We start from the raw sequence: 111,918 nt of genomic DNA, 5'->3' as shown, positions 1-111,918 counted from the left end.
GCCCCACAGCGTGTAGGGAGTCAAAAACCCCGGCCAGTTATCTGGTCGGGGTTTTTGCGTGTGCAGCGAGCTAGTTTCACGAGGCGGATGCTCGACGACTCGGCGGCCCGGGTCGCTCAGCACAGTTGCCCCATGTGCACAAAGTTCTGGCCCGGTTCGAGAAGAACCGGGCCAGAACTTGTTGAGAGGTTTGGGCTACACGCCGGGCGGTAGCCGGCATCGGCAGGCTATGCCGAAGTGAAGCGAGGGCTAGGCAGCTTCTGCTTCGTCGTCGATCCATAGGTCGTCGTCTGCGCGCAGGGTCTGCCATGCGGCGTAGGCAACACCGACAGCAGCAACAACACCGATGCCAATGAGCACGTAGCGACCGAATCCGGCTGACTTGGGCTGAGGCTTAACGAGGCCGGTCTTTTCACCGGTGGTCGCGGCGAGGCCGGAAACGCGAGCAAAAGCATCTCGAACCTGCTGGTTCTTGGCAATTTCGAGCGCGGCAAGCGCTGTGCCGAGCGCTGACGTGACGGCGGGCAGAACATCGCCCTTGATCTTGCTCTTGGTGCTTTCAGCCGCTGAGCGGGCACCAGCGATCGATGACGACACTGCGGGCTTCACTCGAGAGTCGAGAGTGTTGTGAATTTTGGGGCTGACCTCTTCACGGGCGTAGTTGGCTGCCTGGTGGCTCGCCTCACGTACGACCGCAGAAGCGTGCTCAAGCAGCTCCCGCTGGTCAGTCCACAGGTCTTCGGCTTGACCCTTTAAGCGTTTGAGTTCTTTCCGGCGTTTGCGAGTTAGTGCCACGGGAAACCTCCAAAGATGGTCGAACAGTTGTTCCATACTGCCACGCCGGGTTCAGAGTGCGCACTGCTTTGCCTGTGAGCACCCTGAGTAACCCGGATCGTAGGTACAGGTTGGCTATGTAAGAATTGACCTTATGTCTGAACACACCGCAGTTGCCACTATCAAGACAAACCTCGGAGAAATCCGTCTCAACCTTTTCGGCAACCACGCGCCGAAGACCGTTGCTAACTTCGTTGGTCTCGCCAAGGGCGAGATCGAATGGACCCACCCCGCTACCGGTCAGAAAACCACAGCGCCTCTCTACGACGGTGTGATCTTCCACCGCATCATCAAGCAGTTCATGCTTCAGGGTGGAGACCCGCTCGGTAAGGGAATCGGCGGCCCCGGCTACAACTTCGACGACGAGATTCACCCCGAGCTCAACTTCTCAGCCCCCTACATTCTTGCCATGGCAAACGCTGGCACGCGTGGAGGAAAGGGAACCAATGGTTCACAGTTCTTCATCACGACCGTTGCGACCCCATGGTTGCAGGGCAAGCACACGATCTTCGGCGCCGTAGTCGATGACGAATCCAAGAAGGTTGTCGACGCGATTGAAGCTGTCGATACCGATGGTGGCGACAAGCCGCTTACCGACGTCGTTATTGAGAGCATTACGATCGACGAGGTCTAACCTTCGTGACCTCATCGGCGGATGCCAGCGGCAACAATTGCTATCGGCATCCCGACCGGCAGAGTTTCACTCTTTGCCAACGATGCGGGCGCACCGTATGCCCCAGCTGCCAAACACAGGCAGCTGTGGGCGTACATTGCCCCGAGTGCATCAAAGAGGCTCGCGCTAACGGGCCCAAACGCAAGCCAATTCTTGTGCGGGCGGCCCGTGCTTCCACAGGCAAACCTGTCGTCACCTATACATTAATCGCGATCACGGTTGCCGTCTTTCTGTTGCAGATCATCCCTGGCAGCCCGGTGACCTTCGCGCTCATCTACTTTCCGGTGCTCACAGAGTATGAGCCGTGGCGCATGATTTCTTCGGCTTTTCTTCACTCCACGAGCTCGATCTTTCACATCGGGTTCAACATGTTCACGCTATTCATCTTCGGCAGGGCTCTGGAGATTCCACTCGGTCGCGCACGCTTCCTCGCACTGTATCTAATTAGCGCGCTAGGCGGCTCGGTGGCAGTGCTACTCATGGCCGAGCCGCGGTCAGCCGTGCTCGGAGCATCCGGTGCCATCTTCGGAATTGTCGCTGCGTTCTTTGTGATTCAGCGACGCATGGGGGTAAACAACCGAGTGCTACTGATCGTTCTCGTCATTAACCTGGTTGCCGGGTTCATCCCCGGGCTCAACATTTCTTGGCAAGCGCATGTGGGCGGTCTGGTTACGGGTGCGCTTCTCGCACTCATCTTCTTGCGCCAGCGCAATAAGACCTCGGCGATCCCTGAGCTCGCGCTGGTCGCGCTGACAGTCGTTGGCCTGATCGCCGTGACTCTCGTGCGGATCCTAGTCTGATAAGTGACTAAAAGTTATCCACAGGGTTATTAACACTGGGTATAACTACAGGCGTGTAGTTTCTAGCGCCAGCGAGTAGTCATCAGGAATCCTACGAAGAGGATGCCGAAGCCGACGAGAATGTTCCAGCTGCCGAGTGAGGCGATAGGCCATTGCTGGTTGCTGACGTAGAACACAATGATCCACGCGAGGCCGATCAGCATGAAGCCAAACATGACGGGTTTGAACCACACCGCGTTGGGTGCATCCTCAGCTGGACGCGACGGTGGGTTTTCTGCAGAGTTACGAGCCATATAAACGATTCTAGCCCGTGCGCGCTGAGTGCCGAGTGGCCGCGCGGAAACCGAGCAGCCTCTGCACGTAGAATTGTCGTTATGGTTCTCGAAGACGGTCGGCGAGTACGCCGCGGGGCAAAGCAGCGCCGCCCTGTCTCGGTCATCGGAATTCTCGGCGAGCTCTTCATTACTACCGGCCTCATCGTGCTGCTCTTTCTGGTCTGGCAGACCTGGGTGAACAACATTGTTATGAGCAACGCCCAGCGGGATGATGCTCAAGAACTGAGCCAAGAGTGGAACAAGGGCGAAGCGGTCAAACTTGCTCCTGACGAGCGCGCCGACCCCGGTGTTCCCGTTGTAGCCACAGCGCCGGCACAGGCAGTCGCATTCGGAACGCTTATTGTTCCCCGATTCGGTGCTAACTATTCACGCCCCATCGCCGAGAGCGTGAGCCTCCAGCGAGTGCTCAATACCCAAGGCGTTGGGCACTATGAGGGAACCCAAATGCCGGGAGAGATCGGCAACTTCGCGGTAGCCGCACATCGAACCGGCTACGGCGACCCCTTCTTTGACATCGACAAACTCCAGCTCAGCGACAGCCTCTATGTGGAGACTGAAGCTGGCTGGTATCGCTACGTGTTCCGTTCGCTCGAATACGTGCAGGCATCCGGTGTCGGAGTTCTCAACCCTGTTCCGCAGTTCGACGGGGCCGTCGCAAGCGATCGTCTCATGACACTGACAAGCTGCAACCCGATCCACACTGCCGACGAACGCATTATCGCCTACGCGGTCTACGACACTTGGTACCCGCGCTCCGAAGGCGCCCCAGCCGAAATCGCGGCAATCGCCCAAAACCTTGAAGGAGCTGGATAATGTACGCTGCCCTCTGGCGGGTGCTTCCCGGACCAGCGATCGTACGCATCCTGATTCTGCTGGTGGCGGTCGCGGCAATCGTGGCTGTGCTTTTCGTGTGGGTGTTCCCGTGGGTGCTGCCCCTCGTGACCCCGCTGGACGCGACGGTGCAACAGTGACCCGCATCCTCGTCGTCGACAACTACGACAGTTTTGTTTATACGCTCAACGGTTACTTGCTTGAGTTGGGCGCCACCACCGAGGTGCTCCGCAATGACGCATTCAGCGCGGATGACGCGGCCGCCGCAATTGCTGAGTACGATGCTGTGCTGCTCTCGCCCGGTCCGGGCACCCCGGCCGCCGCTGGTGTGAGCATCCCGATCGTGCACGCGGCTCTCGCCTCAGGTCAACCGCTCTTGGGAGTGTGCTTAGGTCACCAAGCGATCGCTGAAGCACTCGGTGCGACTGTCACGCACGCCGATGAGTTGATGCACGGCAAGACGTCGCAGATTGAGCACGACGATAGCCTCATCTTCCGTGACATGCCGCAGCCATTCACGGCCACCCGATATCACTCGCTGGCGATTGTGGATGGCACGGTTCCCGCTGAGCTTCAGATCACCGCGCGCACGCCCGGCGGAGTGATCATGGGCGTGCAACACGAAACGCAGCCAGTGTATGGCGTTCAATTTCACCCGGAGTCGGTGCTCACCGAAGGCGGCTACCTGATGCTCGGCAACTGGTTGTCGCGCGTGGGCATGCCTGACGCAGCAGCATTAGGCAAGACGCTGACGCCCCTCGTTCACAACTAGGAGCGGCTGGCGCGAGCGGCGCAAATTAGCCGGCGCAATACTGCAGCGTGATCGAAGAGTTTTGCGCTTGATCGCCGATGATCGACTGGTAGCTGACGGTGTTTCCCGAGCAACTGAAGTCGGCGGTTAGCTTGACGCTCAACTGAAGAGCCGTGAGCGTGGTGTTCGCTTCACCAATGTTTTTGCCGGTGACGGACGGAATCTGAACCAAACCGTTCGAGATCACGAGGTTCACAGTCTCACCCTCACGGATCACTGATCCGTCGGAGGTGCGCTCGGCATCCCCGCGCGGGTCAGAACTAATGACGGTGCCCTTCTTGAGGTTGGGTGAATACGTTTGCGAACTCGAGCCATAGACAAGTCCGGCAGACTCCAACAGCTTGATCGCCGTTGCCTCTTGCATGTTGCTGACATTCGGAACCGTCACTGTTGTGCGGCCCTGCGAGACAACAACTTCAACCTCAAACCCGAGCGGTACCGTTTGTCCTGGTCCCGGATCAGTGCGGATGATGACACCCTCATCGACGGTTTCACTGGTCTGGTTGATGCGCTTGGCATTGAGGTCGAGCTCTGTGAGCAGCGCTTCGCCCTCTTCATAGGTCATGCTGGCGACATCGGGCACATCGACGGCACTAGTGCCACTGAGCTGCGCCGGCGTCAGACTGAAAGCCCACACCACTACGGTGACAATGACAACGGTCATCAGGGCGATGCCGCCCCAAATCCACGCAACTGGTGGACGGTTCTGAGTGCGAGGGGTGCGGTCGTTCTCGTCGACAGCAAGCTGGCGGAAGGTCGCATCGCTGCCGGCAGTCGCGTTCGGGTTTACCCCAAACAGTGTTGCGTTGAAGTCTGTGGATGCCAACTGTTTGCGCTGCGGAACAGCACCGGCCGCCGCGGACTCAACCTCGGTGCGGAACTCGGCCGCGCTCTGGTAACGGTCGAAGCGATCCTTGGAGAGCGATCGCAGCACAACCGCATCGAGGGCGGGAGAAACTGCGGCGGTCGAGGTGCTCGGCGGAATCGCCTCGGAGTTGACGTGCTGGTACGCCACCGCGACCGGGTTTTCTCCGGTGAACGGGGGCTGCCCGGTGAGAAGTTCGAACAAAACGACGCCGGTGGAGTAAAGATCGGAGCGGGCATCCACACTTTCGCCGCGTGCTTGCTCTGGCGAGAAGTACTGAGCAGTGCCGACGATGGCACTGGATTCGGCGATCGTGGCGGCCGAGTCGGAAACGGCACGGGCGATGCCGAAATCCATGACCTTCACCTGGCCACCCGTGGTGACCATGATGTTGCCCGGCTTGATATCGCGATGCACCACGCCTGCGCGGTGCGAATACTCAAGCGCGGTGAGAACCTGCGAGACGATGCGCGCGGCTTCAGCGGGGACAAGAGCGCCCTCGGCGACGATGTCTTTCAGCAGACGACCGTCGACGTATTCCATGATGATGAACGGGATGAGCGTCTCATGCCCCGAAGGGTCGATGACTGACTCTTCACCCGCGTCAAAAATGCGCACAATTGTGGGGTGCGCCATCTTTGCTGCATCGTGAGCTTCACGCCGGAAACGGGTGCGGAACGCAGGATCGTTAGCGAGCGCGGGCTTGAGCAGCTTGATCGCTACTCGACGCCCGAGGCGTGAATCCATGCCCAAATGAACATCAGCCATACCGCCGTGGCCGAGCAACTCGCCAATTTGGTATCGTCCAGCGAGCTGGCGCACGCCCTGTGCAACGCCTTCGCTCACTAGTGACTCTCCTGTTTGTTGTCGCGGAAACTATCGCCTCAGTCTATCCGCTGCAAATAGTGATATTTGCTTACGGGGCAGTAACGGTCACAGTGACCGGTTCTGAACTCGGCGAATCCATATCCGTGCATTGGGCGGTGTAGGAGAAGGTGGTCTTTTCGCCCGAAGTCCCTGGGAGCTCGACATCGAATCCGCCACTGTTTGGATCCTGACTAGAGACGCCGGAATCCGGGCCACCCTGAATCAGGAAGCTGAAACCCGTCAGCGGATGACCAGCGGGGCAGCCCTTGTAAGTCGCCCACTTCACCGTGACAATATCGCCCGGCTCATAAGGACCCAGGGGGTCGAGTGTGTTCGCGCTTGGTTGGGTCGGCGTCGGCGTGACCGCTACCTTGTCGTAGAAGTGCACCGTGATGGTTTCGCCCTTTTTGACGTTTCCAACGGGTGTTGCCTGGTACGAGAGCCCAACCTGTTCTGAGGTTTCTGCAGCTTGGCCCACCTGCGCGTCGAGCTTGAGCTCCTTGTCAGCGAGAATCGACTCAACCGCGTCTCGCGTGCGACCGAGCAGCTCATCTTCGGTGAGCTCAACCCTTTCAGGAGTGGGGGTCGATGACGGCGTTGGTGAACTTGACGTCGGCGCATCAGAGGTAGAGGCAATCGGTGTCTGATCGCCGGTGGGAAGCAGAAGCGCGATGATCGCGCCGATCAGCACAACAGCAAGCAACGAAATGAGCGCGACGATAGGCCACGTCCACGGGTTGCGCTTCTTGGGCTCCTCGACAACTGCTGTCGTGGTGACCCCGGTAGCACCCGCGGTGTTGAGAACGCGGGTTGCCTGGGTGGAATTGCCGTAGTTGAGCCCAACGGTGGCGGCGTGAGAGTTGTCGCCCAAGATTCCGGGCACAGCTGCTGCTGCCGCCGCAACATCCCCGCGACGCAACGACTGCGCTGCCCGGGAAAGATGCGAGGCGGATGCCGGACGATCGCCGGGCGACTTAGCCAAGCAGGCATACACAAGGTTGCGTACCGGTTCGGAAACCGACATTGGCAACTCAGGCGGAGTCTCGTTGATCTGAGCCATTGCGATCGCAACTTGCGATTCGCCCGTGAAGGGGCGACGACCAGCAAGGGCCTCGTAGGCGACGATGCCGAGGGAGTAGATGTCTGTCGTCGGCGATGCTGGGTGGCCGCTGGCCTGCTCGGGAGACAGGTATTGCACTGTTCCCATGACCTGACCTGTTGCGGTGAGCGGCACCTGGTCGGCAATGCGTGCGATACCGAAGTCGGTGATCTTCACACGGCCTTCCGGCGTAATCAGCAGGTTTCCGGGCTTGATGTCACGGTGCACGAGGCCGGCGGCGTGAGCAGCCTGAAGCGCGGCCGCCGTCTGGGCCACCATGTCGAGCACACGGTCGGGGTCGAGCACACGTTCGCGTTCGATGATCGCACTGAGTGCTTCACCGGGAACGAGTTCCATGACGAGGTAGGCGCTGCCGTCTTCTTCGCCATAGTCAAAGACGTTGGCGATGCCCTCGTGGTTAACGAGCGCGGCGTGACGCGCTTCGGCACGGAAGCGCTCCAAGAACCCCGGGTCACCGAGGTATTCGTCCTTGAGGATTTTGATCGCAACCGTTCGGCCGATTACGAGGTCCGTGGCTTGCCACACCTCGCCCATGCCACCAATCGCTACGCGACTGGAAAGCTGGTATCTGCCCCCGAAAGTGAGCCCACTGGTCGGTCTCATCTGTTTAGCACCGCCTCTAGTACTTGACGCCCAATTGGTGCGGAGATGCCACTGGAGGTACCGGACTGTCCTAGCCCGCCACCATCTTGGACAACTACCGCAACTACAACTTCTGGATCATTTGCCGGCGCGAATCCAGTGAACCATAACGTGTACGGTTCCCCTTCTCCGTTCTGTGCTGTACCGGTCTTACCTGCGACCTCGACCCCGTCTATTCTGGCACTGCTCGCGGCACCGTTATTGACCCCATCCACCATCATTTGGGTGAGTGCGGCCGCGGTTTGCGGGCTGAGTGCCTGACCAAACAGAGTCGGCTCGAAGGACTGAATAGTTGTGAGATCGGATGCCATGATGCTCTCAACAAGATTGGGTTGCATCAGCGTTCCGCTGTTGGCGATGGCCATCGACACCATGGCCATTTGAAGCGGGGATGCACGAACGCTTGACTGTCCGAATGCCGAGAGCATTGTCTGCGGGCGGTCGAGTGCGCGAGGGTAAACACTCTCGGTCGATTCGAGAGGAACCGAAACGCTCTCGTTGAACCCGAACTTGTTGGCCTGGTCACGGATGGTTGTTGCGCCGAGTGCGTCACCCAACTGTGCAAATGGGATATTGCACGAAAGGCGGATAGCGGTAGCAATCGTTGCCGTGCTGCCGGAGCCGCACGTGCCCCTGTCGGCGTTGCTGATCTTGAACGTGGTCTCGGGCAACTGCAGTTCTGCAGGGTTCGGGAACGAGCTGTCGGCCGTGAACTCGCCGCTCTCTAGAGCGGCCGCAGCGACGACGAGCTTGAACGTTGAACCGGGAGGATCCAACGGGCCGGCAAGGGTGCGGTTGAAGAAGGGAGCGTCTGCATCGTTGAGGAGGCGGTTATAGGCCTCGATCACAGCAGTGGTGTTGTGTACGGCAAGCTCGTTGGGATCGAAGGTCGGTTTCGACACCATCGCAAGAATCTCGCCAGTCTTGGGCTTGATCGCGATTACCGCACCCTTCAAGTCGCCGAGAGCATCCCACGCTGCCTGCTGAACAACAGGGTCGATGGTGAGCTCAACTGCGGCACCGGTGGGGTTCTGGCCGGTGAGAATCGAGTTGACCTGATCGAAGAACTGATCGTTCGATGACCCACTCAAGTAGTCGTTGAGTGAACTCTCGAGCCCGGTGTTGCCTTGGTTGAGCGTGAGGTAACCGGTGATGGGTGCGTAAAGTTCGCCCTTGGGGTAGACCCGCAAGAACTTGAACTCGTCATCAACCGGCTTAGATAGCGCGATGGGTTCGCCATCGACGAGGATCGGACCACGCTCGGCCGAGTAGCTTGCGTAAAGAGTGCGCACATTGCGCCCATCCGCCTGCAGGCTGTCGGCGGTGACCACCTGAATCACGGAACTCGAGATAAACAAGCTCACGAACATGAGCAGCACAACGGTGCTCACACGCTTGAGTTCGCGGTTCATTGCCCCACCACCAATCGGTTTTCGATGGACGGTTCAATAACCAGTTGCGGTTGGTGTCGAACCGTGTCAGACAGCCGCAGCAACAGCGCCGCAATGATCCAGTTGGCAACAAGCGAAGAACCACCGGCGGCCAAGAAGGGTGTCGTGAGCCCGGTCAGCGGAATCACTCGCGTGACGCCACCGATGACGACGAAGACTTGCAGCGCGATCACAAAAGCGAGACCGACACCCAAGAGGCGGCCGAAATCATCTTGCCCGGCAAAGCCGATGCGGAATCCACGAGACACAAACAGAAGGTACAGCGCCAAAATTGCGAAGATGCCGATAAGGCCCAACTCTTCACCGAGCGCAGAGATGATGTAGTCGCTTTCGGCGAGAGGCGTGATCTGGGGGCTGCCTCGTCCGAGTCCGGTGCCAATGAGCCCGCCGTCTGCGAGCCCAAACAGGCCCTGAACCAACTGGTAGCTGCCACCATTCGCGTCGTAAACATCCGGATTGAAAGGATCGAGCCAGGCATCGATGCGACCGGAAATGTAGGTGAGGAAACGGCTGGCAACGAAGGCGCCGCCCAAGAACATGGCCATTCCGAGGAGGATCCAGCTCGAGCGGCCAGTGGCGACATAGATCATGACGAGGAACAGGCCGAAGTAGAGCAGGGCAGTACCCATATCGCGCTGGAAAATCAACACGAGCATGGATGCCACGAAGACCACGATTATGGGCCCAAGATCGCGGGCCCGGGGGAAGGTCATTCCTAATACTTTGCGCCCCACCATCGAGAGCGAGTCACGCGCCGACACCAGATAGCCGGCGAAGAAGATCGCCAGCGCGATCTTGGCGAGCTCGCCAGGCTGGAACGAGAAAGCACCAATCTGAACCCAGAGGCGGGCGCCAAAACGTGTGTCTCCGATGATGGGAGCGAGCGGCAACAACAGCAGCGCAATACCACTGAACATCGCGATGTAGCGGTAACGCTGCAGCACACGATGATTCTTGATGATGAGCAAAACCGCCATGGCAATGACGATGGCAATGGCTGTCCAGACGATCTGGCGGACGCCGCCGCTGCTCCAGCCGGTAAACCCATCAGCCAAATCAAGGCGATAAATCATGGCGATGCCGAGCCCATTGAGCACAGTGATGATCGGCAGAATGAGCGGATCGGCATCCCGAGCAGTAACCCTCAAGGTGATGTGCATCGCGAACACGAGCACGCCGAGCAGGCCCGAGAGGCCCAGCACGGTGAAACCGAGGTGCCCGATTGCGCCCAACTGAACGAGGGCAATCGACCCGAGGTTGATAGCAATCGCAATAATTATCAGCAGCAGCTCAAGATTTCGCAGCCGAGCAGGCACCCGCAGTTTGAGGCGGATGTTTTCGGTGATCGCTCGCGGGCCGGTCGAAGCCGAGGCGCGAACGTCTTGGTTAGGGGACTCGGGCATCAGACAACAATTTCACTATGCGGCGGGCATCGTCGAGGTCGCGCGCGTTGATTGTGTTTTCGACACTGGCTTGGCGATACAGGGGTAGATCCACGACGCGAATGTCGGTGATTTGGTAGACGTGCGACATGGAGATGGGGCCGATGTCTTGTTGCACACCCTGATAGATCGCAATCTGACCGTCGTCCGCACCCACGTAATACTGCAATTGCGTGTACTGGTAACCGCCGATGAGCCCGCCAGTAATTGCGGCGACAGTGATCGTGATGAACGCGATCCACGAGATGCGGCGGCGGCGAACTCGGCGACGATCTTCACGGATGATCGCCTGGTAGTACTCGTCAGACTCAGGCTCGAAGTGGCTATCGTCAGGCTGCGTTGCTTTCAGTGGGTGCAGCAGCAGGTTGGGAAGACGAACCGGCTTCTTGGGGATCGACGGCTCGAATGAAAGTGGAGATGCGGCCGAACCGACCATGATCGGTGGTGTGCGAGCAGAGGTCTCGTCCTCGCCGATATCGACAAGTACAACGGTGACATTGTCGGGGGCGCCCTGATCGAGGCTGGCCTGAACGAGACGTTCGGTAGCAGCATCCGCATCGGTGACGCGGCGCAAAGTTGCCGCAATCTTGTCTTCAGTGACAAAACTGCTCAAACCATCGGAACACAACAGCCAACGGTCGCCCGGCTTCGTGTCAAAAACGTCGGTATCGATTTCGGGAGACGCATCCACATCACCCAATACACGCATCAACACTGAGCGACGCGGATGCACGGCCGCCTCCTCTTGAGTGATGCGACCGCTCTCGACCAGACGTTGCACGAACGTGTGGTCGTGGGTAATCTGCGTCATCGTACCTTCGCGCAACAAATAGATGCGCGAATCTCCGATGTGGGCCATCGCCATCCTGTTGCCAACACGCACCATGCCACTGACGGTGGTGCCCATACCGGTGAGCTCATTGTGCTCAATAACCGTGTCAGACAGGATGTTGTTGGCCGCCAGCAGAGTGTCGTGCAGAATTTCGGCTGCTTCTTCTGCGCTCGCAAAAACCCGGTCGGCTTCAACAACATGCTTGATGGTGATCGCCGAAGCTACATCGCCCCCGGCGTGACCACCCATGCCGTCCGCAACAATAAAGAGGTGGGTGCCAGCGTAAGCGGAGTCCTGGTTATTTGCACGGACCCGACCCACATGGGATGCGGCAGCACTGTTGCCCGACGTGGCCATCCAGTTACCGTCGCAGTTCGAAGCTGGTAGTGCCAATCTTGATCGGCGTATTCAACGGGATAGGCGTTGGAACGCTCACACGCTGGCCAGCCAAGAAGGTGCCATTCGTGGAATCAAGATCTTGAACAACCCAGCTATCAGCCCAGCGCAACAAGCGGGCGTGGTGGGTCGACGTGTAGTCGTCACGAATCACCAAACCAGATTCGCTCGAACGACCAATCGTCAGCTGCTCGTCAGGCAGTGAAATCTCCAGTCCCTCTTTAGAGCCAGAAACGATCACGAGGCGCGTGGCATCGAGAGAGCTGCCAACAGCGGGAGTCGGCGCCACGGGTCGGGTGGACTGTTCAGCGGCGGGAGCAGTTGGCGCGGCGGGCGCTGAAGGTGCTGCCGCCTGAGATGCGCTTTGCACGGGCATCCGGCGGACCTTCTCGCCGAAGAGGTCGGAGCGCAGCGCATAGACGATGGCGAAGATAAAGCCCCACATGATGGCCAGGAAGGCAACGCGGAGGAGGAGGAGGGTTAGTTCACTCATAAGGTGAACCCCCGGTCGTCGCGTCGATCAACGGGCTGGTCGACATCTGAGGATTGGGCAAGCACACGGAACACGATACGGGTTCGACCGATATCAATCACGGATTCTGGCGCGAGTGGCGCACGAGAAACGGGAGATCCGTTCAATTTTGAGCCATTTGTGGAGTTGAGGTCGTTAACTTCAGCTCTGGTGCCATCCCAGAGGATCTCGACGTGCTTGCGAGAAATGCCGTTGTCGTCGACCGTGATGTCGGCTTCGCTGCCTCGACCAATGATGGTTCGTGAGTGTACGAGTGGATGCCGTGTGCCGTTGATCTCGAGCACGGGCGTCCAGGCGACGGTGCCCTTGACGCTCACTGAGTCGACTTCGATCATTCCCTGGCTGAGGGATTCGTCGGGAACGAGAGTGATGCCGATGCCGCCAGAGAATGAGTAGTGCTGGGCGGTGGCGTGGCGCTGCACGAGTTCGGTCAGCTCAGAGATGAGGGTCGAACCGAGGCCGGACATCCGCTGATAGTCAGTCTGGCTGAGGCGCACAGTGAAGTTATTGGGCACGAGGATTCGTTCGCGTGACACTACGGCGGCCTGCGTGTCGAGTTCGCGGCGCAGGGCGCTCGTTATCTCGACGGGTTGCAGACCACTTTTGAAGGTCTTGGCGAATGCGCCGTTGACGGCGCGCTCGAGACCTCGCTCAAAGTTGTCCAGAAGACCCAAAGCTCTCCTCGTGATAGCTCGTTGTGGTACGTCGATGTTAGCCGTTAAGGGTGGCTAACCCGTTACCGACGCCGAGCAGTTAGGGCAGGAGGCCCATCGGGTCAACGCGCGTGCCGTTGATGTAGGTCTCAAAGTGGAGGTGGGCGACGGTGACGTAGCCGGTGCTTCCGCTCAAACCGAGGGGGGTTCCTGCGGCAACTGTCTGACCGGGGGAGACCATCTGCGAGCCCTGAATCATGTGCGAGTAGAGGGTAGAAACTCCGCTGCCGTGATCGATTTTGATGTACTGGCCCCAGCCTCCGCCGTAGGTGACCTGAGTCACGACGCCGGGAGATGCAGAAACGAGGGTCATGCCGCTGCCGGTCATGATGTCGATTCCACCGTGGAATTCTGAGCCGCGGTATCCGAAGCCGTCATTGACTGGTGCGTTTGCTGGCCACACTGCGAGGAATCCGGCGAATGCGCCGCCGTAAGATCCTGCGAATGAACCAGAGGGAGCCGCGGGGGCGTAGACGGGTGCCGGGGGCTCGACAACAAGCTTCTTTACCTTGATGGCGTCGCGGGTTGCGGGGCTGATCTCGGCATCTGCGGATGAAGCGAATGACTGGCTGGGAACGGTTGCCTCGGCTTCGGCGGCTGCGACAGCAGACGCTTGCTGCAGAACATCGGATGCCGAAACTGCGGAAGCAGTGGACGGAAGATCGCGCGAAGACGGCTCCATGTGCGCTGCGGCTGGAACAGTCACGCTCACGACAACTGCCATGATGGCGCTGAGTGTCAGCATTCGTTTCACGCGGTAACCCCCAGGGGTGTGGTCTGTGCACTGCCTAATTTCAGCAGTTTTGGATCATGTCTGGTTGAACCCGCAGCGGTAGGCACACGGGCAGCTAACAACTCTATATGGCTAACCTGTGAATCCTAAGGGAATTGGCTCGCTGAGTCGAGTCGCTGATGATGTTGGCGCTGTGATAATCTCACTCAGTTGAGTGTTATCTCAATCCACGCGTGAGTGGCGGAATTGGTAGACGCGCACGGTTCAGGTCCGTGTGTTCGAAAGGACGTGGGGGTTCAAGTCCCCCCTCGCGCACATTATTTGTAACCGGACCCCAGGCGCCCCTAGGGCACTTGGGGTCCGGGTCACAATCCCTTGTGATCCCTGGGATCTAGTCGCTGCGACCCGGATTTGCTTGGGTGGCATCCATGTCGGTGAGACGTCCCAGCGCTTGATGAAAAGTGGAACGCGCGACCGGCGCTGAAATCCTGCAGCCGCTGCCGGACATGAGGCAGAGTGAGACCTGTGACTGATGCTGAGCGCGAGCAGCGCTTCCGCACGCTCGCCGAGTTCATCCTCGAGCCGGTGCGGCGCTACCTGTTGCGACGCACCGACGCACCGACGGCTGATGATGTGCTGAGTGAGACTCTATTGGTGTGCTGGCGGAGGCTCGAAGAGGTGCCGGCCGAGCCTGACGAGACCATTCCCTGGGCGATCGTCGTCGCTCGCTACCTGCTTGCAAACGCACAGCGCGCCGAGCGGCGTCGCCTCCGGCTTGTGGGTAAAATCCTTGCGCTCGACCCTCCTGCAGCTGTAGTTGACGTTGCGAGCCTCGACGGCACAGCCGAGACGGATTTGGTTCGGGATGCTCTCACGCGGTTGCGCACCGCCGACGCCGAGCTGCTGCGTCTGTGGGCGTGGGACGGCTTTGAGAGTCCACAGCTAGCCATAGTGCTCGGCATCAGCTCAAATGCCGCCGCTATCAGGCTGCACCGCGCGAAGGCGCGGCTGAAAGACGAACTACTGAAAGCACAGGGGGCATCCGGACATGTTCGGTATGAAGGAGGGAACACCGATGGACCACGATGACCGCACGCTGCGCGAGCAGCTGCGCGCCACTGACCCGGCCCTCGGTGTTGCTCCCTTGCCTAAGACAGGGCTCGACTACCGGATGGAGCAGATAATGACCGATACAACCACACCCTCGGTGCCGGCACGCAAGATTCGCCGTGCGTGGGTGCCTCTCGCTGGCGTCGCCGCAGCCCTCGCCATCGGCGCCGCTATCGTTGTGCCGCTCGCTCTCGGCGGTACGCCTACCACTGAGCAACTCGCGCAACCGAGCGATGGTGGGCTCGCGAGCGGCAGCTGCCTACCCGTGACCCCTGAGGGTTTGCTCGCGCAAGAGAAAGCGTTCGCTGCGCGCGTGATCGCTGTCGAGGGTGACATCGTGACCTTTGAAGTGACCGAGCGTTTCGCGGGTGACGTGGCCGATCGTGTCGAAGTGCAGCAGGTCGACGCGATCGACAGCGACTTTTCGAGTGTGCCTTTCGTGGCTGGCGGGTCGTATCTGGTCTCGGCCGGTGATGGAGTGATCCGCGGATGTGGCCTCAGTGGAACTGACAGCCCCGAGTTGCGTGCCATCTATGACGGGGCGTTCGGCGGTTAGCGCCGCTAGCCACGACACGGGGCGCGCTGCTCTCGTTTCAGCCAGCTGAGTCCGCGGGGTCCGCAAGACCAGCAGTGCTCAAGATTTCAGTGTGGCTGTGCCTAGCGCACCTGACGAGCGGTGAACTGCATTCGCGGCTCTGCGTAGAACTCTTGGGACTCGACGAGTTGCAGTTCGCGTTCGCCAGACTCGAGAGTTGTGGTGAGTAGGTCGAAGACGCTGGATGCCGTGCGCGCGAGGGCGTCTGCGGCATCGCCGGTGCGCGTGAAGTGTGCGGTGAAGAGGGCGGCGGTGACGTCACCGGAACCATTTGCCTTCATTGGCAGTTGTGGGGTCTGCACGATCCAGGCTCCGGCATCCGTCACGACCATCATTTCGATGGTGTCGTCTTCGCGGTCGGGGCGCTCAACGCTCGTCACCAGAACGGTACTCGGGCCCATGGCACGGGCGAGGTCTGCGGAGGCGAGGGTCGACTCGATCGTGTCGGGGTCGGTCTCGGTGAGGAACCCGAGCTCGAACTGGTTGGGCGTGATGATGTCAGCGACAGGGACCACGCGTTCACGGAGCAGGATCGGGATGGCGGGGGCGACGAAGCATCCGGATTTCGCATTGCCCATCACCGGATCGCACGCGTAGATAGCGTTCGGGTTCGCAGCCTTGACTTTGGCAACGGTGTCGATGATGACATCGGCGATGCCCTCACCGCCCTGATATCCGGAAAGCACGACATCGATCTGGGGGAAAACTCCGCGATCTTCGATGCCAGCGATGATCTCGGAGACGTCGCTGGGGTCAATCATGGGTCCGCGCCACGCGCCGTAGCCGGTGTGGTTCGAGAAGTTGACCGTATATACGGGCAGCACTTCAACGCCGATGCGCTGCAGCGGGAACACTGCGGCAGAATTGCCGACGTGGCCGTACGCGACCGCTGACTGAATGGAGAGGATCTTCATTAGGTGATTCTCCCACTCTTCGGCGCAAAGCAGGCTAACGGCTTCCGCCTAGAGCTTGTCCGTCCTAGACTCAGCTTTCAAAACGATCGGGAAGGGGCGCATGTCTTCAGCGGGCTGGTATCCCGATCCTGACGATAGCTTGAAGCTACGCTACTGCAATGGGACCTCGTGGACTGACCAGACATGTGCATCCGCAAATCTGAGCGACCGTCCACCTCCCCAAACAGCGGCCCAGAGCGAGCCGTATCCAAACCATAGCGGAAGCATCTCTTCGCCTTCGAAACTTGCTCCGGCATCCGCGACCGCACTCGATCCAGAAAGCCGCGCAGCGGTACGAATCTTGTCCCCCGAGAGACGGGTTGGTTGGGCTTTCGCCTGGGTGCTGGCAGCGTTCGTCTTGTTCAGCGGCTGCAGCGGAGGGTTCCAAGTCTGGCAGATGGGTGTTGACGGGAACGGGCATCAAGTGACGTGTAACGACGGCACGTCGTCGTTGTCCGGCGGAGTTCAAGGCGCATGCTCTGGTCACGGCGGCGTTCGGTAAACCAAACATAAGAGGGCAGGAAAATAATGGAATTCTTAGCCAATATGGCTGCACGGAGTGAAATCAAGTCTCGGGAACTTATTCTGGCTGCAATGCGAGACGTCCGCCAAGATTGGGCTGTGGGAAAGGTGCTGATGCCCTGTCACATCATTGACGAAGCGCACAATGGTATTTGGATGCAAACTGCTAACGCGCGGGTAGTGATGTACCGATGCCAAGGGCAATGGTGGGGATACGAAGTTGAACAGGAAACTCTCGACGGTCTACGAAGCCCGAATAGCGTTGCGTGGCTAAGAAACCTGGCCCAAGACCCACCTACGTTTCTTAGGCCAATTGCGCCCCAAATATCACTGCGGCTAGTTTCGCGGGAGCTATTAGTTAGGTTTTCCTTGTTCCCCTTAGATTCATTCCGACTCGTCAGCGAGTAAGAAAGAATCGGCATATGAGGAGGGTCGGCTTTGATTAGATACTCTCCCGATTCATCACGGGCGTTATGGCGTCATGGGCTTCGGGTTTGAGGGCCCTCTTCCTGGGCAGATCGGTGAGGCCCTGAGGAGAGTCGCGGCACAAGGCATACATGCGGCAAAATCAATACGCTAGGGACCATTGCGCGTGCATGAGCAAGTCACGCAACTTGGGTATGAACTACGCAACTAGCATTAGTTCTACGTGAACGCGGCAGTGGTGTTTGCGGATCGTAGCCAATCCCGACGATCGACTTTCTTGGCGACGCAAGAGGAGCAATTGAATGTCTGAAAATGAATCGTTAGTGCCAATTTGGCCTCTTTTTGTTCGTCCTGTGTTGGAAACGTTGGCCGATGGGAATACCTTGTCTCGTCGAGAGCTGACGACGCAGACTATGGCCAACATGGGTCTTAGTCCCGAGGCAATAGCCGAGGAACTTGAGTCTGGTGGCTCGCGGGCATTGGGGCGGGTCGGCTGGGCGATCACCCACTTGAACAAAGCTGATTGTGTTGAGCGCCCGGCGCGCGCGCAATATCGCATCACAAATGCTGGCACGGAGTGGCTAGGGAGCTACCCGAAGGGCGTTACCGATTTCTCGCTTGCTAAGAAGATGTTTGCCCCGTATTGGCCGAAGCCACAGAGTAGTACTTCGCAGACGGTGGTGATTACTGATGAAGACACCACCTTCGACCCCATTGAACAGATCGAACACGGTGTCGCTCGCGTCCGCGGTGAGGTATCGGATGGACTACTTGAGCGTTTGCGTGAACGCCCACCGGAGTTCTTTGAGGACGCTGTTGTGAAGGTTCTTTTGGCGATGGGCTACGGCGGATCGGAACAGCGCGGCAAGCGAATCGGCGGTTCAGGTGATGGTGGGGTCGATGGTGTCATCGATCAGGATGCTCTTGGCTTGGACCAGATCTACGTTCAGGCGAAGCGCTACGCTGCTGGCAATAACGTTGGCCGGGAGGCAATTCAGGCTTTCATAGGAGCTCTTCAAGGCTTTGGCGCGTCACGCGGAGTTTTCATTACCTCCAGCATGTTCACCCCGAATGCGCTCGAATATGCTCAAGCAATCCAGACCAGAATTGTTCTTATCGATGGTCCGCGCCTCGCAAACCTGATGATCAAATACAAGGTTGGTGTGCAAGTTCAACAGAGCTACGAAGTGGTGGAGTTAGATGAGGACTTCTTCGAGTAATCGCTAACAATGTCTCCCGCGTTGGCCATCGCACTCTCTGCAATAGCCGTGGGTTGCGATTCAAGCCGCGGTGCGCGAGGCCTCCCGACGTCCGGCGCCGTGAAGAAGCGTGCGGAGGGCATTTACTCGAACGCCAGTTTTCATGCCATCGCCCGCTCAAGACGTAGCTTGCGCGTCTCCCAGTCAGGCAGGACCTGAGTCTGGAGTCCGTAGAACGCCCGGCTGTGGTTGGGGATTGCACGGTGACAGAGTTCGTGTGTGATGACGTAGTCGATGGTGTCAGCGGGCGCTTGCACCAAATCGGGGTTCAGCAGTAGGCGGCCGCCTGGAGACATCGAACCCCAGCAAGTTGTCATTCTCTGCAAGCGAAGGGAGGTGGGGCGGTGTTCCTCGGGGTTGGCGAAGCGCGAAAGGTTGGATTTCAGCCTCTGCTCGAACTGAACTTGCGCTCGTTCGCGGTACCAGTTGGTCACGAGCTGCTCGGTAGTGCTCGTGTCATCGAACTCGGCCCCGGATACGAGGATGAACCCTCGTGTCATCCGCACCTGGCGAATTTCTCCGGGCTCGATACGCAAGCGGTACTGGCGTCCGAGGTATTTGTGAGTTTCTCCGGCGATAAAACGTCTCGGCGGGGTTCGGGGTGTGAACTGTGTGAAGTACTCCTGTTGACGAATGATCCACCGGGCGCGTTTTCTGATTAGCGCTTCGACTTCGTGTAGGCCAGCGGTTTCGGGTGCCACAGCAAGCACATCCCCGCTCGGTTCTACCGTGATTGCTAGTGTGACGCGAGGCTGCCGTTCAAGCCGGTAGTCGATCGTGGTTGAGCCGTAGTTGATCGAGCTCATCGAGGAAAGCGCGCCTTGGCGATTGTAATGATTCCGGCCTGCAGTTCATCAGGTAGACCTTCGGGCAGCGCGATGTGCCGTTTTGCTTCAAGCTCTTCCCAGAAATAATCGTCGAGGGCGTTGAGCATTTTGTTCTGGGCTACCTCATTGGTCCAGACTCCGACAATGAGGTGTGCTCGAACGATGTCGAGAATCTCGACCGCAATGATTGCCACTTCATCTGATTCCACGGGTGCCTCGCTGCTTGCATCGACCAGTAAGCCCTGGAGCGATCCAAAGAGTGCGGCTGCGTCGTCGTTGTCGCGGATGAGGCGAGGCAGGCCCATCCCGCGTGCTTTGTGCGTTACTTGTTCAGCAATTTCGTGGACGCTGAGTAGGTACTTCTCGGCGTCGCGTCGGCGACGGTACTCGTCGATAGCTTCCCGGAGCATTTGTGAGAACCGTTGGTAGAGCGCTGGGTCTTCATCCATACGCTCGGTGATTGTTCGGCGGGTGGCGCTCGCGATGCGGTCTGCCCGCGACGCTGTGGTCACTTTGTTGTCGCCAACGACTGCTTTGAGAGCCTCTGGGTCATTGATGTTCAACGGCTCAATGATTGTTTCGGCTGGCATTGCTGTCACGTGATCGTCGAGCAGTCTCTGAATTTTTGGTTCGTAGTCGCGTAGGTCGATGATCTCTTGGTAACGAAGTTGCACTGACCGACGCAATTCGGTGAGTTGCTTCCAGTCGCGGGTGTATCTGTCGACATCGAGCTGAGTTACGACGTCGAGCAGCTTGTCACTAGAGAGGGCAATGTGGAGACACTTGGCATACAGGCTAAGCCGGGAATAAAACTCGTGGCGGATTGCTTCGTCGCCGAGGTGCTGTTCGAGGGCTTCCATGTCTTGTTTGTTTGGCAGTGTTTTGAAGATCTCCCAGACGTCTGCCCAGCGCTGGGGCAACATTCGAATCTGTTCGCGGATGTCGTGCACGGCCCCAGCGAGATCGTTTTCGTCGTAGCCGCCAAGCGCGGAGTACGCACCGAGGGCGGTGTCGAGTTCTCCGAGTAGGCCTTCGTAGTCGACGATGATTCCGAACTCTTTTTCGGGTTGGTCTTTGTCGCCATCGAATAGCCGGTTGACTCGTGCGATTGCTTGCAGGAGTGTGTGCTCTTTCAGCGTTTTGCAGAGGTAGAGAACTCCGTTGCGGGGAGCGTCGAAGCCGGTAAGCAGTTTTGATACGACGATGAGAATTTCGGGTCCACCGCTGGCTTTGAATGCTTCGATGATCTGTCCGTTGTAGGCGGCTTCGCTGCCGTACCGTTCCATGCGGCGGGCCCAGAATTCTTGCACGAGGCTGCGCGACTCTTGATCGACTTGTTCGGCGCCTTCGTATTCGTCGGGGGCTGAGATGATCACTTCGCTGCGAACGTGGGCGATGTCGTCGAGTATTTGTTTGAAGCGGATGGCTGAGGCTTTGTCTGGGGCCACGAGTTGTGCTTTCATCCCGGTGCCCTGCCAGTTTTTGCGGTAGTGCTCTGAGATGTCGAAGGCTTTTGCTCGAATCGTTTGAGCAGTTTTGCCGAGCACGTCTACTCTGCTGAATTTGCGTTTCAGGTCGAGTTGCTGTTCCGGCGTTAGACCTTCGCTGATTTTCTCAAACCAGGTGTCAATCACGTTGTCAGCAAGTTGTTGTTCTACTAGTCGACCTTCGTAGAGCAGCGGTACGACGGCGCCATCTTCGACGGCTTGATCGATTGTGTATTTGTGGATGAGTCCACCAAAGGTGGTGGCGGTGTTCTTTTCGCGTTTGAGCAGTGGGGTGCCGGTGAATCCGAGGTAGCAGGCGGCTGGCAGCATCCGTCGCATGTTGACGTGGAAGGAGCCGTAGCCTCCGTAGCGCCCGGTTTGGCTGCGGTGGCTTTCGTCGACGAGCACGAAGATGTTTGCGGATTCGTCGGCGATGCCCCGTTTGGTGGCGTTGTCGAACTTGTTGATGATGGTGGTGATGAGTGGTGCACGGTTGTGGATGAGTTCGGCAAGGTGTGCGCCGGTGGTGGCGCGGGCGGGCACCATTTCGCAGGCTCGGAAGGTGTCTGCGATTTGACAGTCGAGGTCATCGCGGTCGGTGACGATGAGGATGCGAGGGTTTTCGAGGCGTGGATCGAGTGCGAGTGCTTTACCGAGCATCACCATGGTGAGTGATTTGCCGGAGCCTTGGGTGTGCCAGATGACTCCACCTTTGCGTGCATCGCCTGTTGCGGTGTTGCTGTTGTCTCCGATGACCCGTTCGACGGTGTTGCGTACGGCAAAAAATTGTTGGTGTCGCGCGATTTTGCGCACGCCACCATCGAAGACGGTGAATCGTCGTACTAGGTCGAGCAGTCGTTCTGGTCGGCAGAGCGCGTAGATGAGGCGATCTTGTGGGCTAATTGCCCGGTCGCCTGCTGTGGCTAGTCCGTTGAAGTAGGGGAGTGCGCTTGTGAAATCCCCGCTGAAAACTGCTGTCTTCTCTTCGGCGGTCAGGGGGCGATTGATGGCGGCAGCGATGTCAGTATCGGTGTCTTCGTCTTCGCGCCAGGGACTCCAGAACTTATGGGGAGTATCGACGGTGGCGTAGGCGGCGTCTTGCCGGTTCATGGCGACAAGTAGTTGTGCAAAGTGGAAGAGCTGCGGAATGTTGCCCGCATTTTGGTAGGCGATGAGTTGCCGGTCGGCTTTTTTGAGTTCTTCGGTTGGCCGTTTGTTTTCGATAACGATGAAGGGGATGCCGTTGACGAACGCGACGATATCGCACCGTTTGGTGGCGATGCTTCCAGTTCTTTCAACACTCATTTCGGCGGTGACATGGAAGACGTTGTTTTGCGGGTTCACCCAGTCGATGTAGCGGAATGAGTAGCTTTTGGTGTCGCCGTCAATGATTTTTGTGATGGTTGTGCCGAGCACAAGGGTGTCGTAAACCTCTTGGCTGGTGGCAGTGAGCCCTTTTGCGCGTTCGGGGGCGGGCATCAGCTTGCGGATCGCCTCGTGGGCGTCGGCAAGATCGAAGCGGTGCTCACGCCCTCGAAAGCTGAACGAGTTCAGCTTCAACAGCTGGTCGGCGAGGATGTTGTCGAGCAACACATTTCGCAGCCGCCTGCCACGCTGCTGGAGGGCAGCGGCCTGCGAAAGTGGCGTGTAGCCGAGGGCGACCAGCAATTGCAGCGCAGGGACTTGAGATTGGTGCTTCTCTGCTGCATTGAACGTTGTGTCAGTCATTGGATGCCGCCTCCAAGTTTTCGGTGTCGTCGCCGGTGACCCGGATCTCGCCGGTCAGCAGCTTCTGCATGAGGCCGCGCTTTTGTTCGCGGTATTGAGTTTCGAGTTTCACGTTCTGAGCGAGGTCCTCATTGAGATCATCGACTATCCGCACGATGCGCGCCTGGGTTCCGAGGGGTGGGACAGGAAATGGGAGCTTAGAGAAATCTGGCCAACGTAGGCTGCCACGACGGTCGACCGTTGCACTCGTGCTGGCGCGAAACATGTAGGTGTACCGGGGTGATTTGAGCACGAGGTAGGCGAAGCGGGCATCAATTACCTCGTCGTCAAACTTAAAGACTGTATATATGGGGCTTACAGCGCCGGTGTCAACCACATTTTGGAGTCCAATTGACCCCTCTTCGACGTGATTGCTGGGGAATCCGAACTCGTTTCTCCCGACTAGCTTGTAGTTGCTGAGATCCGCGCTGTGTACGGTGCGACCAAAATATTCGTCTGACCGAACAAACCCTCGGTGCTTTGAGCAAGTAAGGACTGTGTCGGCACGGAGGGCAGAGTTTCGCGAGCCTGTTTCGCTTGCTAGCTCGCCTATCGGTCGGATGGCCCAGTCATCTGCGACGAACTCCCAGCTTGTGCCGTGAGGTTGCCCTCCGCCGAAGATAAGTTCTGAGGAGATCGCGTTACGGCGCGCTTCGAGCACATGTTGAAGTCGACGGACATGTTCAATCGCCTCATCCCAGGCCTGGAGAATCTCCGCGATCTTCCTTTGTTCCGATAGCGGAGGCAACTGAACTGGGCAATGCTGCCGCAATACAGTCGGGTTGATGTTTGCCTGGCTAACCCCTCGAGTCGCCAAGCTCTTAATGACTCTTTGGGCTTGTGAGCCGTTCAGGAAGTAGTTGAGAAAGTACGGATCAACGACGGCTGTGTCAGCGTTCAGGCGCACCAGATAAGAAGCAAAGACTGCGTTGGTGTGTTCTGAAACAATGCCAACTCTGCCGACTAGATCGGGGCTGTTTGTCCGGTTCAGTAAAAGATCACCGGCCTTGAGCTCGAGCGTTGACCAATCCTGCAACTCTTCGTCAACGTGACCGAGGCCGTCAAGAGAGATGTGCCCGTCTCGCAGGTTCCGCATTCCAACAACAGGACGTGTCCCCTCAGCGATCGTTGGGGCACTCGTTCCATATTCTGTGCCGGTCAGTAAATCGTTCAATACGACAGTGTCCCAACCATCTGGCTGAGTCATTTGCCTTCTCCTCGAGCCTTCTTGATCCCGCGAGCGAGATTCTGAAGAGACTCAACATCTTTGCTGTTGGCAACTGTGGCGGCATCAGCTCGCCGCTGTGCGTCAAACTCCTCATAGCGAGTCTCAGCGAGCTTCTTGGCGACTGCCGCTTTGACCTTGCCCGAGTTGGTGAGCAGGTCGCGCTCGTTGAACGTGAGGAACGCGTCTAGCTTGTTTGCCCACTCGTCCATGGTGACTTGTTGACGTTTCTTGGCTTGGTCTTCGGCATAGTCGAGGTACATGGTGACGATTCTGTTTAGTTCGTCGACCTCTTCTTCGCTCAAATAGTTCTTCGCAGTGCTCACGTCTCCCTTGCGCACGATCGTGCCGGGCCAGTTAGTGAGCCCCATATTTAGTGCGCTGGGATCACTGCGACGACTAATCAGTTCCGCTGCAGTCTGGCCGGTCACTGCCCACAACATCTTGTTCTGTACCTTCTTGAAGAACAGCGTGGCGGCATCCGACGTCGACTCGTAGTCGACTGCTGTCGTGTACAGGTCGCAGATCTTTTGGTAAAAACGTTTTTCACTCGCGCGGATGTCGCGAATGCGCGCCAACCACTCGTCGAAGTAGTCCCACTGCTCTGCGTCCTTGAGTTTCGCGTCATCCATCGCAAAACCCTTGACCAAGTACTCGCGCAAAGTGGTCGTAGCCCAGCGGCGAAACTGCACACCGCGCGGAGAACGCACCCGATAACCGACCGCGAGAATCACATCCAAGTTGTAATACCCAAGCGTGCGGCTCACCTCACGGGCGCCCTCGGATTGAACTGTCAAGATTTCCTTGACAGTTGCCACGGCATCCAACTCACCATCCTCAAAAATGCCCTTGATGTGCAAACTAACGTTCTGCTTAGTCGTCTGAAAGAGATCAGCTATGTCTGCCTGAGTCAGCCACGCTGATCCCTCGAACGCATGTAGCTGCACGTGGGCCAGACCATCGTCGGTCGTGTAGAGAACGATCTCCCCGCCAGGGGCATCCGACTCAAACATCGATACCCAGCTCCTTCAAGTGCTGGCGCATCCGCCCACGCACCTCATCGAGCTCCTTCTCGATTTGCACAATCTCCTGCTGGACCGCCGCAATGTCGATTTCTCCTTCCGGCTCGAAAGTGTCGACATATCGGGGGATATTCAGGTTGAAACCATTGCCCTCGATTTCTTCAAGATCTGCCAGATACGAGTACTTATCGACCGCTGCACGGTCACGGTACGTTGTGACGATCTTCTCAACGTGCGCTTCACCCAGCAGGCTCTGAGACTTTGCTGCCGTGAACTCGCGGCTGGCGTCGATGAACAACACATCTTTGCGGTCAGCGTTCGTGCCACCAGTTTCGCGTGATCGATCGAAGATAAGAATTGCCACGGGGATGCCCGTTGTCGTGAACAGGTTCGCGGGTAAACCGATCACCGCATCCAGCAGATTTTCTCTAATGAGTGCCTCACGGATACGGCCCTCGGCAGCACCACGAAACAGCACACCGTGCGGCACGATTACCGCGACCCGACCGCTCAGAGGTTTTGCCGTCTCAATCATGTGGGTGATAAACGCGTAGTCACCTTTGCTCTTCGGTGGAGTGCCGCGCCAAAAACGGTTGAACTGATCGGAGGGCGCGTTCTCGGCTCCCCACTTATCGAGCGAGAACGGCGGGTTAGCAACAACAACGTCGAACTTTTTCAGCTGGTCATTCTCAAGAATGGTCGGGCTGTTGAGAGTGTCGCACCACTCGATGCGGGCTGAGTCATTGGCGTGCATGAACATGTTCATTCGCGCCAACGCCCACGTTGCACCGTTCACCTCCTGACCAAACAGGGCGTAATCCTCGGAACCAACTTCCTTAGCTGCCTCGATGAGGAGCGAGCCGGAACCGCACGCCGGGTCGAAGATTGTGTTTCCCGGTTTTGGCGCTGCCAGCGTTGCAAGAAGCTGGGAGACAGAACCGGGAGTGTAGAACTCACCCGCCTTCTTGCCTGCGTCTGACGCGAAGCGAGAAATCAGGTAAATGTATGTCTCACCGATAATGTCTTCACTCACCCGAGAAGGGCGCAGATCGAGATCAGGCTTGGCAAAATCTTCCAGCAAGTTCTTGAGACGGCGGTTGCGATCTTTTGTCTTACCCAAATTGGACTCGGAGTTGAAATCAATATTGCGGAAGACGCCATCCAACTTGCTGCGGTTTGCCTCCTCAATCGACTCCAGCGCCATATTGATGAGCTCACCGATGTTGGGCTCGTTGCGCTTCTCATAGAGGTTATAGAAGCTCGACCCCTCGGGCAGCGGGAAGCGTTCGCGCTCGAGCCGCCGCTCGATGCGACGCGCATCACCCTCGAACTGCTTCTCGAACTGCTCGGTGTGATCGACCCACACATCCGAGATGTACTTCACGAAAAGCATCACCAGGATGTAGTCCTTGTATTGGGTTGCATCGACGACACCTCGGAAGGTGTCGCAGGCGGCCCATGCCGCATTATTAATGCGCCGTTGGGTAATGCGGTCGGTCATGAGTTCGTCCTGTTCTGGCGTGGTTCTTCTGAAAAACTATGGGCAAATTGTGCAAACTGCAGAGACAGCAAGCTTCGTCTTCGTTCGACCAACCGACGCTCGAGCGCTGCTTGGCGGTCGGCTAGCTCAGCGGCGGACGCAACTTGTTTCTGCTGCGCGACCGAAGGGAGCGGGATGAGGGTGTCCTCTAGGACTTGTTTCGAGACCATTTGAATGGTCTGCCCTTGGGAAGACCGGCGAAAGTGCGACTGGGCTTCATCTTGATTGAGCGCCCACGCTAAGTAGTGTGCATCGACCTTTTCATCGTTCGGGCGAATGATGAAAAGTGGCGTCACGGCGATCGCAGGCTCGAATAGTTCGCCTGGGACGGCGACCGCAAAGGTGTGGGTTCCACGCGAACGAAAAAGTACGTCACCCGCGCGCGTCTCGTATCGCCCCGCTGGAACAGCTGTCTTTACTGCGGTCGAGAGGTTGATAGTGCCGTCGGCGATCAGGTCGGCCGCCTGAATAGCTAGAACTCCACCGTGAGAGGCTGGCTCGAGCCGGCTGCGCATCGTGTATCCGGAGTGCACGGAGCAGATTTCCTTCAAACGCAGGTTCATGATCTCTCCTAAATCCCTGTTGCATGAACTCTACTGGAAATGCAGTAGTTTAGATACAGAGAATCTTTTACTGGCATGTCGACGCTCGATTGGTGGGTCTCCATGTGGTCGGGATTGCTTGAAAACGCCGCCAGCGACTGATCGTAAGCGTGGTTGCGAAAGCCTGCTTCAGCTCAGCGGCGGCCGCGTTCCACAAGCTTGCGTTCGCGCATCGCGAGGAACAGGGAGAAGATGAACGCAAAAGCCGTCTCAGCGAGTACCAGACAACGTTCGACGACCTCGAAGCGGGGCGCATCACTGGCCGCGCTGTACTCATTCCCTAACGGCTCAGCACTAGCCGAACAGCGCGATGATCGCGGCCTCAACCACACTCCGTTGGGGCTGCGGCTCGTTAACGCCCGCCATGGCGAGTGAGGTCGCGACACACACTCGGCTGACGCCAAGCACACCCGACAAGAATGGTCGCATGGACCAGAAACCACAGCGAGCAGATTCGACCGCGCCGACGACACCGGCAGGGCAGGCCGAGCCCGCAGCGGTCAGCGACCCAGCGGCCCCCGCCGAGCCGTCCCGCGCGAGTCGCATCGGCCGCCGCTTAGGACGCATTGCCCTCGGCGCAGCCCTCGTGTTCGCGGGCATCAGCCACCTCACCATTTCGCGCGAGGCCTTTCAGGGGCAGGTGCCCGACTGGCAACCGTTTGATCCCGACTTCGTGGTTGTCGCATCCGGTGTTGTGGAGATCGCTCTCGGCAGTGCCCTCATTTTCGCCAAAAAATACCGCGCGCATGTGGGCTGGGTGGCGGCCGCGTTTTTCATCGCCATCTACCCGGGCAACATCTCGCAGCTGGTGAACCACGTCGACTCGCTCGGGCTCGATACCGATCTGAAACGCTGGATCCGGATGCCGTTCCAACCCGTGCTGATCGCCTGGGCTTTGTGGTCTACCGGTGCGTGGCGCGCTTGGCGTGCCGCCCGCCGCACCGGCGGTCTCGGCCTCCGTGCGTGATACTTTCTGTGAATGAGCAGGGACACTGAATGAGCAGAGTCGCGGCAGTTGCTCCGGTTGTGCCGGAATACAGCTACAGCCAAGCCGAAATCACGGCCGTACTCGCGCCGTTGCTCGCCGCCAACCCCTCACACCAGAATGTTATTGAGCGGATGCACGGAGCTAGCGGAATCCAACGCCGCCACACCGCCCTTCCGATTGAGCGCTACCCCGACCTTGGCAGTTTTCGTGAAAGCAACAATGAGTTCATTCGCGTCGCCACCGAGTTGCTCGACCGGGCACTGACGACGGCGCTCGCGGATGCTGGGCTCACCCCACGCGATGTCGACTTCGTTTTCTTCACCTCTGTCACTGGCGTTTCGGCACCCTCGGTCGACGCGTTGCTGATTCCGCGGTTGGGGCTGCGGCCCGACGTGAAACGGGTTCCCTCGTTTGGGTTGGGTTGTGTGGCGGGGGCCGCGGGCTTGGCCCGTGTGCATGACTATCTGGTCGGGCATCCGGATGAGGTCGGCGTTGTGTTGAGCGTCGAACTGTGCTCGCTCACGCTGCAACGCGGCGACCAATCCATGGGCAACTTTGTGGCCACCGGGCTCTTCGGCGACGGTGCGGCAGCTGTCGTGATGGTGGGGGAGAACCGTAGCGAACCCGGCCCACGTATCGTCGATACGCGCAGCACCTTCATCGCCGATAGCCACGACGTGATCGGCTGGAATGTGGGCGGAACCGGCTTTGAGATTGTGCTCACTGCGGGTGTCGCCGATGTAATCGAGAACAGCTTCCCTGCAGTGGTGAGCGAATTTCTCGGCAGCAACGGGCTGACGATCGCGGATGTCGCCACCTGGCTGGCGCATCCCGGTGGACCTCGGGTTCTTGAAGCGTTCGAGAGCTCGCTCGGGCTCGAGCGCAGCGATCTGCAAAGCAGTTGGGACTGCCTCGCCCGCGCCGGAAACCTTTCCTCAGCCGCAGTGCTTCATGTGCTCGCGGATGCCATGAACGCTGACCACGCACCGGCGCCCGGAAGCACCGCACTCGCCTTTGCACTCGGCCCCGGCGTGAGCGCCGAATTCATTCTTCTGGAGTGGCCATCATGACTGCGTGGCCAACATGAGTAAGGAGCCAGCATGACCGTGATCGCCTACATTGCCCTCGTGCTCGGCACCGGGATGGAACGCCTGTACGAACTGCGCATCTCGAAGCGCAACGCCGCCGCCGCCTTCGAACGCGGCGGTCGCGAGTATGGGCAAAAACACTTTCCGTGGATGGTTGCCCTGCACACCGGACTGTTGGTCGCGTGCGTCGCCGAAGTGCTCATCGCCGATCGGCCGTTCCTTCTGTGGCTGGGTATTCCGATGCTCGTCATCACCCTGCTGAGCCAAGCGGCCCGCTATTGGATCATCAACTCGCTCGGTGAACAGTGGAACACTCGCGTGATCGTCGTGCCCGGAGCCGGCCGTGTGCAGAACCGCGGGCCCTACCGGCTGACGTGGCTGCCGCATCCCAACTACCTGGTTGTGGCCATTGAGGGCATTGCGCTGCCGCTCGTGCACACCGCCTGGGTGACCGCGATCGTGTTTACCGTGCTGAATGCGGTGCTGTTGTTGGCATTCCGCATCCCGACGGAAAACCGGGCCCTGCGCGAACTGACGCCATGAACGAGAGTGCCGAGATCGTCGACGTGATCGTCGTGGGTGGCGGGCCTATCGGTCTCGCCGCTGCGATCAACGCACGGATGCACGGCCTCACCGCCCTCGTGATCGAACCCCGCACCGGCACCATCGACAAGGCCTGCGGCGAAGGGGTCATGCCCGGCGCCGTTGCCGAACTCGCCGCGCTAGGTGCGCACCCGCACGGACGGACTATCACCGGCATCAGTTATCAGGACGGCAAGCGCACCGCCGAACACCGCTTCGCTGCGGATGCCGCCCTCGGCGTTCGTCGCACCGAACTGCATCGGGCGCTCGCCGAACGTGCGGCCGAGCTCGGGGTGCAGGTCGAGCACGGCAAAGTTGAGTCTGTAGAACAGCCGCAGGATAGAGACCGCCGTAGCGGCGCCGGCCGCACTGCCGCTGGTAGTGCCGCTGGTAGTGCCGCGGGTAGTGCCGACGGCAGCAACACGGGAGTCGCGACGCAGGGCGGCGCGGTGTGCGCACACCTCGCCGACGGGCGCACCATCGAGGGGCGGTGGATGCTCGGTTGCGATGGTCTGCATTCCACAGTGCGTGAGCTGGTTGGCCTAGCCACGCGCCCTCGCCGCGTGAGGCAACATGATTCTCGGCGATTCGGCATCCGGCAGCACTTTGAGGTCGTCCCGTGGACTGATCTCGTGGAGGTGCATTGGGCTCCACAGGCGGAGGTGTACGTGACGCCGGTCGGCGACAATGAGGTCGGCGTCGCGGTGCTCGGGCCGCGAGGCACTTCGTTCGAGGATGCACTCGCGAGTGTGCCGGTGCTCACCGAACGGCTACGCGACGCCAAGCCGGCATCAAAAACGCTCGGTGCAGGCCCGTTGTTGCAAAACACTCGCGGTCAGCGCGCAGGTCGAGTGCTCCTCGTCGGAGATGCTGCCGGGTACGTCGACGCCATTACGGGCGAAGGAATCAGGCTGGGATTGGCCGAGGCAAGAGTCGCCATCGAGTGCATCATCGCAAACGAACCGGAACGATATGAACGCGAATGGCGTCGCATCACTCGCGACTTTCGGATGCTCACGACCGGGCTAGTGGCGGCAGCGAACTCACCCTTGCGCGGCGCCATCGTGCCGCTCGCCGTGCGACTGCCGCACCTGTACGGCCGCATCGTGGAGAGCCTTGCTCGTTAGTGGGTCGGGCGGTGCTTAACGGGAACTGGCCTGCTAGCTAGGAAGCAGCAATGGCAGCAGTTCTTCTGCCTTCGACACCACCGCGATCGATCCTTCTGATTCGCTGGCTTTGCCGTAACCCCAGTCGACATAGATAGTGGGGATGCCGTGTTCGGCTGCGCCCTCGATGTCGTAGTCGCGGTCGCCGATCATCACCGGGTTGCTCACGTCGGCGCCGATCATCTTCAGACGCGTAATCGCTTCGGCCACAACATCCTTCTTGGCACTGCGGATCTCATCGATCGACGCGCCCGCCATCACGCGGAAGTACTGGGTGAGGTTGGCATGATCCAGGATCACGGATGCCGGAAACTCAGGTTTCGAGGTCGCCAACGACAACGGGATCCCCGTCGCGTGCAGCTTCTTCAAGACTTTGCGCATACCGGGGAAGATGTCGCTGCCGTGAGCGTTGTTGCCTTCCATGTAGTGGCGGCGGTAGATCGATAGGGCCTGCGCAGATTCCACGGTAGTGAACCCCGCGAAGTCGCGGAACGAATCGAGAATGGGAGGCCCGACGTAGGAGCGCAGCTCTTCTTGCGAAGGAACCGGGTACCCCATCTCCTCAAACATGAAGGCGAGTGAGGTCGTAATTCCGGGCGCGGAATCGGCAATCGTGCCATCGAGGTCGACGAGAATACAAGTCCAGTTGTTAGCCATTTGCTTCCAGCCTAAGCTGCGATCGAAGAATCTAGAACAATCGCATGTTGGGGTCGTCGAGCCCGCGCATTTCGTCATAGTCCAACAGCACACAGCGGATGCCGCGATCCTTTGCAAGGGTGCGCGCTTGTGGCTTGATTTCCTGGGCCGCAAACACGCCAGCAACCGGAGCCAGTAACGGGTCACGGTTCATCAACTCGAGGTAGCGGGTCAACTGCTCAACACCATCAATGTCACCGCGGCGCTTGATTTCGACGGCAACACTCGCGCCCTTCTCGTCGGTCGCGAGAATATCGACGGGGCCGATCGCGGTCATGTATTCGCGACGCACGAGGCGGTAGCCGTCACCCACAATGTCGATGTGTTCGGCCAGCAGCTTTTGCAGGTGGGCCTCGACGCCATCCTTTTGCAGTCCGGGGTCGACGCCCAGTTCGTGGTTGGTGTCGTGCAGGATTTCGTGAATCGAGACGATGAGCATGTCGGCTGACTTGGTGTGGGCGACTTTCCAGATTTCGGTGACTCCGGCATCCGACTGCTCGGTTTCGGGTTCAATGCTGGAGAGCACGCAGGGTGGGCTCATCCAGTTGAGAGGTTTGTAGGAAAGGGCGTCGGAGTGCACGAGCACACTGCCGTCAGCCTTCAGCAACAACAGTCGTGTTGCGAGGGGAAGGTGGGCACTGAGACGCCCGGCGTAATCAACGGAGCATTTGGCTATGACAAGTCGCACCCGATGAGCCTAACGGTGCGGGGCAGGTGGTTGCGATCAGTCGCGGGCCCAAGGAGCACCAGCTGTAACCCAACTCAGCGTGTTTCCTTCGGCGCGCTGATCTGATTGCCGTCTATGAGGCGCTGGGCATTCCAACTGAGCCGCTCGACCATATCCGGGCCGACCTCGCTCAGTGGAGTGACGGATGCTTGCGCGTCAACGAATTCGTGAAGCGTCGCTCTGATCACGCCCTCGATCGTGTCTGCACGCAAGACCGACCAGGAGGCGGCCTCGCGGGCAATGCTTTCGGCGCTCACCTTTCGGTGATCGAAATCACCGTCGATCGCCATCGCCATATCCCAATTGATTCGCCCTGCTTGATAAAGATTGGGAACGGCGTCGTAGAGTTCAGAAAGTCGAGTACCGCCGCTCTCATGAATGAACCCCACGTTTTTGGCATGCGCATCGCTGTCGCCGATGAGCACATGAAAGACGAGTTGCCGCAGCCATTGCGAGGTCTCTGCGAGTGCGTTCGGGAGGGAGCCGGTGAGCTCCGCGATTGCGCGCACGCTGGGGCGTGCCGGGTTTGTTGGCCACTGCGCGTCTTGAAACTTGACGTCTGAATTCTGCCAATCGAGACCTAGCGCTTGGGCGGCATCCTCTTGATGAACGAGCGAAACCGCGGTGCCGTCGACGAGCCGATCGAAGCGCTTGATTGACAGAAACTTTGACTGCCCGGCGTTCATGATCTCGCTGCCAAACTGGGAGAGCCCCATCGCTCGAGCGAGCTGATGACTGTAGTGCTCGTTGTAGATTTGGTGAGGTCGCGACTTGAGCTGCGGCTTGAGGATGTGGGTGGAATGAGCACGGCCGTGCGGCTCATGCCATTGCGAACCGAAACGCGCCAGAAGCAACTTCGGCTGAAATCCCGGCAACATCGAGCGGCTCTCGTCTTGGATTCCTAGATCGTGACGCTCGACGGCCTGCAGGAGGCGTTGGGCAACGGTGGTGTCATCGACGGCGATGTAGCGAGGAACATAGGGGCTGGCTTCATCCGGCGCTCGAAACGTGAGTGCACCACCGAGAGAGCCGCCGAATTCACGAAGCAGGCTGAACAGGTTTCTATGGTCGATACCGCGCAGGGCTGCCATCGCTTCACGGTGGTTGCCATCGGGAGTGTATCCACCGAAGAAATTGGACACCGGGGCAGTGTCGGGCTCTCGGCCCGGTATCGAAGTGAACGATTCAGTGAGGGTGATTGCCCCAGGCTGGTAGCCGCTATCCCACTGGAATCGCACCCGATTCTTCTGGCGGCGCCGCCCCTGCGCGAACGGCACAACGTCACCGAGGTAGTCGTCGTGGAGGAAGACGGCGAGCGAGTCAGTCATCTGTCATTGCCGCGCTGGGAGACGTCTCGTTAGTGCTGGCCACTGCGGCTCCCGGTTTGGCGACGCTAACAGGCGTGTAGCTCACACTGATCGTGATGCCAAGAAAGTTCATGGCGCGAAGCAAGCGCGTGATGTAGAGGTTGGGGCGGCCATTCTCGAGGTCTTGGAGATATTGACGCGTGATATCGAGCTCGTCGGCGAGCTTATCTTGGCGCAACCCGCGCGACTCGCGTGCGGCCTTGATGACAGCACCGAAATCTCTGAATCGGGTGATGGTGATGGTTGGCACGGTGGTCTCTCTAGTCCCTAGACAGTGTGTAATGCAAGAATATCCTTGCAGACCAGCATGCCAGTATATTCTTGCATGCGCAAGTGCCAGAATATTACGGCACTACAGGCGATCGCGATCGCGTTCGCGGCCGTCCTCTTCGCGGTTGCCGACAGCATCCGCGCCCTGTGCCGCCGCAATATCCTCGGCCGAAATGAGGTGCAGCTCCGTGGTAGCAAGACTGACCGCTGCGGATGTCGTACCCGGCGACGCAAAGTCGATGACGCTGCGAGAGTGGCGGCCCGCCAATTCGCGGGCGGCAGGGGAGAGGATGCCCGAAAGTGCACTCAGCACGACGATCACGAGCAGGGCGTTGAGAATGCCAACCTGATCACTAATGAAGCCGATCATCGGCGGCCCGACGAGTGCCGCGGAGTAGGCGATAGTCGCGACCGCGGTGACGCGAGCAGTTGCGCGCTTGGGGTCATCAGCGGCGGCCGAAATTCCTACCGGGAAGCCAAGAGCCGCACCGGCGCCCCAGAACACCGTGCCGATAACGGCCAGCCAGACCACCGGCGAGAAGATAACGAGCAGCAGGCCAACGGCAGCAAGAGCGGCGGAGGCGCGCAGCACTGGTACGCGGCCGAAGCGGTCGAGAGCACGAACGCCCAAGAAACGAGTCGCCGTCATCGCGGTCACGAAGACGCCAAAGATGAGAGTGCCGAACGCATTGTCGAGCTCATATCCATCGACCATGGCGAGTGCGAGCCAGTCGATTGCTGTGCCCTCAGCGAAGGCCATGCCCAGCACGATGACGCCGATGATGACTGTGCGCGGTTCGAGCCACACGCTGCGCAGTTTGGGGGCAGCCAGCTCGCCCGATGCGATCTTGATCTCTTGAGTATTGGGTGGGGCATCCGCGAGTGATTCGGGCAAAATGAAGCGCAGGACGGTGAGCGCGGCGATGATGGCAAGTGCTGCAACGACAGAGAGATGCAGAGCGAGCGGGATGTGGAGCGCCTCGGCCCCGGCGCCGATACCGGCACCCGCCATCGTTCCTAAGCTGTAGAAGCCGTGCAGGATTGGCATGGTCGAGCGGCCGAGCAGTCGCTCGTTGGCAGCCCCAGAAAGGTTGATGGCGACGTCGTAGGTGCTGAAGGAGACACCCATGACGGCGAGGGAGAGCACTGCCCCGATAAAGCTGCCCAGAACGCTGATGATGATGGCGGTGGCCGCGAGGGCCAGCACAAAGGTCAAGACGCACACTCGTGCAACGGCAACCGCACCAAAGCGTTCGACGAGTCGCCCGGCAACCAGCAACCCCAAGATCGATCCGATGGCGAGCCCAAACAGCAGAACGCCGATCTCCGAGTGGCTGGCATCGAAGATATCACGAACGGTAGGGATGCGGCCTACCCAGCTGGCGAAGGAGAGACCCGCGAGGGCAAACAGGGTTGCGATCGCGTTGCGCCAGGACAACACTTGGCGGTGGGTGAGGCCGTGCGGGTAGTGCGAGGCCGTCGCAGCCGAGTCTGAGGCGGTCATCGCATAATTGTAGGGCTCTCCACTGGTCTCACATTCGCAGCAAACGCTTGAGGAGAAGGCTCTACGCTGTGTGCATGAGTGCCGAATCGTCATTACCCTCAGGAATTGCCGTCCACGATCTTGATCCGAAGGTTCGCCCTCAAGACGATCTCTTTCGCCATGTGAATGGCGCGTGGATTGATCGCACCGAGATCCCCTCAGACAAGGCGCGGTACGGCTCGTTCATGGTGCTGGCCGAAGAAGCTGAGTCGGCTGTTCGCGACATCATCATCGAGTCGCAGTCGGCAGAGCCCGGCACTGAAGCACGCAAGGTTGGCGACCTCTATGCGAGCTTCCTTGATGAAGCTCGCGCTGACGAACTTGGCGCAAGGCCTATCGCCCCCCAGCTGGCCGAAGCAGCAGCCGTCGACTCCATCCCCACCCTGCTCAGCACCCTCGGGCGTCTCGAACGCGGTGGCACAAGTGGCTTCTTCCAGCTCTTCGTCGACAACGACCCTGGCAACCCCGAGCGCTACCTCGTCTTCATCGAGCAGGGCGGCCTTGGGCTGCCAGACGAGTCGTACTACCGCGAAGAAAAGTTTGCCGAAATACTCGCCAAGTACGGCACCTTTGTCGAGCGGATGCTCACACTCGCCGGCCTCGATGCTCCCGCCGAGCGTGCCGCCCGCATTGTCGCCCTCGAAGTTCAGATCGCGTCGAAGCACTGGGATAACGTCGCCAACCGCGACAGCGAAAAGACCTACAACCCGATGACGTGGCAAGCAGCCAACGACCTCACAGGTGCGATCGACCTCGCCGTGTGGCTCGACGCCATCGATGTTCCCGAGCACGCCCTCGACGAGGTTGTCGTGCGCCAACCCAGTTTCGTTGAAGGGCTCGAGTCGGTATTGAGTGACGACAACCTGCAGGCGTGGAGAGACTGGCTGGCCTGGCAGGTCATCCGCACCAACGCCGCCTACCTTTCAGGTGATTTCGTCGAAGCCAACTTCGACTTCTACGGTCGCACCCTCTCGGGTACTCCCGAAATTCGCGCCCGCTGGAAGCGTGGTGTCTCACTCGTTGAAGGCGTGCTGGGTGAAGCCGTCGGCAAGATTTACGTTGATCGTCACTTTCCGCCGACCGCAAAGTCGGCAATGGATGTGCTCGTCGCCAATCTCGTCGAGGCCTACCGTCAGTCGATCATCCACCTCGAATGGATGAGCGCCGCCACCCGTGAGCGTGCCCTCAACAAGCTCGAGAAGTTCACCCCCAAGATCGGGTTCCCCGAGAAATGGCGCGACTACTCCGCTCTCGAGATCAGTGCGGATGACTTGGCCGGCAACATGCGGGCAGCCAACGAGTTCGAGTTCCAGCGTGAGCTCGGCAAGATCGGCAAGCCACTCGACCGCGACGAATGGTTCATGACCCCGCAGACGATCAACGCGTATTACAACCCCGGCTTCAACGAGATCGTGTTCCCCGCCGCCATCCTGCAGTACCCGTTCTTTGATGAGGGTCGGGATGACGCCGCCAACTATGCGGCAATCGGTGCGGTAATCGGCCACGAGATTGGTCACGGCTTCGACGACCAGGGTTCCAAATACGACGGCGACGGCCGCCTCATCGACTGGTGGACGCCCGAAGATAAGGCCGCATTCGAAGAGCGCACCACGTCGCTCATTGACCAGTACAACGCTCTCGCTCCCGCTCAGGTTCCCGAACACCACGTCAACGGATCGCTCACCATTGGAGAGAACATTGGCGACCTCGGTGGGCTCGCAATCGCGTGGAAGGCCTACACAATCTCGCTCGGTGGCGCCGAACCACAAGTAATCGATGGCCTCACCGGAGCACAACGATTCTTCATGTCGTGGGCGCAAGCGTGGCAGCAAAAGGGCCGCGATGAAGAGGTAATTCGCCTACTCGCAATCGACCCCCACTCGCCCAACGAGTTCCGTTGCAACCAAATTGTTCGCAACATTGACGCGTTCTATGAGACATTTGGTGTGACAGAATCCGATTCGTTGTGGCTATCCCCGAAAGATCGCGTCACTATTTGGTAGAGATCGAGAAAACCCGAGAACGCCGAAATCGCATTCGCGCCCCCCGTGTAGCGAAGCATGCCGGAACTGGCGAAGAACCCAACTTCACCAGTACCTTTGCTGCGCTCGGAAAACTCAAACTCGGCAATTCCGGCGTGCGGGTATCGGCCAGTGCCGTCGACATCAACACCGGCAAAACCGTACTCAGCATCGATGATCGCGTGGCGCTCCCCACCGCGAGCATCGGCAAAATCCTGCTGCTCATCGAAGTCTCGGCACGTTTCGACAATCGTGAATTCGCGCCCTACGGCATTCTCGACAAAGTAGCCGGCGCATCCGTGGGGGCAGCCGGGCTCTGGCAGCACCTTCAAGCACCATCATTGCCCGTCGCTGACCTCGCCGCGCTCGTCGGTGCAACGAGTGACAACCTCGCCACCAACATCCTCCTACAACTCATCGGGTTGGATGCCGTGCGTGCACGAACCGAATCGCTTGGCCTCACCAGGACCGCACTCCTCGACCTCTCGCGTGACACCCGCGGCCCTGATGACGCACCTCAACTCTCCGTAGGTTCCACCATCGAACTCAGCTGGCTCTTCGGTGCACTCGCCCGCGGCGAGATCGTCAACTCCATCGCCAGCCAACGAGTGCTCGGCTGGCTCTCACTCAACACCGACCTATCACTCGTGGCGAGTGCCTTTGGGCTCGACCCCCTCGCTCATCGGGGAGCCGACCACAACACTCTGCTGGTGAACAAGACCGGCATCGATCGGGGCGTGCGAGCGGAAGCTGGTGCCCTCAGAGGCAACAAGCGTGCGGTTGCCTATGCGGCATCCATCCAATTTGATGACACGAGCCTTCAGGCACGCCTGCGCGCCATCGAAGTAATGCGCATCTTTGGCTACGACCTGCTGGAGTACGTGCACTAACCGCGGTGCGCAGCCCATTCCCGATCGAGAATTGCGTAGATGCCGGTGTCGGCCCACGCGCCCTTGAACCACATGTCCTCGACGTGATGCGCTTCGTGACGCATTCCGAGCGCACAACACAGTCGCACTGAGTCGTCGTTGCGGGGATCCAGATTGGCGAACACCCGGTGCAACTTCAGCTCGTCAAACGCGAGATCGAGCCAGGTGGATGCCGCCTCACGGGCGTAGCCCTTGCCCTGAAAGTTGGGGTGAAGTGCCCAGCCGATTTCGGCATTCGAATCTTCAGCGCTCTCGATCTTGAAATACAGGGTGCCGATGACGACGGGGCGGCGCACCTCAGCACCGGTCGTCTCCGCCGCGGGAGGGGTTGCCGCATTATCGGCGATTGACTGCCCAACGATTGTCTCCGCAACCGGAGGGACGGCATCCGCAAGCTCGATCGCCAGTTGGAGGTAGTCACCGCTCTCCGCGAGCGCCTCCCTGGCCGTCCACTCGGCGATTTTCTCGATCACCGTCGCGCGATCGCGAGGCTCGTAGAGCATGTAGGCGGTCAGTTCGGCATTCGACTGCTGGGCGTGGATGTCGTCCACGTCGTGATCGTTGAGAGTGAGCGAGCGAAGCACGAGTCGCTCAGTCTGGATTGGGGTACTGAACTCGAATGGTTTCATCGGCGACCCTCGTTGTTGTGGAGTAGCGCTAAGCGGTGTGCGGTCGAGCGGTATTGGCGGCGCCAGTCGATCGCTCGACGGGGATGTTGTAGAGCGCAGCAAGGGCGGCATCGAAGTCGGCGGCCCGGCCGTCAGCCGCAAATTCGCGGGCACGAACCGAGGGGCCGTGCAGCAGTACACCGCCGAGGTGACGCAGCGCTGAGATGGTTTCTTCACCGGCTCCACGTGCGGTGGCACGAGCGATTTCGGCCTCCAACAGTGCGAAGTGGTGCTTGCGCAGAGCAACGATGGCGGGCTCGGCCTGGCTTTCGGCGGCGAATTCGTGGGCGGCCGTGCGAACCAGGTCACGGGCATCCGCGTGCGCGTTCAGTTCTTCGAGGGGAGCGTGCAGGCTGATCGTTTCGAGGTCAAGCAGGTCAACACCGTCGAGCTGGCCAACGGCGGGGTCAACGTTGCGGGGGAGCCCCAAGTCGAGAACGAGACATTTACTGGCGGCCGAAAAGCGTTCGGCGCCGAGTACGGCGCTCACAGTACAGGTGACGATCACGTCAACGTCGAAGTCTTCGCTTTGGGTGAGGCTGTGCTTGAGCGCAAACGCGGCGTCGCGGCCCGACGGCGAGAAGACGCGCAAATCGAGGGCGCCCTTGTCGCGCAGCGCGTTCACCGTAGTGACGGCGTACCGACCAGTGCCCACCACGAGCACGCGGGTGGCTGACCAATCGGCGACGCGGCTCGATGCCAGCTCGAGAGCGAGACGCACCAATGATTTGCCCGAACCACCAATGGCAGTGCTGTTCTTGATGCCGCGGCTGGTGTGGGTAGCGCGCTGAAAGAGACGCTCCAAGTCGCGAGTGGTTGTGCCGTCCGCACGAGCCTTATCGAGAGCTCGGCTGACCTGCCCCGAAATTTCGGCTTCACCGATCACGACGGATTCAAGACCCGAGGTCACCGCGAAGAGGTGAGCTGCGGCATCCGCACCCTCATGAACGGCAATGGATGCTCGCAGAGTGTCGATGCTGACGCCGCTTCGCTCACTGAGTGACTCGAGCAGCGAGCACACTGTGACGGCGGAGGCTGCGGTGAGCGGTTCTTCAACATCGAGGTATGCCTCGAAGCGGTTGCAGGTGGCAACAACGACAGCGCCCGCAACGAAATCGTTGCGTGAAACGAGGTCGGTGGTGGCCGCCGGGGCGACCTCAGACAGACTTTCGAGTACGTCTAAGCTCGCGTTGCGATGATTCGAGCTAAGACACAGGAGCACAACCTAATGTTAACCCCGTGACCCTGAATACTGACCATCCACTTCTCGACGGCCGCACAGCTAACTCGCCTACCATCCGGGCCTACTGGGGTGACCGCCCCGAAACGACCCCCGTCTGGTTCATGCGCCAGGCTGGCCGTTCGCTGCCGGAGTACCGCAAACTGCGCGAAGGCAACGAAATGCTTGAGGCGTGCCTCACGCCCGACCTTGCCAGCGAAATCACCATGCAGCCCGTGCGTCGCCACAAGGTTGATGCCGCAATCTTTTTCAGCGACATTGTTATTCCGGCCAAGCTTGCCGGTGTTGAGGTCGAGATTGTTCCCGGCCGCGGCCCCGTATTTGCTAACCCGATTCGTACGGCGGAGGATGTCGCCAAGCTGCGCCCCATCGACCCAGCCGCGTTTGCCCCCATCCGCGAAGCTGTCGCGCAAACCGTTGCCCAGTTGGGAAACACGCCGCTCATCGGTTTCGCTGGAGCCCCCTTCACTCTCGCGTCGTACCTCGTTGAGGGTGGCCCGAGCAAAGACCAGCAGCGTGCCCGCACGCTCATGTATTCCGACCCGCAGACGTGGGCAACCCTGCTCAATTGGTGTGCCGACATTGCTGGCGAGTTCTTGATCGCCCAGGTCGAGGCTGGCGCTTCTGCCGTTCAACTCTTTGACTCCTGGGTTGGCTCGCTCTCGGAGCAGCAGTATGTGCGCCGCGTCGCACCCCACTCCAAGCGCGCCTTCTCCCATCTGCGCGGCTATGAGGTTCCGAAGGTTCACTTCGGTGTCGGCAGCGGCGAAGTGCTGCAGGCCATGCACTCGATCGGTGCCGACGTCATGGGCGTCGACTGGCGCATCCCGCTCGATGAGGCTGACCGTCGCCTCGGTGGCGGAGTTCCGCTGCAGGGCAACATCGACCCCGCACTGCTCGGAGCGCCTTGGCATGTGCTCGAAGCTCACGTGCGCGACGTCATGAACCGAGGTCGCGTTGCCCCCGCCCACGTCGTGAACCTTGGCCACGGTGTCGGCCCAGAAACCGATCCCGACGTGCTCACCAAAATCGTGGAGCTCGTTCACCAGGAAGGTTAGCGCCGTGCGCACGACAGAATTTACCGTCGTTGGCGGCGGCATTGCCGGGCTCGTCACCGCCCGCAAACTTGCGATGGCGGGGCGAACCGTGCGCCTCATTGAGGCAAGCAATCATCTCGGCGGCACCGTGGCATCCCACCGCGTCGGCGGAATTAATGTGGATGCCGGAGCCGAGAGCTTCGCCACCCGCGGCAATACTGTTGCCGATCTCGCTCGCGAGCTCGGGCTCGGCGATGACATCGTGTCGCCCGGCGACGAGGGTGCGTGGCTGCAGCCCGTGGCTGGCGCGGCCCTGCCCCTTCCCAGCACCGGCATTTTGGGAATCCCGGCAACCCCGCTCGATGCGCAGACGATCGCGGTACTGGGCCTTGGTGGTGCGTTGCGGGCACAGCTCGATTCGCTAATCCCGTGGTTTGGCAAACGTACCGCTATCTCGCTCGGTGCTCTCGTGCGTCGGCGCATGGGTAAGGCGGTCGTCGAAAAACTCGTCGCGCCGGTCGTGCACGGCGTGTACTCGCTGCACCCCGACGATCTTCCGATTGAGCGGGTTGCGACCCTCACGGAGCGCCTCGCCCTGCACGGTTCACTGGCGGCGGCGGTGCGATCGATGCGCGAAGCGATGCCGGCCGGAACTGCGGTTCAGGGCATCCGCGGCGGAATCAACAGACTCGTGACTGAACTTGCCGCCGACCTCACCACGTATGGCGTCATCGTCGAGTTCGAACGCCGTATTGAGAGCGCTGAGGCGCTCGCCGAACTCGACGGCACCGTCATTGTTGCCGCCCCCGGCATCCTCGCTCCCGTGCGCGGACGCACCGTGACGCTCGCCACGCTCGTGCTCGCTGCGCCAGAGTTGGATGCCGAACCCCGGGGCTCTGGAGTGCTGGTTGCGCCTGGCTGCACGACGGTTTCCGCGCGCGCGCTCACGCATGCGACAGCGAAATGGCAGTGGCTGAAGGAGTATGCGGAGGGCCGCCACATCGTGCGCCTCTCGTATAACGAGGAGCCAGCGAACTTGGCCGAGGTGGCGCGCCACGATGCCGAGATTCTGCTCGGGGTCTCGCTGCCGGCCGAATCGGTGCTCGACTTTGCTCGCCAACAGTGGATTCGCCCGGCTGCGCTCGCTCCTGCCGAACGCACGGATGGTGTTGTTGTTGTTGGCGAGACTGTCGGCGGCACCGGGTTGGCCGGCATCATTACGCACGCAAATGCCGCGGTCGACCGACTGCTGTTGCTTGCTGACGCCGCTGACGTGGAGACTGAGGCCGACGAGGATGCAGCTGCCGAAGCCGAAGAAGACGAAGAAGACGAACAGCTAAGCTAGTTAGGTTCGCCTAACGCCAAGGTATTTTCCCAGTTTGCCCAGAAGGCGCGGGAGAGAATGGAAGACATGACTGACACCGCCAAACCCACCGAAGTTTTGGGCTACACGCTGTGGGCGGTCTTCCGTCGCGACCCGCACCGCCCGGCTCCGGCCGGGGGCCTCTCCGCTGCGGTTGCCGCGGTTGAAGCACGCGGCGTCACCATTCGTGGTTTCTATGATGTGTCGTCCTTGCGCGCCGATGCCGATCTCATGATTTGGCTGCACGGTGACAACCCCGAAAACATCCAGTGGGCGCTGCGCGAACTGCGTCGCAGTGAGCAGCTCTCCACCCTGCTTCCGACGTGGAATGCGATGGGCGTGCACCGCGACGCTGAGTTCAGCAAGAGCCACATGCCCGCGTTCATGCGCGGCAAGGAGCCCGAAGCGTGGCTCACCGTTTACCCCTTCGTGCGCAGCTATGACTGGTACCTGCTGCCCGATGCCGAGCGAAGCAAGATGTTGCGCGATCACGGCATGAAGGGCTCTGAGATGCCCCAGGTGCTCGCCAACACTGTCGCCAGCTTCGCCCTCGGAGACTACGAGTGGATGCTCGCGCTCGAAGCCCCCGAACTTGTTGACCTTGTCGACCTCATGCGTCACCTGCGTCAGACCGAAGCTCGCCGTCATGTGCGCGAAGAGATCCCCTTCTATACGGGGCGTCGCATCTCGCTTGAGGAGATCGCTGAGGTGTTGGCATGACCCACATTCTTGGTGCAACGGATGCCGCAGCATCCGGTCCAGAACATGTCGAGGAGGCCGTGGCCTACGACGCCATTCTGCTCGCCAGTTTTGGTGGGCCTGAGGGTCAAGACGATGTCATCCCGTTCCTGCGTAACGTCACGCGCGGACGCGGTATCCCTGAGGAACGCCTCGAAGAGGTCGCTCACCACTACCGTGCGTTCGGCGGCGTGAGCCCGATCAACGACCAGAACCGCGAGCTGAAGGCCGCCCTCGAAGCAGAGCTCGCTCGCCGCGGTATCGACCTGCCCGTTGTGTGGGGAAACCGCAACTGGAACCCCTATCTGAGCGATGCCCTGAACGAAGCGAATGAGCGCGGGTTCACGAAGCTCATTGCCGTTGGCACCAGTGCGTACAGCTCGTATTCGAGCTGCCGCCAGTATCGCGAAGACTACGCAATCGCGCTGGAGGAGACCGGCCTGCTCGGCACGATCCAGATCGACAAGGTTCGTCAATTCTTCGACCACCCCGGTTTCGTGCAGCCCTTCATTGACGGTGTGCGCGACGGCCTCGCTGAGGTTGCGGCGAAGGGTGTTTCGCCAGAGAAGACGCACGTGCTGTTCACGACGCACTCGATTCCGTCGACGGATGCCGCTAAGAGCGGCCCAGAGTCGCGCGGTTTCGGAGCGGGTGGCGCGTACGCAGCGCAACACCTCGCCGTGGCAGAAGTGGTGATGGCGGCGCAGACTGTCGATCCCGAGCAGACAGGCAAGCCGGCTCAAGCCACGAAGCCCACGCACAGCCTCGTATACCAGTCGCGAAGTGGCCCGCCCTCGATGCCGTGGCTCGAGCCCGACATCAACGATGCGATTGATGCGCTCGCCGCTGATGGCATCGAAGCGGTCGTCATTGTGCCGGTTGGATTCATTTCTGACCACATGGAAGTGAAGTGGGATCTCGACACCGAGGCGCTCGAAACTGCGGGAGGCCACAACATGGTTGCCGTTCGCGTTCCGACCCCTGGCGTGCATCCGGCGTTCGTCACAGGTCTTGTCGACCTCGTGTTGGAACGTCGCGACGGAGTGCCGGTGGCAGATCGCCCCGCACTGACAAACATTGGGCCCTGGTACGACGTGTGTCGTCCGGGGTGTTGTGAGAATGTGCGGCTCGGCTTCAAGCCGGCAGCCGCGGGGGTAGCACCGTGACCGTTATTCGTATTGGAACGCGGGGGAGCACCCTCGCGATGGCCCAGACCACCACGGTGGCTCGCGCACTCGAAAACAAGACTGGTGTCGAGACGGAAATCATCCCGATCTCCACGCAGGGTGACCGTTCAACAGAGTCACTCTCATTGATCGGTGGGCAGGGCGTGTTCGCGAACGCGCTTCGTGACGCACTCTTGGCGGGCGAGTGCGACATAGTGGTGCACTCACTGAAAGATTTGCCCACGGCCGAGATTCCCGGGCTCACGATCGCTGCGGTGCCGAAGCGTGCTGACGAGCGCGACGTGGTGTGCGCCCGCGATGGGCTAACTCTCGAGACTCTTCCTGCTGGCGCTCGTGTTGGTACCGGTTCGCCGCGTCGTCAGGCCCAACTGCGTTCGCTCTACCCCGAGCTCGAGGTTGTCGACCTGCGTGGCAACATCGACTCGCGCCTCGACAAAGTCACCGACGGACACTTGGATGCCGTGATCTTGGCCGCCGCTGGGCTCGCCCGTGCCGGTCGCTCTGACGCTGTCACCGAACATCTCGGTATCGCCGGCTGGCCCACCGCACCGGGTCAGGGTGCCCTCGCGGTTGAGGTGCGCACGGGCGAAGAGAAGCTTGCCTCAGTGCTCGATCACAAACCCAGCCGCACCAAGACAAACGCCGAACGCTACGTTCTTGCCTTCTTGGACGCCGGATGTTCGGCTCCTCTCGGAGCTCACGCCGTCATCGATGACGGGCTCCTGTTCTTGGATGCGCGCGTCTACGCCCTCGATGGCTCGCGGTACCTCACCAGCTCCCACGCGCTTTACGTCAACGATGTCGAGGACCCGGCGCGCGAGGCGGCACAGCGGGTCGCCGACGAACTGTTGGCACAGGGCGCAGGGGACTTGACCGGAGCTCGGGCGTGATCATCCGCCCCCGCCGTTTGCGGTCAACCCCGGCGATGCGTCGCCTCGTTGCCGAGAACCGCACGCACCCCAGCCAGCTAATTCTTCCGATGTTTGTGCGCGAAGGGTTGAGCGAGGCGGTTCCGATTAGTTCGATGCCGGGCGTGCAACAGCATTCGCTTGACTCGATGCGTCGGGCGATTGCCGGAGCCGCTGAGCTCGGCGTCGGTGGTGTGATGCTGTTCGGTGTTCCTGAGCGCAAGGATGCCGAAGGCTCGGGCGCGATCGACCCCAACGGAATCCTCAACGTCGCCACGCGCGCGGCTGTCGCTGAGGCCGGTGACGCCCTCGTGGTGCAAACCGATCTCTGCCTCGACGAATTCACCGATCACGGTCACTGCGGAGTGCTGCGCGAACGCACGCATCCCGTGACCGGCGCGACCGAGCTGACCGTCGACAACGACGCCTCCCTTGAGCGCTACCGCGAAATGGGCGTTGCCCAGGCCGAAGCTGGATCACAACTGCTCGGCCTCAGCGGAATGATGGACGGCCAAGTTGCCGCAGTGCGTGACGCCTTGGACGCTGCTGGCCACACCGACACCCCCTTGCTCGGTTACGCCGCCAAGTACGCGTCTGCGTTCTACGGGCCCTTCCGCGAAGCCGTGCAGTCGTCGCTTGAGGGCGATCGCCGCGCCTACCAACAGAACCCCGCCAACCGCCGTGAAGGAATCCGCGAAGTCGAACTTGACATCGATGAGGGTGCCGACATCGTGATGGTCAAACCTGCCATGAGCTTCCTCGACGTGCTCGCCGATGCCGCAGCAATCAGCAGTGTGCCGGTGTGGGCCTACCAAGTCTCGGGCGAATACGCGATGATCGAGGCCGCCGCAGCACACGGTTGGATCGACCGCCGCCGCGCCATCGAAGAATCAGTGCTCAGCATCCAGAGGGCAGGCGCCGACGCGGTGCTCACCTACTACGCAACAGAACTCGCAGAATGGCTACGTCGATGAGCAACACCAGTAACCCAGCAGACTCCGCCCCAGACACCCTCGCCGCAGGCAGCGCCACCAACCAGCAGTCGTTCGACCGCGCTCGCGCAATCTTGCCTGGTGGCGTCAACTCACCCGTTCGTGCCTTTGGCTCGGTCGGCGGAACCCCCCGCTTCTACGTGAAGGCTTCTGGTGCGTATGTCACGGATGTCGAGGGCCGTTCGTACATCGACCTCGTCAACTCCTGGGGCCCCGCCATCCTGGGCCACGCTCATCCCGAGGTCATCGAGGCTGTTCAGCAGGCCGCGTCGCGCGGACTCGGCTTTGGAGCTTCCACTCCTGCCGAGACCGAGCTCGCCGAACTTGTGCGTTCGCGCATCAGCGTCGGCGGCGTGAGCCCGATCGAACGCTTGCGCCTCGTCTCCACCGGCACCGAAGCGACCATGACGGCCATCCGTTTGGCTCGCGGTGCTACCGGTCGCCGACTGCTCGTGAAGTTCGCCGGGCACTACCACGGCCACTCCGACGGTCTGCTGGCCGAAGCCGGTTCGGGCCTGGCAACGCTCTCGATGCCCGGCTCTGCTGGAGTCACCGCCGAGACCGCAGCCCAGACCCTCGTCATCGAGTACAACAACGTTGCCGCCCTCGAGCAGGTCTTCGCCGAACATGGCCACGACATCGCCGGCGTCATCTTCGAAGCCGCTGCCGCCAACATGGGCGTCCTCGCTCCGCAGCCGGGCTTCAACGAAACGATCGTGCGCATCGCACATGAGCACGGTGCCCTCGCCATCAGCGACGAAGTTCTCACCGGATTCCGCGTCGACCCCGCCGGCTACTGGGGTTTGGATGCTCGTGCCAGCGCCACTGGCTCACGCTGGGTTCCCGACCTCTTCACCTTTGGCAAAGTCATTGGTGGCGGGATGCCGTTGGCCGCTTTGGGCGGTTCAGCTCGCATCATGGAATTGCTGGCGCCGCTCGGCCCCGTCTACCAAGCAGGCACTCTCAGCGGAAACCCCGTCGCCGTCGCTGCGGGCCTCGCTACGCTTCGGCTCGCCGACGACGCCGTGTACTCCCGGCTCAACCAGGTTGCCGAAACGCTCTCTCAAGAAACGTCCGCTGCACTCTCCGCCGAAGGCGTTGAGCACGTTGTGCAGCACGCCGGCAACCTGTTCTCCTTCGCCTTCAGCCCGACCGAGCCGCTGAACTTTGCCGACGTGAAGGCGCAGCAGGGTTACCGCTACGCGCCCTTCTTCCACTCGATGTTGGAGTCGGGGGTGTCTCTGCCTCCGAGTGTGTTTGAGGCGTGGTTTGTTTCGGCAGCCCACGACGATGGCGTGGTCTCGAAGATCGTGGAGGCACTGCCCGCCGCCGCGAAGGCTGCTGCCGCGGCATCCGCCCCCCAGTAGCCGAATCGGCACCCGCGCAACTGAAAAGTCTGTGTGAGTTCTGGGTAGAGCACTATGCCAATCTGAGAATATGCTCCAGAATGGCTACTTGCGTTAGCAGCGAAACCTGACCACGGTCTGCAGCTATCGCGAGTATGTTGGAAGAACCAACCGGCAACGAAATGGAGTTCACCATGAAGGGCAAGATCCTCCTAGTAGTAGGACTCGGCATCGGCTATGTGCTGGGAACGCGCGCAGGTCGCGAGAAGTACGAAAAGATCAAGACCACGGCGGCCAAGCTGTGGAACGATCCCCGCATTGCGGAACAGCGCCACAACGCTGAAGACTTTGTGAAAGATAAGGCACCGGATGTCGCCGAGTTTCTCGCCGACGGCGCCAAGAAGGTCGTAAAGCAGGTTGCTAGCAGCAAGAGCAACAACAAGAGTTCGTCGGCCAAGTCGACAACCACAAGCAGTGCTGCAAAGAAGCCTGCCGCCAAGAAGTCTTCGTCAACGGCATCCTCGACGAAGTCCACAAACTCGAAGTAGGGCTGCCATGTACGGTGAATCACCGAAGACAGACCCGCAGCGTGAACCGAAACGTTCGCTCGCTGCGCTAATTGCCGACGTGCCTCGCCTGCTTGGCGAGCTCGTTCGTGGAGAAATCGAATCGCTCAAGCAGGAGATGGTTTCCAAAGCCAAGAATGCGGGAATCGGAATCGGCTTGTTCGCCGGTGCCGCGTTCTTTGCGCTCTTTGCGCTGATGGTGCTAATCGCGGCAGCCGTTCTCGGTTTTGCCGAGGTAGTGCCGGCGTGGGCGGCTGCGCTGATCGTTGCGGGCATCCTGCTGGTCATCACCGCGATCCTGGTGTTGATCGGGGTCAGTCTGGTCAAAAAAGGAACGCCGCCAGCACCCACCGAAACAATTGAAAGCATTAAAAGCGACGTTCGTGCCATCAAAGGCACACGCAAGCGGAGGTCATGATGTCTGAAAATGTAGGCGACAACATCGAGCAGGCACGTGCCGAACTCGAACGAACTCTCGATGCGATTGAAGATAAGTTCAACGTCGGCAAGCGTGTCGACGAGGTTGCTACCCGCGTACGCAGCTCCTATGAGAGCAACCCACTGCCCTGGATTATCGGTGCAGCGGCCGCAGCCGTCTCGGTTGTTGCCGTGGTTGCGTGGGCAATTCTGAGCGACGACGACTAGCTCGATTAGCGTCTGACTCCCCAACAGGTGGAGTATAGAGAGCATGGCAAGCAAAGCACTCGATGGTTTGCGCGTGCTCGTTCCACGCGGAGGCAATTGGGGCGAAAGCGTCGCAGCATTACTGAGGGATTACTCAGCAGTTCCTGTGATCGCACCGCTCATCAATTTCGCACCCTCAGAGAACGTTCCCGCGCTTGCTAACGCATTCCATGAGCTCAATGATGGTCAGTTCGATTGGATCGCCGTCACGAGCGCCACAACTGTCGACGTCTTGAGCGTCAGCGGTGTGAAGATCCCGAAGAACACCAAAATTGCCGCCGTGGGTGAGTCGACGGCGGGAGCGTTGAGCCTCGCCGGGCACCAAGTGGATTTCGTGCCCGAGTTAGATAATTCTGGTCGCGGCCTCGTCAAAGAGTGGCCCGACCGCACTCCAGGTCTTCGCGTGCTGACGCCGCAATCCAACCTTGCCGACACCACGCTGCCAGACGGCCTCGGAGCGCTCGGTATCGATGTTGTTAGTGTCTCCGCGTACAGCACGGTTGGCGTGCCCGTGGCCGACCATGTGCGCAAGGATGTCGCGTCCGGTCGCATCTCTGCAGTACTCGTGAGCTCGGGATCGGTCGCCCGACAGGTGGCAGAGCAACTGGCTCCGCTGCCCGAAACCACCATCGTGGCGTGCATCGGCCCCCGCACAGCCTTCGATGCGCGTGCTGCCGGCCTCACCGTGCACGTGATCGCCGAAGACCGATCGAGCGATTCTCTCGTCGAAGCCCTTGCGGAGTATGTGAGACGCTAAACCTGCGGTTGCGCTGCGCTTCGGGGGCTTGTGGTGCGTGTGGTGGTGCGTGGTGGTGCGCTAGCCCACCGTCAGAGCCAACACCAGGAAGAAGATGCCCAGCAGCGGCGGAATTCCCTGAATGGCCGCAGCGCGTGCCATCTTCGGCTGAGACGTGATGAGAACTACAGAGGCGAGCAGCATGCTGAGCGCCGCAAACATTGCCAGAGCGATGCCTGCCGGCCACAGGTTGAGCGAGCCCATCATCACGAGGCCGGTTCCGGCTCCGAGTGCGAGAAAAGCGTTGTAGAAGCCCTGGTTGTAGGCCCACGGCTTGATGATTGCGGCCTCTTCTGAGGTGAACACGCCAAAGGTCTTCTGCACGCGAGCCTTGTGCCAGAGCACACTCTCCATAAAGAAAATCATGATGTGGACGAGCGCGGCGAGAAAGATAAAGGCTGAGCCGAGGATGACCGTAACACTGTTCATACTCGAAAGTGTGACACAGAGTGGGCGGGGTGCGGGCGCGGTAACCGGGGCGCCCGGACGCACGCTGGCTTGCGAAGCTAGAGCCGACCGCTGCTTGTGGGCACCTAGCGGTGCACGTCGACGACGGTGCGACCGCGGATGCGTCCCGCGACAATGTCCGCACCGGCCGCAATCGTGTCACTGAGACTGATGGTCGAGGTTGTTTCCGCGAGAAGGCTGAGGTCGAGATCACGATGGAGGCGGTCCCACGCTTCCTCGCGCAACGGTCGAGGGGTGAAAACCGAGTTGATGCCGACAAGACTCACACCTCGCAGGATTAACGGCATGATGCTGGTGTGGAGTTCGCTTGACTGCGCATTTCCGCAGGCGGTGACCGTGCCGCCGTATCGGGTGCCGGCGATTGCCGAGGCGAGCGTCGTTCCGCCGACGGCGTCGATGACGCCAGACCATCGCTGCGTCATGAGCGCGCGTGGTTCTGCGCTGAGCTCAGCCCGGTCGATGATGGTGGTGGCGCCGAGCTGACGCAGGTAGTCATGTTCGGTGTTCTGGCCGGTAGAGGCGGTGACCCTGAAGCCGAGGTGGTCGAGTAACGCGATAGCGATTGAGCCCACACCGCCCGTTGCTCCCGTGACGAGAACGTCGCCGAAGATGCCGGCCCGCTCAATTGCGAGCACCGCCAGCATTGCTGTGAAGCCGGCGGTACCGATCGCTGCCGCCTGATGATTGCTCATGCCCGTGGGTACCGGGATCACCCAATCGCCAGGAACTCGCGCACGTTCAGCCAGGCCACCGTGATGGGTTTCGCCGAGCCCGCACCCATTCACGAGAACCCGCTTACCGACAATAAACCGCGGATCTTCCGATGCCGCAACAACTCCGACAAGGTCGATACCGGCGATAAGGTGAGGTTCGCGAACGATACCGGGTCTACCCGTTAGGGCGATGCCGTCTTTGTAGTTGAGGCTTGAGTATTCGACATCGATCGTGACGCCTCCGGGCATCAGGATGCTGTCATCCAATTCCTCAGAAAGTTCGACGTGGGCCAGAGCTTTCGGATCGGACTCGTTCTTGGTTACTTCGATTCCGCGCCACATGCGGCTAGCTTAAGACGCCACGCTGAATACTGCCCGAAAATCTGGGACAGTGTTCATGATGACGATGCGCCAGATTGCGGACCAGCAGGGACACAGGCGGCAGGTGGCAGTGGTTAGCCAAAGAGAATCGAAGCCTCGTCGTACCGCGACTGGGGCACAGTGTTGAGCTTGCCGAGGGCATCCTCGAACGCGACGTTGGTGATCTCGGTTCCGCTCAGCGAGACCATGCGACCCCAACGAGCGTGAATGACCGCGTCGACTGCCGCCATGCCGTAGCGGGTGGCGAGTACGCGGTCGTAGGCGCTTGGCGTTCCACCGCGCTGGATGTGACCGAGCGTGGTTGAGCGGGTTTCGAGTCCGGTGAGGGCTTCGATTTCGGGGGCAAGCAGGTCGCCGATTCCGCCGAGGCGGGGGCGACCGAAAGCGTCGAGTCCACGCTCGGAGTGTGCGTCATCCATGGTGTCGAGGGTGAATCCTTCGGCAACAACAACCAGAGGTGCACGACCGCGATCGCGAGCGGAAGTAACCCACTCCACGATCTGTTCCATGCTGGTCTTCTGCTCAGGGATGAGGATGGCGTGGGCGCCGGCAGCCATACCAGAGTGCAGGGCGATCCAGCCGACGTGACGACCCATTACCTCAGCGACCATGCAGCGGCCGTGCGAGTCGCCCGTGGTGCGCAGGCGATCCATGGCGTCGGTGGCGATCTGGGTGGCGGTGTCGAAGCCGAACGTGTAGTCGGTGGCGGAAAGGTCGTTGTCGACAGTCTTGGGGACTCCGACGATCTTGATGCCGGCATCCGTCAACCGCTTGGCAGCAGCGAGGGTGCCTTCGCCACCGATCGCGATGAGCGAGTCGACGCCGAGTCGCTTCATGTTTTCGCGCACGGTGTCTACACCGTTGGTGCCCTCGAAGGGGTTGGTGCGCGAGGTGCCCAGGATGGTTCCACCCTGTTTGGAGATGCCCTGAATGTCTTTGCGTTCGAGGGGCATGATGTCGCCTTCTACGACGCCGCGCCAACCGTCTCGGAATCCGACGAACTCTTTGTCGTAGACCTGAGTGCCCTTCAGCACAATGCCACGGATTACCGCGTTCAGCCCGGGGCAGTCGCCACCGCTGGTCAGGATCCCAATCTTCATGCAACTATCATGGCGCATTTTGGCTGTAATCCGAGCCACGGGCTTCAGAACTAGACGATAGCGACTGCTGCGGCGATCGGATGCGCGGCACAGGCTGTGGTCGGTGCGTGTTCGTCGCACACGACAAACTGCTCGCGGCACGACAGAATGTGACAGTTTTCGATTCGCTTGGTGGCTGCACCGCACTGGTAACAGCGACCGATGGCTGGGGTGTCTGCCGTGAAGTCGATCGCCATGCGCTTGTCGAAGACGTAGAGCGATCCATTCCAGAGGCCGGAGTCGCCATATTTTTCGCCGTAGCGAACGATGCCGCCATCGAGTTGGTAGACCTCGCCGAATCCGCGACTGCGCATGAGAGAGGAGAGCACTTCACAGCGGATGCCGCCAGTGCAGTAGGTGACGATCGGCGTGTCTTTGAGGTGGTCGTACTTGCCACTGTCGAGTTCGGCGACGAAGTCGCGGGTGGTGTCAACATCCGGAACTATCGCATCAGTGAACTTGCCGATCGCGGCTTCGATGGGGTTGCGACCATCAAAGAAGGTGACGTCTTTGCGGGCAACGAGCTCGTGAAGCTCTTCGGGGCTGAGCTTCGTGCCACCGCCGACGACACCGTTTTCGTCAACCTGAAGCTCGCCGGGAGCGCCGAAGCTGACGATCTCGTCGCGCACCTTCACGCTCAGACGTGGGAAGTCGTTGCCGATGCCCTCGCTCCATTTGAAGTCGATGTTTTTGAACGCGGGATACTCACGCGTCTTGCGGATGTAGCGCTTTACGTCGCGCAGCTCGCCGCCGACGGTGCCGTTCATGCCATCTTTGGAGAGGATGATGCGACCGCCGAGCCCGAGAAACTCACAGAGGTCGCGCTGCCACAACCGCACAGCCTCAGGGTCGGCCAGCGGTGTGAACACGTAGAAGAGCAGGATCTTAGGAACAGCCACGGCTCAAGTTTACGGTTGTTGGCTGGGTGCGAGTGGCGGGGGTTTGGAGCGCGCTTTTGGGGCGTGCATTCGGCTGGAGGTCGGCGGCAGCGCGTATCCTCCTATCAATGAATCTTGCGCTCGCCACCGACGAGCCTGTGCGCACTCGCTTTGCGCCCGGGCGTGCGGTCGACGTGCGCGCGACCCTGCAACCGCTTCGGCGCGGTTCGGGTGACCCAACAATGCGAGTGGATGCCTCGGGTACCTGGCACACGATGCTCACCCCGGCAGGACCTGCGACTTTGCACCTCGCGCAGCAGCAATCGCAAGTGGACTGCACCGCGTGGGGTGCGGGAGCCGAATGGGCGATCGAGAGTGTTCCTGAACTGCTGGGGGAGGGCGACGACTGGAGCGACTTCGATGTATCGGCGCTTCCGTTTGCTGCCGAGGCTCAGCGCCAGAATCCTGGCTTGCGGCTGACCCGCACTCGACTCGTTTTTGAGGCGCTCGTGATGGCTATTCTGGAGCAGAAGGTCACGGGCATTGAGGCGAAGCGGGGGTGGCGCATCCTCGTCACTAAGCACGGTTCGCCAGCTCCCGGGCCAGCACCTGTGGGGATGCGGGTTGTGCCGAAGCCGAAGGGCTGGGCGCAGATCCCGTCGTGGGAGTGGCATCGTGCGGGAGTCGGGCCGCAGCGTTCGGCAACCGTAATGCGCGCTACTCAGGTGGCGGCATCACTTGAGCGCACTGCCGATTGGGGTCGGGGCGGTTCCCGCGTTGAGGCGGCCTTGCGATCAATCGTGGGTGTTGGGGTGTGGACGGCCGCCGAAACCATGCAGCGCTCCCACGCTGACCCCGACAGCCCGAGCGTCGGCGACTACCATCTGGCGGCGGTCGTGGGCTGGGCGCTGATCGGTGAGCCCGTCGATGATGAGCGGATGCTCGAGCTCTTGGAGCCCTGGCGCGGCCACCGTCAGCGCGTCGTGCGACTCATCACGGCATCCGGGTTTCGCAAGCCTATTTTTGGGCCCCGGATGACGATTCAGGATCACCGGGGGCACTAGCGCGCTGCGATCTCCTTGAGTGCAGCACGAAAGCCCTTGTTCGGTCGGGCGTGGCGCAGGGCTACCGAAACTTCCGCCGACGCTTGCTCGATCGGCACCCCGAGGTGTCGGGCGGCATAGAGCGCAGCGACGGTAGGGGTGCGACTCTGCGCTTGAACGCAGTGGAGCAGCACAGTGTGACCGTCGGCGCGAAGCGCAGACTTCGTGAGTTCGGCCCGCAGGTGATGTCTGCTCACATCGGTAGTCTGAGAGTGCGTGCACCGATGCCCGATCGGCGGCGCAGGGGGAGCGCAGAATGCCGTCACTCATAGCGTGGCTTGATGCGTCGAGCGAGGATCAGCGCCGCATGCGCGAGATCGTCAACCTCTTCAGCGAACGCGACAGCCGGGATGAGCTCGGAATCGGACAGATTCGCGACGTGCTGAGCGACACGCTCTTCCCCGGAACCTCCACACTGCTCACGCGTGCCCGCTACATGCTTCTCATTCCGTGGGCGTTCGCCGCGGCCGCGAAACAAGGCTTAGACGCCGACGAGATCGCGCGTCGAGTGGAGAAAAACGAACGCAACCTCATCGCCACCCTCAAACGTGACACTGACGGAGAAGGCCTCTTGGGCAAAACTGCCGGTGCGGCGCTCAAGACTCTTCCGTCGAGCACCTATTGGGCAGCGCTCCGGCAGTACGGCATTCTCGCGGATCCGTCCCAAAGCCAAGCTGACGCCATCGCGGCCAGCATCCGGAATCCGGCGGACGACGACGAGACTTCGTACTCGGTTGGCCCGTGGTCGCCAACGCTCCCTCCGTTTCCCTCAAGCTTTCCCAACAACACCGGGGGAGGGTTCGACCTGAACCGTATCGAAGCCGAATGGTTGCGGGACCGGATGCTCAACGGCAGCGAAGGATCGCTGCTCGCCCACTTCATCGACCATCGACCACAATCCGAGACTGCGGCTCCCTGGCTGGAGCCAGGCGCTGTTGGCGCATCATCCAACTCCGCCAACCACCTATTCCATGCCCGGATGTTCTCCCAAGCTGTGAATGGTGCCTCGCTGCTCTACAACCTCCTGTTGGCGGAAGCCTACGAAGCCGCCGGCTACGACCGCGTCATCGGCAGAGTGGACGCGTATCGAGAACGCCTGAGCGAATGGCAAAACGATCGCGATCAGGCTTCGATGCATCTTTCATCCTGGGATCGGAGCGATTTTTGGGCGCTCGCGTATGCGAAGAATCCACGAATTAACGGCTCGTCTCGGGCATTCGTTGACACCTGGCTCGATGCCGTTACCGGGAGCGGATCACTCACCATCGCTGATAACGAAGGCCTCCGCTTGTTCATCGCGCAACGCGAGCGCCGCCACAAGGGGGTGCAAGCGAGACTGCAGAACACTCGACTGTTGCAAAGCTGGCAAGGAGCCTCAGGCGCCGGGGCGGTGACCTTCCGCTGGCGGCAGGTCAGGGGCATCCTCACCGACCTGCACGACGGATTGGAGCGAGCGGATGCTTGAACCGGATTCGCGGGCCGCCCTCACCGAACAGCTGCGCCCACCCAGCGGCTACGAGTTGGTGCATGCGGTCGGAACCACATTCACGCTCGACCTCACAAGTGCGCTCGCCGTACCGCTCTCGTTCGCCGGCCATCAAGTGCGCGAAAGCGATGACCCGATTGCCATTCTCGATGCCGTGCGCCGGGCATCTGACCGCATCGATATCTTTGCGCAAGCAGGCCACATCGTGGTGCCCCGACAAGCCTCCGATCTCGTCGCCTTTCTTGAGCCTATGGTTCACCCCGTCGCACTCCGCCGACCTGGCGCGCTCTTTCACCCGAAAGTGTGGATCCTCGAGTACGCCCGTGGGCAACATCGCAGCTATCGGATGCTGTGCTCCAGCCGAAACATCACCAGCGACCGCAGCTGGGACCTCGTCGTAAGGCTCGACGGGAACGAAGGCGATGAAACTCGCGAGCAGAACGAACCGCTCAGTGACCTCGTGCGAACACTCCCATCGTTGGCCGTCACTCCTCTCGCGCCCGAACGCCGCGAACGGATCGAGGGGTTAGCCGAACGAATCTCGAATGTGTCTTGGGAACTCCCGGCAGATATTCGCGAATTGAACTTTCATGCTCTGGGTATCGGTAGGCCGCTCACCATCGACTTTGCAGGCCAACGGCACCTCGTAATCTCACCCTTCCTTTCAGACGACGGGTTAGCGAACATCACCGCTTCACGCAAAGAAAAGGTGAAAGTCATTTCGCGAGCTGAAAGCTTTGATCGGCTGAAACCGGAGACCCTTAAATTCATTGAGCCTCATGTTCTCGATGATGCGGTTAGGGACAGTGACGAAATCGAGGAGGATCCTCTCATAGGTTTGCACGCCAAGGCCTATTTCCTAGATCGATTTACGGGCTCACGAGCAATAATCGGCTCCGCCAACGCAACACAAGCAGCCTTCGGCGGCAACGTCGAATTTCTCATCGAGATGGTCGGCCCCAAACCGCGCGTGGGAGTTCGAGCAGTGTTTGGCGAAGACTCGGAGCTTCGTAAACTCACCATCCCCTATGAGACCTCAGGCGGAGTGCAAGAAACCGAGACGGAGAAAGCCGATCGCGCGTTGGACGATGCCATTCGCTCGCTCGCGACCATTCGACTCCGCAACACCGTTCGACTGGAGGAGACCGACAAGTACTCCATCGACGTTGAGGCGGTCACCACAGCGAAGACCATTGCAGAGATCGAGACCGAAGTGCAGCTACTCACCCGGCCAGGAAACAGCCACTCGTTGCCACTTCAGGGCGGCCCACCCGTGGTTTTTACGGGACTCGACCTCACCGAAATTACCCCTTTCGTTATCATTCATGCCGTAGACGCACGTGGAGAGCGGCGAAGCACTGTGGTGAACGCCGAGCTGATCGGAGATGTTGCCCATCGGCGGGACGCGGTGCTCGCCCGACAGATCGATACGCCAGAGAAGTTTCTCCGATTCCTGCAACTGATGCTGAGCTTGGGCGGATCGGCCAGCGCGCAGTTTTCCCTCGGCAACTCGGGCGGATTTGGCTCTTGGTCGAGTGATGGCGCAGGAGTTTTCGAAACTCTGGTTCGTTCCCTCGCGGTCAACCCCGAGGGCCTCGACGACTTGGCCAGACTTGTCGAACGGATGCGAGGCGAAGCCTCTGCGGGGTCGCTGCCCACCGGCTTCGACGAAGTGTGGGAGCCGGTCTGGCGCGCCAGGCTCGCACAGAAAGGGGAGATGGCGTGAACGATTTCTCAGCAGAGGCAATCCTCGCCGAGCTCAAGTCCTTTCAGCGTGATGCCGTCGACCATGTGATGCATCGGCTCTACGACGCCCCCAACGCCAGCGGACGTTTCTTGCTCGCTGACGAGACGGGCCTGGGTAAAAGCGTCATCGCCCGCGGAATCATCGCGCGAACGATTGAACGGCTGCAGAACGATGACACCGTCGACCGAATCGACATCGTCTACATCTGCTCCAACTCGGATCTCGCTTCACAAAATCTACGTAGGCTCAACGTCACCGGGGACCCGCATATCGGACTCACCAGCCGGCTCACCCTGCTTGCGCGTGAATCACATCGTCTCTCGGGAACTAACGCAGCCGGACGCAAGCCAGTCAATCTGGTTTCCTTCACCCCCGGAACCTCGTTTGATATGGGCTCCTGGCGCGCTGGATCAGGTGAAGAGCGCGCGCTACTTCACATCATGCTCAACGAGATAGGCGGGTTGTCGGAACCTCAGCAGCGCGCATCGCGGATGCTGTTTCAAGGGCAGATCAAGACTAAGGAGGCCTTTCGGTACCAGCTTGCGCGAATCGAGCGCAGCTTGAAAGGACCAGTAGATCCGTCGATACTCCGAGCATTCGAGCGGAGCATCACCGATTCCGGTCTGCTCGAAAGCTATCTCTCCTTGCTTGGCAGCCTCGCGCTCAAGCGCAGGATTCCAGATTCGGTGGAAGAGCCCATTCGGCACCTCACTGCAAAGCTGCGTGCTGCCCTGGCGGCGGCAAGCGTCGATTCGCTGGAGCCGGACCTCGTCATCCTTGACGAATTTCAAAGATTCCGACATCTGCTTGACGAACACGAAGGCGGCGACGCTGCAGAGTTGGCTCACGCGCTCTTCAACTACTCAGCCGCGAAAGTCCTGCTTCTCTCCGCAACCCCGTACAAACCGTTCACCGAAGCAAACGAAGAATCGGGTGACGACCACTATCAAGACCTCATGACTACCTTGGGTTTTCTTGCCGAGGGTTCATCCGTATCGATCGCGGACATTCGTGATGGGTTCGCTGAATACCGTCAACAGATCGTCAACGGCAGACCCGCGATCGAGCACGTCGATCGCCTGCGCGCAAATCTTCTCACCGTAATGAGCAGAACGGAGCGCCCGCAGTCGGGCGGCATGGTTCGGGAACGCCAATTACCCTCAACTTCTCCGACAGATATTGATCTGGCCGGATTCGTTGCGCTTGAACGACTCTCCGCTGAGCTAGATATCCCCATCGGTCTCGAGTATTGGAAGTCCATCCCCTACTTCGCTAGCTTCATGAACAACTACAAAGTCGCGAGCGCGGTTGATCGGCGCCTGCTCGACAACGACGGAAGTATTGGTCGAGAACTCAAAAATCTTCAGCAGCTCGATGCGGACACGATCAGCGGCTACGGGCAGATCGAACTTGGCAACAGCCATCTTCGGGCGGTTGCCACAGAGACTCTGGACCAAGAGTGGTGGAAACTGCTCTGGTTACCCCCATCCCTTCCCTATCTTGCGCCAGGAAGCGTCTATGGCTCAATTGCGACCGAAGGCGCGACGAAACGAGTTGTATTCTCGTCGTGGACCGCAACGCCGACTGCTGTCGCGAGTCTCCTCAGCTATGAAGCCGAGCGCCGAATAGTCGACGGATCACGGCTCACCGTCAACTCTTCAGAAGCGCGGAAGTCGATATCGGCTCGTCTCGACTACAAGGTGACTGCCGAATCCCGGCCAGCCAGAATGTCGACACTTGCCATGTTCTGGCCGCATCCGGAGCTTGCTCAAGCAGGCGACCCGTTGTGGGTGGCGCGCGAAAGTGGTCACAACAAGGTTTCTGCCGATGAGGCCCAGTTGAAGGTTTCGGCACGGTTGGCGCCCGGGCCAGAATCGACATTTGCGTGGGAGGCCTTCTTCGCCACACGCGGTGCGACGCCCGCAGGCTGGGCACTCGAGTCCGCCAGTCTGGCTCAACTACTTTCGGCTAGACCCGTCGAAGGTGAAGAAGACAACGAGAGCGCCGCGGGTCGACTAATCACAGCGCACGTCGATCTCGCTATCGAAACAATCGCGCGTTCTGAGGATGCAATCTCGCACCCTTATCTCGCTCGACTAGCACTGCACTCGCCAGGCAATATCGCTTATCGGGCATTGGGACGCATACGCGATGACAACGACTCAACGAGCGATGTGGGCCAGTGGAGAGCAGCTGCGATGCTTTCTAACGGGATCCGCTCACTATTTAACCGAGCCGAAAGCATGCTGCTGCTCGACAAAGTTAAGTCCGCTGATGATGAGTATTATTGGCGCGCGGTGTTGGATTATTGCGCTGACGGAAACCTGCAGGCCTCACTAGATGAGTACCTTTTCCAGCTGAGGAGCTAAGCCGCAGGTGCGGTGCTCGACGACGAACTTCTCATGGCACTGGCGGTTAGAGCGGTGAACGCGATTACGATGCGGCCCTCGATCTACCACGCCCGAAATCATGCCGCAGAGGGTGAAAGTATCGCGTTCACGGCTCGATTCGCCCTGCGCTATGGAGGGAAGAGTCAGAACGAAGAAAGCGCTCGGCAGCCCGAAATCCGCAACGCATTCAACAGCCCGTTCTGGCCATTCGTACTGGCGTCGACGAGTGTGGGACAGGAGGGAATCGACTTCCATTGGTGGAGCCATGCCGTAGTGCACTGGAATGTGCCGTCGAATCCGGTCGACTTCGAACAGCGTGAGGGCAGGGTCAACCGTTTCGCCGGTCACGCCGTGCGCAAAAACATCGCTGCCGCGCACGCCTCAGACGTGATGACCTCCGAGGATCCCAATCCTTGGAAGGCCGCATTCGACGCAGCGTCAAAAACCCATGAGGATCTCGGCGAGTTCTCGCCATTCTGGATCTACCCCGGAGACGCAAAAATAGAACGACAGCTGGTGTCATTCCCCCTGAGCCGCGATCTTGCAAAAATCGACCGGATGAAAGAAGCGCTCACGCTCTACCGGTTCACGCTGGGGCAGCCGAGGCAAGAAGACATGATGGAGATTCTGAAGCGACGCGGAGTTGACGGGGCTGCTCTGCCCCTGCTGGACCTGAGTCCGCCAAGGTCGGCTGAAGTGGCTTCCATTAGAACGATCGAGGAGACTCAACTATGACTGATCCGCTTACGCCGAAAGATCTGGCATCCGAGCTTAATGTCAGTGCAAAACAAGTTCGAGAATACCTTCGGAGCAAATACGGCACGCTTCCGCCGTTCGAGACGAGGTGGCAGCTCTCCGACGCACAAGCGTCCGAGATTCGCGCGCACTTTAGTGAGAGCAATAAGAGCCAATAGCTAGGTTTTTTTAGGGGATGATCAGGGGATCAATCGTGGAAGCAACGTGGGCGCCATCACGCTGGGGTGCGCGCTTGGCACGCGTAACAGCCTGGAGTGCGGAACTCGTCGGAGATGAGCTTATATTCCGTGACGGCGGCGGCGGGGTCAAGAGGCACGCGCTCGCCCATATTGGTCGAACCCGAGTTCGCCACGGTCTGCTGTCATCAAGTGTCGAAATGGGTGCGCCAGCGGCACTTCGGTTGCGGGGGATGTCTCGACGCGATGCTCGCGACCTTCGCGAAACCGTCGAGAGGGAGCGCGAACGGGTGCTTGCCAGCATCCGGCTAGCTGAACTGATCGAAGAGTTCGACAAGCTCTGCCCGCTAGTGACAGGTTGGGCGCGTGATTTCTTCGCAGCCGCAAAGTCGCACCAGCGCGACAGCGGATGGCTCACCAGCGATTTCACCAGAACGTGGGAACAGCGCAAGCCCACCGGTCGGTTCGCAGAGTTGCTCGCCTCGCCCGAACTGGAAGAACACCGCCGGGACCTTGGCGGCGAAGATCTGCAAGCAATCGAGCTCTGGTCATCCGACCTCGCCCAGTACGTTTCCCGCTGGAACGAACGATTCCTCGATCAGGAACTCATCTCCTACAAATCATTCTTCGACAACGTCGAGCGATCGCCACTGACCGACGAACAATCACGCGCAGTCGTCTGCTTCGACAACCGGGTGCAGCTTGTCGCCGCTGCAGGCTCCGGCAAAACGTCAACGATGATTGCCAAGGCCGGTTACGCGGTGCACCGTGGACTCGTCGCGCCGGAACAAATCCTGATGCTCGCATTCAATAGCAAAGCTGCGGCCGAACTGCAGGAACGCGTCACCGAACGCCTCGCACCACTGGGGCTCGCCGCCGATCGCATTGTGGCGCGCACATTCCACTCGTTCGGGCTCGCCGTCATCGGTCAAGCGACAGGGCGCAAACCCAGCCTGGCCCCATGGGTGGAACGAGGCGGCGATGTCGAGAAACTTGCTCGTATAGTCGACGAACTGCGTGACACGGATGCTGCCTTCCGCACCGAATGGGACCTGTTCCGCATGGTGTTTGGCCGCGACCTACCCGAATTTGGGCAAGAAGAAGCCGACCCCGACGACTGGGACCCGGTCACCCGCCGGGGTGGCTTTCGCACGCTCGCCGGCGAAGTCGTCAAGTCACAGGGCGAACGGCTTATTGCTGACTGGTTGTACTACAACGGCGTCGAATATAGGTATGAGCGCCGCTATGAGATCGACACTGCAAATGCATCCCACGGCCAGTATCATCCGGACTTCTATTACCCAGATATCAATCTGTATCACGAACACTTTGCTCTCGATCAGAACGGGTTGCCGCCTGAAGAGTTCGTCGGATATCTCGATGGTGTCCACTGGAAACGAGTGTTGCACGCAGAGCACGGCACCGCTCTGATCGAGACCACGATGGCTGAACTGTGGAATGGAAAAGCGTTTGCAACTCTCACCGCCGAGCTCACTTCCCGGGGCGTTGTACTCGACCCGAATCCTGGCCGCCCAGCGGTGGGTCAGCCACCGATCGACAACCAACGCTTGGTGAGCACCTTCCGGTCGTTCATGGTCCATGCGAAAAGCAATCGCCTGACGGACGATCAACTCCTGACGCGCGCGGGCGAAGAAAGCCGGGAGCGGTTCCGGTTCCGACACGAGAAGTTCCTGCAGCTCTATCGCACCATTCGGCAGCGGTGGGAAGACGAACTGGTGAAGCACGACAGCATCGACTTCGAAGACATGCTGAATCTCGCCGCCGACCACGTCGAAGCTGGGTGGAAGAGTCCGTTCCGGCTTGTAATGGTCGACGAACTGCAAGACGTCAGCGCCGCCCGCGCCCGCCTCGCTCGAGCACTCGTCACCGAACCCAACCACTACCTATTCGCCGTAGGCGACGACTGGCAGAGCATCAACCGCTTCGCCGGCGCCGACCTTTCGGTGATGACCGACTTCGAGGGCTGGTTCGGCAAAGGGGAGACCCTTCGGCTGGAGCGCACGTTCCGATGCCCTCAGCCCATCTGCGATGTTTCGAGCCGATTCGTCTTGAAGAACCCGCAACAGTTATCGAAACAGGTGGTGTCATCGACGCCCGAACACCCGCCAGCCTTCGTGGCCATCGCCGCCAATAGCGACGAGCACGTGCAGTCAGTGATTCGCAAACACTTGGCAGAGCTGAACGATCGCATCGCAACCGGAATTGCACCGGTCGGTCGAGGCGGGAAGGCATCCCTCTTCATTCTCGGGCGCTATCGGCATCACGAGAGTCTTGTGCCGCACGCGGCAATCAAGCAATGGCCCCATCTCGATGTGAGGTTTTCGACCATCCACGCGTCCAAAGGGTTAGAAGCGGACTATGTGGTTATCCCGGGGCTGACGAGAGACAAGTTGTCGTTCCCGAGCAAGATCGCGGATGACCCGGTGTTGCGTCTGGCGATGCCAGCGCACGAAGCTTTTCCCTTCGCTGAAGAGCGTCGGTTGTTTTATGTGGCGATTACTCGTGCCCGGCGGTCAGTGACATTGGTCACCGTACGCAATCGGGTGTCACCGTTCCTCGCTGAACTGGTGAAGGAACAGGGCCTGCAATTGAGAGATGCGGAGGGCGGGCATGCCGTGGTGATTCCGTGCCCCGACTGCAGTGACGGCACCATGGTTCCCCGCGCGGGCAAGTTCGGGCAGTTCTACGGCTGCACAAACTATCCGAAGTGTCGGAAGACAATGAAAGAGGCGGAAGGCGTCGCCCTTACAGATACGGGTCCGTAGATTGGCGAAAGCTCAATGGCCAACAACCCCAACCATAGCGAGCTGCCTCGCTTACTGGCCCCGGTGCTCTTTTTCTCTTACTTCTCGCGCAAGCGCTTCTCTTGCCAAAATTGTCAGGTCGTCCCGGCCGTCTGTAAGCGACAGCGACTCTTCCCCAAGCACGTTGTAGGTCAGATCAACGATCTGCTCAGGTGACGTGAGGCCCAACGACCGGATGAGCGCCGTAATGTCTGAATAGTCTTTGCGGGCGTACCGCGCCATCTTCATCGCGAGGAGGGCGCGCTGCGATGCAAGCCGCAGCTTATGTCCGCGGAGTTCTACTTCGACGAAGTGTCGAGGATCCGTGGTGTCGAAGGTGATGAATGGTCGGGCGTTCTCATTGACCCAGTCGGGGTCTAACCCGTGCTCTACCGCCATCTGTCTGCCGATGCGTTTCACATGCTCGAACGGAGAGAAGAGTCCGTCAACGTCAGGAGTCAGCTGATCGCGGCCCAAGTGAATGGCCATCGCAGCGCCGCCGATAACGTACGCGTCAACCTCGAGACCCTCCGCTGCCGCCCGATCAAGTAGCTCCCCGAGCAATTCCGTGATCTCACTCGCGTTGAGCTGTCGGTAGCCGGCGCTCACGCGATCGCCCAGTCTTCAGCCCGCGAAAGAATGTTCTTCTTCAGGAACACGGCTGGGGTTCGGGCTCGCAGCCAGTCGCGAAACTCAGGCCCGGGGGCGTCGCCAGGTGAGGTCTCGTGCGGCAGCGGGGGCACGTCGGTCATCCATTCGGGCACTATTTGTCCAGCGCGTTCGAGGCCATAAGCGAAGGCGGTGGCGAGGAAGGTGTCCCACAGCGGAATCCCAATCAGTCTCGTCGGTTGCGCAATGGCCCACTCGGGAATGTGCTCCCCGCTCTCGCTCGCACGAATCAGGCGCCCTACGCCCTCTGTGAGATCCCGAATTGCCGACTCCGAATCATCCTTTCTAAGGCTTCGAGCCATCGCGCGGGACACCGTTGCTGCGGGAAGCAACTGAGCTACTCCTGTCGGCCGAGGGTCGATCTCCCAACCCGCTGCAGCAAGCAACTTCTGCATCGTCGACCACGTCGGATCGATCTCGTCGTGCTCTATGCGGCTGATCGTCGACTGCGCAATGCCCGCTCGGCGGGCGAGGGTGGCCTGGCTGATCCGTGCGCGGGTGCGCGCGGTGCGGATGGATTCAGCAGCGTGGGGCATCGCTATCCTCCTGATCGGCTCAATTTCGACTTAACTGTCATCATAAACCAGAAACTATGCTTATGTGCATAGCTTTTGGCTTATAGGTCCTCAACCAATGAGATAAACCGACTCAACGTCGCTACCCCTTCCGCCGACTGCGGCAGCGAGTCCAGCAGCGTTGGCGAGTAGACGAGATACGCAGCCCACTGGGCGCGCGAGATCGACACGTTGAGGCGATTGCGGGAGAGCAAGAAGTCGAGACCGCGGGGCACATCGTCGGCGCTGGAGGCGGCGAGGCTGACGATCGAGATCACTGCTTCTCGGCCCTGAAACTTGTCGACGGTGCCGACGACGACGCGCGAATATCCGGCAGCATCGAGACGGCCACGAATGAGTTCCACCTGAGCGTTGTACGGCGTCACCACGATGATGCCGTCCTCGTCGAGAGGTTTCGGGGTGCCACCGGCTTCCGCCGTCCACAGCGCGCCGAGGTGCTGGCGCACCAGCTCCACCACGCGATCAGCTTCCTCGCTGGAGTAGGTGGAGTTGTCGACGTGGGCCGTCGGCACCGAGTGCAGGCCAGGGGCGACGCCGGCGAGCATCCGCCCCTCTGTTGATGCGTGAGACCGCAGCACTCCGTCATAGGAGAGCAGCGAGACGGGGCGCGTGACGGCCTCATCCATGCGGCGACTCTCCTTAAGGAAGTAGCCAAAGTCATCCGGAAGCACCGCCAGACTGCCGATCACATGACCGAGCGCCGAACCATCGACCGGTGCCGGATGGATGCCCTGACTCACCTGCGGAAGCTGCTGCGGGTCGCCGAGAAGCAGGATTCGTTTCGCGCTTGCAGCAACACCGATCGTGTTCGCGAGAGAGAACTGCCCCGCCTCGTCAATGACGAGAAGGTCCAACTGTCCGGCCTGAACGCGCTTTCGGTTCGTCATGTCCCAGGCGGTGCCACCGATTACGTAGCCGGTCGAGTCGTACTCGCGCGCAAAGGCTGCGTGACCATCCTTCGGCAACTCGCTGAACGGACCCTCGGTGTAATAGCCCGGGCCGAACTCTCCCGGCACCGCCTTCGCGACGAGCTCGGGGTTGAGATTTGCGTCCAGCACCACGGCGTCGAGAACGTTCTCCACGACCTTGTGCGATTGTGCGGTGACCCCGATCTTCCAGTGGTGCTTCTCCGCCAACTCCTGGATGACATGGGCGGCGAGATACGTCTTGCCCGTGCCGGGTGGGCCCTGTACTGCGAGATAGCCACTCTCCCTCGAGAGGAGTGAGGCGATGACGGCGCGCACACCGTCATCCGCACTCTTCATGGGCTCGAGCGCGCTCGCCGCAGCGGGAGCTTTGCGTAGCAGAAGATCAGACATCGCGTCGTCAGGCCACGCAGGAGCAGCATCAACGACGGTGGCGCCCCACGACTCAATCGCGGCCACGATGCTGTCCGCCCGGGGTGGCGGCCCGGGAGTGATGTGGGTAGGCATTTCATCCCACGCCGGGATCTCATCCGGCCGAGATTCGACGACGAAAATGCCTCGGCCATCCTCGGCCGGGTCAGAAAAGCGCACGCCGCGAGCGACGCGCGAACCCGGACGGTGGCCCGGCGGCACGTAGGGGAGCGGGTCGCCGTAAACAAGGAACACGTCGCCGCCCGGTCGCGCCGCGCTGCTGCCCGGAGCCCACTGGCCGTGAAGGTGCAGATGGCGGCGTTCAGTGCGCTGCCTGCCCTCTTTGTGCCAGTCGCGGGCGAGAGACGCGCCCTCAACGAGGAAGACGCCGCGGGTGTCTTCCCACAGTTCGGAGGGCTGCTCGAGACGGTCGTAGTGCTCCCACCAGAAACTTTTGACCTCACACCGGTGATAATCGATGGCGGCTGCGGCCATTCGGTACGCGCTGGCAGCAGTGTCGTCGCCTCGCTCTTCCGCGCTGTCGCCGAGCGCTTGCAGCTCAACGTCGAGTGCGCTGGGTTCGAACGGCTGAACGGCGAGTTCCGCCTCGGCAGTGTCGACCTTCACTCCCTGCACCTCGGGCAAGGCCCGGAGCCAGTCCCGCAACTTCAGTGTCGAAACGCAGTCGTACTCGTTGTAGCTGGCGATCGCATCCCGAATCTCGGTGGCTCGCTCGGCATTGCCGTTCTCTGCTTCAGTGCAGGAGTCCACGTACTCATCGATGGAGTCGGCGGCGTTCGTCACCCCGGCGCGCTCATCGTCGCCCATATAAAGCGGCTCAAGTTTCTTGATGGAATACGAGGGCGTTCCGATGCGCAGTGCGCTCATCACCACGGGGTACAGGTCGACGAGCACAGCATCGCGGAGCAGCTGGTCGACGACATCCTCCCCTTCACCGTGTCGGGCGGCGATGCTCAGCAGGTGAGTTTTCTCATAGCTGGCGTAGTGATAGATGTGGAGCCCCGGATGCTGCAGCCGGCGCTTAGTCACAAAGTCGAGAAATTCCGTCAGCGCAATTCGCTCTTCTGCATGCGAGTGGGCCCAGAGGCAATCGAATTCGCCCTCGGCATCGACCCACCCGAAAAGGTAGTCGAGACCCCAGCGAGGTACGCCGCCTACCCCGGGTTCCGAATACATCGGGTCGCCCTCGAAGTCGAAGAAAAGGTCACCGGGGTTTGGTTCGGGTAGGTTCGCAATCGGCAGCGGGTTCACGACGACAACCGGCGGCATCGCATGCTCATCATCGGGGTCCACCGCGTGCTGCAGCTTTGCCTGAAGGTGAAGTTTCGCGAAGCTTGCCTTCGGGATGCTCAGTTCATCAGGCCGCTCAGGCGTCTCGGCTAGATCAGTAAGGGTGCGGATGCCCGCCGCCATGAACTTTGCCCGTTGACCCGCGCGCAGCCCAGCGACCGTGAAGAGGTCGTCGGCAGTCTGAGCGGGGTCCTTACAGAACTTGCAGCGCCCATCTCGCGCATACCGCTCGTCATGCCAGCCGACCGGCTTGCCTCCCGCCCGGTGCTCGGCGATGATCGCGTGCATGCGCGACCGGCGGCGACGGAAAACCGGGGCGATGTCGGCAACCTCTGCCGTCTCTGACTCGTCATTGCCGAGGATCAGCTCAACGGTGCCATCCGCAGAAAAGCCGAGCTTCTGAAGCTGCTCGTGATACGCCGCCAACTGAAGAAGCGCGGTGACGCGCACATGGCGCGAAAGCTTCGAGTCAACCACGCGGTAGCTGCCATCTGGCTGCCTGACAAGAAAATCGGCGTAGCCAATGAACGGCAGCTCGGGGTCGGTCTCGTCAAAGAACACGCCCTGAAACACGACAGGCGCACCGCTCAGCAGGGCCTCCCGTGTGCGGGCTGCGTAGTCACGCAGGATGTCGGCGTCTCTACCGGACGGCTTATCGAATTCCACCATCGCGTCGCCGAACTCTGCGCGATAGCGATCCCGCAACCGTTCCTCGTGAACGTTGCCCAACCTTGCGGCCCGCATGAGCATCGCGTCGTCATCAGGCAGCGGATCAGTGGACCAGCCCAACCTTTTGTCGAGCACGCGCAGAAAACCGAACTCGCAGTTTGAGGCCTGGGTGAGATCGCTAGCGCTCGTAACGAGAGCGGTGTCGGTGCCGTTGTCAGGGCTAGGGAGAAGGTACATGTCAGAACCAGAATATGCTGGGCTGGCGACATCCGGCCCACCGGGAACGTTGGTGTTGACGACGCCCCAGAGTGTGATCCAGGTTCACGTAAAGCGTCGGTATGGTTCTCGTTCCATCGGTCTGGCTCATACCCGCACCTCACTGTTGATACCGCAGGCGATGACGCGCGGTTATGTCACGGTACCGCGAAGCATCTACGGCGTGAGCGGTGCGGTAGCCCCCAATGTCAGGGGTGCTCCCTAGTGTGATGATCACGTTCAAGAGTTGCGGCCGTTCAGTACCTGGCTGGCCGCACGGCAACCCGATCCATCGAGCGGGTGCCCCAGGGGAAGAACGGGCGGCTCGTATTCTCGAGCGGCAAGCTCGACGGATAGGAGCATCCAATGCCCGACAATCTCGACTCCCTGGGGATCTTCAAGATCCCCGCCTCGGCAACTTGGGACACCATCACAGCTGGGCTACTCGCACGGGTCGACGCGCTCGAGTTCGGCCACCTCATCGAACTCGGCTTCACAGTTGGTAACCGAGAGGTCGCATGGGTGACGGTTTATCGTTCCGCTGATGATGTTGTTTTGGCGAGCGGCCCGCACGGTCCTTACGAGTCACCCAACCGCCAGTCGTGGAGCTGGGATGCCGTCGACGAGCCCGAACAGCCGGCCCGATCGACCCTTATCGCCTCAACAGTGACCACCTTCCTGAGGTCACTCGATGACATCCCGTCCGACGAGCAATCGCTGAGCCTAGACGGAACGGTACATTTTCGGGTAGCAACCCCGGCGAGCGGATTCGTGAATCGAGAGCCGCAGTGGGACTCCTATGCTCAGCACCGCACCGGGGCTCAGCTCGACAAACTGTTGCATTATGGCCACTTCATCCCCATGGGTAAGGGCTATACGCAGCAACACGTCGAAGAGAACTTTCCGGGATGGACGTGGAGTGGACTGCTCGAGGTTCTCAAAGCTGCTGATGTCTTCGTGGGTCGAGGAGGCACGCCCCCTCGATGCCAACCGACCGTCAAAGCGATCCACTTCACGGATGCTCGAACCTGGGCCGTTGAGTGGCTCAGTGGGGAAATCACCCGATCCGCGTGCCCCTGAACGGCTGATGGGCGAAACTCGCCGACGCCCAATAAGCTGGAACTATGACCGGCAGCCGAACCCTACGGCCGAGACGTCTCTTGGCGTTGGCACCAGAGCGCGAGCCCAAGTTGGCATTCCCGCCGAGCGGGAGTTCTCTGATTGGCCCGGTCGTCGCTCCCGGTCTGCATGTGATGACCTACAACATTCGTCGTCGCGGTCCAGAACTTTTGCCGCGCAGTCCCGACCTGTGGAGACGCCGCCAACCCCTGCTGAAACGGCTACTCGCCGTCGAACAACCGGCGTTAATCGGAGTGCAGGAAGCCCTCTTCCGCCAGGCGCGGTTTGTGCACCAGGCGCTGGGGGAGCACTTTCGCTCCATCGGCTACGGGCGCGAAAAGAACAAGGGCGGCGAAGGCTGCCCCATCTTCTACGACTCCCGACGCCTGCAAGTAATCGACTGGCGACAGACCGCGCTCTCTGACACGCCCACTGTTCCCGGCTCAACCTCCTGGGGCAACCGCACCCCCAGAGTTGTGGTTGAGGCGATCTTTCTCGACCTCGCCACTGGCACCCAGTTCCAGGCCGTGAACACCCACCTCGATCACAAATCCCGAACCTCGCGGCTGCGCTCGGCCGACGCACTGAGAAGCATCGTGCAGGCGTCACCCCATCCCACGATCATGACCGGCGACTTCAACACGGATGCCGACACACACCCCTACGATGCGCTCACCGGTCAAGGCCTGCTCGTCGACACCTGGAACACGGCCGAGGAGCGCCTCACGCAGGTGTGGGGAACGTTCCCCAACTATGGCCCGCCGAAGCATGACCGCAAACGTATCGACTGGATCCTCGCAACGCCCGGCATCACCACGGAGAAAGCAGGCATCAACGTCACGCGGTACGAAGGTGGGTGGCCCTCGGATCACGCACCGGTGCAGGCCGTTGTGCGATTTGCCGGGGACGAATAGGGCAACTCACTAGAGGTTCCGCACAAACGATTTAGAGAGTCGATCACGATTCACCTAATCTGAGCGAGTGAACCTGATCTTCCGCACCATCTTCCACCGCATCCTCAGCCCGCGTCGTTCGCCGTTGGGTGTCAGAGATGTCGGAAGCATGTCGTTCCGGGTGCTGCCGACCGACATCGACGTTCTGCGCCACATGAACAACGGCGTGTATTTCTCGATCATGGATCTCGGGCGCATGGATCTGCTGATTCGCGCCGGAAGCTGGAAGCACCTCACCGCTAAGGGCTACTACCCGGTGATGGCCAACGAAACCATCAGCTTTCGCAAATCCCTCGACCTGTGGAAAAAGTTCGACCTCGAAACGCGTGTTGTTGGCTACGACGAGAAGGCTGTTTTCGTGGAGCAGCGCTTCGTTGTCGATGGTCAAATCTATGCGCAAGCCATGACCCGCGCGCGGTTCTTGAAGAAATCGGGCGGCACAGTAAGCGTTGCCGAACTGCTGGAAACCATCGGATGGGATGCCCCAGCACCCGCAATGCCCGACTGGGTTCAGGAGTGGGCCGACCACGTTGCGCTGCCCGTCAGTCGCGCCGACGCTCCCAGCATCTGGGAGTAAGCGCTGAGCACGGAGTTCTGCCTCCGCGATTCGGCGTAGTTCGCCCGCGCGCCAGCACCTCTCTCACGTGGATCTCATCCGCGCAGCGGTAGCCTCAAGCAAGAGGGGGCCGCATGAAGGTGTTGATCATCGAGGACGACGTGCGTCTCGCCGATGTGATTCGTCGCACCCTTGCCGAGGCCGGATATGCGACCAACGTCGCCCACGATGTGCCGGGCGGCATCGAGGCGTACGAAGTAGATGCCACCTACGATCTTGTTGTTCTCGACCTCATGCTTCCCGGGCCTGGCCTTGCGACCGATGAACTCGGCGGCATGCGCGTGTGCCGACGCATCCGCGAAATCGACACCAGTGTGCCGGTGCTCATGCTCACAGCCCTGGATGGGATGCGCACCAAAGTGGAGGGGCTCGACGCGGGCGCCGACGACTACCTCGTGAAGCCATTCCACCTCGTCGAGCTACTCGCTCGAGTGCGTGCACTGTTGCGCCGCTCACCTCAGGCGCAGGCTCCGGTGCTTTCGGTAAGCGGGGTCACACTCGACGCATCGACGCGCACCGCCGAGCGTGCTGGGCGGCGTATTCAACTCACCGCCAAGGAGTTCGCCGTGCTGGAGTACCTCATGCGCAACGCTGGACGCATCGTCAGCAGCACCGAACTCATTGACCACGCCTGGGACAGCAACTACGAAGGTTTCAGTAACGTCGTGCAGACGTACATCCGCTACCTGCGTCAGAAGCTGACAGCTGGGGGCGAGCCAGATGTGATCGAGACGCGGCGAGGGTCGGGTTACGTGATTGAACAGAGCGCGACGGATCAGCAGTCTGGGCCGAGCGAATGATCTTCCGTCGAGCGATCCGTCGTCTCACCCTCGCCTATACCGCAGTGCAGTTGGTGTTGTTCGGCGCGTTTGCGCTCGCCGTCTACTTCTATGTGATCGGCACCTTCGATTTCGACACTGCCGACGTGCAGGGTGAGGGCGGTTTGGCGAGTGCCGAGCAGGGATTCGAGACGCTCAGAGGCGCTCTGGTTATGATCTATGTCGCATTGCTGCTGGTCGTGCCCATTTCTAGTTGGCTGATGGCCCGCGCGGCAATTGCCCCGGTGCGCCGCAGCTATGAACTACAACAGCGCTTCGTCGATGGGGCCTCGCACGAAATGCGCACGCCACTTGCGGTAGTCCAAGGCGAGCTCGAACTCGCACTCACCCGTTCGCGCACGCCCGCCGAATATGAGCGGGCGATCCGTGTGGCTGCTGACGCGACCGCCGGGTTGGTTCGGCTCACAAACGACCTCCTCCTACTCTCGCGGGGGGATTCGAACGAGCTTGCCGAATCATTTACCGAGGTCGAGATAGACGCACTGATCGTGGATGCCGCAGCCGAAGCATCCGCTCGCCAGCCTGCCCTTGCTGCCATCACCGTCGACCTGCCACCCGAAGGGATCGGACGTGCGCCGGGACGTGAGCCCGGACATGAGCCGGGACGTGAACCGGGCAGTGTGCGAGCACGTGGCAGCGAAGAGTTGCTGCGCCGAGCGATCAGCAACCTCATCGACAATGCCCGCAAGTTCACTCCTGCAGAAGGAACGGTGCGCGTGAGCACCCGGGTGCTCGGTGCGAGCGCGGTCATCGAGGTTCGGGACACCGGCATCGGGATGTCGGCTGCCGAACTCGCCCACGCCCGCGATCGCTTCTGGCGCGCCGATGCTGCCCGCAGCCGCGAAGGGCATGGGCTCGGGCTCGCGCTCGTCGACGAGATCGCCCGCGCCCACGGGGGGAGCCTTGGCATCAGTTCGGAGCTTGGCGTCGGCACCGTTGCCACTCTGCGGATCACGCTTCGCTGAACTCAAAGACACCTAGCCTGTGCCCCACCTGATGACTTTTCTGCTCTCATCTTGATCTCACGGCCAGATTCGTAACGTTGTTGTGTGGCCGCAGTACCGCTGCCAATACCAACGAAAGGATCAACTCATGGAGAAGAAGACCAAGGCAATTGGTGGGGCAGCGCTCGCGATCGTGCTGGCACTCGCCGGAGGCGCGACGCTCACCGCAGCAGCACAGGCTCCACAACCCACCAACCAGGTGCAGCAGGCCGGTAACGGTACCGACAACGGCATCGAGGACGGCACCAGCGATGGCGAAACTGCCGACGATGACGCCATCGAGAACGAGACGAATGACGGCGAGACCGCTGACGACGGCGTCGAGGACGGCACCAACGACGGCGAGACCGCTGATGATGGCCCCGGCGCCCAGAATGAAGACACTAGCGACGACGTAAACGGCGTTGAGGTCGAAGACGGCACTGCCGACTAACCTCCAGGCTCAGCGTCTTGCGGGCGGGTCGCACCTTCGGGCGCGGCCCGCTTCGTCGTGTCGCGGGCAACAACTGGTCAGCACCCGTGGGGCGGGTCAGTTAAGGGTTCCGCTACTCGGGGGCTAGTGCCTGAACGACCTGTTCGAGCACGGTTCGGCACGCCACGATCGATGGTCGGCTGACGCTCGAGTCGCGCACTGAGGTGAAGACGGTTCGGCGCGGCAGACCGGGCATGGGGCGCAACGCGACCGTAGGTGTGCGGGTGCCCCAGACGAGGCCCGGCAGAATTGCGGTGGCGTGGCCCGATTCGACGAGCCGGATGTGGGCCTGAAGGTCGGCGGTTTCGAAGCGCACGTCGGGTTCGATTCCCGCTCGCCGGCATTGCTGTTCTGCCCAGTGACGGGATGCGGTGCCGCGCGGTTCCATCACCCACGCGCTGCGGGAGGCGTCGGCAAGGGTGCTGATTCCACTGTCGATGGGTACGGCAAGGGAGAGTTCGTCGGCATAAAGCGGGATCATGTCGAGGTCGGGATGCCGGGGTGCTGCGTGCCCGGGGTACTGTTCGGCGATCACGAGGTCGAACTCGCGGGTCCAGGTTTCGAAGAGTGCGCTTTCGGGTTCGCGCTGGGTCATCTCGATGCGCAGTTGCGGGTGTTCGTTTGCGATAGCGCTGAGGGCTTGGGGGATGATGCCGAGGGCCGCCGATTGGAACACGGCCAAGCGCACGGTTCCGCGCACTTCGGTGAGGGAGGAATGGATCTCCGCTTCCATCAATTCAAGGCGTTCGAGGAGGGCGACGGTGTGCTCGACGAGCAGCTCTGCTTCGGGGGTGAGTTGCACGCGTCGGCCCGCTTTAACCAGCAGTGGAACCCGTGCTTCTTCTTCAAGGAGGGCCAGTTGTTGGGAGACTGCGGAGGGGGTGTAACTGAGTGCGCTGGCTACCGCGGCGATGGTTCCGCGCAGCTTGAGTTCGCGCAAAAGTCGTAGTCGTCGAACGTCGAGCATTTCTCCACCAATCGTTAATTTATTCTAACGTAAACCATGCGAATTCCGTCGCTTTTGCTAAAGGCACTGTGGGGTTCACACTGAGAGTTCCAGCCATTACCCCGTTCGGAGGCCTATTCTCGTGAGCATGTCAACTTTTACCGACAACCTCGATGCATCACACCAGCAGATTGCCGACCAAACAATCAGTACGGTGCGCCGATGGCTGGCAGAAAGCGAAGAGTTTCCGACCGATGCGAGTGCTACTCGCCTCGCCGGAGTCCTGAAGGACCCCAACGGTCTCGAATTCACCCTCGGCTTCATCGACACGGTTGTGCGCCCCGAAGATTTACGCGTCGCCGGTCGCAACCTTGAGCGACTCACCCACATCATCCCGGCGTTCCTGCCGTGGTACCTTCGCTTTGCAATTCTTGTCGGTGGAGGCTTTGCTCCACTGCTGCCCTGGGTAATCGTTCCGATCGCACGTCGGGTACTCCGCGGCATGGTGGGTCACCTCATCATCGATGCGACCCCGGCCAAGCTCGACAAAGCCCTCGTTCACCTGCGACGTGAGGGTGTGAACCTCAACCTCAACCTGCTCGGCGAAGCCGTGCTTGGTGATAACGAGGCAGACAACCGCCTTGCCGGCACGCGCGCACTGTTGCAGCGGGATGACGTTGACTACGTCTCCATCAAGGTGTCGTCGGTTGTGTCTCAGCTTTCCATGTGGGCCTTCGACGAGACCGTCGACCGTGTTGTCGACCGCCTCACCCCGCTCTACCTTCTCGCACTGAACGGTCCAGAGAAGAAGTTCATCAACCTCGACATGGAAGAGTTCAAAGACCTCCACCTCACCATCGCGGTGTTCGAGAAGCTTCTTGACCAACCAGAGCTGCTCGAACTCGAAGCTGGCATTGTTCTTCAGGCTTACCTGCCTGATGCCCTCGACGCGATCAAGGAACTCACCACCTGGTCGACGGCTCGTCGCGCTCGCGGCGGAGCCTCCATCAAGGTGCGCGTCGTTAAGGGCGCCAACCTTGCTATGGAACACGTTGACGCGGTCACCCACCACTGGCCGATGGCCACCTGGGGCACCAAGCAAGACAGCGACACCCACTACAAGCGAGTACTCGACTGGGCATTCACCCCCGAGCGCGTGGACGCCGTACGCATCGGTGTTGCCGGGCACAACCTGTTCGATATCGCCTTCGCATGGCACCTCGCTCAAGAGCGTGGCGTCACCGATGGCATTGAGTTCGAAATGCTGCTCGGAATGGCTACCGGTCAGGCCGAAGCAGTCAGGAAGGATGTCGGAAGCCTGCTGCTGTACACGCCCGTTGTTCAGCCGAGCGAGTTCGACTCGGCCATCAGCTACCTCGTGCGCCGCCTCGAAGAGAACGCCAGCACCGAGAACTTCATGTCTGGACTGTTCGAGCTTTCCAGCAACGAACACATCTTCGTGCGCGAGCAGGACCGTTTCTTGGCTTCGCTCGCGAACCTCAACACGCCAGCCCAGACCACCAATCGCGCGCAGAACCGCTCCACGCCTGCTGCGATCATCGGCGAACGGCCCTTCAACAATGTGGCAGACACCGACCCAGCCATTGGCGAAAACCGCACCTGGGGTCGTGCGATCCTGGCACGCAGCGGCGACTCCCAGCTCGGCGTTGACACCGTCAAGGCTGGCGCTGTCACCACTCCCGAGCAGATGAAGAGCATCCTCGATTCCGTCACGGCCGCCGGAGCGAACTGGGGCGGTATGCCCGCCGCAGAACGCGCCGCGATTTTGCACCGCGCCGGCGACGCGATCGAAGCCTCGCGTGCCCGCCTCATCGAGGTAATGGCTACCGAAGCCGGTAAGACAATCGCAGAAGGTGACGTAGAGGTCAGTGAAGCAATTGACTTCGCGCACTACTACGCCGAGCGCTCTCTCGACCTTGAGGCGATCGACGACGCTACGTTCGTGCCGTCAAAGCTCATCATCGTTACTCCGCCGTGGAACTTCCCGGTTGCCATTCCCGCTGGCAGCGTACTCTCGGCGCTAGCCTCGGGCAGTGGCGTCATCATCAAGCCAGCGAAGCTTTCGCAGCGCAGTGCCGCCGTAATGGTCGAAGCGCTCTGGGAAGCGGGCGTGCCGCGTGAAGTTCTCGCGTTCGTTGATCTGAAGGATCGTGAACTCGGTCGCGTCATGATTGCCGACCCCGCTGTTGACCGCGTCATCCTGACGGGGGCGTGGGAAACTGCCGCGATGTTCCGTTCCTGGCGCAATGACCTGCCGATTCTGGCGGAGACCAGTGGCAAGAACGCGATCATCGTCACGCCGAGCGCAGACCTTGACCTCGCCGTCGCTGACGTCACTAAGAGCGCCTTCGGACACGCTGGGCAAAAGTGCTCGGCGGCCTCTCTCGTGATCTTGGTCGGTTCCGTTGGCAAGAGTGAACGTTTCGAGCGTCAGCTTGTTGACTCGGTGCGCACTCTGCGCGTCGGCCTTCCACAGGACCCTCTCACCATGATGGGCCCGATCGTTGAAGCCGCCCAAGGCAAGTTGCTTAACGCCCTCACCACTCTCGCTCCCGGCGAGAGCTGGCTCGTGAAGCCGCGTCAGCTTGATGATGAAGGCAAGCAGTGGACTCCCGGAGTTCGCACCGGTGTCGTGCCTGGCAGCGAATTCCACATGACCGAATACTTCGGCCCCGTTCTCGGCGTCATGCGCGCCAAGGACCTCACCGAAGCGATCGCCATGCAGAACGCCGTGGACTACGGACTGACCGCAGGCATCCACTCGCTTGATCCAACAGAGGTCGCTCGGTGGCTCGATGAAGTTCAGGCCGGAAACGCCTACGTGAACCGCGGAATCACTGGCGCAATTGTTCGCCGCCAGCCCTTCGGCGGCTGGAAGCGTTCAGCCGTTGGCTGCCACGCCAAGGCTGGCGGACCCAACTACCTGATGACCCTCGGGCAGTGGGAAGCCGTTGAGCAGCCCGCCGCTCGCGACATTCAGGTTCGTGGCCTCAGCGATCAGGTGTCTTCGGTTATCAAGAAGGCGCAGTCGGGCATGGAATTCGACGAGTTCGACCGCGTTCGTCGTGCGGCCGAAAGCGACCAGCGTGCGTGGGAGACCGAGTTCGGTATTAGCCGTGACGTGTCAGACCTCGGCGTTGAGCGCAACGTATTCCGTTACCGCGCGGTTCCCGTCACCATCAGGCTTTCCGAGGGCGAATCCATGGGTCACCTGGTGCGGATGATCGCCGGTGCTGCTCGTGTTGGCTCGACCATTCACATCAGTTCCGCTATCCCGCTGCCGTCGCTGCTCACTGAGTTGTTCGAGTCAGGAAATGCTGCCGTCTCGGTTGCCGAAGTTCTTGTTGAATCGGATGCTCGCTGGAACGAACGCGCAGCCAAGGGTGAGCTCAACACCAACCGGGTGCGCCTCATCGGTGGTTCAGCTGTCGATCTTGCTGAAGCCGTTGAGGGAAACCCCGACGTGGCGGTGTGGTCGGGACCGGTCACCACTTCTGGTCGCGTCGAACTGTTGATCTTCGTGCAGGAGCAGTCGCTGTCGATCACGGCACACCGCTTCGGAAACCCCGACCCAGCAATGTCAGCACTCGAGGTATAACTCGCTAAAGCGAGTCCCGACGAATTATGGTGGCCGTCGTTTAGCCTAAGAAGATGATCTCTTCGATAGCGCTGAATGACGGCCACAGCATTCCCCAACTCGGTCTCGGTACGTGGCCACTGAGCGATGCTGAAGTCGCGATTGTTGTTCCGACAGCGATCGAACTCGGCTACCGCCACATCGACACAGCGGTGAAGTACGGCAACGAAGTGGGCGTTGGCGAGGGCATCCGGCGCAGCGGCATTGACCGCGACGAACTCTTCATCACGACCAAACTCGACGGCGAATTTCAGGGCGAAGACCGCGCAATCGACGGGCTGCGAGAGAGCCTCGAACGCCTCGATCTCGAATATGTGGATCTGCTGCTCATACACTGGCCGCTGCCCGAGCGTGGCGAATTTCTTTCCACCTGGCGCACCTTCGAGAAGCTGCACGCTGACGGCTTTGCCCGCTCAATCGGGGTCTCAAACTTTAAGCCAGCCCACCTTGATGTGCTCGCGGATGCTGCGACGACCGTTCCTGCGGTGAATCAGGTCGACCTGTCGCCGACCAACGCTCGCCTGGCCGAGCGCGCGTACCACGACTCCCGCGGGATCGTCACGGAAGCGTGGAGCCCGATCAAGGGCGTTCTCGACCAGCCCGTGTTGCTCGAAATTGCGGAAAAGCACGAACGTTCAGCAGCTCAGATTGCGCTGCGTTGGCACCTGCAGAATGGGCTCGTCGCGATCCCGAAGTCGATCAACCCTGAGAGGTTGGCCGACAATATTGCGATCTTCGACTTCGAACTCGATTCGCGTGACCTAGAAGCGATCGCCGCAATTGACGTTCCGGGGTCAGGCGTCGACTCCGACGTCACCGGGCACTAGCCCGCAGTAGCCCGCAGTAGCCGGCAGTAGTCGGCACCTCGCTACCCTGCGGTAACCAGCACCTCACTGCGCACGGTGGAGAGGCCACCATCGACCATGTTCACGACCGCGTGCATCCGCGGCAAGTGAACGAGATCGTGGGTGACGAGCAGCGTTGACGTGTTGCGTTCATTGGTCAGGTGCAGGATGAGATCGATGATGCTGGCACCGCGCTCCTGATCGGGAGCGCTGGTCGGTTCGTCAACGAGCAGCTCACGGGCATGTGTGGTGACGGCGGCACGCTGGCGGCGGCCATGGCGTGCGCCCAGTTCGTTCATCACGGCAAGCTGTTCGACTGCCGTCAGTGACGGAAGCAGATTGTCCTGTTGAAAGACGATACCGATGGTGTCGCGGCGCAGCACCGTGGCCTCCGTGGCTGACAGGTGGGCGGCATCCACATCATCGATCATGACGTGACCCGAGTCAGGTCGGATGAGGGTGGCGGCACTCGCGATCGTTGCACTCGGACTTCACCACGAGTGGACCATCGGGGGAGTCGTCGGCCCGCTCGTCGGCGCCGGTGTCGCGATCGTGATCGGCCTCGGCTACAAATCGCTCGCGGCCGAGGCAGCGGAACGAGAACTGTTGGTGAAGCAACTCCTTGAGACGCGCGACCAGCTAGCGCAAACGGAGCGCGAATCCGGTGTGCTGGCGGAGCGAGCGAGACTGGCGCGCGAGATACATGACACTGTGGCGCAGGGGCTGTCGAGCATCCAACTGTTGCTGCATGCGGCAGAGCGTGCTGACCCGGATGCTGCGGGCCTCGAGCATGTGCGCCTTGCCCGCGAGGCTGCCGCCGCCAATCTCGCCGAGACCCGCAATTTCATTCGGGAGTTGGCCCCGGCTGCCCTCGTGGAGCAGGGGATGGGCGCGGCGCTGCGGCGCTTGGCGGAAACTCAGTGGCAGAGCCCTGAGCGCGAAGTGTGCGTGCGTGTTGCCGATGCGCTTGACCTGCCGATGCCCGTGCAGACTGCGTTGTTGCGGATTGCGCAAGGGGCAATGGCGAATGTCGTGAAGCACTCCGAAGCGACGCAGGCCACGATCTCGATCGAGCGCGACCATTCGGATGTTCGGCTCACGATTTCTGACAATGGGCGTGGCTTTGACCCCGAGGGGGTAGAGGCTGCCTCGGCTCGCGGCTTCTCTGATTCGTTCGGGCTCACGGCGACGCGCGAACGGGTCGAACAGTTGGATGGAACGCTCACCGTAGACTCACAACTCGGTGCTGGCACCACGGTTATTGTCAACCTGACGCTGACCCCACCGGTTGAGGCTTTTGCTCTCGTGCAGTCAGCGAACCCGAGAGTCATTCTGATGGATTTGCAGTTCGGAGCGTTGGAGTCTGGGGCGGAGGTCACACGCCGCATCCGTGCGCTCGATGCGGCCCCGTATGTCTTGATTCTCACTAACTACGACACCGATGGCGACATTCTGGGTGCTGTTGAGGCCGGGGCCAGTGGGTATCTGCTGAAGGATGCACCACCCCATGAGGTGATTGCGGCAGTGCGTGCGGCGGCTGCGGGGGAGAGCGTTTTGGCTCCGGTGATTGCTGGCCGGTTGCTTGATCGTATGCGGGCACCGCAGGTCAGTCTCAGTAAGCGTGAGATTGAGGTCATGGAGTTGGTGGCTCAGGGCAAGTCGAATGCGGCGATTGCCGGGGAGATGTTTGTTTCGCAAACAACGGTGAAGTCGCACCTCGTGCACATATTCTCGAAATTGAATGTGTCGTCGCGCACTGCCGCAGTGTCGAAGGCGCGCGAGCTTGGGGTGCTGCGGTAGCTCGCTAGGCTTTGAGCCTCGTGAGCGTGGGCTGGCGCCTGCGCTCGCGCGGCGTCGCTGTTTCCCGAGCGCTACGCAGTGGATTGGTGTTCTGCCATTTTCTCAAGCGGCGGTTGGAACTTTCTAGCCCATGCGCAGTCAGCTCGGAGACTCTGTGGTGCGGGAGATCCCTTGGAGTACTTGAGCCCAACGAGGAAAAGCGTTTAGGAGAGGTCGGTAAGCGGCACGCATTTACTGACTCCGCGTTTGTGAAACTTAGCGAAGACCGCCACTTGCTCTGGTTTGAGACACCAATTATTTGCGTCTGCCCGACCAACTGAGCTATACAGGAAGTCGGCCTCTCACCTTTCTAAGGTCGGCCCATAGTGCCTTTGCCGTATCCTCCCAGTTCCAGTCCGGACTGTTCGGGACATAGGTCCACTGTTCATCGAGATAGCCGAGTATCAGCTCCGCCCTGTCGAGCCTCTGGCGGAGGTCAAAGGACTCCGCTATCCCTGGGCGGACGTGGTCATCCAGAATCGAGATGTCCACAGAAATTGCATCGATGTAAGTGAATTTTTGTATAAGGGTCTTGTAGCAGTAAGCGCCTACCGTAGTGATCCGAAAAACTTCTTCGTGCGCCGCCTTACCGTACTTTCCAGTCGAATCAATGAGGCGAAAACGAAGAGCGTACTCGAGGCATTCAGCGATTTCCAATGCTTCGAACCCGAGGCTCTGGAGATAGCGATAGACCTCGCCCGAAGCTACATAACCGTGATCGGTCTCAAGTTCACCTGCTTTCTGAATGTGCGCGAGACACAAGGGAAGGATGAAGTGTTCTTTTGGGTCTCTCCTGGTCAGGCGAAAGAGATTGGGTACCGGGGACGAATCAGGATCGTAGTACCTGTTGTCGCCGAACATGATTGATCGGAGAAACTCGTGATCCGGAATTGTATAGCGCCCGACACGCTTTTGGACTTCGATTATTTTCTGTGTATTGATATGCCCGCTACCAACAAAGTCGGTTACGAATTGAAGCGCCATACGCATATTGCCCCCCGCCAAATTATCTACGACGCGAACAAACGGGACATTCGCTCTTAGATTGTCCGACAAGGTTTGCAAGAACAACTCCAGTGTCTCGCTATCAACCTGAACGCCGTTGGGAAACGAATTCAGTCGGCCGGCGTCCCGTAATTGCTTAAGAGCGAAGTCGATTCGAAGGCTCAGCATGACGTCGGTACGTGGCGGAGATATCGTGAACACACGCGGGTGATATCCAGAGATCGCACCTTCTCTTTCTGAGGTGTAGAACGTCTCGGGACGCAGCGCGACAAAGACTGTGGCTGGCCAAGTTCGGGCCAGCTCGTTTGCGATCAAGAACACATCATTCTGATCTTGCGCGTTTCGCTGATCGACATTATCGAGAAATATCACTACCTGCCGGCGCCAGGACGACTTGATCCAGTCGAAGGCTTTGCGTAGGTAGTTCGACCGATCGGCCATTTCATTTTTGAGGAACTGAATGCGTGCGGATCGATATGCGGCCTCATCCACGTCTCTCAGTGATCCTTCGGGAGATTCGTCGAAGAGGGACAATTCTTTCTTTAGAGCGCGCTCCGCGAACTTGAGGCCGAGAATGTTGGTATCATATGTGTCGCGAAGTTGGGCTACGCAAGCATCAAGAACATGTTCTGAGAGGGATTTCAATGTTGAAGATGCGCCGAAGTCGACGTAAAGACTGATGCTTTCTCCCAATACCTCTTTGGCATCGATATGAATGAGTCGTTCGATAAACGTGCTCTTGCCCGATCCGACGTCACCCAGAAGAATTATCGGTCTGTTCGAGAGCGCGGCCTGCATTACGTCAGAGGTGAAGCCAGGCGACACTCCCTTGCGGCCGCTAGCCTCGTGCACCGAAGCACTGCCAGCGTCCGTGAGTAATTCATAACGAGTGGCCAGAATTTGTTTGCTGACTTCAGCGTATTGGGACAGCGCGCCGCTTGAGGCGTAGCACTCTCGAAGGAAGTCCTCCTGTAGCCCCTCTAGATCCTCTAGATCTCCAAGAAAGAGGTCGCTGAGGATCTGGAGTCCAGTTTGGAGTTCGTTTCGGCGTTGACTGCCCGGGTAATCATGTAGCCGAAAGGCTAACGGATCTGGAGGAAAGGGAACGGACGATTGAAGTGTCTGATGAAGAACTCGGTTTGCGATCCCGGACGGGGACAAATTATTCCAAAGAATGAGCAGGTCATCGAGAAGTGCTTTTTCACTCCCGAAGATGAGGGCACGTCCTTGGAGCGGAGCTAGCCCGTCAGTTCTGGATGCGAAAAACACGATCAACTGATGACCGTTAAAAGCGCAAGCTATAGGTACGCCTCTTTCCTGTGCGTACCGCGAAGCCTGCTCGAGAGCCTTTTGCAAGCTCTTCCCTGACGCAGAGCCCGACAAAATTGATGGGATAGAGACAACGGCGGAGGTCGCGCTATTCGGAAGCTCGAAATTTAGACCGGCCCGCTTTGCTTCTAGGACGAATTGCGCACCCGAGCTGCCAACGCAATAGTCCATATAACCGCTCTCGGTATGCAGTTCATTTTGGATCGCCCGCTGTGGCCATTGAAGGACGTCGGTAAGCAAGGTGTCAATTACTCTGAAGCGTGTGTCCGCCTCGTTCGCCTGGGATTCGCGGGCCTCTTCGATTATTGGCGCGAGTGACGTCATTGCCTGGTATGCCAAATCAAAGTTCTCCATGATCGAACGCTACCGGACGGGATAGAAGGATGGCCTCGTCAAAACGCAAGGTTCTGTGTCTTGGCCATGCTCATTTAGAGGGTGCGATCTTGAACGAGCTGTACGGGCCCTCCGCTCCGAACTATGTCTAGACAGCTGGAGCGTGCCAGACGGCGTGTGCATGGTCTCTTCTCGGTAAGCTCTAGCTCTGGTGGAGTAAGCATGCCTCGGAGTAACGCCCTTTCTCTCTGTCCGACGACGAAATCCCGCCATGACATGCGGCCCTCATTTTCTCGACGGCGCAGCATTCATGGGAAAAAGAGTGGCTGGAAGCGGTTCACGCCCCTTGCCAAAATGCAGCGAATGGGAAGCGTCCGCCATCTTAAGCCCGCGATCTAAACAACAACCGCGCTTTCCGCTTCTCTGAGTCGGTAAGCAGGATAGCTAGCTCCGCGTCGAGACTATTTCTGAAGCGCGATGGTGATGAAGCGGAGCGCTTCGTCTGCGCTGATAGCGAGTTCTGCTGCGCGGTTGGCATAGGCCTTCGCATCGAGCTGGAGCAGTGCTGCAGCATCGCCGGGTCGTGCTTTCACGACGGTGCCGTTGCGACCGCGTGACAGCAGAAAGCCGTCGGCTTCAAGTTCGCGGTAGGCACGCGCAACAGTGTTGGGGGCGATGCCGAGGTCGCTCGCGAGCTGGCGCACGGTAGCGAGCTTGGTGCCGGCAAGGAGTTCACCGTTCGCGATCTGGGCGATGGCTTGAGCCTTGATTTGCTCGAACGGCGGAATGGACGCCGAGGTATCGATCTCGAAAGTGACAGCACTTTCGGTCGGTGTGCGACGCCACGATTCAGCCATGCCCGATTCTCTCATACGCGGTTTTGGGTCAGCTCTCGGTGGAGGGCTTGTTCATTCCGAGCTCGTTCAGCGGAGAGCCGTCGAAGGGCATTGGTTTGTGCTCAACGGGGCAGTCGAGAATTGTCTCTGGCGTTGAGTGGTCAATGAAGTGCTCAGAAATCGGCCGCCCACACACGGGGCAGACCGCGTCAGCGACCTTCTCGACGACATTCTCGTAGGGTCCAAAATCTGGCGTGCCAAGAATAGGAAAGAGCTTTCGGTTTAGCCAATCTATGAAGCCGACGTAGCCTCCCGGGCCAGACGTCTCATCCTCGCCTTTAGCGTGCTCGTGTTCGCTCAGCACGAGCGACACCGCGATCTCGGGGTTGCTCAATCCTTGAGACACCAACCGTGATACCTCGAGTTCGCGGGGGGAAAGTTGACCATCGAATGGTTCGCCAGCTGCTTTAGCGAGCCGGCGTGCATGCGCCAAATCGTCATCCGCAGACAGCTCGGTCAAGACATCTGTTGCGAGCGCGAGGTGATGCTGGGTTGCAGACCTGTCACCCGTCGCGAGAAGCTCCTCCGCAAGGGAAAGCCGAGTGTGGGCTTCGTCAAAGCGGAGGCCATCAGCGAATCAGTGCGCGTCAACTCTGCGGTGAGGCGGAGCTCGTCCGCGAGAAGCTGCGCTTCCTCCACCTCGCCTGCGGCCTGCGAGGCGACTACCGCAAGGTAGAGCACGTCTGCGCGAACAACGCGGCTATTCTGCGGCAGCCGATCCAAGAGGCCCCGGATTGCTGTCCACGCGCTCGCAGAGTCGCCACCGGCCAGGTGTATCCGAGCGAGCCGGCTGATCGCCACGGGGTGGAACTCAGCCTGTGTAAAAAGAGACTCCGCCTCATCCAATCGACCCTGGCGGCGGCGTAGCTCTCCCAACTGCACCACCGCCTCGAGCCGGGAAGTGCGTTGTGACCCCGAGAGCCGTTCAATGACCCCGGTAAGTTCGCGCTCAGCTTCGCTCCATGACCCGCGGGCCACCTGGACGGATGCATATTGGATGCGGCACACGTTGAAGAGGGGCGCGAGATTGCGTTCGGCGCAGATCGCTTCGACACGGCGACACCAGTCAGCCGCTCGCGTCACGTCCCTATTGCGGTTGCACACGATGATGAGCCAACAGCACACCTTCCCCATCCACATAGGGTCGACGACATCGCCAGATGTCGCAGCCGCTACCGACGCGTCGAGCTTGGCCATGCCACCCTCGACGTTTCCTACACTCGTCATTGCGACGCCCTGGAGTGCCATACCGACTACCTCAAGGAGCGACTCGGCCCGCGTCCACCAGCCGAGTGCCACAGCCTCGCCATGGCCGAACAACAGCGAGTCCCAGGCCAGGCTGGTGGCAGCACGCGCCGCACCGAGCGAGTCGCCGAGCTCGCGGTGACGCCGGTATGCCGTCTCTCGGGAGCCGACACACGTTGCGCCTTCGTCTAGCCACCAGGCGGCCTGGGCCAAGCCCTCGTAGGCAAGGGGATCCGCAGTTTCCTCCGCCACAGCGAGAAATGCGGTTCGTGCGACCTGCCACGAACCGGCGTCTAATGCTGCTTGGGCCGACGAAAGGGACGTCATCCCTTCATTATGGCCCTCCCTCCGCCGACGCCTTCACGTCTGCGGTAGAGAGCGGGTTGCCGGCGATGCCCCAGCTGCCGCTGCGGACCTCTTCGACAACACACCACGTGACAGCACGCATGTTCTCGCCCTCGATTCCCACCATGGCATCGGTGAGCTTCTGAATCATTTCCTTCTTCTGGTCGTCACTGAAGACGTTCTCGATGACTTTGACCTGGATGAACGGCATTTCAGTCTCCCTCTGTAGCGGCTCCACGCCTTGCGGAGCGTCTACAACAACTCTGAGCCGCGCAGCAGATCCGCGCCTCGGCAGGACAGGCCATCTCTGCCTTGAGGGTCACTGGCCCGATCGGGTCACAGTCGCAAGAGTCGTGGGCGCTCGCCCGGGTCTACGGCAACACCCACTGGGTGCCATCAGAAAGCCAAAGGAAAAGGAAGTGCGCCCTAATCGTCTTTTTTGTCTTCCTTGTCTTCTTTGCTGCCCTTGTCGCCCGACTTGCCAGGGTCCTCTTCGGTCTGTGTTGGTTCCGGTTCCGGTTCCGGTTTGGGCAGGGCGGCGGTGAGGTCGGCACGAACGAGGTCGATTGACGCCTGAATCCGGGCACTGCGATCAGCGCTTATCGCGCCGGATGCGGTGTCTTCCTTCAGCTGTGCCTCGAGGGCGTCAAGAGCGGCGAGGGCGCCGGCGGGGTCGCCAGCGGCGGCTGCCTCGGTAACAAGGGAGACGGATTCCTGCATTTTCGATGCTGCAGCAGAGTCGAGCTCAGGCTCGGTCGGCGCACACCCGGTGAGTGCTGCGGTGACCAGTATCGCCGCGCATGTTACAGCGACGACTCGAGCGGCCACATGTCTCACAACGCTCATGGTGTCACGCTTTCCTGAAGCTGTTTGAGGTGTGTTCCAAGCTCGCCGGATACCTCCGGATAGGTCGGCGCGGGTGCGGCGGCCGGAGGCTGGGAGTTCGACCAAGCAATCGAACCAACTGTTGCGGCAATGACGACGATGGCAGCTATAGCGAAGCCGATGGTCTTTTTGCGGGTAGGTCCGGCCGGGCGCTTCGGTGCGATGACTTTCGGTTCCGGGCGGCCGGGCGAGGGAGTCGCAACTCGTGTTGGTGCCTGGGTCGACGCTTCTGACCGGCTCAACACCTCGGTTGCACCAGTCACTACCGCGGTATATGCCTTGGTCGCCTGAAGCGCCGTTCCACCCTCATCGCCATCGCCATCGCCATCGCCATCGCCATTGCTAGGCGAGTCGAGCGTGTCGATCGGGGCGACGAAGTTCGCATCCGTGCCCTGGTGCGAGCTGGCAAGCTCTCGCAGCGCGACGGCGACTTCCATGGGAGGCGGCCGATGTTCAACATCGAGCGCTGTCATATTTGTCAGAAGCTGGGCCCAGACCTCGCCTAAGGTGTCCGGCACGGTTGGCGTGCTGTTCAATCGCGCGCTTATCGTTTCGATGGCGCTTCCGGGGAAAGCTTTTTCGCCGGTCAGGGCTTCCAACAGCACGAGACCGAGCGAGTAAACATCGGATGCTCCTACCGTCTCACTGCCCCGCGCCTGTTCCGGGCTTAAGTAGCTCGCGCTGCCGATGATGAGGCCAGTTGAGGTCAGTCTGGTGCCGTCGACCAATCGAGCAATGCCAAAGTCGGCGAGCTTCGCGTGAAATTGGCGGCCGGGGAGTTCCGAATGCGCCAGCAGGATGTTGGCCGGCTTGACGTCCCGGTGCACGATTCCCCGGCCGTGCATGTAATGCAGGGCCTCCGCAATATCGGCGCCGAGATGCGCGACCAGCCCTGGCGGACGCGGCGCTGTCATCACCTCGCTCAGGTTCGGCCCGTCAACGAACTCCATCACGAGAAACACACGATCAGCGGTCTGTGTCTTCTCAGTACCCGCGTCGAAAAGGGTCACTAGTGCATGGTGGTTGAGCGCTGCGAGGGTGTCGATTTCGTTGTGTTGGCGGCTTATTTCGTCGGGATCGGCCATCCCCGGCAGCATCAGCTTTACGGCGACCTCACGCGGCAGCGACTGGTCGACGGCGCGGTATACCGAAGCCATGCCCCCGCGCCCGATGAGGCTGGTCACGCGGTAGCGCCCGCCGATCACGCTGTCGATGATCTCGTCATCCCTGTTCGAGGATGGTCGAGCAGATTTGCCAACCGGCACGCGAACCTCCTAAGTCCTGACCAAGCGATTGTAGACGAGTTAGCCGGGTCTGCCTCAGCTGTGCGCTCTCGGAGCTCGTAGCACAGGGTGACTCGCCTCGATTGACCTGGTCCTAGCGGACCCAGTTATTTAGGCACGACTGGCCGATGCCCAACGTGCGGGTGATTTCGCGTCCAGGGAGCCTTGGGCGTCGAGGCATCTGATATTTTCTTGAACGGACATGGGCGCCGTCATCTGCTTTCTAGCCCTTTCGACAAGAATCTAACCACTAACCCGGCAGAAAATCTTCGCTAAAACGGCCGACAACTAGTCGACCACACACAACTCCGCGGCCAATTTGTGATCGCGAGCCTCGCGTCGGCGCAGTGACTCGAAGCGGAGCGCTCCCGAAAGACCCTCGCGGGCCGGGGTGCGGGCCGCTTAGCAATCTTCTGGCGCTTTCGTGCAGGCAGCACACTTTCACGACCTATTCGGTCCCTCCACGAGTGACGCGCGCGACCTTTAGTCACGCTCACATAACTGTGGCGGAGAGCCTTTCGGCATCAGAACTCTTTCCCTGTGCAATAAGGCGATGATGTGTGTCCGGAACGTCGGGGAGATCAAGTATCCTGACGTCATCGACAAAGGAGTTGACAATGCCGAAATTATATTACGCTGGCCACACATTTGAACTCGCCCCAACCTATCCCGGGGAGAACATCGCAAACCGAATCGACCAGGGCCTAACCGACGGGCGAAACCTGGTGGCGAACACGAAGGTTCCTACGAACATGATCCTCGCCGTCACCCGTCTGGCCAACGGCAACGACCTCATCTTCGGATTCAGCGGATCCCTGCCCATCGCTATCGAAAGCGACTCCGGCCAGAAGGATGCATGACTGCGGCAGCCCAACCACCGGTCCGTTGGTGAGTGAACGACCGCCGGGTATGTCGGCGTTGTCCCCAGCCTGCTGAACAGTGCACGCAGCGCCGGCTGCTCGCTTCCATCCGGATCGCAGTCATAGGGATGCCACGGAAGGCCACGAGTCCGACCTGCAGCGTGCTGCGGCGGCCAAACGTGTCGGCCAACTGCGATCCGGACAACAGACGGCCCCAGGACCGTGCCGTACAAAGTGACGACATTGGGCAGGTTGACCTCCGGTCTCCCGGACCGAGAAACACCTCGACCAGGTCCTCGGCAACCGCAGCGCCTACGACTCCGTCGGCTGGCGCGCTTACACACGCGACCCGACCCGGTTGATGGAGGCGATCGAGGGATCGCATTTTGTGGTCACGACGCGATTAGAGAGCGGAACGCTCGTGGGGCTCACTCGCACCGTTTCCGAGGGACAGACCATCGCCTACATCCAAGATGTCCTACTGTCACCAGCGTCCCAACGCTTGGGTGTCGGCAGTGCACTGCTCGATCAAGTCATCCGCAAGTGTGAGCCCATCAGGCAACTCGTACTTGTTGCTGACGCCGAGCCAGTGCAGCGGGCTTTCTATGATTCACAGGATTTGTGGAAGCGCACGATGCACGTCCTAACGAGCTACGCGCGTTCGTCAGGAGGAGCTAGCTCGGGTCAGATCCCACGACATCGGTGCGGTGCCGTAAGTTCGAGGTGTGATCACGGAACAGCGAACGGGTGCACGACCGCGGGTATCGACCGAAGGTCCTCAGGGCCAGCTGACTCAGCAGTCATCGCCGGAACTTTGGGGCCAACTCGTCGCGCGCACTTTTGGTCTGCACTCGGTTATCGAGGGGCACAGCCAAGTTTCACCGGCATCCTCACGGGCGGTCTTCTTGCTCGACAAAGTGGATGAGCGCGCTCCTGAGACGTCGCTTGCGCCAGGGCAGCGCCTTGAACCGGTGCACCTACACGGCGTATTCGACACGAGTCTGCACCTCTGCCTTTCCGCCAACCGCGGTCAGCAGCTGACGGAACTGGGCTGGGGCGAGCCACACCAGTACGAAGATTTCGGCTCCGCGTTCATGATCTACGGTCCGCGAACGATCGCAGAGCTCGACATTGTTGTCTCGTTCATCGAGGAAAGCATTTCCTTCGCTCGTGGCAGTGTCTCGTAAAGTTGTCGCGTGATTCGATTCGATCAGGCCCAAGAGCTTGCAGAACTTGACCGTCAGTCAGTGGAAGTAGTGACCGTATGACCGCAACCGCAACCTCGGTGCAACTGAAGGCTGCTGGCGTCGCGACGTTCATCGTGTTCGGCATTAACGGGCTCGTGTTTGCCAGTTGGGCGGCCCGCATCCCTGCGGTCACCGAGACCTTGAACATCACTCCTGGGCAAATGGGAACCTTGCTTCTTTGCGTGGCGGCGGGTTCTCTCATCGCTTTGCCCACTGCCGGTTACGTAACAGGCAGAATCGGCACGGCCAACACTGTTCGCGCTGCAGGCCTGGTGGCGGCCCTCGCTGGAGTCGGCATTTCGTTATCGCTCGCCGCCGAGTCTGTACCGGCAACCGCGATCTCCCTCTTCTTCTTCGGCATTGGGGTCGGGCTGTGGGATGTCGCCCAAAACATTGAGGGCGCCGACGTTGAGCACAAACTCGGGCGCACCATCATGCCGCAGCTCCATGCAGCCTTTAGCGGTGGGGCATTCGTTGGCGCACTGATTGGCGCCGGGCTATCCATCCTAGGAATCGGGCTTCCCGCCCACCTCCTCGTCATCGCTGTCGTAGTGGCGGCAACGACCTTCGTGATTCCGAAGTACTTCCTGGCACGCATCCCGGCAGCTCCGCAGTCATCTGGAGAAGCTACAACTCCGACGGCTCGCAGTGCCTGGAGCGATCGCCGCACCCTGTTGATCGGCGTCGTGGTGCTCGGAGCCACTCTCACGGAAGGTGCCGGAAACGACTGGATCGCTAAAGCCGCCGTCGACGGACTCGATGTCACAGAATCCAATGGCGCCCTCATGTTCGCCGTCTTCGTCTTGGCGATGACCGTCATGCGTTTCTTCGGAGGCAAAGCTATTGACGCCTACGGCCGGGTTCCCGTTCTTCGGGCCAGCATGGCGGCAGCAGCAATCGGCCTGACCCTCTTCGTGCTGGCAGGAAACATCTGGCTCGCCATGGTCGGTGTTGCGCTGTGGGGTATCGGTGCGGCGCTCGCGTTCCCGATGGGGATGTCAGCAGCGGCGGATGATCCGAAGCGCGCCGCCGCCAGGGTTTCGGTGGTCTCCACGCTCGGCTACATTGCCTTCCTCGCTGGCCCGCCACTGCTGGGGTTCCTCGGTGACGTGATCGGGATCAGAATGGCGCTTCTGGTGATCGGAATCCCAATTCTGGTTGCCCTAGTGCTGGCCGGTGCGGCGAAGCCGCTGCGCGACCGGTAGGCGAGTCGGGCGGAGAACCCGGCGCTGCGTGCCTTGCTGCGAGACTGGAGTCATGAGCCAGCGACCCAATACTGACGCCGCCGACACAGACGCGGCCACGATGACCGCCGTCGTCACCACGGGTGTTGGTGACTACGACCGGCTCGTCGTGAGCGAGGTCGTAAGACCAGTAGCCGGGCCTGGAGAGGTGCTCGTTCAGGTGCTCGCGGCTGGCGTGAACAACACCGACATCAATACGCGACTCGGCTGGTACTCGTCGAGCGTGTCGACTGCCACCGACGAATCCTCTGATGGGATCGAGGATCTGGGGGTGGGCCGTGCAGACGGTGGCTGGAACGGGGCAACGCCGTTTCCGCTCATCCAGGGCGCAGACTGCTGTGGCCGTGTTGTCGCAGTAGGTGCCGGAGTCGATCGGAGCATCGTCGGTGCCCGCGTGCTCATTCGGGCGTGCATGCCTCTCGACCAGGAAGGGTCAGACGAGACAGATGGGTCAGACGAGACAGAGTGGCTTGGTTCAGATCGTGACGGCGCATTTGCCCAGCTCACCGTTGTGCGGGCGTGCGACGTGTTCGCCGTCGATAGCACCTGGAGTGATGCCGAGCTCGCCACGATTCCCTGCGCCTACGGAACCGCGGAGAACATGGTGAGCCGAGCCGGCATCACCGCGGGCATGCGGGTGCTGGTTCCCGGAGCATCCGGAGGCGTGGGGTCGGCCGTAGTGCAGCTCGCGAAACGACGGGGCGCCTACGTCATCGGTATCGCGAGCGTCGCAAAACACGACCGGGTCATCGAGATTGGTGCCGACGAGGTGCTCGAACGCGGGCACGACCATATGGCGCAGCTTGGTGCGAAGAGTATCGACGTCGTGATCGATAACGTCGCAGGCGCAGAGTTTGGCAACATGCTCGCACTGTTGCGCCACGGTGGCGCCTATGTAACATCGGGCGCGATTGCCGGCCCCATCGTTGAACTCGACCTTCGGATGCTCTACCTCGGCGATTTGCGGCTCATTGGCTGCACCGCGTGGGACGATCACGTGTTCGCCGATGTTGTGTCGTACGTCGAGCGCGGCGAGATCCGCCCACTTCTCGAGCGCACTTACCCACTGCATGAAATTGTTACCGCACAGCGCGACTTTCTCGACAAGGGCCACGTCGGAAATCTCGTTCTGATTCCGCCAGAATCGAGCGGCGGACCCGCGACGGAACATGCTCCGTAAACGGTCGTGAACGTAGCGGCAACTCGGAAATCGCGCTGCTAGCGTTAGCCCATGTCAACCGCCGCATCCAGTCTCATCACTGCCCTTGCCACCGTCACCGAGCATTGGCAGCCTCACCGCGTGGCGAGCGTTAACGATCACGACGTCAAGATCGTGAAGCTTCAGGGCGAGTTCGTGTGGCACAGCCACACCGAGACTGATGAGCTGTTCTTGGTCGTGGAGGGGGAGCTCACCATCCAACTGCGGGACCGCGACATAGTGCTCGGCCCGAATGAACTCTTTGTTATCCCCAAGGGCGTCGAGCATTGCCCGAAGGCTGAGCACCAGGTATCCGCCGTCATTATTGAACTCGGCGGAACCATAAACACAGGAGATGTCGGCGGCGACCGAACTTCGCCGCTGCGCGAACTCGGCTAGCGGATGTCGGCGCAGTTCGTGGACCGTTCGGCCACCGTGACTGCAGGCCGACGGAGAAAGCTGTCTCGCTATGGCTTCTCGTCGACGATTCCCACGAAGCGACTACCGATTCCGTCGATCTCCGAACGGTACATACCGTCAGCGGCCGGTGGCAGTTCATCGGCTGCGTGCCAGTCGCACGTGAGATAGGTGAAGGCAGGCCACCACTTCTTCGGCCGAGCTGCTTCAGTGAAACCGCAGACCGTGCAGGTGAGCTGAGCCCAGACAGGGCGCTTGCCCGTGCGGTTGGCGCGCGACTGCACAAGCCAGGCTGGCGGGTTGGTCTCGAGCTCAGTGAACTGAGCCTCAGACATGCGGGTCGGGATGTCGTGCCGTCTGGCCATCTCCAAGGGGATGTCTAAGCGAAGCGCGGCTTCCCGTCGTGTGATCATGCTCCTACGCTACGCGACCCCAGCGGGCCGCCGAACTAGCTGACGTAAATCTTGCGCAGCGTTTCGGTGACCGTCCAGGTGGTCTGCATGCCGGCGGTGAGCCGCACAACATCACCCGGCCCGACAATGATCGTGTGATCATCCGCAGCGAAGTGGATGCTGGCACGCCCGCTCATCGACCAGGTATCTCCATGAGGCGCATGTGAGACTTACGCGGCAACGGGGGCAGGAGAGCACGGCTGGGCCCATAGGCCTCCTCGGGGTGGACGCTCGAGGCCGTTCCTGAGTCACAACGGAAGCACGACGGCATGGGTCAGGTTGGGGCTCGATGCTAAAAATAGAATCACCGCCGAAATCACGCCGCTCGAAATGGTCGTCGGGAATCGGAGAATCATTCGCAGAATAACGCTACGCCGGGCGGCAGCACCTCATGGGTCGATCATGCCAGCGAAAAGGTATATTGTTCTATGAGTGATGCAAACAATAGATTTGATGAATCACTTTCGCTGCGAAGGTAGCGGATCATTCGAATCGTCCTAGACGGAGTGCAAACAGATGCTGATTTTGGTTGACGCCAGTTCTTCGGTGTCTTTGGCTGGACAGATCGGGGCTCAGGTGCGCGCGGGAATCGTGACTGGCGCGTTGCGGCAAAGTGAACGGCTCCCTCCTGCGCGGGATCTAGCCGAGTCCTTGGGTGTGAATATGCATACCGTGCTGCGCGCGTATGGGGCTTTGAGGGACGAGGGTCTCATTGAAATGAGACAGGGTCGAGGGGCTTGGGTTGCTTCCGACGCCAGCCCGGCGCTGGTCCGTGTGACCGAACTCGCAAACGAACTCATGGTCGAAGCGCAGAAGCTTGGGATGTCGCGGCTGGAAATTCTTGGCCTAATCGAGGGGAAGTAGCTAATGGCACAACGTCAGCAATCCGATGTTCAACGCGATGCAGTGGCGGCCGCAGTATCCTGGTTGCCATTGATCGCCGTAGTTGCCACTTGGCTGTTCTGGCGATCGCTCTTGCCTGCTGAGGTCGCAAGCCGGTTCGGGAGCAACGGGGAAGTAACCTCAACTCTGCCTACTCTTCTTCTCGTAGGTGTCGCAGCTGCCGTGTGTTTCATTGCAGCGTCTGTGGGCACCGCATCCGCAAATCGGGAGATGCCCGCAAGCGAGCGCCGACGGACGTTCCTTATTGCGGGAGTGAGTTCGGGTTTGACGGCGGCGATTTGGATAGTACTTGCCGCTATAGCTGTTGCTGCCCCAGCAGGTGCTGAACCGACGATGGGTGGGTGGGGTTTGTTCGCTCCGTTGGCAGGGATCTTCGGGCTCGTCCCTTATTTCATCGCGGCGAAGACCCGAGTAGACCTTTCGGGCCCCAGTCGCCCGGAGATGCAGCTGACCGAGCATCAGTCCGGAGTGTGGATTGAGACAGTCGATGTCAGTCTGTTTGCCTGGATGGCTGTCGCGGCGTTGGCGGCCATCGTGACCTTGGTTGTTGTTGTGCCGATAGATCAGGGAGGGCTCGAGAGTAGGGTGACCTTGGGTGTGTTTCTCGTGATATTTCTAGGTTCGGTTGCGTTGGCTCGCTTGCGGGTGCGGATAGATAGTCGAGGGCTACGCATAGTGTCCGCGCTAATGCCGCTCCTCCGAAAAAGCATTCCACTTGGAACCATTCGAGAGGCGCGAACTGAGGTTTTGGAGCCAGCGAACTGGGGAGGCTGGGGATACCGGGTCGCGCCTGGGCGGAGTGCTCTTCTTCTCTTCGCCGGCCCCGGACTCACTGTTGATTTGATGAACGGGAAGATCTTTTCCCTTAGCCTTCGCGACCCAGAGACGCCCGCGGCGCTTATCAATGGGATAAAGACCACCTCGCTCGGTCCGAACGCTCGATAAAGTCACAAAGAAGTTTTCCACATTGTTCCTAGAGCATTGTGCACTTTAGCTGTCGTATGTATTGTGAGAGAACGTCACGATGGTTCAATCTTTACAGAAGATATCCCGGGGATTGTCGCAATAGATTGGTCATATTGTGCGCAAGAATTACTTCGCTACGTTGGGTCTCACTCTCAGCACAGCCTTACTGGTCGCAGCAGTCGCGACTCCCGCAATTGCTGCGGGCACCGAAGAAACAACAATCTCCAGCCAGACAACATCAGAGCCGTCGTATACCGGTGAAGCTCTATTCGAGGCGATTGTCTTTGGTGTTGGCCCGGCAGCCGTAGAGGTTACCGACCTTGCAACGCCGGTCGAGCAAACTCCCGAAGCGCTTGAAGCCATAGCGGTCATCGTCGCGGAGATAGAGGTCACTGAACCCGGCTACTTCGAGCGGCTCGAGGTTGGTCTACAAAGCGGCAATATTAAGGTGGTAGATAGGACGCTGCAAGAGACTAGTTCGGTATTTGCCAACGCGCTCCAGTCGCTTGGTTATCTGACTAAGGAAGATATTGCGGCGGGACCTTCGTGCATCCAGGTCGTATTGTTCGCGGTAGCGGCGCTCGTGGTCGCGGCCGCAGGGGTGCTTGTCGTGGCAGCCGTTTCCGTGACCAACGTCTTCTGGGGACCGGCGTCGGCAGCGGATTCTCAATCTTCGCTGCGCTACGAGAAGCTGGTATCCCAAATCGCATCGGACTTCACCAAGTAAGCGAATCGGCATCGAAGTAGGTAGTTAAAAGTGGGTAACGATCCCGAACAGGACGCATCCCGATCCGAAATCGATCCGAGTAGCGAACTATCGGAGCCCCCTTCCATTGCTCTTTTCTTTCTACTCTTGGTTGGGTTCTGGGCGGTGGTCGGATCATTTGTGTTCCTCACTAATCAAGAAGAGAACGTGCTCACGTCGTCGTGGCAGAGATCTGTGCGCCCCATTGCCCAGACCATCGCGCCCGAGCAGTGGGGGTTCTTTACCAAGTCTCCGCGCGACGAAAATTTGGTGCCCTGCGCCTATGACGCAACCACCGGTTGGAAGAAAGACGCGTTGTTTCCACACAGCCAACCCCAGTACCTCTTTGGCCTCAACCGAGTCTCCAGGGCGCAAGGGCTTGAGCTTGGAATTCTGTATACGGCAATTGTTGACAAAAACTGGATCACGTGTGGCGAGTTAAGTTCCGCGAGCCTTGACTGCCTCGCAAAACTGACGACTGATGGCAACGAGTCTTGGATAAGAATCCGCAATCCATCGCCAGCGCCAACGATCTGTGGTCAAGGTGCACTCGCTCGCGAGGTCCCAGCACCATGGGCGTACGCGCGCATTGGCCAAACAGGAACCGAGCCACTCGTGATTCTGATCGACGTCTCATGCTGACACGGCTGTCTCGTTGGGTCATTCTCTGGATCGATACGCCTATGTGGACACAAAACCTCGGGATAGCGAGGACGCTAATTGCGGTGACTGGGCTCGCCACACTCGCATTCAACTCGATGGACACGCTCATACGGCCTGGGGCCGGCATCGACGTCGTTCCCAACTGTGCTGGGCCGGCGCGGATTAGCGCTTGGTGCGTTGTAGATCCTGTGGATAACAGCTGGATGCAGATTCTGTGCATCCTCATCCTCGCCCTCGCCGCCTCGGGCTGGAGACCGCGATTGACTGCCATTCCCATGTGGTGGGTGTTATTCAGCAATCAAGCGTCATTCACTACTGTCGACGGAGGAGATCAGGTTGCAGCGGTGTTGGCCCTTCTCTTGATACCGGTATCGCTCACGGACTCGCGTCGTTTTCACTGGAGACATCTGTCGGCCGCTGGGCTCGTGGGCTCAGGCATCTACGCTGGAATACTTGCCCGCGTAACCCTTGTGGTCATAAAGGTGCAGGTTTCGTTTATCTACATCAACGCCTGCCTCAGCAAGCTTTCGGTTGCGGAGTGGCTCGATGGTACTTCGATCTACTGCTGGCTCCGGGACCCCCTATTCGGACCGGTTGGTCCATTGCGGCAAGCAACAGATGCCATGATGTTGGATCCCGTTTTGGTCGCGTCCGTCACATGGGGCACTTTAATGCTGGAATTTCTTCTGGGGATATCGCTGTTCCTGCCTCAGCGAACTAAGTACGTGCTGCTTCCGCTTGGGGTGGCATTCCACCTCGGCATCGCTGTGACGATGGGGCTCTGGACATTCGCGTTTGCTATGTGGGGGGCGCTCTTGTTGTCGCTGTGGCCTCAAGGACGCTTGCTCTACGCGATGATAATGACTGCTCGGAGGATCGTAGAGGCCTTTCCCCGCTCTGCCTCAGGCTTACACGATCTGAGCAGGCCGGCGGGGCCGCCGAACTAGCTGACGTAAATCTTGCGCAGCGTTTCGGTGACCGTCCAGGTGGTGTGCATGCCGGCGGTGAGCCGCACAACATCACCCGGCCCGACAATGATCGTGCGATCATCCGCAGCGAAGTGGATGCTGGCACGCCCGCTCACGACAATGAAGACTTCATCTTCTTCTGTGTCGGTTGCGGTGCCAACGCTCATCTCCCAGATGCCGATCTCGGTGTCGCCGAGGGTGTCGAGCACGGTGTAGCCCGCGGTCGGGAGTCCCTCCGCAACGCTCGCGGCATCGAGTGCTTCGCGCGTGACGGTCACTGCGCTTGAGGCGTGAGGCTGGCCAGGGGTGAGCATAGTTCTCCTAGGAGTCGAAGCCGAGACCGAGCGCATCCAAGGTCTTGAGGATGACGTTGCGGCGGCCCTGATTGTGGTCGGCCTGATTCAGCGACCACCGGGTTGCGTTGATGCCTATCGATGCAATTGGCTCGGGTGGGAAGGGCAGCGGCATCTTCTTCACCATCTGCAATTCGGTGCGCTCGGTGGTGAGTCCGTCGAGTTTGTCGAGCATCACTTGGGCGGCGAAACGCGTCGCGCCAACACCGAGTCCGGTGAAGCCGGCCGAGTATGCCACGCGACCGTTGCGGGCTGTGCCGAAGAAGGCGCTGAACTGGGTTGACGCGTCAATAGCGCCAGCCCAGCGGTGGCTGAACTTGAGGCCCTCCAGCTGCGGGAAGGTCGTAAAGAAGTGACTTGCGAGCCGCTCGAAGCTCTCGGGACGTTTCTCGTACTTGTCGCGAACCTTGCGACCATAGTGGTAGATCGCGTCATATCCCCCAAAGAGAATACGGTTGTCGGCGCTGAGGCGATAGTAGTGAAACTGGTTCGCCATATCGGCGAGACCCTGACGGTTCGACCAGCCTATAGACGCCAGTTGGGCGGGGCTCAAGGGTTCCGTCATGAGCACATAGTCATAAACGGGAACCGTCTGCAGGCGTGCACGCTTGAGCAGCGACGGGAAGGCGTTAGTCGCGAGCGCAACTCTGGCGGCACGCACCGTACCTTTTCGGGTGTGCACGACTGCGGCATCCGTTGGACCACCGGATGTTTCGACCTCGCGCACGGGGGAGTTCTCAAAGATCTCGACGCCGAGTTCGCTCGCGACTCGGGCCAATTCGCGCACGAGCTTGGCAGGGTGCACGAGGGCGTTGATGCGCTTGTTCCACACCGCGGCGAGGTAGGTGGGCGAGTTCACTTCGGCACGCACTGCCGCTTCGTCGAGAAAGACGGTGTCATCATCGGTCTTGGCTTCTTTGAGCCAGGCAATCTCGTGCGGTTCAATGGCGAGATCGAGTGAGCCGGTGCGCTCGAAGTCGCAGTCGAGGCCCAGCGAAGCAACGCTCGCCTCTATTTCGTCGAGGTTCTGCATGCCGAGGCGGTCGAGCTGGTCGTACTCATTGGGCCAGCGGCTCATGCCGTTTTCTTCACCGTGGGTGAGGCTGGCTTCGCAGAATCCGCCGTTGCGCCCGGAGGCAGCCCAACCGAGCTCGCGGCCCTCAAGCAGCACGACCTTCGCGTCGGGGTTGCGTTGCTTGGCGAGCACCGCGGTCCACAGGCCGAGGTAGCCGCCGCCCACGATTGCGAGGTCGGCGGTGATCTCTCCGCGCAGCGCCGAAAATTCTTGGGGATCCTTGACATCGTCGATCCAGAACGGCTTATGAACCGAACCATGAAGCGAATGACTGATGACGGATGCTGCTGGTGGGTTTCTTTCAAAAACTACTTTGCCCACGGGGCACGTTCCCTTCTCGCGCAGGTAGTGGCGAGTTTCATGATTGCGCGGGCGCGAGGTACACGCGCTCGCCTTCGACGAAGGTTTGTTCTGTTCTGGTGATCCCAATTTCGGCCAATGGCCGAGCGAAAGGATTGCGATCGAGCACAACCAGGTCGGCGAGCTTGCCGACTTCGATCGTTCCGGTCGCATCGAGGTGGTTCGCAAAAGCCGAACCAGCCGTGTACGCGGTCATTGCGGTCAGCAGGTCGAGGCTCTGCTCAGGCAAAAACGCCTCATACTCGCCCTCTTCGTGGCCGGGAGCCGCAATGCGGTTCACGGCAACGTGGATCGCGGCCATCGGGTCAGGACTCGACACCGACCAGTCGCTGCCGGAAGCCAAATGGGTTCCGGCCCGGTAGAGGTCGCCCCACGGGTACTGCCACGAACTGCGCGGGTCGCCCAAGAATGGCAGGGTCAGGTCGACCATTTGTGGCTCGAGGGCAGCCCAGTACGACTGCATGTTGGCCGTCACTCCGAGGGTCGCGAAACGGGGAACGTCATCCGGATGCACCACTTGCAAGTGCGCAATGTGATGGCGGTTGTCGTTGGGCCCGTTGATCGCTCGGGCTGCTTCCACTGCATCGAGACATTCGCGCACCGCGCGGTCACCGATGGCGTGAAAGTGCACTTGGAATCCGAGAGCGTCGAGTTCGGTGACGTTCGAGATGAGTTGGGCGGCGTCAACAAATGAGATGCCCGAGTTGTCGGTGTGGTGTCCGCAACCATCGAGGTAGGGCTCAAGCATTGCGGCGGTGAAGTTTTCGGCCACGCCATCTTGCATGATCTTGACGGTGGTCGCAGCAAAGCGCCCGGCGGCATTGTTTTTGCGCCGCAGAACGAGCTCGGGAATCTGCTCGGGGCCGCGCGTGCGATCCCACCACAGGGCGCCAACCACGCGAGCAGTCAATGCTCCGGACGTCGCCGCTTCCATGTACGCCGGGGTGGCATCGCCGGCATCACCGTAACCACCGAGGATGGCGTCTTGCCAGGCGGTGACGCCGAGCGAGTGCAAATACTCTTGGCCGATCGTCAACGCCCGCGCATAATCTTCGGGCGAAGTCTCGGGCAGCAGTTGGTTCACGAGTGACATCGCACCCTCGTGAAGCGTGCCGGTGGGGTTGCCGTGGGCGTCGCGTTCGATGCGACCATCAGCCGGATCGGGGGTCTCGCTCGTGACGCCGGCGAGCTCGAGCGCGCGCGAGTTCACCCACGCACCGTGACCGTCACGGTTCGGGATGAACGCGGGCCGGTCGGCGACTGCGGTGTCGAGATCGGATGCTGTGGGCGTTCCTCCGGGAAAGGCTGACATGTTCCAGCCACCGCCCAAGATCCACTCAAGCTCAGGGTTGGCCGTCGCGTAGTTGCGGATCCGGGTCAGGTACTGCTCGCGGGTGGAGTCCTCAGCAAGATCGCAGCGGATGAGGTCGAGACCTCCCCAGACAGCGTGAACATGAGCATCCTGAAAGCCGGGAATCAGCAGCTTGCCGGCGAGATCGATGACTTCGGTGTCAGGGCCGATGAGCGCTTGGATGTCGGCGTCGGTTTTCGGCGAGCCGTCCGCACCAACATTGGTGGCAGCATCCGCAACAGCTGTGTTGCCCATAGCAGTGCTCACTGCCACGATTCGGCCACCGGTCACGGCCACACTGCCCGCGGTCGGTTCAGTGCCGGTCGCCGTGAAGACGGCACCGCCAGTAAAGACAAGATCAGCGAATGACATGGTTTCGTGCACTTCCCTTGAGCGGTTTTGCGGCCTAGCGGCCTAGCGGTCTGGAGGTCTAGCAGTCGGGCGGTCCAACAGGCTGAGGGCCTAGCCGCCGCCGACGGTCTTGGCGATATCAGTCGGAGAGTCGCCGGCCCGACGCAAGACGTAGGCAACGAGGCCAAGCGCGGCCAGCGTGAGCAGCAGCATGATTGTTGAGACGGAGGCGATTTCTGGCCGCAACCCGCTGCGCACAGCACTGAGTACATAAACGGGCCACGGGGTAGTGCCCGACACCTGCACGAACGCCGAAACGATTGTGTTATCGAGGCTCAAGGTGAACGAGAGCAGTCCACCAGCGAGTACCGCAGGCATCACCAACGGGAGCGTGATCTGGGTGAAGCGCTTAAACGGAGGCGCATAAAGATCGGATGCGGCCTCCTCCAAGCTTTCATCGATTCCGATCAGTCGAGAACGCACGATGTAGGCCACGACTGCAGTGGAGAACAGTGAGTGACCGACAACCAGTCGCACGATGCCATTGTCAAACATGCTGAGACCAACATCCTGACCGAGGAAAACCATCCACGGCAAGAGAGAAACGGCATCCACAATTTCGGGGGTGACGGTGACAAGAATGAGCAGAATCAAAAACCAGGGAGCCCACTTGCCCGCTCGCCGTGCCAGCGCTACGCCGGCCATGGTGCCGAGTGCTGTCGCAATCAGTGAAGCGATGAAGCCCGTCTGTATCGACACCATCACTGCGGCGGTGATCGCGGGCTTTGTCACGATTGTCGCGAACGAGCCGAAACCGAATTCGTTCCACGCGACGAGCAGCCTGCCCTCGTTGAAGGAGTAGATGATGATGACGGCGATGGGCGCAAACAGGAAGATGAAGACGAGTACTGCCCAGACTTTGAGCGAGATATCAGTGAACGATAACCGGTTCATGACTTGCCTCCCAACACCAGTCGCTGGCGGGCTCTCAGAGGCCATGACGCCAACCACGAAATGAGGGCAGCGATGAGCACGGTGGTCAGAATCGTGAGAACCAGAACTACCGCCATCGCCGAGCCCAAGGCCCAGTTTTGTGCGGTCTGGAACTGGTTGGCAACCATCTGGCCCGCCATGTTGCCCTTCGCCCCACCCAACACTGTGGCGGTGATGTAGTCACCCATCAGCGGGATGTAGACGAGAAGGATGCCAACGATGATGCCCGGCTTCGCCAAGGGAAGCGTCACATTGAGGAAGGTCGACCATCGCCCAGCGCCGAGGTCTTTGCTCGCCTCGCGCATCGGCAACGACACCCGGTCGAAGGCCACAAACATCGGCAGAATCATCAGGGGGATGTAGTTGTAGACCACACCGATCAGCACTGCCGTGCGAGTAAACAGGATCTCCAATGGCTGGTCAAGCACTCCAATTGACTGGAGGGCGGTAGAGAGCAGTCCGGTTGGGGCGAGGATGATCTGCCACCCGATGGTGCGCACCAGAAAGTTTGTCCAGAACGGAATCATGACCATCGCCAGCAGCATGCCGCGGCGCGAGACGGGAGCCTTGAACGCGAGCCAATACGAGAATGGAATGGAAATCGCCAAGCAGATAAGCGTGCCGACAACTCCCACCCAGAGTGTGTTTTGGAAGGTGGAGAAGAACGTCGGAGACAGGGCTTCGGCGTAGCGATCGAGCGACAGAACATCATTGGCGTGGGTGCCAAAGATGCCGGGCTTGTACCCGAAGCTGAACCAGACAACGAGCGCAACAGGCGCGACAAAGAAGGCGAACAGCCAGGCCCAGGCAGGAATTGCGAGGGCGTAGCCGGGCAGTTTCAGGCGGCGGCGTTGGCGCGTGGGAGCCGCGCGTGCCCCAACCTCTGGGGCAGCGCGGTCCTCAACGGTGACGGTCATTCAGTACTCCCGACTTGCTGCAACGGTTAGGCGCCGGCAGCAGCCTTGGTCTTGTCCCAGATCTCTACGATGCGCTGTTGCGCTTCGCTGAGTGTCTGGGTGTGCATCGTCTTGATCTGTGTCTCATCGAAGAACACCAGGTCGAGCATTTCGAGGTCGGCAGCGCGCGCCGCATCCTCGATGCCGGTACCGCCGGTGTGGTAACCGATGTAGTCGAGCTCGCGCAGGGATGCCTCTGGGGTGAGCACGTAGTTGATGAAGGCATGGGCGGCCTCAGGGTTTGTTGCGCCCTCGGCGATAGCCCAGTTGTCCATCCACAGTTCGGTGTCAGGGGAGCCGAGCACCCACTGCCAGCGGTCGGGGTCGTCGCTCTCCATAATTCCGATGCGCGCGTCGCCGTTCCAGGACTGCATGAGAATCTGCTGCGCCTGCGGGATCGCTGCGCCACCAGGGTAGGAGTCGAATGCCGAAAGGTGTGGGGCAAGCTGCGTGGTGAGAAACTCTTCCGCCGCCGCAAGATCGGCCTCGTCAGTGGTGTTCCAATCAATGCCATTGGCCCAGTAGTAGATGCCGAGCAGCGGTGCTGGGTCATCGAGCACGGATGTTCTGCCGCTTGCCTCGTTCTGTGCAGCATCGATGAAGTCGGCCCAGGTGGTGAGTTCGCGACTGATCTTGGTCTTGTCGTAAACATACCCGGTGGTGCCCCAGGCCTTGCAGATGGAGTATTCGTTGTTGGGATCCCAGTCGCGACCCAGGAAGTCCGGGTCCATGTCGGCAATGTTGGGGATTAGATCAAGGTTGAGCTTGCTGAGGAGACCGTTCTCGATCATCTGCGGGATGAACGGTCCGGTGGGCACCACGATGTCGTAGCCACTCGTTCCGCGAGCGGCGACGAGCTTGGAGATCAGTTCCTCATTGGAGGCGAAAGAGTCGAAGGTGATTGTTGGGCCAAGTTCGCTCGAGAACTCAGCGACCAGATCGGGGTCGTCGTAGTCGCCCCAGCTGTAGATCGACAGGCCACCCTCGAGTGCGCCTCCGGTGGCTTGGGGGGACGAGCCGGCACCAGACTCCGGACTGCAGGCGGCGAGCAGTGCAACACCGGCTGCTGTGCCGGAGAGCGCAAGAAAGCGGCGTCGGTTCAACTCCGACTTGATGATCTTTGTCGCCGAAGTTGAGGCGAGAATGCGAAGTGGCTTTTCGTGTGACATCAGGCTGCTCCTTTTAGAGGGCGATTGAACTGGTTGGTGGGGCTGGATTGGAGACGGCGCGGGCAATGTCGGCCCGAGCCTGGGTTGCCTGCTCGCTTGGGAAGAGGTGAACGTTCACGGCATCCCAGGAACAGACGACGGATTCGCCAACAGCAAGACGAGGTGCATTGGGGCGAGGAGACCGAGACAGGAGGGTCTGATCGTTGCCGATCGACACCAGAAACTGCAGTGTCTCGCCTTGGTGGGAGACGCCGATCACTTCGCCCGGAATCTCATTCTCGGCAGTGGCGGCGACTGTGGCGCTCGCCGCAGTGCTTGCCGAGACCCTGACGGCCTCAGGTCGCACCGCTGCTTGGGCATCCGCACCGGCGTCGAGTTCTGCGTGGGGTCCCGCTGCGCGGACCACACCGAAACGTGATTCCATGACCGAGGTGTTCGCAGATACCGTGCCGGGGATGAAGTTTTGCTGGCCAATGAATCCGGCAACGTAGGCGCTCGCCGGGTTGTCATAGATCGAATCCGCATCATCCAACTGTTCGATGCGGCCGCTGCGCATGATGGCGATGCGATCACTCATGGAGAGGGCCTCGCCCTGATCGTGAGTAACAAAGATGAACGTGATGCCGAGTCGTGATTGCAGCAGCTTGAGCTCAATCTGCATTTCTTCACGCAACTGGCGGTCAAGTGCACCGAGGGGCTCATCGAGCAGCAGTACCGATGGACGGTTGATTAGTGCGCGGGCGAGCGCGATGCGCTGCTGCTGACCACCAGACAACTGGGTAGGCTTGCGATCGGCAAACGAGACCATTTGCACCATATCGAGTGCATCGGTGACGCGCTCACGAATTTCTGACTTCGGTGTGCCCTTCTGGCGCAGACCGTAGGCGACGTTCTCGGCGACACTCATGTGTGGGAACAGCGCGTACGCCTGGAATACCGTGTTGACGTCACGTTTGTGGGGAGGAATTCCGACGACATCTTTGCCTGAAATACGGATGCTGCCCGAGGTTGGTTCCTCGAAACCGGCAAGCATTCTCAGGGTGGTCGTCTTGCCGCAGCCGGAAGGGCCAAGCAGCGAGAGAAACTCGCCGGGGCGCACGTGCAGGCTGATGTTGTCTACCGCGGTTGCGCTACCAAACTTCTTCGTTATTCCCTCAAGAACGACGCTGCCCTCCAGCTCGATCGCGCTCGCCGTTTTGACGTTCGAGTCTGCCGCGCTTGAGTCTGGGGAGCTTGTCTTCTGAGTTGAAACCGTCACGTTGTTACGCACCTCCGAGTTCACGAAAACTGATTCGCGAGTGTCTGGGTAGTCAATCGGAAATCGGAGACAGACGCAACGGTATACATGGTTAAGTTCGTGTTACAAAACGGAATTAGTCGTCAAAATCCGGTTCTACTGTGGAAAACCGCACGCGGCACGAAGGTGGCTAAAATGCGTAATCGAACCGATTGCTTACTCGTAGCGACGGTGAATCAAGCGCGACAAGACAATCGAACTGCGCGTGTTGTCGATGTTGGTTGCGGTGCGCAAACGTTCGAGAGCGATTTCAAGCGAGTGGATGTCACGGGAGCGCATATGGACGACAGCGTCGGCAGATCCACTGACTGTTCCGGCATCCACCACTTCGGGGATGGCGCTCAAAATTCGCTTGAGTTCGTGAGGCGCCACGTTGCCGCGGCAGAACAGCTCCACGTAGGCTTCGGTGCCCATGCCGTCGACGGCTGGATCAACCTGGATGGTGAAGCTGCGGATCACTCCGCTGGCCACAAGTCGATCGACGCGACGTTTGACTGCGGAGGCGGAGAGGCCCACTGCGTCACCGATATCGCCGTACCCGGCGCGAGCATTGAGGCGGAGCATGTCGATGATTCCTGCGTCCAGCTTGTCCATTACCCCACCCTACGGCGAAATATTGTGCACTGACTAGCCTTTGCGCCGAATAAATGCGCATATTGCCGAGACATTGCGGATAGATGCGTGAAACACTGGGGCTATGACGATCACTGACACCGAATCGACCACACCTGCTCGCCAGGCAACCGCGAAGACCGTGCTGATGTGCCGTCCCGACTTCTTTACGGTCAGCTACAGCATCAACCCGTGGATGAACCCCAACGACCCTACAGACACCAGCCTCGCTGTAAAGCAGTGGCAGACACTGTATGACACCTACATCGAGCTCGGTTTTGAGGTCGAGCTCATCGACCCCATCGATGGATTGCCCGACATGGTCTACGCCGCAAACGGCGGATTCGTGATCGACGGCAAGGCTTATGGCGCACTCTTCACCTATGACGAGCGCAAAGCAGAAGGCCCCGCTTACATGGACTGGTTCGGAGCGAACGGTTTCACCGTCGCCGACCCCGTCAACGTCAATGAGGGCGAAGGCGACTTCCTGCTCGTCGGCGACAACATCCTTGCGGGCATGGGCTTCCGCACTTCGGTAGAAAGTCACCGCGAGCTCGCGGAAATCTCGGGCCGCAATGTTGTCTCCCTCAACCTCATCAACCCCAGTTTTTACCACGTTGATACTGCCATCGCGAAGCTCGATGACACCAACATCGCCTACTTGGAGAGCGCCTTCGATGAGCCCTCTCTCGAAAAACTCCGTGCGCTGTATCCCGACGCCATCCTTGCTACTGAAGAGGATGCGGCAGTGCTCGGACTCAACTCCTACAGCGATGGCTACAACATCGTCATCGCCGCCCGCGCTAAAGACTTCGAGCGCCAACTCAAGGAGCGCGGCTACAACCCCATCGGCGTCGACCTCTCTGAGCTGCTGCTCGGTGGCGGCGGCGTGAAGTGCTGCACCCTGGAACTGCGCCGCTAGGCAGCGCTTCTCAAAGCTCCCCCTAGATCACACCCCTGATCGCACGAATGGCCTGCGCTAGTTGCGCGGGCCATTCGTGTTTTTGGTGGAGCGCGCTTAGCGCTCGTCGCAGATGACTACGGGGATGTCGCGCGTGGTCTTGGTCTGGTACTCGGCGTAGCGAGAGTTCGCAGCCACGATCTGCGGCCACAGTTCTGCCTTCTCTGCCGTGTCTGCGGTGTGGGCGTGCACGTTCAGGGTGCGCCCGCGAACGGTGATCGCGGCATCCGGGTGCGCTACGAGGTTGCGGTACCAGAGGGGGTCGCGATCGTCGCCGCCCTTCGACGCGACGAACACCCAGCGGCCGTTGCCGTGCACTGGGGCGGTCAACATAGTGGATCGTCGGATGCCCGACACCCGGCCCGTGGTGTGGAGCTCAACTGACGGCATGCCTCCGAGCGTCCAGCCGAGGCGACCGCCAGAGATGGCGAGCACCGCGCGGTGCACGCCATTCATCAGTTTCATTCCGGCATCGTTGAGTTGTCGGCGTCGGCTCATTGCCCCATTATCTCGCGATGCGAGCTGCTCGTTCAATTCACGGCGTGACGACGGGGAGTTCGAACGAAGACAGCCAGTATCGCGACGGCGAGGGGGAGGATGGCGAACGTGACAGCGGGACCGGTGAAACTCCCCGTGATGTCAACGCCCACCGACAGGGCAATGGGACCGAGAGCCGTCGAGGCGAGCCCGATGGCCGTAGCGAATCCACGAATCGAGCCGATGTGGGCCGTGCCGTAGTAGCGAACGTAAGCCGCGGCTTCCATGCCACGCAGGCTGCCGCTGGCCGCGCCAAGCGCAAGCCCGTACAGCACCGCGGTCCAGCCGGCGGAGACCACCGGCAAGAGAAGCAGCGAACCGGCCAGGGTGAGCATCGAGAAGACGACGAACAATTTCGGGCTAACACGGTCGATGAACACTCCGACGAGTAACGTCGCAGCGATTCCTGTCACCGTTTGGGGAAGGAAGTTGGCCGCAGCCTCGAACGGAGTGAGCCCGCGCTCCCTGAGAAGCGCAATCTGATGAAAGGCCAGTGCCGTACTGAGCATCCCCGACACGGCGAGCGACGCTGCGATCACCCAGAACATCCCGGTGCGCACCGCTTCGCGCAGCATCCACGATTCCCGATGAATCACAATCTGTGCCGTCGACAGCTCTTCGAACTGGTGGGCCGGTCGGCTTCGGCCCGGCAGAATCAGGGCAAGCGGAATTACCACCGCCGCCACGGCCAGCGCCTCCCAGCGCCAGGCTGCCTCGATACCTACGGCGGAGATGAGACGCTCTAATCCGACCGGCGCAAGCGAGATGCCTGCGGAACCAATCGCGCTCGTCACGCCCAGAGCTAGCCCTCGATGCCGGGTGATCGTCCTTGCCACAGCGGTCGTTGCTGCCAAGCTGAGCGCACCCTGGCCGAGCATCCGAACCCCAATGAATCCGGCAGTCAACTCGCCAATGTTGCCCACAAAACTCAGGGTGAACAAGACACCGGCAAACAGGACCCCGATGGCGATGGTCACAGAGCGCGCACCGAATCGGTCCAGTGCGCGGCCGACGAATGGTTGCGCCGCAGCCCCGATAATCGTGCCGACAAAGTAGCTTGCCGAGATGCCGGTCCGAGAGATATCGAGTTGCGAGATGAGGGGGTCGGTGAACACTGACAGTCCCGCAGTCTGGCCCGGTGCAGTCATTACCGAGAGCACGCCCGCGGCTGCAACAAGTGTTGCCCACGGTAGCCATCTCATCGGTGCGCGATGGTTCTTTCCAGAAGAACCGGCGTCAGAGGAAGACAAGCTCATTACGTCCTTCCGGTACCGACTGTCGAGCCTCTAACCTATCCGTCTCGTCGAGAGCCGTAGACGACGGGTCACGTGAGTACAGTCAAGTCATAGTGGTTTTGTGAGGAGCAGCAATGACTATGGACACGGCGCTGTCGTACACAGCAGGTGCAGCCTACGTTGGTGGTCAGATTGTGCCGATCGCGCAGGCGGCTATCCCGATCCTCGATCTCGGGTTTCTGCATTCTGACGCCACCTACGACGTGGTGCACGTGTGGAATGGGCGCTTTTTCCGTCTCGACGCCCACCTCGATCGCTTCGAGCGGGGCATGGCAAAGCTGCGGATGTCGTTGCCGATTGACCGTGACGGCATCCGAGAAATTTTGCACGAGTGTGTTCGGGCATCCGGTCTCGATAACGCCTATGTCGAACTGATCTGCACGCGCGGGATGGCGGCGCCAGGATCGCGGGACCCTCGCGATTGTGTGAACCAGTTTTATGCGTTCGCGGTGCCCTTTGCTTGGGTTGCGACCCCTGAGCACCAAAAACGCGGCCTGTCGGTGCACGTGAGCAGCGTGCAACGGATCGCCCCAGAGTCAGTCGACCCCACTGTGAAGAACTACCACTGGCTCGATCTAGTTCAGGGGCTCTACGACGCTTACGACCATGATGCCGAAACTGCTTTGCTGTCGGATGCCGAGGGGAATGTTGTCGAGGGCCCCGGCTTCAACGTGTTTGCGGTCACTGCTGGCGTGTTAGTGACGCCGAAATCAGGCGTTCTCGAGGGGATCACCCGTAAAACTGCCTTAGAAATTGGGGCACAGCTGGGTGTGGAGCTCGGCTTGCGGGTCGAGGAGCGGGCACTGCCGTATGGCGAGCTGACGAGCGCGAGCGAGGTGTTCGTGACTAGTACGGCGGGCGGGATTATGCCGGTCACCACTATCGACGGCCGTGCGATCGGCGCCGGGGTTCCCGGGCCAGTGACGCAGAAAATTGGGGCCCAATATTGGGCGATGCACGAAGATCCTCGGTATTCCGAGCCCGTTGACTGACTAAAGTCATTTCATGAACTCTGTGAGTTCGCGGGTGACCGCTCGCGACATCGACGAACCGCATCGCAAAACAACGCCTCTTGAACTGCTCTTTGACCTCACGTTTGTTGTCGCGGTTGCCTCGGTGGTGAATCAACTCGTTCACGCCATCGAGGTTGGTGAAACTGCGGACGCGGTCGGCCCATTCCTCACAGTGTTCTTCACCATCTGGTGGGCGTGGAATCAGTTCACTTGGCTGGCCTCCGCCTACGACACCGATGATGTGCCCTACCGACTGTTCACTATGCTGCAGATGGGGGGCATCCTTGTGCTCGCCGCGGGCGTGCCGATGGCGTTCGATAGTGGCAACTTCGCCGCCGTCACCATCGGATACCTCATTCTGAGACTGGGGCTCATCGCAACTCTGCTGAGGGCGATCAAGGACGACCCCGAAACTCGTGCGACTTCCCAGCGCTACGCTCTGGGAATTGGCATCGTACAAGTGGGATGGCTCGTGCGGCTGCTGCTGCCGGCCGAGCTTGCCATCCCCGCCTTCGTGGTGCTCGTGCTGCTCTTCGCGCTGTGGTGGCTCTACTTCTCCGAGCCTGCAGCTGAAGGTCTCAAGAACAAGCCCGAACGCTACCTGTTCTGGAACTATGGGCATTATTTTTTGCTCGCTGCGCTCGCTGCGCTCGCTGCGCTCGCTGCGCTCGCTGCGCTCGCTGCGCTCGCTGCGGTTGCCATTCTTGCGTCACCGTTCGCCGCGTCGATGGTGGGCACGATTGGGGTGGCCTCGGCCATCACGGTGGGGCTGCTGGTCATAGCAATTCTCGCGGAGAAGCGTCGTTCCGTCGACATGATGTCGTGAGTGTGCGGATGCTCGCGGCGCGTGCTCGGCGCGTGCTCGGCGCGGGATCATTGCTTAGGCCGGGCTCAGCCAGCGCAGCACCTCGTCGTCGGTGGTTTGCGTGAAGTCGGTGTACCACTGGCCGATTGCCATGAAGCGTGCGGGTCGCTCCAGACAGACGAATTCGTCGATGTTGTCACCGGGCGTGAAGCTGCGCGGTGCGATCGGCACCGCCAGTACCACTCTGTTGGCGCCGAGCGCGCGCACCACTTGGCACGCGGCCATTGCAGTGGATCCGGTCGCGATTCCGTCATCGACCACGACTGCGGTGCGGCCGTGTAGGTCGAGTGGCGGACGACCCGCGCGGAACCTCTCCAACCGCCGCGCCAGTTCTTTCTGCTCACGGGCTCGAACCCGCTGTAGTTGATCGTGAGTCACCCCTAGATGAGTGAGTCCTAATGGTCGTAGGCGATGAGGGATCGTTTGTGTGATGCTCCGATGAGCCAGTTGTGCCAGATTCCTGTGGCGAGGGCGAGTAGGCGGG

At 60.3% G+C, this 111,918-nt stretch carries 111 protein-coding genes, 1 tRNA gene, 3 pseudogenes and 1 riboswitch; of the genes and pseudogenes, 60 read left to right on the top strand and 55 right to left on the bottom strand.

Annotated elements, in window-relative coordinates:
- Positions 1 to 249 precede the first annotated feature (249 nt).
- Positions 250 to 795: a hypothetical protein gene (locus tag ABD112_RS04010; protein WP_343923377.1), complete on the bottom strand. Its 546-nt coding sequence runs from the start codon at positions 793 to 795 to the stop codon at positions 250 to 252.
- A 133-nt stretch (positions 796 to 928) separates the two neighbouring features.
- Here ABD112_RS04010 and ABD112_RS04005 point away from each other — a divergent pair, with 133 nt between their 5' ends.
- A complete protein-coding gene (locus ABD112_RS04005; RefSeq protein WP_343923375.1) occupies positions 929 to 1,468 on the top strand; it encodes a peptidylprolyl isomerase in 540 nt (179 codons plus the stop codon).
- A gap of 125 nt (positions 1,469 to 1,593) precedes the next feature.
- Positions 1,594 to 2,307 (top strand): rhomboid family intramembrane serine protease, encoded by a 714-nt coding sequence (locus ABD112_RS04000; protein ID WP_343923373.1) that lies wholly within the window; start codon positions 1,594 to 1,596, stop codon positions 2,305 to 2,307.
- Positions 2,308 to 2,369: 62 nt separating this feature from the next.
- Here ABD112_RS04000 and ABD112_RS03995 read toward each other — a convergent pair whose 3' ends face one another.
- Complete coding sequence (locus tag ABD112_RS03995) at positions 2,370 to 2,609, bottom strand: cell division protein CrgA (RefSeq protein WP_343923817.1); 240 nt, start codon at positions 2,607 to 2,609, stop codon at positions 2,370 to 2,372.
- A gap of 72 nt (positions 2,610 to 2,681) precedes the next feature.
- Here ABD112_RS03995 and ABD112_RS03990 point away from each other — a divergent pair, with 72 nt between their 5' ends.
- Genes ABD112_RS03990 through ABD112_RS03980 form a run of 3 tightly spaced genes read left to right on the top strand, consistent with a single transcriptional unit; the run spans position 2,682 to position 4,245 of the window.
- Positions 2,682 to 3,455, top strand: a complete 774-nt coding sequence (locus ABD112_RS03990; protein ID WP_343923371.1) for a class E sortase — start codon at positions 2,682 to 2,684, stop codon at positions 3,453 to 3,455.
- A complete protein-coding gene (locus ABD112_RS03985; protein WP_343923369.1) occupies positions 3,455 to 3,613 on the top strand; it encodes a hypothetical protein in 159 nt (52 codons plus the stop codon). The genes ABD112_RS03990 and ABD112_RS03985 overlap by 1 nt, the downstream gene beginning before the upstream one ends.
- Positions 3,610 to 4,245: an anthranilate synthase component II gene (locus tag ABD112_RS03980; protein ID WP_343923367.1), complete on the top strand. Its 636-nt coding sequence runs from the start codon at positions 3,610 to 3,612 to the stop codon at positions 4,243 to 4,245. The genes ABD112_RS03985 and ABD112_RS03980 overlap by 4 nt, the downstream gene beginning before the upstream one ends.
- Before the next feature lie 25 nt (positions 4,246 to 4,270).
- Here the strand turns inward: ABD112_RS03980 and pknB are convergent, their stop codons facing one another.
- From pknB to ABD112_RS03940, 8 genes are all read right to left on the bottom strand, one after another.
- Positions 4,271 to 5,995, bottom strand: a complete 1,725-nt coding sequence (gene pknB / locus ABD112_RS03975; protein ID WP_343923365.1) for a Stk1 family PASTA domain-containing Ser/Thr kinase — start codon at positions 5,993 to 5,995, stop codon at positions 4,271 to 4,273.
- 70 nt (positions 5,996 to 6,065) lie between these two features.
- The gene (locus tag ABD112_RS03970) at positions 6,066 to 7,739 is read right to left on the bottom strand and encodes a protein kinase domain-containing protein (protein ID WP_343923363.1); all 1,674 of its coding nucleotides are present in this window, start codon (positions 7,737 to 7,739) and stop codon (positions 6,066 to 6,068) included.
- The gene (locus ABD112_RS03965; protein ID WP_343923361.1) at positions 7,736 to 9,190 is read right to left on the bottom strand and encodes a peptidoglycan D,D-transpeptidase FtsI family protein; all 1,455 of its coding nucleotides are present in this window, start codon (positions 9,188 to 9,190) and stop codon (positions 7,736 to 7,738) included. The genes ABD112_RS03970 and ABD112_RS03965 overlap by 4 nt, the downstream gene beginning before the upstream one ends.
- On the bottom strand, positions 9,187 to 10,632 hold the full coding sequence (locus tag ABD112_RS03960) for an FtsW/RodA/SpoVE family cell cycle protein (RefSeq protein WP_343923360.1): 1,446 nt from the start codon (positions 10,630 to 10,632) through the stop codon (positions 9,187 to 9,189). The genes ABD112_RS03965 and ABD112_RS03960 overlap by 4 nt, the downstream gene beginning before the upstream one ends.
- Positions 10,616 to 11,860, bottom strand: coding sequence for a Stp1/IreP family PP2C-type Ser/Thr phosphatase (locus tag ABD112_RS03955; protein WP_343923358.1), 1,245 nt, complete (start codon positions 11,858 to 11,860; stop codon positions 10,616 to 10,618). Before ABD112_RS03955 ends, ABD112_RS03960 begins: the two co-directional genes overlap by 17 nt.
- Before the next feature lie 4 nt (positions 11,861 to 11,864).
- Entirely contained in the window at positions 11,865 to 12,392 is a 528-nt protein-coding gene (locus ABD112_RS03950) for an FHA domain-containing protein FhaB/FipA (RefSeq protein WP_343923357.1), read from the bottom strand.
- Positions 12,389 to 13,105: an FHA domain-containing protein gene (locus ABD112_RS03945; RefSeq protein ID WP_343923356.1), complete on the bottom strand. Its 717-nt coding sequence runs from the start codon at positions 13,103 to 13,105 to the stop codon at positions 12,389 to 12,391. Before ABD112_RS03945 ends, ABD112_RS03950 begins: the two co-directional genes overlap by 4 nt.
- A 79-nt stretch (positions 13,106 to 13,184) precedes the next feature.
- Positions 13,185 to 13,889, bottom strand: a complete 705-nt coding sequence (locus ABD112_RS03940; RefSeq protein WP_343923354.1) for a M23 family metallopeptidase — start codon at positions 13,887 to 13,889, stop codon at positions 13,185 to 13,187.
- Between the two features lie 219 nt (positions 13,890 to 14,108).
- Here ABD112_RS03940 and ABD112_RS03935 point away from each other — a divergent pair.
- The 3 genes from ABD112_RS03935 to ABD112_RS03925 all read left to right on the top strand — a co-directional run bounded on the left by ABD112_RS03935 (position 14,109) and on the right by ABD112_RS03925 (position 15,543).
- Positions 14,109 to 14,192: transfer RNA gene (locus ABD112_RS03935), tRNA-Leu, on the top strand.
- Between the two features lie 210 nt (positions 14,193 to 14,402).
- Positions 14,403 to 14,966 (top strand): RNA polymerase sigma factor, encoded by a 564-nt coding sequence (locus tag ABD112_RS03930; RefSeq protein WP_343923353.1) that lies wholly within the window; start codon positions 14,403 to 14,405, stop codon positions 14,964 to 14,966.
- Positions 14,953 to 15,543, top strand: coding sequence for a hypothetical protein (locus ABD112_RS03925; protein ID WP_343923352.1), 591 nt, complete (start codon positions 14,953 to 14,955; stop codon positions 15,541 to 15,543). Before ABD112_RS03930 ends, ABD112_RS03925 begins: the two co-directional genes overlap by 14 nt.
- Before the next feature lie 101 nt (positions 15,544 to 15,644).
- Here ABD112_RS03925 and pdxY read toward each other — a convergent pair whose 3' ends face one another.
- Positions 15,645 to 16,496: a pyridoxal kinase PdxY gene (gene pdxY, locus ABD112_RS03920; protein ID WP_343923351.1), complete on the bottom strand. Its 852-nt coding sequence runs from the start codon at positions 16,494 to 16,496 to the stop codon at positions 15,645 to 15,647.
- A 100-nt stretch (positions 16,497 to 16,596) separates the two neighbouring features.
- Here pdxY and ABD112_RS14590 point away from each other — a divergent pair, with 100 nt between their 5' ends.
- Positions 16,597 to 17,037 carry a DUF2510 domain-containing protein gene (locus ABD112_RS14590; protein WP_425563794.1) on the top strand — a complete coding sequence of 147 codons (441 nt, stop codon included), beginning with the start codon at positions 16,597 to 16,599 and terminating at the stop codon, positions 17,035 to 17,037.
- Positions 17,038 to 17,785: 748 nt separating this feature from the next.
- Positions 17,786 to 18,703: a restriction endonuclease gene (locus ABD112_RS03915; RefSeq protein ID WP_343923350.1), complete on the top strand. Its 918-nt coding sequence runs from the start codon at positions 17,786 to 17,788 to the stop codon at positions 18,701 to 18,703.
- Positions 18,704 to 18,843: 140 nt separating this feature from the next.
- Here the strand turns inward: ABD112_RS03915 and ABD112_RS03910 are convergent, their stop codons facing one another.
- From ABD112_RS03910 to ABD112_RS03885, 6 genes are read right to left on the bottom strand one after another with little or no spacing between them, the layout of a single operon-like run.
- On the bottom strand, positions 18,844 to 19,548 hold the full coding sequence (locus tag ABD112_RS03910) for a M48 family metallopeptidase (RefSeq protein WP_343923349.1): 705 nt from the start codon (positions 19,546 to 19,548) through the stop codon (positions 18,844 to 18,846).
- Complete coding sequence (locus ABD112_RS03905; RefSeq protein WP_343923347.1) at positions 19,545 to 22,784, bottom strand: type I restriction endonuclease subunit R; 3,240 nt, start codon at positions 22,782 to 22,784, stop codon at positions 19,545 to 19,547. The genes ABD112_RS03910 and ABD112_RS03905 overlap by 4 nt, the downstream gene beginning before the upstream one ends.
- A complete protein-coding gene (locus ABD112_RS03900; protein ID WP_343923346.1) occupies positions 22,777 to 24,030 on the bottom strand; it encodes a restriction endonuclease subunit S in 1,254 nt (417 codons plus the stop codon). Before ABD112_RS03900 ends, ABD112_RS03905 begins: the two co-directional genes overlap by 8 nt.
- Entirely contained in the window at positions 24,027 to 25,061 is a 1,035-nt protein-coding gene (locus ABD112_RS03895; protein ID WP_343923344.1) for a virulence RhuM family protein, read from the bottom strand. Before ABD112_RS03895 ends, ABD112_RS03900 begins: the two co-directional genes overlap by 4 nt.
- Positions 25,054 to 26,571, bottom strand: coding sequence for a type I restriction-modification system subunit M (locus ABD112_RS03890; protein WP_343923343.1), 1,518 nt, complete (start codon positions 26,569 to 26,571; stop codon positions 25,054 to 25,056). Before ABD112_RS03890 ends, ABD112_RS03895 begins: the two co-directional genes overlap by 8 nt.
- The gene (locus ABD112_RS03885; RefSeq protein WP_343923342.1) at positions 26,568 to 27,173 is read right to left on the bottom strand and encodes a restriction endonuclease subunit S; all 606 of its coding nucleotides are present in this window, start codon (positions 27,171 to 27,173) and stop codon (positions 26,568 to 26,570) included. The genes ABD112_RS03890 and ABD112_RS03885 overlap by 4 nt, the downstream gene beginning before the upstream one ends.
- 149 nt (positions 27,174 to 27,322) lie before the next feature.
- Here ABD112_RS03885 and ABD112_RS03880 point away from each other — a divergent pair, with 149 nt between their 5' ends.
- Positions 27,323 to 27,496, top strand: a complete 174-nt coding sequence (locus ABD112_RS03880; protein ID WP_343923341.1) for a hypothetical protein — start codon at positions 27,323 to 27,325, stop codon at positions 27,494 to 27,496.
- A gap of 10 nt (positions 27,497 to 27,506) precedes the next feature.
- On the opposite strand, the gene ABD112_RS03875 is transcribed toward ABD112_RS03880, so the two are convergent.
- Entirely contained in the window at positions 27,507 to 27,641 is a 135-nt protein-coding gene (locus ABD112_RS03875; RefSeq protein WP_343923340.1) for a hypothetical protein, read from the bottom strand.
- On the opposite strand from ABD112_RS03875, the gene ABD112_RS03870 reads away from it, so the two are divergent.
- The 4 genes from ABD112_RS03870 to ABD112_RS03855 are packed head-to-tail and all read left to right on the top strand — an operon-like array spanning position 27,640 to position 30,997.
- The gene (locus tag ABD112_RS03870) at positions 27,640 to 28,179 is read left to right on the top strand and encodes a DoxX family protein (RefSeq protein WP_343923338.1); all 540 of its coding nucleotides are present in this window, start codon (positions 27,640 to 27,642) and stop codon (positions 28,177 to 28,179) included. The two genes, ABD112_RS03875 and ABD112_RS03870, sit on opposite strands and share 2 nt — an antisense overlap.
- A gap of 29 nt (positions 28,180 to 28,208) precedes the next feature.
- A complete protein-coding gene (locus ABD112_RS03865) occupies positions 28,209 to 29,270 on the top strand; it encodes a type III polyketide synthase (RefSeq protein WP_343923336.1) in 1,062 nt (353 codons plus the stop codon).
- Positions 29,271 to 29,300: 30 nt separating this feature from the next.
- The gene (locus ABD112_RS03860) at positions 29,301 to 29,831 is read left to right on the top strand and encodes an isoprenylcysteine carboxyl methyltransferase family protein (RefSeq protein ID WP_343923334.1); all 531 of its coding nucleotides are present in this window, start codon (positions 29,301 to 29,303) and stop codon (positions 29,829 to 29,831) included.
- A complete protein-coding gene (locus ABD112_RS03855) occupies positions 29,828 to 30,997 on the top strand; it encodes an NAD(P)/FAD-dependent oxidoreductase (RefSeq protein ID WP_343923332.1) in 1,170 nt (389 codons plus the stop codon). The genes ABD112_RS03860 and ABD112_RS03855 overlap by 4 nt, the downstream gene beginning before the upstream one ends.
- A gap of 33 nt (positions 30,998 to 31,030) precedes the next feature.
- On the opposite strand, the gene ABD112_RS03850 is transcribed toward ABD112_RS03855, so the two are convergent.
- From ABD112_RS03850 to ABD112_RS03830, 5 genes are all read right to left on the bottom strand, one after another.
- Positions 31,031 to 31,693, bottom strand: a complete 663-nt coding sequence (locus ABD112_RS03850; protein ID WP_343923330.1) for an HAD hydrolase-like protein — start codon at positions 31,691 to 31,693, stop codon at positions 31,031 to 31,033.
- Between the two features lie 31 nt (positions 31,694 to 31,724).
- A complete protein-coding gene (nucS, locus tag ABD112_RS03845) occupies positions 31,725 to 32,420 on the bottom strand; it encodes an endonuclease NucS (RefSeq protein WP_343923329.1) in 696 nt (231 codons plus the stop codon).
- 74 nt (positions 32,421 to 32,494) lie between these two features.
- Positions 32,495 to 33,787: a type II toxin-antitoxin system HipA family toxin gene (locus tag ABD112_RS03840; RefSeq protein WP_343923328.1), complete on the bottom strand. Its 1,293-nt coding sequence runs from the start codon at positions 33,785 to 33,787 to the stop codon at positions 32,495 to 32,497.
- Positions 33,780 to 34,076, bottom strand: coding sequence for a helix-turn-helix domain-containing protein (locus ABD112_RS03835; protein ID WP_343923327.1), 297 nt, complete (start codon positions 34,074 to 34,076; stop codon positions 33,780 to 33,782). The genes ABD112_RS03840 and ABD112_RS03835 overlap by 8 nt, the downstream gene beginning before the upstream one ends.
- Before the next feature lie 102 nt (positions 34,077 to 34,178).
- Complete coding sequence (locus tag ABD112_RS03830; protein ID WP_343923325.1) at positions 34,179 to 35,600, bottom strand: MFS transporter; 1,422 nt, start codon at positions 35,598 to 35,600, stop codon at positions 34,179 to 34,181.
- A 74-nt stretch (positions 35,601 to 35,674) separates the two neighbouring features.
- On the opposite strand from ABD112_RS03830, the gene ABD112_RS03825 reads away from it, so the two are divergent.
- Positions 35,675 to 37,642: a M13 family metallopeptidase gene (locus tag ABD112_RS03825; RefSeq protein ID WP_343923323.1), complete on the top strand. Its 1,968-nt coding sequence runs from the start codon at positions 35,675 to 35,677 to the stop codon at positions 37,640 to 37,642.
- Positions 37,636 to 38,550 carry a serine hydrolase gene (locus tag ABD112_RS03820; protein ID WP_425563797.1) on the top strand — a complete coding sequence of 305 codons (915 nt, stop codon included), beginning with the start codon at positions 37,636 to 37,638 and terminating at the stop codon, positions 38,548 to 38,550. Before ABD112_RS03825 ends, ABD112_RS03820 begins: the two co-directional genes overlap by 7 nt.
- Here ABD112_RS03820 and ABD112_RS03815 read toward each other — a convergent pair.
- Positions 38,547 to 39,218, bottom strand: coding sequence for a GNAT family N-acetyltransferase (locus ABD112_RS03815; RefSeq protein WP_343923320.1), 672 nt, complete (start codon positions 39,216 to 39,218; stop codon positions 38,547 to 38,549). The two genes, ABD112_RS03820 and ABD112_RS03815, sit on opposite strands and share 4 nt — an antisense overlap.
- A gap of 28 nt (positions 39,219 to 39,246) precedes the next feature.
- Complete coding sequence (locus tag ABD112_RS03810; RefSeq protein WP_343923318.1) at positions 39,247 to 40,479, bottom strand: glutamyl-tRNA reductase; 1,233 nt, start codon at positions 40,477 to 40,479, stop codon at positions 39,247 to 39,249.
- 17 nt (positions 40,480 to 40,496) lie between these two features.
- Here ABD112_RS03810 and hemE point away from each other — a divergent pair, with 17 nt between their 5' ends.
- The 11 genes from hemE to ABD112_RS03755 all read left to right on the top strand — a co-directional run bounded on the left by hemE (position 40,497) and on the right by ABD112_RS03755 (position 50,075).
- Complete coding sequence (gene hemE / locus ABD112_RS03805; RefSeq protein WP_343923317.1) at positions 40,497 to 41,555, top strand: uroporphyrinogen decarboxylase; 1,059 nt, start codon at positions 40,497 to 40,499, stop codon at positions 41,553 to 41,555.
- 4 nt (positions 41,556 to 41,559) lie between these two features.
- Positions 41,560 to 42,879, top strand: a complete 1,320-nt coding sequence (locus ABD112_RS03800; RefSeq protein WP_343923315.1) for a protoporphyrinogen/coproporphyrinogen oxidase — start codon at positions 41,560 to 41,562, stop codon at positions 42,877 to 42,879.
- A gap of 57 nt (positions 42,880 to 42,936) precedes the next feature.
- Complete coding sequence (hemQ, locus tag ABD112_RS03795; protein WP_343923313.1) at positions 42,937 to 43,617, top strand: hydrogen peroxide-dependent heme synthase; 681 nt, start codon at positions 42,937 to 42,939, stop codon at positions 43,615 to 43,617.
- Positions 43,614 to 44,801 (top strand): ferrochelatase, encoded by a 1,188-nt coding sequence (locus tag ABD112_RS03790; RefSeq protein WP_343923311.1) that lies wholly within the window; start codon positions 43,614 to 43,616, stop codon positions 44,799 to 44,801. The genes hemQ and ABD112_RS03790 overlap by 4 nt, the downstream gene beginning before the upstream one ends.
- Positions 44,798 to 45,712, top strand: coding sequence for a hydroxymethylbilane synthase (gene hemC, locus ABD112_RS03785; protein WP_343923309.1), 915 nt, complete (start codon positions 44,798 to 44,800; stop codon positions 45,710 to 45,712). Before ABD112_RS03790 ends, hemC begins: the two co-directional genes overlap by 4 nt.
- Entirely contained in the window at positions 45,709 to 46,704 is a 996-nt protein-coding gene (gene hemB / locus ABD112_RS03780) for a porphobilinogen synthase (protein ID WP_343923308.1), read from the top strand. The genes hemC and hemB overlap by 4 nt, the downstream gene beginning before the upstream one ends.
- Complete coding sequence (gene hemL / locus ABD112_RS03775; protein WP_343923307.1) at positions 46,701 to 48,089, top strand: glutamate-1-semialdehyde 2,1-aminomutase; 1,389 nt, start codon at positions 46,701 to 46,703, stop codon at positions 48,087 to 48,089. The genes hemB and hemL overlap by 4 nt, the downstream gene beginning before the upstream one ends.
- A 173-nt stretch (positions 48,090 to 48,262) precedes the next feature.
- The gene (locus ABD112_RS03770) at positions 48,263 to 48,616 is read left to right on the top strand and encodes a YtxH domain-containing protein (RefSeq protein ID WP_343923305.1); all 354 of its coding nucleotides are present in this window, start codon (positions 48,263 to 48,265) and stop codon (positions 48,614 to 48,616) included.
- Between the two features lie 7 nt (positions 48,617 to 48,623).
- On the top strand, positions 48,624 to 49,052 hold the full coding sequence (locus tag ABD112_RS03765; RefSeq protein WP_343923303.1) for a phage holin family protein: 429 nt from the start codon (positions 48,624 to 48,626) through the stop codon (positions 49,050 to 49,052).
- Positions 49,052 to 49,279 carry a DUF3618 domain-containing protein gene (locus ABD112_RS03760; protein WP_343923301.1) on the top strand — a complete coding sequence of 76 codons (228 nt, stop codon included), beginning with the start codon at positions 49,052 to 49,054 and terminating at the stop codon, positions 49,277 to 49,279. Before ABD112_RS03765 ends, ABD112_RS03760 begins: the two co-directional genes overlap by 1 nt.
- A gap of 43 nt (positions 49,280 to 49,322) precedes the next feature.
- Positions 49,323 to 50,075: a uroporphyrinogen-III synthase gene (locus ABD112_RS03755; RefSeq protein ID WP_343923299.1), complete on the top strand. Its 753-nt coding sequence runs from the start codon at positions 49,323 to 49,325 to the stop codon at positions 50,073 to 50,075.
- Positions 50,076 to 50,135: 60 nt separating this feature from the next.
- Here the strand turns inward: ABD112_RS03755 and ABD112_RS03750 are convergent, their stop codons facing one another.
- The 4 genes from ABD112_RS03750 to trhO form a co-directional block, all read right to left on the bottom strand.
- Positions 50,136 to 50,543, bottom strand: coding sequence for a DUF1304 domain-containing protein (locus tag ABD112_RS03750; protein WP_343923297.1), 408 nt, complete (start codon positions 50,541 to 50,543; stop codon positions 50,136 to 50,138).
- Positions 50,544 to 50,647: 104 nt separating this feature from the next.
- Positions 50,648 to 51,637: an MDR family oxidoreductase gene (locus ABD112_RS03745; protein ID WP_343923296.1), complete on the bottom strand. Its 990-nt coding sequence runs from the start codon at positions 51,635 to 51,637 to the stop codon at positions 50,648 to 50,650.
- Between the two features lie 113 nt (positions 51,638 to 51,750).
- Positions 51,751 to 52,776: a 6-phosphofructokinase gene (locus tag ABD112_RS03740; RefSeq protein WP_343923294.1), complete on the bottom strand. Its 1,026-nt coding sequence runs from the start codon at positions 52,774 to 52,776 to the stop codon at positions 51,751 to 51,753.
- 50 nt (positions 52,777 to 52,826) lie between these two features.
- A complete protein-coding gene (gene trhO, locus ABD112_RS03735; RefSeq protein ID WP_343923292.1) occupies positions 52,827 to 53,714 on the bottom strand; it encodes an oxygen-dependent tRNA uridine(34) hydroxylase TrhO in 888 nt (295 codons plus the stop codon).
- Positions 53,715 to 53,821: 107 nt separating this feature from the next.
- Here trhO and ABD112_RS03730 point away from each other — a divergent pair, with 107 nt between their 5' ends.
- On the top strand, positions 53,822 to 54,757 hold the full coding sequence (locus ABD112_RS03730) for a DNA-3-methyladenine glycosylase family protein (RefSeq protein WP_343923290.1): 936 nt from the start codon (positions 53,822 to 53,824) through the stop codon (positions 54,755 to 54,757).
- Here the strand turns inward: ABD112_RS03730 and ABD112_RS03725 are convergent.
- The gene (locus ABD112_RS03725) at positions 54,754 to 54,993 is read right to left on the bottom strand and encodes a hypothetical protein (protein ID WP_343923289.1); all 240 of its coding nucleotides are present in this window, start codon (positions 54,991 to 54,993) and stop codon (positions 54,754 to 54,756) included. The two genes, ABD112_RS03730 and ABD112_RS03725, sit on opposite strands and share 4 nt — an antisense overlap.
- Before the next feature lie 59 nt (positions 54,994 to 55,052).
- On the opposite strand from ABD112_RS03725, the gene ABD112_RS03720 reads away from it, so the two are divergent.
- Genes ABD112_RS03720 through ABD112_RS03695 form a run of 6 tightly spaced genes read left to right on the top strand, consistent with a single transcriptional unit; the run spans position 55,053 to position 64,137 of the window.
- Complete coding sequence (locus tag ABD112_RS03720) at positions 55,053 to 56,261, top strand: DUF6361 family protein (RefSeq protein WP_343923287.1); 1,209 nt, start codon at positions 55,053 to 55,055, stop codon at positions 56,259 to 56,261.
- Positions 56,254 to 58,008 carry a phospholipase D family protein gene (locus tag ABD112_RS03715; RefSeq protein WP_343923285.1) on the top strand — a complete coding sequence of 585 codons (1,755 nt, stop codon included), beginning with the start codon at positions 56,254 to 56,256 and terminating at the stop codon, positions 58,006 to 58,008. The genes ABD112_RS03720 and ABD112_RS03715 overlap by 8 nt, the downstream gene beginning before the upstream one ends.
- Positions 58,005 to 60,398, top strand: coding sequence for a hypothetical protein (locus ABD112_RS03710; RefSeq protein WP_343923283.1), 2,394 nt, complete (start codon positions 58,005 to 58,007; stop codon positions 60,396 to 60,398). Before ABD112_RS03715 ends, ABD112_RS03710 begins: the two co-directional genes overlap by 4 nt.
- 54 nt (positions 60,399 to 60,452) lie before the next feature.
- Complete coding sequence (locus ABD112_RS03705) at positions 60,453 to 61,154, top strand: helicase C-terminal domain-containing protein (RefSeq protein WP_343923281.1); 702 nt, start codon at positions 60,453 to 60,455, stop codon at positions 61,152 to 61,154.
- Positions 61,151 to 61,333 (top strand): hypothetical protein, encoded by a 183-nt coding sequence (locus tag ABD112_RS03700; protein ID WP_343923279.1) that lies wholly within the window; start codon positions 61,151 to 61,153, stop codon positions 61,331 to 61,333. Before ABD112_RS03705 ends, ABD112_RS03700 begins: the two co-directional genes overlap by 4 nt.
- Positions 61,334 to 61,350: 17 nt before the next feature.
- Positions 61,351 to 64,137 carry a UvrD-helicase domain-containing protein gene (locus ABD112_RS03695; protein WP_343923277.1) on the top strand — a complete coding sequence of 929 codons (2,787 nt, stop codon included), beginning with the start codon at positions 61,351 to 61,353 and terminating at the stop codon, positions 64,135 to 64,137.
- A gap of 51 nt (positions 64,138 to 64,188) precedes the next feature.
- Here the strand turns inward: ABD112_RS03695 and ABD112_RS03690 are convergent, their stop codons facing one another.
- The 3 genes from ABD112_RS03690 to ABD112_RS03680 form a co-directional block, all read right to left on the bottom strand.
- Positions 64,189 to 64,764: a hypothetical protein gene (locus ABD112_RS03690; protein ID WP_343923275.1), complete on the bottom strand. Its 576-nt coding sequence runs from the start codon at positions 64,762 to 64,764 to the stop codon at positions 64,189 to 64,191.
- A complete protein-coding gene (locus ABD112_RS03685) occupies positions 64,761 to 65,360 on the bottom strand; it encodes a helix-turn-helix domain-containing protein (RefSeq protein ID WP_343923273.1) in 600 nt (199 codons plus the stop codon). The genes ABD112_RS03690 and ABD112_RS03685 overlap by 4 nt, the downstream gene beginning before the upstream one ends.
- A gap of 80 nt (positions 65,361 to 65,440) precedes the next feature.
- Positions 65,441 to 68,953, bottom strand: coding sequence for a TM0106 family RecB-like putative nuclease (locus ABD112_RS03680; RefSeq protein WP_343923271.1), 3,513 nt, complete (start codon positions 68,951 to 68,953; stop codon positions 65,441 to 65,443).
- Between ABD112_RS03680 and ABD112_RS03675 the strand changes: the two genes are divergently transcribed.
- The 7 genes from ABD112_RS03675 (at position 68,952) to ABD112_RS03645 (ending at position 73,935) form a co-directional block, all read left to right on the top strand.
- Positions 68,952 to 69,197 carry a hypothetical protein gene (locus tag ABD112_RS03675; RefSeq protein WP_343923270.1) on the top strand — a complete coding sequence of 82 codons (246 nt, stop codon included), beginning with the start codon at positions 68,952 to 68,954 and terminating at the stop codon, positions 69,195 to 69,197. The two genes, ABD112_RS03680 and ABD112_RS03675, sit on opposite strands and share 2 nt — an antisense overlap.
- Before the next feature lie 12 nt (positions 69,198 to 69,209).
- Positions 69,210 to 69,324: riboswitch (SAM riboswitch) on the top strand.
- 13 nt (positions 69,325 to 69,337) lie between these two features.
- Positions 69,338 to 70,051, top strand: a complete 714-nt coding sequence (locus ABD112_RS03670; RefSeq protein ID WP_343923268.1) for a hypothetical protein — start codon at positions 69,338 to 69,340, stop codon at positions 70,049 to 70,051.
- Between the two features lie 44 nt (positions 70,052 to 70,095).
- Positions 70,096 to 71,004, top strand: coding sequence for an endonuclease/exonuclease/phosphatase family protein (locus tag ABD112_RS03665; protein WP_343923266.1), 909 nt, complete (start codon positions 70,096 to 70,098; stop codon positions 71,002 to 71,004).
- Positions 71,005 to 71,071: 67 nt separating this feature from the next.
- Positions 71,072 to 71,620, top strand: coding sequence for an acyl-CoA thioesterase (locus ABD112_RS03660; RefSeq protein ID WP_343923265.1), 549 nt, complete (start codon positions 71,072 to 71,074; stop codon positions 71,618 to 71,620).
- 113 nt (positions 71,621 to 71,733) lie between these two features.
- Positions 71,734 to 72,459, top strand: a complete 726-nt coding sequence (locus ABD112_RS03655) for a response regulator transcription factor (RefSeq protein ID WP_343923263.1) — start codon at positions 71,734 to 71,736, stop codon at positions 72,457 to 72,459.
- Complete coding sequence (locus ABD112_RS03650) at positions 72,456 to 73,463, top strand: sensor histidine kinase (protein WP_343923261.1); 1,008 nt, start codon at positions 72,456 to 72,458, stop codon at positions 73,461 to 73,463. Before ABD112_RS03655 ends, ABD112_RS03650 begins: the two co-directional genes overlap by 4 nt.
- A 127-nt stretch (positions 73,464 to 73,590) precedes the next feature.
- Positions 73,591 to 73,935, top strand: a complete 345-nt coding sequence (locus ABD112_RS03645; protein WP_343923259.1) for a hypothetical protein — start codon at positions 73,591 to 73,593, stop codon at positions 73,933 to 73,935.
- Between the two features lie 112 nt (positions 73,936 to 74,047).
- Here the strand turns inward: ABD112_RS03645 and ABD112_RS03640 are convergent, their stop codons facing one another.
- Positions 74,048 to 74,941 (bottom strand): LysR substrate-binding domain-containing protein, encoded by an 894-nt coding sequence (locus ABD112_RS03640; RefSeq protein ID WP_343923257.1) that lies wholly within the window; start codon positions 74,939 to 74,941, stop codon positions 74,048 to 74,050.
- 127 nt (positions 74,942 to 75,068) lie between these two features.
- On the opposite strand from ABD112_RS03640, the gene ABD112_RS03635 reads away from it, so the two are divergent.
- Both ABD112_RS03635 and ABD112_RS03630 read left to right on the top strand, forming a co-directional pair.
- The gene (locus ABD112_RS03635) at positions 75,069 to 78,539 is read left to right on the top strand and encodes a bifunctional proline dehydrogenase/L-glutamate gamma-semialdehyde dehydrogenase (protein WP_343923255.1); all 3,471 of its coding nucleotides are present in this window, start codon (positions 75,069 to 75,071) and stop codon (positions 78,537 to 78,539) included.
- A gap of 53 nt (positions 78,540 to 78,592) precedes the next feature.
- Positions 78,593 to 79,405 carry an aldo/keto reductase gene (locus ABD112_RS03630; protein ID WP_343923253.1) on the top strand — a complete coding sequence of 271 codons (813 nt, stop codon included), beginning with the start codon at positions 78,593 to 78,595 and terminating at the stop codon, positions 79,403 to 79,405.
- 41 nt (positions 79,406 to 79,446) lie between these two features.
- On the opposite strand, the pseudogene ABD112_RS03625 reads toward ABD112_RS03630, so the two are convergent.
- Positions 79,447 to 79,908: pseudogene (locus ABD112_RS03625) on the bottom strand (ABC transporter ATP-binding protein); the annotation flags it as partial.
- Between ABD112_RS03625 and ABD112_RS14585 the strand changes: the two are divergent.
- Positions 79,877 to 80,284, top strand: a pseudogene (locus tag ABD112_RS14585) (histidine kinase); the annotation flags it as partial. The pseudogenes ABD112_RS03625 and ABD112_RS14585 sit on opposite strands and share 32 nt — an antisense overlap.
- A gap of 24 nt (positions 80,285 to 80,308) precedes the next feature.
- A complete protein-coding gene (locus ABD112_RS14580; protein WP_425563796.1) occupies positions 80,309 to 81,223 on the top strand; it encodes a LuxR C-terminal-related transcriptional regulator in 915 nt (304 codons plus the stop codon).
- A 321-nt stretch (positions 81,224 to 81,544) separates the two neighbouring features.
- Here ABD112_RS14580 and ABD112_RS03610 read toward each other — a convergent pair whose 3' ends face one another.
- The 7 genes from ABD112_RS03610 to ABD112_RS03580 form a co-directional block, all read right to left on the bottom strand.
- Positions 81,545 to 83,950, bottom strand: a complete 2,406-nt coding sequence (locus ABD112_RS03610; RefSeq protein WP_343923251.1) for a hypothetical protein — start codon at positions 83,948 to 83,950, stop codon at positions 81,545 to 81,547.
- Positions 83,951 to 84,390: 440 nt separating this feature from the next.
- Positions 84,391 to 84,786, bottom strand: coding sequence for a GntR family transcriptional regulator (locus tag ABD112_RS03605; RefSeq protein ID WP_343923250.1), 396 nt, complete (start codon positions 84,784 to 84,786; stop codon positions 84,391 to 84,393).
- Between the two features lie 28 nt (positions 84,787 to 84,814).
- Complete coding sequence (locus ABD112_RS03600) at positions 84,815 to 85,285, bottom strand: LuxR C-terminal-related transcriptional regulator (RefSeq protein WP_343923248.1); 471 nt, start codon at positions 85,283 to 85,285, stop codon at positions 84,815 to 84,817.
- Positions 85,282 to 86,397 carry a tetratricopeptide repeat protein gene (locus ABD112_RS03595; RefSeq protein ID WP_343923246.1) on the bottom strand — a complete coding sequence of 372 codons (1,116 nt, stop codon included), beginning with the start codon at positions 86,395 to 86,397 and terminating at the stop codon, positions 85,282 to 85,284. The genes ABD112_RS03600 and ABD112_RS03595 overlap by 4 nt, the downstream gene beginning before the upstream one ends.
- 7 nt (positions 86,398 to 86,404) lie before the next feature.
- A complete protein-coding gene (locus ABD112_RS03590) occupies positions 86,405 to 86,626 on the bottom strand; it encodes a tautomerase family protein (protein ID WP_343923245.1) in 222 nt (73 codons plus the stop codon).
- A 215-nt stretch (positions 86,627 to 86,841) separates the two neighbouring features.
- Entirely contained in the window at positions 86,842 to 87,261 is a 420-nt protein-coding gene (locus tag ABD112_RS03585; RefSeq protein ID WP_343923243.1) for a hypothetical protein, read from the bottom strand.
- Positions 87,258 to 88,565, bottom strand: coding sequence for a serine/threonine-protein kinase (locus ABD112_RS03580; protein WP_343923241.1), 1,308 nt, complete (start codon positions 88,563 to 88,565; stop codon positions 87,258 to 87,260). The genes ABD112_RS03585 and ABD112_RS03580 overlap by 4 nt, the downstream gene beginning before the upstream one ends.
- A 635-nt stretch (positions 88,566 to 89,200) precedes the next feature.
- Between ABD112_RS03580 and ABD112_RS03575 the strand changes: the two genes are divergently transcribed.
- The 6 genes and pseudogenes from ABD112_RS03575 (at position 89,201) to ABD112_RS03550 (ending at position 93,531) form a co-directional block, all read left to right on the top strand.
- Positions 89,201 to 89,443: a hypothetical protein gene (locus ABD112_RS03575; RefSeq protein WP_343923239.1), complete on the top strand. Its 243-nt coding sequence runs from the start codon at positions 89,201 to 89,203 to the stop codon at positions 89,441 to 89,443.
- Between the two features lie 361 nt (positions 89,444 to 89,804).
- Positions 89,805 to 89,996: pseudogene (locus ABD112_RS03570) on the top strand (GNAT family N-acetyltransferase); the annotation flags it as partial.
- A gap of 172 nt (positions 89,997 to 90,168) precedes the next feature.
- On the top strand, positions 90,169 to 90,630 hold the full coding sequence (locus ABD112_RS03565; RefSeq protein WP_343923828.1) for a luciferase domain-containing protein: 462 nt from the start codon (positions 90,169 to 90,171) through the stop codon (positions 90,628 to 90,630).
- Between the two features lie 77 nt (positions 90,631 to 90,707).
- Positions 90,708 to 91,895 carry an MFS transporter gene (locus tag ABD112_RS03560; RefSeq protein WP_343923237.1) on the top strand — a complete coding sequence of 396 codons (1,188 nt, stop codon included), beginning with the start codon at positions 90,708 to 90,710 and terminating at the stop codon, positions 91,893 to 91,895.
- A 52-nt stretch (positions 91,896 to 91,947) separates the two neighbouring features.
- Positions 91,948 to 93,114, top strand: coding sequence for a zinc-binding dehydrogenase (locus ABD112_RS03555; RefSeq protein ID WP_343923235.1), 1,167 nt, complete (start codon positions 91,948 to 91,950; stop codon positions 93,112 to 93,114).
- 51 nt (positions 93,115 to 93,165) lie between these two features.
- Positions 93,166 to 93,531, top strand: coding sequence for a cupin domain-containing protein (locus tag ABD112_RS03550; protein WP_343923233.1), 366 nt, complete (start codon positions 93,166 to 93,168; stop codon positions 93,529 to 93,531).
- A 68-nt stretch (positions 93,532 to 93,599) separates the two neighbouring features.
- On the opposite strand, the gene ABD112_RS03545 is transcribed toward ABD112_RS03550, so the two are convergent.
- Both ABD112_RS03545 and ABD112_RS03540 read right to left on the bottom strand, forming a co-directional pair.
- The gene (locus ABD112_RS03545) at positions 93,600 to 93,962 is read right to left on the bottom strand and encodes a hypothetical protein (protein ID WP_343923231.1); all 363 of its coding nucleotides are present in this window, start codon (positions 93,960 to 93,962) and stop codon (positions 93,600 to 93,602) included.
- A gap of 35 nt (positions 93,963 to 93,997) precedes the next feature.
- The gene (locus ABD112_RS03540) at positions 93,998 to 94,138 is read right to left on the bottom strand and encodes a cupin domain-containing protein (RefSeq protein ID WP_343923229.1); all 141 of its coding nucleotides are present in this window, start codon (positions 94,136 to 94,138) and stop codon (positions 93,998 to 94,000) included.
- Positions 94,139 to 94,517: 379 nt separating this feature from the next.
- Between ABD112_RS03540 and ABD112_RS03535 the strand changes: the two genes are divergently transcribed.
- From ABD112_RS03535 to ABD112_RS03515, 5 genes are all read left to right on the top strand, one after another.
- Complete coding sequence (locus ABD112_RS03535) at positions 94,518 to 94,865, top strand: GntR family transcriptional regulator (RefSeq protein ID WP_343923227.1); 348 nt, start codon at positions 94,518 to 94,520, stop codon at positions 94,863 to 94,865.
- A 3-nt stretch (positions 94,866 to 94,868) separates the two neighbouring features.
- Complete coding sequence (locus tag ABD112_RS03530; protein WP_343923225.1) at positions 94,869 to 95,849, top strand: hypothetical protein; 981 nt, start codon at positions 94,869 to 94,871, stop codon at positions 95,847 to 95,849.
- A gap of 136 nt (positions 95,850 to 95,985) precedes the next feature.
- Complete coding sequence (locus tag ABD112_RS03525; protein WP_343923223.1) at positions 95,986 to 96,597, top strand: sporulation delaying protein family toxin; 612 nt, start codon at positions 95,986 to 95,988, stop codon at positions 96,595 to 96,597.
- Positions 96,598 to 96,756: 159 nt separating this feature from the next.
- Positions 96,757 to 97,257 (top strand): SdpA family antimicrobial peptide system protein, encoded by a 501-nt coding sequence (locus ABD112_RS03520; RefSeq protein ID WP_343923222.1) that lies wholly within the window; start codon positions 96,757 to 96,759, stop codon positions 97,255 to 97,257.
- Positions 97,188 to 98,225: a sporulation-delaying protein SdpB family protein gene (locus ABD112_RS03515; protein WP_343923221.1), complete on the top strand. Its 1,038-nt coding sequence runs from the start codon at positions 97,188 to 97,190 to the stop codon at positions 98,223 to 98,225. The genes ABD112_RS03520 and ABD112_RS03515 overlap by 70 nt, the downstream gene beginning before the upstream one ends.
- Here ABD112_RS03515 and ABD112_RS03510 read toward each other — a convergent pair.
- The 8 genes from ABD112_RS03510 to ABD112_RS03475 all read right to left on the bottom strand — a co-directional run bounded on the left by ABD112_RS03510 (position 98,222) and on the right by ABD112_RS03475 (position 106,745).
- On the bottom strand, positions 98,222 to 98,560 hold the full coding sequence (locus tag ABD112_RS03510) for a cupin domain-containing protein (RefSeq protein WP_343923219.1): 339 nt from the start codon (positions 98,558 to 98,560) through the stop codon (positions 98,222 to 98,224). The genes ABD112_RS03515 and ABD112_RS03510 overlap by 4 nt on opposite strands.
- 7 nt (positions 98,561 to 98,567) lie before the next feature.
- The gene (locus tag ABD112_RS03505; RefSeq protein WP_343923217.1) at positions 98,568 to 99,995 is read right to left on the bottom strand and encodes an NAD(P)/FAD-dependent oxidoreductase; all 1,428 of its coding nucleotides are present in this window, start codon (positions 99,993 to 99,995) and stop codon (positions 98,568 to 98,570) included.
- Positions 99,996 to 100,032: 37 nt separating this feature from the next.
- Positions 100,033 to 101,757 carry an amidohydrolase gene (locus ABD112_RS03500; protein WP_343923215.1) on the bottom strand — a complete coding sequence of 575 codons (1,725 nt, stop codon included), beginning with the start codon at positions 101,755 to 101,757 and terminating at the stop codon, positions 100,033 to 100,035.
- Positions 101,758 to 101,847: 90 nt separating this feature from the next.
- Complete coding sequence (locus ABD112_RS03495; protein WP_343923213.1) at positions 101,848 to 102,690, bottom strand: ABC transporter permease; 843 nt, start codon at positions 102,688 to 102,690, stop codon at positions 101,848 to 101,850.
- The gene (locus tag ABD112_RS03490) at positions 102,687 to 103,646 is read right to left on the bottom strand and encodes an ABC transporter permease (RefSeq protein ID WP_343923211.1); all 960 of its coding nucleotides are present in this window, start codon (positions 103,644 to 103,646) and stop codon (positions 102,687 to 102,689) included. Before ABD112_RS03490 ends, ABD112_RS03495 begins: the two co-directional genes overlap by 4 nt.
- Before the next feature lie 26 nt (positions 103,647 to 103,672).
- Positions 103,673 to 104,854 (bottom strand): polyamine ABC transporter substrate-binding protein, encoded by a 1,182-nt coding sequence (locus ABD112_RS03485; protein ID WP_343923209.1) that lies wholly within the window; start codon positions 104,852 to 104,854, stop codon positions 103,673 to 103,675.
- Between the two features lie 13 nt (positions 104,855 to 104,867).
- Positions 104,868 to 106,112, bottom strand: coding sequence for an ABC transporter ATP-binding protein (locus tag ABD112_RS03480; RefSeq protein WP_343923207.1), 1,245 nt, complete (start codon positions 106,110 to 106,112; stop codon positions 104,868 to 104,870).
- A 195-nt stretch (positions 106,113 to 106,307) separates the two neighbouring features.
- Positions 106,308 to 106,745 (bottom strand): Lrp/AsnC family transcriptional regulator, encoded by a 438-nt coding sequence (locus ABD112_RS03475; protein ID WP_343923205.1) that lies wholly within the window; start codon positions 106,743 to 106,745, stop codon positions 106,308 to 106,310.
- 103 nt (positions 106,746 to 106,848) lie between these two features.
- On the opposite strand from ABD112_RS03475, the gene ddaH reads away from it, so the two are divergent.
- A complete protein-coding gene (gene ddaH / locus ABD112_RS03470) occupies positions 106,849 to 107,685 on the top strand; it encodes a dimethylargininase (protein ID WP_343923203.1) in 837 nt (278 codons plus the stop codon).
- Positions 107,686 to 107,781: 96 nt separating this feature from the next.
- Here ddaH and ABD112_RS03465 read toward each other — a convergent pair whose 3' ends face one another.
- Together ABD112_RS03465 and ABD112_RS03460 are read right to left on the bottom strand one after the other, a co-directional pair.
- Positions 107,782 to 108,222 (bottom strand): nitroreductase/quinone reductase family protein, encoded by a 441-nt coding sequence (locus ABD112_RS03465; RefSeq protein WP_343923202.1) that lies wholly within the window; start codon positions 108,220 to 108,222, stop codon positions 107,782 to 107,784.
- Between the two features lie 32 nt (positions 108,223 to 108,254).
- Positions 108,255 to 109,463, bottom strand: coding sequence for an MFS transporter (locus ABD112_RS03460; protein ID WP_343923200.1), 1,209 nt, complete (start codon positions 109,461 to 109,463; stop codon positions 108,255 to 108,257).
- A 167-nt stretch (positions 109,464 to 109,630) separates the two neighbouring features.
- Here ABD112_RS03460 and ABD112_RS03455 point away from each other — a divergent pair, with 167 nt between their 5' ends.
- The gene (locus ABD112_RS03455) at positions 109,631 to 110,548 is read left to right on the top strand and encodes an aminotransferase class IV (protein ID WP_343923198.1); all 918 of its coding nucleotides are present in this window, start codon (positions 109,631 to 109,633) and stop codon (positions 110,546 to 110,548) included.
- A gap of 13 nt (positions 110,549 to 110,561) precedes the next feature.
- Positions 110,562 to 111,395 (top strand): low temperature requirement protein A, encoded by an 834-nt coding sequence (locus ABD112_RS03450; RefSeq protein WP_343923197.1) that lies wholly within the window; start codon positions 110,562 to 110,564, stop codon positions 111,393 to 111,395.
- Positions 111,396 to 111,449: 54 nt separating this feature from the next.
- On the opposite strand, the gene ABD112_RS03445 is transcribed toward ABD112_RS03450, so the two are convergent.
- The gene (locus ABD112_RS03445) at positions 111,450 to 111,812 is read right to left on the bottom strand and encodes a phosphoribosyltransferase (protein WP_343923195.1); all 363 of its coding nucleotides are present in this window, start codon (positions 111,810 to 111,812) and stop codon (positions 111,450 to 111,452) included.
- Positions 111,813 to 111,918: the final 106 nt, after the last annotated feature.

This window comes from Rhodoglobus aureus (assembly GCF_039527955.1).
GTDB classification, from domain to species: Bacteria; Actinomycetota; Actinomycetes; order Actinomycetales; family Microbacteriaceae; genus Rhodoglobus; species Rhodoglobus aureus.
The sequence above is the reverse complement of the archived record's forward strand: the minus strand, read 5'-3'. Positions and strand labels throughout refer to the sequence as shown.

What these genes read in the sequence shown, in the direction of transcription:
- ABD112_RS04005 (WP_343923375.1), top strand. Translation starts at nt 929, where the DNA reads ATGTCTGAACACACCGCAGTTGCCACTATCAAGACAAACCTCGGAGAA.
- ABD112_RS03990 (WP_343923371.1), top strand. Translation starts at nt 2,682, where the DNA reads ATGGTTCTCGAAGACGGTCGGCGAGTACGCCGCGGGGCAAAGCAGCGC.
- ABD112_RS03985 (WP_343923369.1), top strand. Translation starts at nt 3,455, where the DNA reads ATGTACGCTGCCCTCTGGCGGGTGCTTCCCGGACCAGCGATCGTACGC.
- ABD112_RS03970 (WP_343923363.1), bottom strand. Translation starts at nt 7,739, where the DNA reads ATGAGACCGACCAGTGGGCTCACTTTCGGGGGCAGATACCAGCTTTCC.
- ABD112_RS03965 (WP_343923361.1), bottom strand. Translation starts at nt 9,190, where the DNA reads ATGAACCGCGAACTCAAGCGTGTGAGCACCGTTGTGCTGCTCATGTTC.
- ABD112_RS03960 (WP_343923360.1), bottom strand. Translation starts at nt 10,632, where the DNA reads ATGCCCGAGTCCCCTAACCAAGACGTTCGCGCCTCGGCTTCGACCGGC.
- ABD112_RS03955 (WP_343923358.1), bottom strand. Translation starts at nt 11,860, where the DNA reads ATGGCCACGTCGGGCAACAGTGCTGCCGCATCCCATGTGGGTCGGGTC.
- ABD112_RS03950 (WP_343923357.1), bottom strand. Translation starts at nt 12,392, where the DNA reads ATGAGTGAACTAACCCTCCTCCTCCTCCGCGTTGCCTTCCTGGCCATC.
- ABD112_RS03940 (WP_343923354.1), bottom strand. Translation starts at nt 13,889, where the DNA reads ATGCTGACACTCAGCGCCATCATGGCAGTTGTCGTGAGCGTGACTGTT.
- ABD112_RS03925 (WP_343923352.1), top strand. Translation starts at nt 14,953, where the DNA reads ATGGACCACGATGACCGCACGCTGCGCGAGCAGCTGCGCGCCACTGAC.
- pdxY (WP_343923351.1), bottom strand. Translation starts at nt 16,496, where the DNA reads ATGAAGATCCTCTCCATTCAGTCAGCGGTCGCGTACGGCCACGTCGGC.
- ABD112_RS14590 (WP_425563794.1), top strand. Translation starts at nt 16,597, where the DNA reads ATGTCTTCAGCGGGCTGGTATCCCGATCCTGACGATAGCTTGAAGCTA.
- ABD112_RS03915 (WP_343923350.1), top strand. Translation starts at nt 17,786, where the DNA reads ATGTCTGAAAATGAATCGTTAGTGCCAATTTGGCCTCTTTTTGTTCGT.
- ABD112_RS03910 (WP_343923349.1), bottom strand. Translation starts at nt 19,548, where the DNA reads ATGAGCTCGATCAACTACGGCTCAACCACGATCGACTACCGGCTTGAA.
- ABD112_RS03905 (WP_343923347.1), bottom strand. Translation starts at nt 22,784, where the DNA reads ATGACTGACACAACGTTCAATGCAGCAGAGAAGCACCAATCTCAAGTC.
- ABD112_RS03900 (WP_343923346.1), bottom strand. Translation starts at nt 24,030, where the DNA reads ATGACTCAGCCAGATGGTTGGGACACTGTCGTATTGAACGATTTACTG.
- ABD112_RS03895 (WP_343923344.1), bottom strand. Translation starts at nt 25,061, where the DNA reads ATGTTTGAGTCGGATGCCCCTGGCGGGGAGATCGTTCTCTACACGACC.
- ABD112_RS03890 (WP_343923343.1), bottom strand. Translation starts at nt 26,571, where the DNA reads ATGACCGACCGCATTACCCAACGGCGCATTAATAATGCGGCATGGGCC.
- ABD112_RS03885 (WP_343923342.1), bottom strand. Translation starts at nt 27,173, where the DNA reads ATGAACCTGCGTTTGAAGGAAATCTGCTCCGTGCACTCCGGATACACG.
- ABD112_RS03870 (WP_343923338.1), top strand. Translation starts at nt 27,640, where the DNA reads ATGGACCAGAAACCACAGCGAGCAGATTCGACCGCGCCGACGACACCG.
- ABD112_RS03875 (WP_343923340.1), bottom strand. Translation starts at nt 27,641, where the DNA reads ATGCGACCATTCTTGTCGGGTGTGCTTGGCGTCAGCCGAGTGTGTGTC.
- ABD112_RS03865 (WP_343923336.1), top strand. Translation starts at nt 28,209, where the DNA reads ATGAGCAGAGTCGCGGCAGTTGCTCCGGTTGTGCCGGAATACAGCTAC.
- ABD112_RS03860 (WP_343923334.1), top strand. Translation starts at nt 29,301, where the DNA reads ATGACCGTGATCGCCTACATTGCCCTCGTGCTCGGCACCGGGATGGAA.
- ABD112_RS03855 (WP_343923332.1), top strand. Translation starts at nt 29,828, where the DNA reads ATGAACGAGAGTGCCGAGATCGTCGACGTGATCGTCGTGGGTGGCGGG.
- ABD112_RS03850 (WP_343923330.1), bottom strand. Translation starts at nt 31,693, where the DNA reads ATGGCTAACAACTGGACTTGTATTCTCGTCGACCTCGATGGCACGATT.
- ABD112_RS03840 (WP_343923328.1), bottom strand. Translation starts at nt 33,787, where the DNA reads ATGACTGACTCGCTCGCCGTCTTCCTCCACGACGACTACCTCGGTGAC.
- ABD112_RS03830 (WP_343923325.1), bottom strand. Translation starts at nt 35,600, where the DNA reads ATGACCGCCTCAGACTCGGCTGCGACGGCCTCGCACTACCCGCACGGC.
- ABD112_RS03825 (WP_343923323.1), top strand. Translation starts at nt 35,675, where the DNA reads ATGAGTGCCGAATCGTCATTACCCTCAGGAATTGCCGTCCACGATCTT.
- ABD112_RS03815 (WP_343923320.1), bottom strand. Translation starts at nt 39,218, where the DNA reads ATGAAACCATTCGAGTTCAGTACCCCAATCCAGACTGAGCGACTCGTG.
- hemQ (WP_343923313.1), top strand. Translation starts at nt 42,937, where the DNA reads ATGGAAGACATGACTGACACCGCCAAACCCACCGAAGTTTTGGGCTAC.
- ABD112_RS03790 (WP_343923311.1), top strand. Translation starts at nt 43,614, where the DNA reads ATGACCCACATTCTTGGTGCAACGGATGCCGCAGCATCCGGTCCAGAA.
- hemL (WP_343923307.1), top strand. Translation starts at nt 46,701, where the DNA reads ATGAGCAACACCAGTAACCCAGCAGACTCCGCCCCAGACACCCTCGCC.
- ABD112_RS03770 (WP_343923305.1), top strand. Translation starts at nt 48,263, where the DNA reads ATGAAGGGCAAGATCCTCCTAGTAGTAGGACTCGGCATCGGCTATGTG.
- ABD112_RS03765 (WP_343923303.1), top strand. Translation starts at nt 48,624, where the DNA reads ATGTACGGTGAATCACCGAAGACAGACCCGCAGCGTGAACCGAAACGT.
- ABD112_RS03760 (WP_343923301.1), top strand. Translation starts at nt 49,052, where the DNA reads ATGTCTGAAAATGTAGGCGACAACATCGAGCAGGCACGTGCCGAACTC.
- ABD112_RS03755 (WP_343923299.1), top strand. Translation starts at nt 49,323, where the DNA reads ATGGCAAGCAAAGCACTCGATGGTTTGCGCGTGCTCGTTCCACGCGGA.
- ABD112_RS03750 (WP_343923297.1), bottom strand. Translation starts at nt 50,543, where the DNA reads ATGAACAGTGTTACGGTCATCCTCGGCTCAGCCTTTATCTTTCTCGCC.
- ABD112_RS03745 (WP_343923296.1), bottom strand. Translation starts at nt 51,637, where the DNA reads ATGTGGCGCGGAATCGAAGTAACCAAGAACGAGTCCGATCCGAAAGCT.
- ABD112_RS03740 (WP_343923294.1), bottom strand. Translation starts at nt 52,776, where the DNA reads ATGAAGATTGGGATCCTGACCAGCGGTGGCGACTGCCCCGGGCTGAAC.
- ABD112_RS03730 (WP_343923290.1), top strand. Translation starts at nt 53,822, where the DNA reads ATGAATCTTGCGCTCGCCACCGACGAGCCTGTGCGCACTCGCTTTGCG.
- ABD112_RS03720 (WP_343923287.1), top strand. Translation starts at nt 55,053, where the DNA reads ATGCCGTCACTCATAGCGTGGCTTGATGCGTCGAGCGAGGATCAGCGC.
- ABD112_RS03715 (WP_343923285.1), top strand. Translation starts at nt 56,254, where the DNA reads ATGCTTGAACCGGATTCGCGGGCCGCCCTCACCGAACAGCTGCGCCCA.
- ABD112_RS03700 (WP_343923279.1), top strand. Translation starts at nt 61,151, where the DNA reads ATGACTGATCCGCTTACGCCGAAAGATCTGGCATCCGAGCTTAATGTC.
- ABD112_RS03695 (WP_343923277.1), top strand. Translation starts at nt 61,351, where the DNA reads ATGATCAGGGGATCAATCGTGGAAGCAACGTGGGCGCCATCACGCTGG.
- ABD112_RS03685 (WP_343923273.1), bottom strand. Translation starts at nt 65,360, where the DNA reads ATGCCCCACGCTGCTGAATCCATCCGCACCGCGCGCACCCGCGCACGG.
- ABD112_RS03675 (WP_343923270.1), top strand. Translation starts at nt 68,952, where the DNA reads ATGTCAGAACCAGAATATGCTGGGCTGGCGACATCCGGCCCACCGGGA.
- ABD112_RS03680 (WP_343923271.1), bottom strand. Translation starts at nt 68,953, where the DNA reads ATGTACCTTCTCCCTAGCCCTGACAACGGCACCGACACCGCTCTCGTT.
- ABD112_RS03670 (WP_343923268.1), top strand. Translation starts at nt 69,338, where the DNA reads ATGCCCGACAATCTCGACTCCCTGGGGATCTTCAAGATCCCCGCCTCG.
- ABD112_RS03665 (WP_343923266.1), top strand. Translation starts at nt 70,096, where the DNA reads ATGACCGGCAGCCGAACCCTACGGCCGAGACGTCTCTTGGCGTTGGCA.
- ABD112_RS03655 (WP_343923263.1), top strand. Translation starts at nt 71,734, where the DNA reads ATGAAGGTGTTGATCATCGAGGACGACGTGCGTCTCGCCGATGTGATT.
- ABD112_RS03650 (WP_343923261.1), top strand. Translation starts at nt 72,456, where the DNA reads ATGATCTTCCGTCGAGCGATCCGTCGTCTCACCCTCGCCTATACCGCA.
- ABD112_RS03645 (WP_343923259.1), top strand. Translation starts at nt 73,591, where the DNA reads ATGGAGAAGAAGACCAAGGCAATTGGTGGGGCAGCGCTCGCGATCGTG.
- ABD112_RS03640 (WP_343923257.1), bottom strand. Translation starts at nt 74,941, where the DNA reads ATGCTCGACGTTCGACGACTACGACTTTTGCGCGAACTCAAGCTGCGC.
- ABD112_RS03635 (WP_343923255.1), top strand. Translation starts at nt 75,069, where the DNA reads ATGTCAACTTTTACCGACAACCTCGATGCATCACACCAGCAGATTGCC.
- ABD112_RS03630 (WP_343923253.1), top strand. Translation starts at nt 78,593, where the DNA reads ATGATCTCTTCGATAGCGCTGAATGACGGCCACAGCATTCCCCAACTC.
- ABD112_RS14580 (WP_425563796.1), top strand. Translation starts at nt 80,309, where the DNA reads ATGGGCGCGGCGCTGCGGCGCTTGGCGGAAACTCAGTGGCAGAGCCCT.
- ABD112_RS03610 (WP_343923251.1), bottom strand. Translation starts at nt 83,950, where the DNA reads ATGGAGAACTTTGATTTGGCATACCAGGCAATGACGTCACTCGCGCCA.
- ABD112_RS03605 (WP_343923250.1), bottom strand. Translation starts at nt 84,786, where the DNA reads ATGGCTGAATCGTGGCGTCGCACACCGACCGAAAGTGCTGTCACTTTC.
- ABD112_RS03595 (WP_343923246.1), bottom strand. Translation starts at nt 86,397, where the DNA reads ATGACGTCCCTTTCGTCGGCCCAAGCAGCATTAGACGCCGGTTCGTGG.
- ABD112_RS03590 (WP_343923245.1), bottom strand. Translation starts at nt 86,626, where the DNA reads ATGCCGTTCATCCAGGTCAAAGTCATCGAGAACGTCTTCAGTGACGAC.
- ABD112_RS03585 (WP_343923243.1), bottom strand. Translation starts at nt 87,261, where the DNA reads ATGAGCGTTGTGAGACATGTGGCCGCTCGAGTCGTCGCTGTAACATGC.
- ABD112_RS03575 (WP_343923239.1), top strand. Translation starts at nt 89,201, where the DNA reads ATGCCGAAATTATATTACGCTGGCCACACATTTGAACTCGCCCCAACC.
- ABD112_RS03560 (WP_343923237.1), top strand. Translation starts at nt 90,708, where the DNA reads ATGACCGCAACCGCAACCTCGGTGCAACTGAAGGCTGCTGGCGTCGCG.
- ABD112_RS03555 (WP_343923235.1), top strand. Translation starts at nt 91,948, where the DNA reads ATGAGCCAGCGACCCAATACTGACGCCGCCGACACAGACGCGGCCACG.
- ABD112_RS03550 (WP_343923233.1), top strand. Translation starts at nt 93,166, where the DNA reads ATGTCAACCGCCGCATCCAGTCTCATCACTGCCCTTGCCACCGTCACC.
- ABD112_RS03545 (WP_343923231.1), bottom strand. Translation starts at nt 93,962, where the DNA reads ATGATCACACGACGGGAAGCCGCGCTTCGCTTAGACATCCCCTTGGAG.
- ABD112_RS03540 (WP_343923229.1), bottom strand. Translation starts at nt 94,138, where the DNA reads ATGAGCGGGCGTGCCAGCATCCACTTCGCTGCGGATGATCACACGATC.
- ABD112_RS03535 (WP_343923227.1), top strand. Translation starts at nt 94,518, where the DNA reads ATGCTGATTTTGGTTGACGCCAGTTCTTCGGTGTCTTTGGCTGGACAG.
- ABD112_RS03530 (WP_343923225.1), top strand. Translation starts at nt 94,869, where the DNA reads ATGGCACAACGTCAGCAATCCGATGTTCAACGCGATGCAGTGGCGGCC.
- ABD112_RS03515 (WP_343923221.1), top strand. Translation starts at nt 97,188, where the DNA reads ATGGGCGTACGCGCGCATTGGCCAAACAGGAACCGAGCCACTCGTGAT.
- ABD112_RS03510 (WP_343923219.1), bottom strand. Translation starts at nt 98,560, where the DNA reads ATGCTCACCCCTGGCCAGCCTCACGCCTCAAGCGCAGTGACCGTCACG.
- ABD112_RS03500 (WP_343923215.1), bottom strand. Translation starts at nt 101,757, where the DNA reads ATGTCATTCGCTGATCTTGTCTTTACTGGCGGTGCCGTCTTCACGGCG.
- ABD112_RS03495 (WP_343923213.1), bottom strand. Translation starts at nt 102,690, where the DNA reads ATGAACCGGTTATCGTTCACTGATATCTCGCTCAAAGTCTGGGCAGTA.
- ABD112_RS03490 (WP_343923211.1), bottom strand. Translation starts at nt 103,646, where the DNA reads ATGACCGTCACCGTTGAGGACCGCGCTGCCCCAGAGGTTGGGGCACGC.
- ABD112_RS03485 (WP_343923209.1), bottom strand. Translation starts at nt 104,854, where the DNA reads ATGTCACACGAAAAGCCACTTCGCATTCTCGCCTCAACTTCGGCGACA.
- ABD112_RS03475 (WP_343923205.1), bottom strand. Translation starts at nt 106,745, where the DNA reads ATGGACAAGCTGGACGCAGGAATCATCGACATGCTCCGCCTCAATGCT.
- ddaH (WP_343923203.1), top strand. Translation starts at nt 106,849, where the DNA reads ATGACGATCACTGACACCGAATCGACCACACCTGCTCGCCAGGCAACC.
- ABD112_RS03465 (WP_343923202.1), bottom strand. Translation starts at nt 108,222, where the DNA reads ATGAGCCGACGCCGACAACTCAACGATGCCGGAATGAAACTGATGAAT.
- ABD112_RS03460 (WP_343923200.1), bottom strand. Translation starts at nt 109,463, where the DNA reads ATGAGATGGCTACCGTGGGCAACACTTGTTGCAGCCGCGGGCGTGCTC.
- ABD112_RS03455 (WP_343923198.1), top strand. Translation starts at nt 109,631, where the DNA reads ATGACTATGGACACGGCGCTGTCGTACACAGCAGGTGCAGCCTACGTT.
- ABD112_RS03450 (WP_343923197.1), top strand. Translation starts at nt 110,562, where the DNA reads ATGAACTCTGTGAGTTCGCGGGTGACCGCTCGCGACATCGACGAACCG.